The 113,783-nt window shown below is 61.6% G+C and carries 97 protein-coding genes and 21 pseudogenes (2 of these 118 only partly in view); 70 read left to right on the top strand and 48 right to left on the bottom strand.

The annotated features are described in order from the left end of the window. A protein-coding gene (locus LPA45_RS34015) for an FTR1 family protein (RefSeq protein WP_367395279.1) crosses the window boundary here: on the bottom strand, positions 1-309 show its 5' end (the start). Its footprint begins 1,617 nt before the window's first position; the window shows 309 of its 1,926 coding nt (coding positions 1-309); the start codon lies at positions 307-309; the stop codon falls past the left edge of the window. 336 nt (positions 310-645) lie between these two features. Between LPA45_RS34015 and LPA45_RS34010 the strand changes: the two genes are divergently transcribed. The 7 genes and pseudogenes from LPA45_RS34010 (at position 646) to LPA45_RS33980 (ending at position 7,398) form a co-directional block, all read left to right on the top strand. Beyond that, complete coding sequence (locus LPA45_RS34010) at positions 646-1,245, top strand: phosphatase PAP2 family protein (protein ID WP_367395278.1); 600 nt, start codon at positions 646-648, stop codon at positions 1,243-1,245. A gap of 11 nt (positions 1,246-1,256) precedes the next feature. Beyond that, the gene (locus tag LPA45_RS34005; RefSeq protein WP_367395277.1) at positions 1,257-1,865 is read left to right on the top strand and encodes a DUF5666 domain-containing protein; all 609 of its coding nucleotides are present in this window, start codon (positions 1,257-1,259) and stop codon (positions 1,863-1,865) included. 515 nt (positions 1,866-2,380) lie between these two features. Continuing rightward, a pseudogene (locus LPA45_RS34000) lies at positions 2,381-3,576 on the top strand (FAD-dependent oxidoreductase). Positions 3,577-3,648: 72 nt separating this feature from the next. Next, a complete protein-coding gene (locus LPA45_RS33995) occupies positions 3,649-4,137 on the top strand; it encodes a protein-disulfide reductase DsbD N-terminal domain-containing protein (RefSeq protein WP_367395276.1) in 489 nt (162 codons plus the stop codon). Between the two features lie 533 nt (positions 4,138-4,670). Beyond that, positions 4,671-5,249, top strand: coding sequence for a TlpA family protein disulfide reductase (locus LPA45_RS33990; RefSeq protein WP_367395275.1), 579 nt, complete (start codon positions 4,671-4,673; stop codon positions 5,247-5,249). 8 nt (positions 5,250-5,257) lie between these two features. Next, a pseudogene (ccsB, locus tag LPA45_RS33985) lies at positions 5,258-6,590 on the top strand (c-type cytochrome biogenesis protein CcsB). Between the two features lie 73 nt (positions 6,591-6,663). Continuing rightward, a complete protein-coding gene (locus LPA45_RS33980) occupies positions 6,664-7,398 on the top strand; it encodes a cytochrome c biogenesis CcdA family protein (RefSeq protein ID WP_367395274.1) in 735 nt (244 codons plus the stop codon). A 74-nt stretch (positions 7,399-7,472) separates the two neighbouring features. Here LPA45_RS33980 and LPA45_RS33975 read toward each other — a convergent pair whose 3' ends face one another. From LPA45_RS33975 to LPA45_RS33950, 6 genes are all read right to left on the bottom strand, one after another. Continuing rightward, complete coding sequence (locus LPA45_RS33975; protein WP_367395273.1) at positions 7,473-8,054, bottom strand: MAPEG family protein; 582 nt, start codon at positions 8,052-8,054, stop codon at positions 7,473-7,475. A gap of 539 nt (positions 8,055-8,593) precedes the next feature. Further along, positions 8,594-9,052 (bottom strand): Cd(II)/Pb(II)-responsive transcriptional regulator, encoded by a 459-nt coding sequence (gene cadR / locus LPA45_RS33970; RefSeq protein ID WP_116323756.1) that lies wholly within the window; start codon positions 9,050-9,052, stop codon positions 8,594-8,596. Then, positions 9,049-9,843, bottom strand: coding sequence for an AraC family transcriptional regulator (locus tag LPA45_RS33965; protein WP_367395272.1), 795 nt, complete (start codon positions 9,841-9,843; stop codon positions 9,049-9,051). The genes cadR and LPA45_RS33965 overlap by 4 nt, the downstream gene beginning before the upstream one ends. Before the next feature lie 25 nt (positions 9,844-9,868). Continuing rightward, positions 9,869-10,363, bottom strand: a complete 495-nt coding sequence (lspA, locus tag LPA45_RS33960) for a signal peptidase II (RefSeq protein ID WP_367395271.1) — start codon at positions 10,361-10,363, stop codon at positions 9,869-9,871. Further along, positions 10,353-13,379 (bottom strand): heavy metal translocating P-type ATPase, encoded by a 3,027-nt coding sequence (locus LPA45_RS33955; RefSeq protein ID WP_367395270.1) that lies wholly within the window; start codon positions 13,377-13,379, stop codon positions 10,353-10,355. The genes lspA and LPA45_RS33955 overlap by 11 nt, the downstream gene beginning before the upstream one ends. A gap of 88 nt (positions 13,380-13,467) precedes the next feature. Further along, positions 13,468-14,100, bottom strand: a complete 633-nt coding sequence (locus LPA45_RS33950; RefSeq protein WP_367395269.1) for a cation transporter — start codon at positions 14,098-14,100, stop codon at positions 13,468-13,470. A gap of 162 nt (positions 14,101-14,262) precedes the next feature. Here LPA45_RS33950 and LPA45_RS33945 point away from each other — a divergent pair, with 162 nt between their 5' ends. Next, positions 14,263-15,159, top strand: a complete 897-nt coding sequence (locus LPA45_RS33945; protein WP_367395268.1) for a sterol desaturase family protein — start codon at positions 14,263-14,265, stop codon at positions 15,157-15,159. Positions 15,160-15,268: 109 nt separating this feature from the next. On the opposite strand, the gene merR (LPA45_RS33940) is transcribed toward LPA45_RS33945, so the two are convergent. Then, a complete protein-coding gene (gene merR, locus LPA45_RS33940) occupies positions 15,269-15,694 on the bottom strand; it encodes an Hg(II)-responsive transcriptional regulator (protein ID WP_367395267.1) in 426 nt (141 codons plus the stop codon). A 71-nt stretch (positions 15,695-15,765) separates the two neighbouring features. Here merR (LPA45_RS33940) and merT (LPA45_RS33935) point away from each other — a divergent pair. The 4 genes and pseudogenes from merT (LPA45_RS33935) to merA (LPA45_RS33920) all read left to right on the top strand — a co-directional run. Then, positions 15,766-16,056: pseudogene (gene merT, locus LPA45_RS33935) on the top strand (mercuric ion transporter MerT); the annotation flags it as partial. Then, positions 16,045-16,218: a cation transporter gene (locus LPA45_RS33930; protein WP_367395355.1), complete on the top strand. Its 174-nt coding sequence runs from the start codon at positions 16,045-16,047 to the stop codon at positions 16,216-16,218. The pseudogene merT (LPA45_RS33935) and the gene LPA45_RS33930, both read left to right, overlap by 12 nt. 25 nt (positions 16,219-16,243) lie before the next feature. Continuing rightward, positions 16,244-16,663, top strand: coding sequence for an organomercurial transporter MerC (gene merC / locus LPA45_RS33925; RefSeq protein WP_367395266.1), 420 nt, complete (start codon positions 16,244-16,246; stop codon positions 16,661-16,663). A gap of 40 nt (positions 16,664-16,703) precedes the next feature. Next, a complete protein-coding gene (gene merA, locus LPA45_RS33920) occupies positions 16,704-18,380 on the top strand; it encodes a mercury(II) reductase (RefSeq protein ID WP_367395265.1) in 1,677 nt (558 codons plus the stop codon). Between the two features lie 648 nt (positions 18,381-19,028). On the opposite strand, the gene LPA45_RS33915 is transcribed toward merA (LPA45_RS33920), so the two are convergent. The 7 genes from LPA45_RS33915 to LPA45_RS33885 form a co-directional block, all read right to left on the bottom strand. Then, a complete protein-coding gene (locus LPA45_RS33915; RefSeq protein WP_367395264.1) occupies positions 19,029-19,367 on the bottom strand; it encodes a copper-binding protein in 339 nt (112 codons plus the stop codon). Next, positions 19,364-22,534, bottom strand: coding sequence for an efflux RND transporter permease subunit (locus LPA45_RS33910; RefSeq protein WP_367395263.1), 3,171 nt, complete (start codon positions 22,532-22,534; stop codon positions 19,364-19,366). The genes LPA45_RS33915 and LPA45_RS33910 overlap by 4 nt, the downstream gene beginning before the upstream one ends. Beyond that, on the bottom strand, positions 22,531-24,099 hold the full coding sequence (locus LPA45_RS33905) for an efflux RND transporter periplasmic adaptor subunit (RefSeq protein WP_367395262.1): 1,569 nt from the start codon (positions 24,097-24,099) through the stop codon (positions 22,531-22,533). The genes LPA45_RS33910 and LPA45_RS33905 overlap by 4 nt, the downstream gene beginning before the upstream one ends. Beyond that, complete coding sequence (locus LPA45_RS33900; protein ID WP_367395261.1) at positions 24,096-25,403, bottom strand: TolC family protein; 1,308 nt, start codon at positions 25,401-25,403, stop codon at positions 24,096-24,098. Before LPA45_RS33900 ends, LPA45_RS33905 begins: the two co-directional genes overlap by 4 nt. A 72-nt stretch (positions 25,404-25,475) precedes the next feature. Then, positions 25,476-25,874 (bottom strand): copper resistance protein, encoded by a 399-nt coding sequence (locus tag LPA45_RS33895; protein WP_367395260.1) that lies wholly within the window; start codon positions 25,872-25,874, stop codon positions 25,476-25,478. Positions 25,875-26,025: 151 nt separating this feature from the next. Next, positions 26,026-26,226 (bottom strand): hypothetical protein, encoded by a 201-nt coding sequence (locus LPA45_RS33890; RefSeq protein WP_367395259.1) that lies wholly within the window; start codon positions 26,224-26,226, stop codon positions 26,026-26,028. A 607-nt stretch (positions 26,227-26,833) separates the two neighbouring features. Continuing rightward, positions 26,834-27,049, bottom strand: coding sequence for a hypothetical protein (locus LPA45_RS33885; protein WP_367395258.1), 216 nt, complete (start codon positions 27,047-27,049; stop codon positions 26,834-26,836). 781 nt (positions 27,050-27,830) lie between these two features. Here LPA45_RS33885 and LPA45_RS33880 point away from each other — a divergent pair. After that, positions 27,831-28,133, top strand: a complete 303-nt coding sequence (locus LPA45_RS33880) for a hypothetical protein (RefSeq protein ID WP_367395257.1) — start codon at positions 27,831-27,833, stop codon at positions 28,131-28,133. Positions 28,134-28,478: 345 nt separating this feature from the next. On the opposite strand, the gene LPA45_RS33875 is transcribed toward LPA45_RS33880, so the two are convergent. Beyond that, a complete protein-coding gene (locus LPA45_RS33875; RefSeq protein WP_367395256.1) occupies positions 28,479-28,679 on the bottom strand; it encodes a hypothetical protein in 201 nt (66 codons plus the stop codon). Between the two features lie 452 nt (positions 28,680-29,131). On the opposite strand from LPA45_RS33875, the gene LPA45_RS33870 reads away from it, so the two are divergent. The 4 genes from LPA45_RS33870 (at position 29,132) to LPA45_RS33855 (ending at position 31,124) form a co-directional block, all read left to right on the top strand. Next, positions 29,132-29,467, top strand: coding sequence for a hypothetical protein (locus LPA45_RS33870; protein WP_367395255.1), 336 nt, complete (start codon positions 29,132-29,134; stop codon positions 29,465-29,467). Next, positions 29,415-29,900 (top strand): methyltransferase domain-containing protein, encoded by a 486-nt coding sequence (locus tag LPA45_RS33865; protein ID WP_367395254.1) that lies wholly within the window; start codon positions 29,415-29,417, stop codon positions 29,898-29,900. Before LPA45_RS33870 ends, LPA45_RS33865 begins: the two co-directional genes overlap by 53 nt. A 370-nt stretch (positions 29,901-30,270) precedes the next feature. Next, positions 30,271-30,759, top strand: a complete 489-nt coding sequence (locus LPA45_RS33860; RefSeq protein WP_367395253.1) for a CzcE family metal-binding protein — start codon at positions 30,271-30,273, stop codon at positions 30,757-30,759. A gap of 128 nt (positions 30,760-30,887) precedes the next feature. Further along, complete coding sequence (locus LPA45_RS33855; protein ID WP_367395252.1) at positions 30,888-31,124, top strand: hypothetical protein; 237 nt, start codon at positions 30,888-30,890, stop codon at positions 31,122-31,124. Positions 31,125-31,379: 255 nt separating this feature from the next. On the opposite strand, the gene LPA45_RS33850 is transcribed toward LPA45_RS33855, so the two are convergent. Further along, positions 31,380-32,645 (bottom strand): type II restriction endonuclease, encoded by a 1,266-nt coding sequence (locus tag LPA45_RS33850; RefSeq protein WP_367395251.1) that lies wholly within the window; start codon positions 32,643-32,645, stop codon positions 31,380-31,382. A gap of 176 nt (positions 32,646-32,821) precedes the next feature. Between LPA45_RS33850 and LPA45_RS33845 the strand changes: the two genes are divergently transcribed. The 5 genes from LPA45_RS33845 (at position 32,822) to LPA45_RS33825 (ending at position 37,216) form a co-directional block, all read left to right on the top strand. Then, a complete protein-coding gene (locus LPA45_RS33845) occupies positions 32,822-33,082 on the top strand; it encodes a DUF2933 domain-containing protein (protein ID WP_376790702.1) in 261 nt (86 codons plus the stop codon). A 14-nt stretch (positions 33,083-33,096) separates the two neighbouring features. Then, positions 33,097-35,511: a heavy metal translocating P-type ATPase gene (locus LPA45_RS33840; protein ID WP_367395250.1), complete on the top strand. Its 2,415-nt coding sequence runs from the start codon at positions 33,097-33,099 to the stop codon at positions 35,509-35,511. A gap of 70 nt (positions 35,512-35,581) precedes the next feature. Further along, positions 35,582-35,998 (top strand): DUF411 domain-containing protein, encoded by a 417-nt coding sequence (locus tag LPA45_RS33835; protein ID WP_367395249.1) that lies wholly within the window; start codon positions 35,582-35,584, stop codon positions 35,996-35,998. Positions 35,999-36,028: 30 nt separating this feature from the next. After that, positions 36,029-36,556: a cytochrome c gene (locus LPA45_RS33830; protein ID WP_367395248.1), complete on the top strand. Its 528-nt coding sequence runs from the start codon at positions 36,029-36,031 to the stop codon at positions 36,554-36,556. 462 nt (positions 36,557-37,018) lie between these two features. Beyond that, positions 37,019-37,216: a hypothetical protein gene (locus LPA45_RS33825; protein ID WP_367395247.1), complete on the top strand. Its 198-nt coding sequence runs from the start codon at positions 37,019-37,021 to the stop codon at positions 37,214-37,216. Positions 37,217-37,452: 236 nt separating this feature from the next. Here LPA45_RS33825 and LPA45_RS33820 read toward each other — a convergent pair whose 3' ends face one another. The 6 genes from LPA45_RS33820 to LPA45_RS33795 form a co-directional block, all read right to left on the bottom strand. Next, positions 37,453-37,803, bottom strand: a complete 351-nt coding sequence (locus LPA45_RS33820) for a CzcE family metal-binding protein (RefSeq protein WP_367395246.1) — start codon at positions 37,801-37,803, stop codon at positions 37,453-37,455. 608 nt (positions 37,804-38,411) lie between these two features. After that, positions 38,412-38,888 carry a plastocyanin/azurin family copper-binding protein gene (locus tag LPA45_RS33815; protein WP_367395245.1) on the bottom strand — a complete coding sequence of 159 codons (477 nt, stop codon included), beginning with the start codon at positions 38,886-38,888 and terminating at the stop codon, positions 38,412-38,414. 72 nt (positions 38,889-38,960) lie between these two features. Next, positions 38,961-39,878, bottom strand: a complete 918-nt coding sequence (gene copD, locus LPA45_RS33810) for a copper homeostasis membrane protein CopD (protein WP_367395244.1) — start codon at positions 39,876-39,878, stop codon at positions 38,961-38,963. A 7-nt stretch (positions 39,879-39,885) separates the two neighbouring features. Continuing rightward, positions 39,886-40,272 (bottom strand): copper homeostasis periplasmic binding protein CopC, encoded by a 387-nt coding sequence (gene copC / locus LPA45_RS33805; RefSeq protein WP_367395243.1) that lies wholly within the window; start codon positions 40,270-40,272, stop codon positions 39,886-39,888. 38 nt (positions 40,273-40,310) lie between these two features. Next, positions 40,311-41,240: a copper resistance protein B gene (locus tag LPA45_RS33800; protein ID WP_376790701.1), complete on the bottom strand. Its 930-nt coding sequence runs from the start codon at positions 41,238-41,240 to the stop codon at positions 40,311-40,313. Positions 41,241-41,455: 215 nt separating this feature from the next. Beyond that, positions 41,456-43,348 (bottom strand): copper resistance system multicopper oxidase, encoded by a 1,893-nt coding sequence (locus tag LPA45_RS33795; RefSeq protein ID WP_367395241.1) that lies wholly within the window; start codon positions 43,346-43,348, stop codon positions 41,456-41,458. Between the two features lie 202 nt (positions 43,349-43,550). On the opposite strand from LPA45_RS33795, the gene LPA45_RS33790 reads away from it, so the two are divergent. After that, positions 43,551-44,237: a heavy metal response regulator transcription factor gene (locus LPA45_RS33790; protein ID WP_367395240.1), complete on the top strand. Its 687-nt coding sequence runs from the start codon at positions 43,551-43,553 to the stop codon at positions 44,235-44,237. After that, on the top strand, positions 44,234-45,628 hold the full coding sequence (locus LPA45_RS33785) for a heavy metal sensor histidine kinase (RefSeq protein ID WP_367395239.1): 1,395 nt from the start codon (positions 44,234-44,236) through the stop codon (positions 45,626-45,628). Before LPA45_RS33790 ends, LPA45_RS33785 begins: the two co-directional genes overlap by 4 nt. A gap of 128 nt (positions 45,629-45,756) precedes the next feature. Here the strand turns inward: LPA45_RS33785 and LPA45_RS33780 are convergent, their stop codons facing one another. From LPA45_RS33780 to LPA45_RS33765, 4 genes are all read right to left on the bottom strand, one after another. After that, positions 45,757-46,815, bottom strand: coding sequence for a porin (locus LPA45_RS33780; RefSeq protein WP_376790700.1), 1,059 nt, complete (start codon positions 46,813-46,815; stop codon positions 45,757-45,759). Positions 46,816-47,180: 365 nt separating this feature from the next. Next, positions 47,181-47,525: a CzcE family metal-binding protein gene (locus tag LPA45_RS33775; protein WP_367395237.1), complete on the bottom strand. Its 345-nt coding sequence runs from the start codon at positions 47,523-47,525 to the stop codon at positions 47,181-47,183. Positions 47,526-47,648: 123 nt separating this feature from the next. Beyond that, positions 47,649-47,993, bottom strand: a complete 345-nt coding sequence (locus LPA45_RS33770; protein WP_367395236.1) for a CzcE family metal-binding protein — start codon at positions 47,991-47,993, stop codon at positions 47,649-47,651. A 47-nt stretch (positions 47,994-48,040) separates the two neighbouring features. Continuing rightward, positions 48,041-48,451, bottom strand: coding sequence for a CzcE family metal-binding protein (locus tag LPA45_RS33765; RefSeq protein ID WP_367395235.1), 411 nt, complete (start codon positions 48,449-48,451; stop codon positions 48,041-48,043). A gap of 100 nt (positions 48,452-48,551) precedes the next feature. Between LPA45_RS33765 and LPA45_RS33760 the strand changes: the two genes are divergently transcribed. Both LPA45_RS33760 and LPA45_RS33755 read left to right on the top strand, forming a co-directional pair. Further along, on the top strand, positions 48,552-49,571 hold the full coding sequence (locus LPA45_RS33760) for an IS30 family transposase (protein WP_367395234.1): 1,020 nt from the start codon (positions 48,552-48,554) through the stop codon (positions 49,569-49,571). Between the two features lie 444 nt (positions 49,572-50,015). Continuing rightward, positions 50,016-50,282: a hypothetical protein gene (locus LPA45_RS33755; RefSeq protein ID WP_367395233.1), complete on the top strand. Its 267-nt coding sequence runs from the start codon at positions 50,016-50,018 to the stop codon at positions 50,280-50,282. A gap of 295 nt (positions 50,283-50,577) precedes the next feature. Here LPA45_RS33755 and LPA45_RS33750 read toward each other — a convergent pair. From LPA45_RS33750 to LPA45_RS33735, 4 genes and pseudogenes are all read right to left on the bottom strand, one after another. Beyond that, positions 50,578-50,763, bottom strand: a pseudogene (locus LPA45_RS33750) (integrase); the annotation flags it as partial. A 225-nt stretch (positions 50,764-50,988) separates the two neighbouring features. Further along, positions 50,989-51,318: a CzcE family metal-binding protein gene (locus tag LPA45_RS33745; RefSeq protein WP_367395353.1), complete on the bottom strand. Its 330-nt coding sequence runs from the start codon at positions 51,316-51,318 to the stop codon at positions 50,989-50,991. Positions 51,319-52,485: 1,167 nt separating this feature from the next. After that, positions 52,486-52,770 carry a periplasmic Cu(I)/Cu(II)-binding protein CopK gene (gene copK / locus LPA45_RS33740; protein WP_367395232.1) on the bottom strand — a complete coding sequence of 95 codons (285 nt, stop codon included), beginning with the start codon at positions 52,768-52,770 and terminating at the stop codon, positions 52,486-52,488. Positions 52,771-53,491: 721 nt separating this feature from the next. Then, positions 53,492-54,181 (bottom strand): annotated as a pseudogene (locus tag LPA45_RS33735) (DDE-type integrase/transposase/recombinase); the annotation flags it as partial. Here LPA45_RS33735 and LPA45_RS34320 point away from each other — a divergent pair. Further along, positions 54,180-54,427 (top strand): annotated as a pseudogene (locus LPA45_RS34320) (efflux RND transporter permease subunit); the annotation flags it as partial. The pseudogenes LPA45_RS33735 and LPA45_RS34320 sit on opposite strands and share 2 nt — an antisense overlap. A gap of 252 nt (positions 54,428-54,679) precedes the next feature. Beyond that, complete coding sequence (locus tag LPA45_RS33730) at positions 54,680-54,985, top strand: hypothetical protein (protein ID WP_367395231.1); 306 nt, start codon at positions 54,680-54,682, stop codon at positions 54,983-54,985. A gap of 205 nt (positions 54,986-55,190) precedes the next feature. Here LPA45_RS33730 and LPA45_RS33725 read toward each other — a convergent pair whose 3' ends face one another. Both LPA45_RS33725 and LPA45_RS34315 read right to left on the bottom strand, forming a co-directional pair. Continuing rightward, on the bottom strand, positions 55,191-56,474 hold the full coding sequence (locus LPA45_RS33725; protein ID WP_367395230.1) for an outer membrane beta-barrel protein: 1,284 nt from the start codon (positions 56,472-56,474) through the stop codon (positions 55,191-55,193). A gap of 149 nt (positions 56,475-56,623) precedes the next feature. Then, positions 56,624-57,279 (bottom strand): annotated as a pseudogene (locus tag LPA45_RS34315) (copper resistance protein B). Between the two features lie 159 nt (positions 57,280-57,438). Between LPA45_RS34315 and LPA45_RS33715 the strand changes: the two are divergent. Continuing rightward, positions 57,439-58,458: an IS110 family transposase gene (locus tag LPA45_RS33715; protein ID WP_367395183.1), complete on the top strand. Its 1,020-nt coding sequence runs from the start codon at positions 57,439-57,441 to the stop codon at positions 58,456-58,458. 321 nt (positions 58,459-58,779) lie between these two features. On the opposite strand, the gene LPA45_RS33710 is transcribed toward LPA45_RS33715, so the two are convergent. Further along, a complete protein-coding gene (locus LPA45_RS33710; protein WP_367395229.1) occupies positions 58,780-60,654 on the bottom strand; it encodes a copper resistance system multicopper oxidase in 1,875 nt (624 codons plus the stop codon). A 159-nt stretch (positions 60,655-60,813) separates the two neighbouring features. On the opposite strand from LPA45_RS33710, the gene LPA45_RS33705 reads away from it, so the two are divergent. The 3 genes from LPA45_RS33705 to LPA45_RS33695 are packed head-to-tail and all read left to right on the top strand — an operon-like array spanning position 60,814 to position 62,890. After that, complete coding sequence (locus LPA45_RS33705) at positions 60,814-61,278, top strand: response regulator (protein ID WP_367395228.1); 465 nt, start codon at positions 60,814-60,816, stop codon at positions 61,276-61,278. A 53-nt stretch (positions 61,279-61,331) separates the two neighbouring features. Next, the gene (locus LPA45_RS33700; protein ID WP_367395227.1) at positions 61,332-61,511 is read left to right on the top strand and encodes a winged helix-turn-helix domain-containing protein; all 180 of its coding nucleotides are present in this window, start codon (positions 61,332-61,334) and stop codon (positions 61,509-61,511) included. Beyond that, on the top strand, positions 61,508-62,890 hold the full coding sequence (locus LPA45_RS33695; protein WP_367395226.1) for a heavy metal sensor histidine kinase: 1,383 nt from the start codon (positions 61,508-61,510) through the stop codon (positions 62,888-62,890). Before LPA45_RS33700 ends, LPA45_RS33695 begins: the two co-directional genes overlap by 4 nt. A gap of 249 nt (positions 62,891-63,139) precedes the next feature. Here LPA45_RS33695 and phaP read toward each other — a convergent pair whose 3' ends face one another. Further along, on the bottom strand, positions 63,140-63,706 hold the full coding sequence (phaP, locus tag LPA45_RS33690) for a TIGR01841 family phasin (protein ID WP_367395225.1): 567 nt from the start codon (positions 63,704-63,706) through the stop codon (positions 63,140-63,142). Between the two features lie 217 nt (positions 63,707-63,923). After that, positions 63,924-64,121, bottom strand: a complete 198-nt coding sequence (locus LPA45_RS33685) for a hypothetical protein (protein WP_367395224.1) — start codon at positions 64,119-64,121, stop codon at positions 63,924-63,926. A gap of 424 nt (positions 64,122-64,545) precedes the next feature. Here LPA45_RS33685 and LPA45_RS33680 point away from each other — a divergent pair. Beyond that, positions 64,546-64,736, top strand: a pseudogene (locus LPA45_RS33680) (cold-shock protein). Positions 64,737-65,060: 324 nt separating this feature from the next. Here the strand turns inward: LPA45_RS33680 and cadA are convergent. Then, positions 65,061-66,831: pseudogene (cadA, locus tag LPA45_RS33675) on the bottom strand (cadmium family heavy metal-translocating P-type ATPase); the annotation flags it as partial. A 1,088-nt stretch (positions 66,832-67,919) separates the two neighbouring features. Here cadA and LPA45_RS34310 point away from each other — a divergent pair. Next, positions 67,920-68,012: pseudogene (locus LPA45_RS34310) on the top strand (cold-shock protein); the annotation flags it as partial. A 270-nt stretch (positions 68,013-68,282) separates the two neighbouring features. Here the strand turns inward: LPA45_RS34310 and LPA45_RS33670 are convergent. Both LPA45_RS33670 and LPA45_RS33665 read right to left on the bottom strand, forming a co-directional pair. After that, positions 68,283-69,776, bottom strand: coding sequence for a transposase (locus LPA45_RS33670; protein ID WP_376790717.1), 1,494 nt, complete (start codon positions 69,774-69,776; stop codon positions 68,283-68,285). Between the two features lie 139 nt (positions 69,777-69,915). Continuing rightward, positions 69,916-70,095 (bottom strand): hypothetical protein, encoded by a 180-nt coding sequence (locus LPA45_RS33665; RefSeq protein WP_367395222.1) that lies wholly within the window; start codon positions 70,093-70,095, stop codon positions 69,916-69,918. Between the two features lie 284 nt (positions 70,096-70,379). Between LPA45_RS33665 and LPA45_RS34305 the strand changes: the two are divergent. The 4 genes and pseudogenes from LPA45_RS34305 to LPA45_RS33645 all read left to right on the top strand — a co-directional run. Beyond that, positions 70,380-70,640, top strand: a pseudogene (locus tag LPA45_RS34305) (DUF4158 domain-containing protein); the annotation flags it as partial. 355 nt (positions 70,641-70,995) lie between these two features. Continuing rightward, positions 70,996-71,373: a transposase gene (locus LPA45_RS33655; RefSeq protein WP_367395220.1), complete on the top strand. Its 378-nt coding sequence runs from the start codon at positions 70,996-70,998 to the stop codon at positions 71,371-71,373. Beyond that, positions 71,370-71,705: an IS66 family insertion sequence element accessory protein TnpB gene (gene tnpB / locus LPA45_RS33650; RefSeq protein ID WP_039014923.1), complete on the top strand. Its 336-nt coding sequence runs from the start codon at positions 71,370-71,372 to the stop codon at positions 71,703-71,705. Before LPA45_RS33655 ends, tnpB (LPA45_RS33650) begins: the two co-directional genes overlap by 4 nt. Positions 71,706-71,787: 82 nt before the next feature. Continuing rightward, positions 71,788-73,344, top strand: a complete 1,557-nt coding sequence (locus LPA45_RS33645; protein ID WP_367395219.1) for an IS66 family transposase — start codon at positions 71,788-71,790, stop codon at positions 73,342-73,344. A gap of 968 nt (positions 73,345-74,312) precedes the next feature. Here the strand turns inward: LPA45_RS33645 and petA are convergent. Both petA and LPA45_RS33635 read right to left on the bottom strand, forming a co-directional pair. Continuing rightward, entirely contained in the window at positions 74,313-74,918 is a 606-nt protein-coding gene (petA, locus tag LPA45_RS33640; protein WP_367395218.1) for a ubiquinol-cytochrome c reductase iron-sulfur subunit, read from the bottom strand. 170 nt (positions 74,919-75,088) lie between these two features. After that, a pseudogene (locus LPA45_RS33635) lies at positions 75,089-75,394 on the bottom strand (HAD-IC family P-type ATPase); the annotation flags it as partial. Between the two features lie 70 nt (positions 75,395-75,464). On the opposite strand from LPA45_RS33635, the gene LPA45_RS33630 reads away from it, so the two are divergent. From LPA45_RS33630 to LPA45_RS33620, 3 genes and pseudogenes are all read left to right on the top strand, one after another. Further along, positions 75,465-75,782 carry a transposase gene (locus LPA45_RS33630; RefSeq protein ID WP_367395217.1) on the top strand — a complete coding sequence of 106 codons (318 nt, stop codon included), beginning with the start codon at positions 75,465-75,467 and terminating at the stop codon, positions 75,780-75,782. Positions 75,783-75,847: 65 nt separating this feature from the next. Beyond that, positions 75,848-76,018 (top strand): annotated as a pseudogene (tnpB, locus tag LPA45_RS34300) (IS66 family insertion sequence element accessory protein TnpB); the annotation flags it as partial. A gap of 907 nt (positions 76,019-76,925) precedes the next feature. Continuing rightward, on the top strand, positions 76,926-77,831 hold the full coding sequence (locus LPA45_RS33620) for a metallophosphoesterase (protein ID WP_367395216.1): 906 nt from the start codon (positions 76,926-76,928) through the stop codon (positions 77,829-77,831). Positions 77,832-78,202: 371 nt separating this feature from the next. Here the strand turns inward: LPA45_RS33620 and LPA45_RS33615 are convergent. Beyond that, positions 78,203-79,000, bottom strand: a pseudogene (locus tag LPA45_RS33615) (IS5 family transposase). Positions 79,001-79,086: 86 nt separating this feature from the next. Here LPA45_RS33615 and LPA45_RS33610 point away from each other — a divergent pair. After that, positions 79,087-79,962 (top strand): annotated as a pseudogene (locus tag LPA45_RS33610) (IS66 family transposase); the annotation flags it as partial. A gap of 36 nt (positions 79,963-79,998) precedes the next feature. Here LPA45_RS33610 and LPA45_RS33605 read toward each other — a convergent pair. Then, a pseudogene (locus tag LPA45_RS33605) lies at positions 79,999-81,354 on the bottom strand (IS66 family transposase); the annotation flags it as partial. A gap of 148 nt (positions 81,355-81,502) precedes the next feature. After that, positions 81,503-81,850 (bottom strand): IS66 family insertion sequence element accessory protein TnpB, encoded by a 348-nt coding sequence (tnpB, locus tag LPA45_RS33600; RefSeq protein ID WP_367395215.1) that lies wholly within the window; start codon positions 81,848-81,850, stop codon positions 81,503-81,505. 20 nt (positions 81,851-81,870) lie between these two features. Between tnpB (LPA45_RS33600) and LPA45_RS33595 the strand changes: the two genes are divergently transcribed. Further along, complete coding sequence (locus LPA45_RS33595; protein WP_367395214.1) at positions 81,871-82,266, top strand: transposase; 396 nt, start codon at positions 81,871-81,873, stop codon at positions 82,264-82,266. A gap of 352 nt (positions 82,267-82,618) precedes the next feature. Here LPA45_RS33595 and LPA45_RS33590 read toward each other — a convergent pair whose 3' ends face one another. Next, complete coding sequence (locus tag LPA45_RS33590) at positions 82,619-83,653, bottom strand: IS110 family transposase (protein WP_367395213.1); 1,035 nt, start codon at positions 83,651-83,653, stop codon at positions 82,619-82,621. 89 nt (positions 83,654-83,742) lie between these two features. Here LPA45_RS33590 and LPA45_RS33585 point away from each other — a divergent pair. Continuing rightward, positions 83,743-84,380 (top strand): annotated as a pseudogene (locus LPA45_RS33585) (Tn3 family transposase); the annotation flags it as partial. Next, a complete protein-coding gene (tnpC, locus tag LPA45_RS33580; protein WP_367395212.1) occupies positions 84,373-84,717 on the top strand; it encodes a Tn3 family transposase post-transcriptional regulator TnpC in 345 nt (114 codons plus the stop codon). The pseudogene LPA45_RS33585 and the gene tnpC, both read left to right, overlap by 8 nt. Positions 84,718-84,820: 103 nt before the next feature. Here tnpC and merR (LPA45_RS33575) read toward each other — a convergent pair. Then, positions 84,821-85,245 (bottom strand): annotated as a pseudogene (gene merR, locus LPA45_RS33575) (Hg(II)-responsive transcriptional regulator). Positions 85,246-85,573: 328 nt separating this feature from the next. Between merR (LPA45_RS33575) and LPA45_RS33570 the strand changes: the two are divergent. The 17 genes and pseudogenes from LPA45_RS33570 to LPA45_RS33495 all read left to right on the top strand — a co-directional run. Next, positions 85,574-85,860, top strand: a pseudogene (locus tag LPA45_RS33570) (efflux RND transporter permease subunit); the annotation flags it as partial. Further along, positions 85,857-86,234 carry a hypothetical protein gene (locus tag LPA45_RS33565; RefSeq protein ID WP_367395211.1) on the top strand — a complete coding sequence of 126 codons (378 nt, stop codon included), beginning with the start codon at positions 85,857-85,859 and terminating at the stop codon, positions 86,232-86,234. The pseudogene LPA45_RS33570 and the gene LPA45_RS33565, both read left to right, overlap by 4 nt. 359 nt (positions 86,235-86,593) lie before the next feature. Continuing rightward, the gene (locus LPA45_RS33560) at positions 86,594-87,136 is read left to right on the top strand and encodes a hypothetical protein (RefSeq protein ID WP_367395210.1); all 543 of its coding nucleotides are present in this window, start codon (positions 86,594-86,596) and stop codon (positions 87,134-87,136) included. A gap of 710 nt (positions 87,137-87,846) precedes the next feature. After that, the gene (gene czcI, locus LPA45_RS33555) at positions 87,847-88,194 is read left to right on the top strand and encodes a cation efflux protein, CzcI family (protein WP_367395209.1); all 348 of its coding nucleotides are present in this window, start codon (positions 87,847-87,849) and stop codon (positions 88,192-88,194) included. A 71-nt stretch (positions 88,195-88,265) separates the two neighbouring features. Next, positions 88,266-89,522: a TolC family protein gene (locus tag LPA45_RS33550; protein ID WP_367395208.1), complete on the top strand. Its 1,257-nt coding sequence runs from the start codon at positions 88,266-88,268 to the stop codon at positions 89,520-89,522. Between the two features lie 17 nt (positions 89,523-89,539). Next, a complete protein-coding gene (locus tag LPA45_RS33545; protein WP_367395207.1) occupies positions 89,540-91,117 on the top strand; it encodes an efflux RND transporter periplasmic adaptor subunit in 1,578 nt (525 codons plus the stop codon). 14 nt (positions 91,118-91,131) lie between these two features. Then, positions 91,132-94,302 (top strand): efflux RND transporter permease subunit, encoded by a 3,171-nt coding sequence (locus LPA45_RS33540; RefSeq protein ID WP_367395206.1) that lies wholly within the window; start codon positions 91,132-91,134, stop codon positions 94,300-94,302. A gap of 57 nt (positions 94,303-94,359) precedes the next feature. Next, positions 94,360-95,343 (top strand): cation diffusion facilitator family transporter, encoded by a 984-nt coding sequence (locus LPA45_RS33535; RefSeq protein ID WP_367395205.1) that lies wholly within the window; start codon positions 94,360-94,362, stop codon positions 95,341-95,343. Further along, on the top strand, positions 95,340-96,017 hold the full coding sequence (locus LPA45_RS33530; RefSeq protein ID WP_367395204.1) for a heavy metal response regulator transcription factor: 678 nt from the start codon (positions 95,340-95,342) through the stop codon (positions 96,015-96,017). Before LPA45_RS33535 ends, LPA45_RS33530 begins: the two co-directional genes overlap by 4 nt. Before the next feature lie 2 nt (positions 96,018-96,019). Further along, the gene (locus LPA45_RS33525) at positions 96,020-97,381 is read left to right on the top strand and encodes a heavy metal sensor histidine kinase (RefSeq protein ID WP_367395203.1); all 1,362 of its coding nucleotides are present in this window, start codon (positions 96,020-96,022) and stop codon (positions 97,379-97,381) included. Positions 97,382-97,699: 318 nt separating this feature from the next. Further along, the gene (locus LPA45_RS33520) at positions 97,700-98,932 is read left to right on the top strand and encodes a TolC family protein (RefSeq protein ID WP_367395202.1); all 1,233 of its coding nucleotides are present in this window, start codon (positions 97,700-97,702) and stop codon (positions 98,930-98,932) included. A 59-nt stretch (positions 98,933-98,991) separates the two neighbouring features. Then, positions 98,992-100,215: an efflux RND transporter periplasmic adaptor subunit gene (locus LPA45_RS33515; RefSeq protein WP_367395201.1), complete on the top strand. Its 1,224-nt coding sequence runs from the start codon at positions 98,992-98,994 to the stop codon at positions 100,213-100,215. A gap of 9 nt (positions 100,216-100,224) precedes the next feature. After that, the gene (locus tag LPA45_RS33510; RefSeq protein ID WP_367395200.1) at positions 100,225-103,317 is read left to right on the top strand and encodes an efflux RND transporter permease subunit; all 3,093 of its coding nucleotides are present in this window, start codon (positions 100,225-100,227) and stop codon (positions 103,315-103,317) included. A gap of 46 nt (positions 103,318-103,363) precedes the next feature. Further along, on the top strand, positions 103,364-103,705 hold the full coding sequence (locus LPA45_RS33505; RefSeq protein WP_367395199.1) for a P-II family nitrogen regulator: 342 nt from the start codon (positions 103,364-103,366) through the stop codon (positions 103,703-103,705). Positions 103,706-104,528: 823 nt separating this feature from the next. Continuing rightward, the gene (locus tag LPA45_RS34295) at positions 104,529-104,717 is read left to right on the top strand and encodes a CzcE family metal-binding protein (protein ID WP_376790699.1); all 189 of its coding nucleotides are present in this window, start codon (positions 104,529-104,531) and stop codon (positions 104,715-104,717) included. Then, positions 104,669-104,812 (top strand): annotated as a pseudogene (locus LPA45_RS33500) (ATP-binding protein); the annotation flags it as partial. The gene LPA45_RS34295 and the pseudogene LPA45_RS33500, both read left to right, overlap by 49 nt. Positions 104,813-104,911: 99 nt before the next feature. After that, positions 104,912-105,958, top strand: coding sequence for a bifunctional UDP-4-keto-pentose/UDP-xylose synthase (locus tag LPA45_RS33495; protein WP_367395197.1), 1,047 nt, complete (start codon positions 104,912-104,914; stop codon positions 105,956-105,958). Between the two features lie 309 nt (positions 105,959-106,267). On the opposite strand, the pseudogene LPA45_RS33490 reads toward LPA45_RS33495, so the two are convergent. Continuing rightward, positions 106,268-106,832, bottom strand: a pseudogene (locus tag LPA45_RS33490) (DDE-type integrase/transposase/recombinase); the annotation flags it as partial. 27 nt (positions 106,833-106,859) lie between these two features. On the opposite strand from LPA45_RS33490, the gene LPA45_RS33485 reads away from it, so the two are divergent. From LPA45_RS33485 to LPA45_RS33470, 4 genes are all read left to right on the top strand, one after another. Then, positions 106,860-108,422, top strand: coding sequence for a Tn3 family transposase (locus LPA45_RS33485; RefSeq protein WP_367395196.1), 1,563 nt, complete (start codon positions 106,860-106,862; stop codon positions 108,420-108,422). Continuing rightward, positions 108,362-109,363 carry a Tn3 family transposase gene (locus LPA45_RS33480; protein WP_367395195.1) on the top strand — a complete coding sequence of 334 codons (1,002 nt, stop codon included), beginning with the start codon at positions 108,362-108,364 and terminating at the stop codon, positions 109,361-109,363. The genes LPA45_RS33485 and LPA45_RS33480 overlap by 61 nt, the downstream gene beginning before the upstream one ends. Before the next feature lie 174 nt (positions 109,364-109,537). Next, entirely contained in the window at positions 109,538-109,951 is a 414-nt protein-coding gene (locus tag LPA45_RS33475; protein ID WP_367395194.1) for a CzcE family metal-binding protein, read from the top strand. Between the two features lie 84 nt (positions 109,952-110,035). Further along, positions 110,036-110,395 carry a hypothetical protein gene (locus LPA45_RS33470; RefSeq protein WP_367395193.1) on the top strand — a complete coding sequence of 120 codons (360 nt, stop codon included), beginning with the start codon at positions 110,036-110,038 and terminating at the stop codon, positions 110,393-110,395. Between the two features lie 134 nt (positions 110,396-110,529). On the opposite strand, the gene merR (LPA45_RS33465) is transcribed toward LPA45_RS33470, so the two are convergent. Beyond that, positions 110,530-110,961 (bottom strand): Hg(II)-responsive transcriptional regulator, encoded by a 432-nt coding sequence (gene merR, locus LPA45_RS33465; RefSeq protein ID WP_367395192.1) that lies wholly within the window; start codon positions 110,959-110,961, stop codon positions 110,530-110,532. 71 nt (positions 110,962-111,032) lie between these two features. Here merR (LPA45_RS33465) and merT (LPA45_RS33460) point away from each other — a divergent pair, with 71 nt between their 5' ends. The 4 genes in view from merT (LPA45_RS33460) to merA (LPA45_RS33445) are tightly spaced (at most 40 nt apart) and all read left to right on the top strand, a layout consistent with a single transcriptional unit that may run on beyond the window. Further along, entirely contained in the window at positions 111,033-111,383 is a 351-nt protein-coding gene (gene merT, locus LPA45_RS33460) for a mercuric ion transporter MerT (protein ID WP_367395191.1), read from the top strand. 13 nt (positions 111,384-111,396) lie between these two features. Beyond that, on the top strand, positions 111,397-111,669 hold the full coding sequence (merP, locus tag LPA45_RS33455; protein WP_367395190.1) for a mercury resistance system periplasmic binding protein MerP: 273 nt from the start codon (positions 111,397-111,399) through the stop codon (positions 111,667-111,669). A 28-nt stretch (positions 111,670-111,697) separates the two neighbouring features. Beyond that, entirely contained in the window at positions 111,698-112,117 is a 420-nt protein-coding gene (gene merC, locus LPA45_RS33450) for an organomercurial transporter MerC (RefSeq protein WP_367395189.1), read from the top strand. Between the two features lie 40 nt (positions 112,118-112,157). Beyond that, a protein-coding gene (gene merA, locus LPA45_RS33445) for a mercury(II) reductase (protein WP_367395188.1) crosses the window boundary here: on the top strand, positions 112,158-113,783 show its 5' portion. Its footprint extends 60 nt past the window's final position; the window shows 1,626 of its 1,686 coding nt (coding positions 1-1,626); it begins with the start codon at positions 112,158-112,160; the stop codon falls past the right edge of the window.

Here is a 113,783-nt window from a genome sequence, read left to right as displayed (position 1 = left end):
CGAGGCCTTCGCTGCAATGGACAACCGCAATGCGCCAGCTTCCTTGCCTAGTTGTTCGGAGGTCGGTCCTGGCGGCAGTTCGCCTAGCTGTCGCTCGATCGTCTGGGCGAACTCTTGCATCTCAACATATTCAGCCTCGTTGGTGACGCGGTTATCTTTGACTGAACCGCCATAGTCAACGGCAAGGTAGTCCAACAATTGCCAGACTTGCTTGGCTTTGTCTTGTGTTGTTAAGGGCTCAGCGCTCAACGTCGAAACGGAAAGCACCCAGGAGATTAGAACGAGGGAGAAGATGCGCAGGGCTTGCATGAGGAACACGCCGGGCAGGCGGCAATTTTGCGGGCAAATGCGAATGATTGTAATTCATATCGTTTGCGCGATGGGCCCGTCTTTCGCGAAGGGCGCAGTGCGGAATCGCGCTTGACTCTATAGCCGCTAGAGGCTGTTAACTAGTAGCGTTAATCAATACTGGTGACCTGCCTTGAGTAAGTTCAACACAAACCGATGGGGCTTTCCGGCAACTTGCTCGTGTGGGCTTGCGCTGAGCGCAGTTGTGCGCACGATGCGAGGGATGCAATCGCATACACAGCATAGCCCAAGCCCTCTCCGGATGGTGGCATCCAAGGGACAGTGGGTGCTGATTCGATGAGTTGGACGCCTGTTCTCTACGACTGGGGCGGCTGGAATCGAGAGCTCTTCCTACTGGTCAATGAAGGCACGCCGGCAATGCTCTTGCCTCTGGCCAAGCTGTTTAGCTACGTGCTGGGCAACTATTGGACCGCGCCTGCGGTCATGGCTGGCTTTTGGGTCTGGTCAAGAACAACCGCGGAGGTAGACCGATCAGTAGCGCTCCGCGCTCAGTTGGCTCGATTCGTAGCCGCATTCGGGATTGCGTTTGCTGTAGTTGGACTATCAAAGTTGCTATTCGATTTTCCGCGGCCGGCTGCCGTGTTCGGCCACCTGTGGCATTCAATCGGTCCGATCGAAGCGCACTACAGTCTGCCGAGTGGACATTCCACGTACGCCGCTCTGGTTGCTGGTGCGTTATGGCCGATGGTCCGCGCGCGCTGGCGGCTGGCTCTAATTGCCTATGTGGCGCTGGTCGGCTGGTCGCGTTTGGCCGCAGGCATGCACTTCCCGGCGGACGTCTTGGTGGCCTGGATGATAGCGCTCGGCAGCTTGGCTGTTTCGAGCCGGTTATTGCAGGGCCTGCTTAACGTACCGAGGATCGTCGCGTCGGAGTAACAGGGTAACAGGTGAGGAGTGCAACCATTCCATGGTGTCTGCAACAACGTCGCTCCGTACGCGATTCGCTGTTTGCGTGGTGTGCCGGGGGGGTTGCGACGGGCTATTTTGGGCTTCCCAACGGGCTGTTTGGCCTCGGCGCACCGCTCGATATTGGCGTAAGGGTCGCCTTCGCGCTCAAGGCGGATCTCAATCTCCCAGTTTTCCTGTGGCTGGCACGCTGCGTGCGAGCAGTAAGCAAGGGACGGTTCATGTCACCAGACGACTCATCAAGGTGTGCCGGATTGGTGGTGACAATGCAAGCAATCGAGTTACATGAGGAGGTCGCAATGAAACAAAATGCACGATCAACGATGCGGACCCTGTTTTTTGCTGTGAGTGCGCTGGTGAGTTCGGTGGCGCTGGCGCATTCCGATGACGTTGAGGGTGTCGTCGACAGGATCGATAACAAGGCGAGGAGCTTCGTCATCAAGGGTCAGACAATTTATGTCGACGCCGATACGAAGTACGACGATGGACTGACCCGCTTTGAGGACATCAAAATCGGAGACCGACTTGAGGTCGACGTTCATGAGAAGAATGGTCGTAAAGTCGCGCATGAGATCGACAGGGAGGACTAATTGACTAACGTCGACCCGCAGCCTGAGATGGGCGGGGTGAGCACTGAGAAGCTGTGCCGTCAGGATGACAGCTCGCATCGCGCCACCGCGGGGGCAGCGTCTTCGCCAGCGCAGCCTCCGTGGCGGTGCCAACGCGTTCAGGTCGGAAAGGGCGGCGCGCACGTGCGGTTCGTTTGTCGCATGTGCCAGTGCTCCAAGCCAGCTACTATGAGCCCCTAGAAGCGGCGCTCGAGGCCCGGAATAAGTGCTCTTGGTCGACGTGGAGCGGACGTTTGGCTCCAACGCCGATTGCTTGGCTGCATTTGCCGGGAGGCTGGGCATTTATCCGACCGTAGAAACCTCCTTGCCTGGTCGCCGTGCTCCTGGTGTCTGTCGCCGGCTTCAGCGTCAACGCCCGGGAGGCCCGCCGACTTTCGCCTGCGTGAGCACCAAGGTGCTGACCGCGGAGTTGCTTGACACTGCACCCGCTACAGGGTCCAAAATGCGAAGGCAGTACGGACTCTCAACGCGGAACCATGGAACAACAAGCGTTCGATGTGGTAGTCGTCGGTGGCGGCTCAGGGGGCTACCAGGCTGCCCTGCGCGGCGCACAACTTGGAATGAAAGTGGCTTACGTCGAGGAGCGGCCAAGGCTCGGCGGCACGTGCCGCAACGTCGGCTGCATTCCCTCTAAGGCCTTGCTGGAATCCAGCGAGCGTTATGCCGCTGCCCAGCACCAGTTCGGCGAGCACGGCATCCTGTTCAAGGAACTGAGTGTCGACCTGCGTCGGCTGCTGGGGCACAAGGAATCTGTCGTCGATGATTTGGGCAAGGGAATTGACTACCTCTTCAAGAAGAACGGCGTGACGCGCCTGGTCTGTCGAGGCCGGCTGATCGATCCCCAAACGGTCGAGGTGGCGCTCAGCGGGAGGGCCGAGGTCCGCCGGGTGCAGGGCCGCTGCATCGTCATCGCGACAGGGCCGCACAGCGCCTCGTTGCCTGGAATCCAGGTTGACGAGCGGCGGATCATCTCGTCCACGGGAGCGTTGTCGTTCGACCGGGTGCCGGATTACTTGGTCGTGATTGGTGCTGGCTACATCGGCCTGGTGTTGGGTTCCGTCTGGCGGCGGCTCGGCGCGGAAGTGACGGTCGTCGAGTACCTCGACCGCATCACGCCCGACATGGACGGGGAGCTGGCGGCCCAGTTGCACAAGGCCTTTCAGCGCAAAGGCTTCAAATTCCGCCTCGGTCAGAAGGTTCTCGCTGCCCGGCTGGAGCAGGATCATGTCGCCCTCGAAATCGAACCCGCCGCTGACGATCCCCGTGAGGCGTTGACGGCGGATCGCGTCCTGGTCGCAGTTGGGCGGCGGCCCCACACCGAGGGTCTGGGGCTTGATGCACTTGGCGTCAGGGCCGATCCAAATGGTCGGATCCTCGTGGACAAAGGTTTCCGCACGAGCGTCGAGGGCGTCTACGTCATCGGCGGCGCCATGCTGGCGCACAAGGCGTCCGAAGAAGGCATTGCGCTGTTGGAGCAATTGGCCGGGCAACACCGGCACCTGAACTACAACGCCATCCCAGCGGTGATCTACACGTGGCCGGAGGTGGGCTCCGTGGGGCAAACCGAAGAGATGCTGAAGGAGGCGACCACGAGGCGGTGTTGGCGATGGAGTTTCGGGCGTCGGCCGAAGACATCGCCATGGCTTGTCATGCGCATCCCACGCTGCCGTAGGCGCTCAAGGAGGCCGCCCTCGCAGTCGCGGGCCGCGCCCTGCATGTGTGACAACCTGGGAGAGGCCCGAGCATGCTGAAGAATCGAGCGAACGTCTTCCGCCTCGGCGGCGCCGTCGCACTGTGTCTGGCCCTGGTGTCCGTGAATGCCAGCGCCGGCCTTTTGGACAAGGTTCTGGGGCGCTCCGATCCTTCAGAGCCTTTGCCCCCTGAGAAAGCCTTCCAGATCAAGGTCGAGGTGGTCGACGGCAAGACCGTCATCGCTACGCTGACTCCGGCACCCGAGCACTACCTGTACCGCAAGACGGTCCGTTTCGCGGCCAAGAACGCCAAGGGTGCCCGACTGGGGCCCGTCGCATTGCCGCAAGGGACAAAGAAGCAGGATCCTTTCTTCGGCGAGACAGAGGTGTACACACAGCCCGTCCAGGTGACGCTTGCGCTGGAGCGCGCCGCCGGTGTGCCCGCTTCACTTTCGGTAGTCGTGTTCTATCAAGGCTGCAACGGACGGCTGGGGGTGTGTTACCCGCCGACGCAAACGGAGTTTCCGATCCGGCTGCCCTGATTCACCGTAACCGGTTGGCTCGTTGCCTCTGATGAGTTGATGGAGCGTTCGCCGGTCCGTCGACGCCCCGCCGTGCGCAAGCTATTGAGCTTTCCCTAATTCGCGACAGCGCAAAAACAACCACCGTCATTCCCGCGCAGGCGGGAATCCAGCGTCTTTATAGTCACTGGGTTCCCGCCTGCGCGGGAACGACAAGCAAGAAACGTTATCGTGAATTTCGGAAACATCAATAAGCATCGACATGAGAGGGCTGGCAAAGCTGATTGCGGTCAGCCCGCAGACATTTTTTATGCACCCGCCGCTCGATGCTGCCCTGCACGACCGCGCCGGCCCATCCATCGTGATCCGGTGAACACCAGCAAGGTCGAGATTGAGATTCTGCACAGTAATAACAGTCGGCAGGCAGATGGCCTCTTGACACTGCACGCTACGGACTTTGTAATTGGCTCTTTCGTCCGCGCATCAATGTGCGCGGCTTCATCGATCGGTGCGCAGCCGAGGCAGCTGTTGCAGTGGAAGGTCAGGTAAACGAGATGGTCGAGAGAACAAGGCGCCGACTGTGGACCGTTCTCATCGTCCTGGTTGCCGCAGTGGCAGCAGGCTTTTTCCTGCGCCATTTCGAAGGTTTGTCTGGCGCGAGCCAAACAGGCCCCCTCAGGTTCGTCATGCACTCCAAAGCGAAGCAGGCGGCCAGCGTCTCGTTCAATACGGGTGATGGCGCTTCGATGAAGCTAGACGATCTGCGAGGCAAGGTCGTGCTGCTGAACATCTGGGCGACTTGGTGTCCGCCTTGCAGGCAGGAGATGCCATCTCTGGACCGCTTGCAGGCGAAGCTCGGTGGGTCCGACTTCGAGGTGGTGGCGTTGTCCATCGACAAGGACGCAAAGGGACTTGCCGAGGTGAAGTCCTTCTATTCGCAGGTCGGCATCCGCCATCTGCGCATCTTCCAGGACCCGACCGGCACCGCCGGGTTCACCCTCGGGACGGTCGGCGTGCCGACGACCTTGTTGATCGATCGACAGGGACGTGAACTGGGGCGCCTGACGGGCACGGCAGAGTGGGACAGCCAGGAGGCGCTGGACTTTGTCCGCAGCACAATAGCCGCAGAATAAGGAAAGCCATGAACACCACGACGATCTCCATTGGGCGCAAGGGCTACTTCGCCGAACGGTCAGCGCTCGACTGGGCCGCCGCAGGCGGGATACTGCTGGCGACGCTCTTTGCATTCGCCATACTTCGACGCCATGGATGTCTACGAAAAGGGCATCCTGATCACGCTCACCCCAGCGGCGATTGCGCTCGTCTGGTTCTGGCGTCCGCTGCGCGCGCTGGCGGCCGGCGTCACGCTGGCCAGTATCTGCGCCATCTGGCTCTACAGCGGCGCGACGGATGACTTTGGAGCCGACCTGGCCCGCGGCGAACAGGTGTTCCTGCTTCGGTACTTCTTGTCCAGTCAGAGCGCGATCCTTTGGATGGCGGTGTTAGTGATGATGAGCACCTTGTTCTACTGGATCGGATTTTTCACCTCCAAGCAGGCCGAGAACGGGGCCTTGAAGATCGGCTCGGGGCTTGCCTGGGCCTCGGTGTTCATGGCGCTGGTCGGTACCATGGTCCGCTGGTACGAGAGCCATCAGATCGGCGCGGACATCGGCCACATCCCGGTGAGCAACCTTTACGAGGTTTTTGTCCTGTTTTGCTGGCTGACCACCACGTTCTATCTCTACTACGAAGAGCGGTACAAGACCCGCATGCTGGGCGGCTTCTCGATGTTGATCGTCAGTGCCGCCGTGGGATTTCTGCTGTGGTTCACCATCGCCCGCCAGGCGCACGAGATCCAGCCGCCGGTACCCGCCTTGCAAAGTTGGTGGATGAAGATCCACGTGCCGGCGAACTTCGTCGGCTACGGCACGTTCGCGCTCGCGGCCATGGTGGCGTTCGCCTACCTCGTCAAGCAGCAGGCCGAGGAGACGCGCTGGTACAAGGTCCTGCCCTTGTGGCTGATGGGTGCCGTGCTTTGCCTGGAGCCCCTGGTCTTCCGAAGGACCGCCGTCAGCAGCTATTGGGGCCTGTATTTCGGCGTTGGCGCGCTGCTGGCCGGGGCCATCATTGCCGCCAGGCGCATGGTGGCGCAGCGTTTGCCATCTTTCGAGGTGTTGGATGACTTGATGTACAAGGCCATAGCGGTCGGCTTTGCCTTCTTCACGATTGCTACCATCCTCGGTGCGTTTTGGGCTGCAGAAGCCTGGGGCGGCTACTGGAGCTGGGACCCCAAGGAAACCTGGGCGCTGATCGTGTGGCTGAACTACGCAGCCTGGCTGCACATGCGTCTCGTGAAGGGCCTGGCCGGTGGCATGGCTGCATGGTGGGCCTTGGTCGGATTGGCGGTCACATCGTTCGCGTTCCTCGGCGTCAACATGTTCCTCTCGGGGCTGCACTCCTATGGCGAGCTGTGAAGTCCCCGGTGCCAGAATGGGCTTGCGCTCCACAAGTACGCGGGTCGCATAGACGTTTCGCTTCCTCCTCATCGTGTTCGATACCAACAGTTTGAGCATCGCCTCGGCCTTCGCGGCGGGGATGGCATCTTTCCTGTCGCCGTGCGTGCTGCCGCTGGTGCCCGGCTACGTCTCCTACATCGCGGGGCAGTCGCTGCCTGGGGCAGATGCGCCTAGGCCCGGGTCAGCAGCCAACCTCGGCCTTGCATTGTTGTTCGTCGCGGGCTTCTCATGCGTCTTCGTCGCTCTGGGCACAGCCGCTTCGTTGGCCGGACAGGTGCTGCTGCAGTACCGGCAGCAGGCCACCGCAGCGGGTGGTGCGCTGGTCGCTTTCTTCGGCCTGTTCATGCTTGGTTTTGGAAGCCAGCTCGGCTGGCTGCAACGCGACCTCCGCTTTCACCTCCAGCTACCGGGTGGGAGGCCGATCGCCGCCTTCCTGCTGGGGCTCGCGTTCGGCTTCGGTTGGACACCGTGCATCGGACCGGTCCTCGGTGCCATTCTCACCGTGGCGGCGGTGTCGGAGCGGGTTGCCGGCCCGGGGCTGCTCGCGGTGTACTCGGCTGGGCTGGGCGTGCCGTTCCTGCTTGCGGCCGTCTTCACCGGCAAGCTGTTGCAGCGGCAAGCCATCTTGCGCCGTATCAGCCGTCCCTTGCACCTGGTGGCCGGCGGCGTGATGGTCGCGATGGGCGTGGCGATGGTGACCGGCCACTTGGCAGATTTCTCGTTTTGGCTTCTGCGCGCCTTTCCTCGCCTGGGCCAAGTGGGGTGAGAAGGAGGGGGCGACGGCGCGCTCAGCATTGCAAACTGACTCGACGTGCGCATGGCTCCGAGATGAGTCGCCGCTCAACCCAAGATGTTGAGAACCACCAGACCGATCGCCCACACAAATCCCGCAGCTGTTGGGATCGCCGTCGTGGCCATGCCAAAGCTGCGTGCCCCGGCACCCTTGGGATAGCCCCTCAGGAAGGCCATCCGGCCTACGCCGAACAGCGCCACAGCTGCCGGAATGGAGAACAGCGCCGGGCCACCCAGCAACGACGCAAGTGCCATATGGACCCCCACCGCCATGACCGCTTGCTCCAAGGTGTTCTGCAGGAACGCGACTTTGATCGCGATGCGGCGACTGGGAGGAGAGAAGGCGGAGCCGCGGTTGTCCGCCGCCGAGTGGAATCGGCCGGACGACACCATCCTTGCAGCGATGACCAACCAGATGAGCACGAACACGTCGGCCTGCAAAGCGAAGGCGATGCGTTCTGCCAATGACTCGGGAGGCGCAAAGAAGCGAGGCAGGAGGTAGCAGGCACCGGCGATGACTCCGCCGCACAGTCCGGCGGCCATCGCGGCATTCCTTAGGATTCGACGCTGCTCGTCGGCCAAGTCAATGCCAGCGCCATCGGCCGGCGAGGCTGCGTCTTTCTCCGACATATGACAACCTCTCTTTGTTGCGGTTCTTTCCTGTGTTGGCGTCCCTAGAATTCCCATTGCCCATGGACCCGATTCGAGCAAGCCTTGCAGCGAGTTGGCCCCGGCGGTGCCAGCACACGGGTCCAGGGTCTGCCGACAAGGTCACCGCTCGTCGAGGCGCGGTTCCAACCGCTGCAGCACCTGGAGATGTTGAAGCTGAGGGTGCGTGCACACGAATTCCTGTTTCACAGCCAGTTCGTCGCCAACATGGCGAACCAGGCTTCCGACGCACTGCAGCAGTTGTTCCGCCAACAGTCCTGACCACCACCCGGCCGCTCACGCCCGCGTCACGCCGGCGATCACGCCCGCGATCACGAACCGGGAGCGCGGGGACTTTTGGATGGTAATAACAGCTCTCATTTTGGCGGGGCGTTAAGAAAATGATGACCTTTTCCACGCGTACCTGCTACCCTCTGATTTCATGTTTGGCCCTAACGAAGCGATGCCGGTGGGCCAGTGATATCAGCTCGCTTCGAGCTGAGAATATTCTATGACTGGGCTCAACTGGCGAGCCCAGGCATCCCATGGTCACCGGTCTCGTCAACCTTCAAATGCGGTGCCTTGTGGGCGGTTTTCGCGAGGCCTTCAAGAATGCCACAGTCCCTTGCCTCGCGAGAGTGGCCGCATTGGCCGCGCAATTGCTTCAGGTCACGTTCCAATGCCCTCAGCTCTTGAACCCGGTGTTCCACGTGTGCGATGTGACCATCCAGCAGGACGTTGACTTCGCCGCAGTCCTCGTGTGGCGCATCCTTGAAGCGAAGCAGTACCCGAATCTCATTCAAGGTCATGTCCAGCGAGCGGCAATGCCGGACAAATGCCAGGCGTTCCACATGCTCGGAAGCATAGATTCGGAAATTCCCGGAGGAGCGGGCAGGTGCCGGCAACAAGCCCTCCTGTTCGTAGAAACGGATGGTCTCCACAGTCGTGCCGGCGGCGTGAGCGAGTTGGCCGATTTTCATGATATTCCCTCTTGCAAGCTTTGTATCTGACGCCTTCCATGCAGGATGGTGTCGACAAATTCAAGCCCATGCAGTGTGAGTGGTGGTTTGGACTGTGACGTACAAACAATCCGAGCGCCGCGCAGGGCCGCTGGCCGAACTCCGAATGTGGACACGAAGGTGCGCGTCAGATGCGCACTGTCGGCAAAGCCGGCGAGATGAGCAGCCTCGGTGAGCGTGCAACCATCGGAGAGGGTGCGCACCGCACGCTGCAGGCGCAACCAACGCACATACGCGCGGAACGACAGTCCGCTCGCCTCCGCGAACCAATGCATGAAGCGGGAGGACGACAGGCCTACGGCGTCGGCGGCATGTGCGACGTGTACGGGTCCCTCCAACGCCGATTCCAGCCATTGGAGGATCGATGCCCACCGTGTGGCTTCCGTGGCAGGGTGTGAGACGTTCGCTGCTTCTGGCGGCATCGCGCCTCGCAGCCAGCGGTCCAGCTCATCTTCCAGCATATCTACCTGCATGGCGATCGGGGCCATTGCGGCTGCGGGCCCACGGCCAGAAGGGGAAACGCTGTGCATAGTCGGGTCGAGAAACACCATGCGAACCGCTTCGGCCGCTACGATACGATGTTGAACCCCGGCGGGAAGAAAATGCCCTCGCGCCTTCAATACGCCCCAGACCCCTTCGAGACACAACAGCCCCTGCCTGCTCCATGCCAACTGAGCTGCCTGATGTCGGTGCAGTCGACCGTCCTCTATCGATCCGACGTAGATTGCCCAGCCGCGGCCGATGGTCAGCATCGGGTGTGTGTCGGATGCTTCGTGTTCATCCGCGGGCTGGGCCTGCCTGCTTTCTGCCGAAGAACTCATGGAACACCATCAAGGCAGCACCCAGGGTGATGCCGATATCAGCCACATTGAAGGCCGGCCAATGGTATGAACCCCAATGAAGATCGATCCAGTCGACCACCGCTCCGCGGGCTACTCGGTCGATCATATTGGCCAACGCGCCGCCCAGGATCAGTCCATAACTGATCCGCTCGGTATGGGAGGTAGCAGCACGCCGAATCATGTAAATAAGGAACGCCGAGGCCGCCAGGGCGATTCCAATGAAGAAGAGCCGTTGCCATCCTGCCGCGCCATGCAGAAAACTGAAGGCGGCACCCCGGTTCAGCACATGCACGACGTTGAGGACGGGCAGCCAATCGAGGCTTGCGCCGTACTCGACCCAGGCCACGATGGCAACTTTCGTCGCGATGTCCATCGCCACGATAAGGGCCGCCAATATGAAACCCAGGCCAATGCTGCGATTAGCCCGCATGGTGGTCACCGTCAGCGGAAGAGGTGGTGCCCAGCAAGCGCAGCCCGTTGAACACCACGGCCAGGCTTGCGCCCATGTCCGCAAGAATCGCGAGCCACAGGCTGGCATGGCCGGTGAAGGCCAGCACCATGAATACCGCCTTGGTGCCTATAGCGAAGGCGATGTTGGCCTTCAGCACGCCGCCCACCCGGCGCGACAGCTTGATGAACTCAGGCAGCTTGCGCAGGTCGTCCTGCATCAGCGCCACGTCGGCGGTCTCGATCGCGGTGTCGGTGCCAGCAGCGCCCATCGCAAATCCGATGTTCGATTTGGCCAGCGCGGGCGCATCGTTGACGCCGTCCCCGACCATGCCTACCGGCGCCTTCGCGCCAAGTTCTGCGATCGCTGCCAACTTGTCGTGCGGCAGCAGGTCGCCGCGCGCGTCGGTGATGCCCACCTGGGCGGCCACCGCTTCCGCAGTCTTGCGGTTGTCGCCGGTAAGCATCACTGCTTCTACGCCCAACTGCTTGAGCGCCGCTACCGCACGCTTGCTGCTGTCGCGGACCGTGTCGGCAACTGCAAGGACACCCAGTGCCTGCTTATCGGTGGCAAGCACCACTGCTGTCTTGGCCTGCGCTTCCAGGTTCTCCAGCAGCTTGCGGACCTGCTCGTTGGCCACGCCAAGCTCATTTGCCAGGCGGTGGTTGCCGACGTAGTAGGTCTGGCCGTCGATGTCGCCCTTGACGCCACGGCCAGCCAGAGCTTCGAAGCCCTGTACAGAAGCGTGGGGCTTGTCGCCGTAGGCGTTGACGATAGCCGTGGCCACTGGATGCTCGGACAAGGCGTCCAGGCTGGCGGCAATGCGCAGCACTTCCGCCTCCGAGAGCGCGCCCGTCGGTACCGTATCGGTCAGCGCCGGGCGGCCGTGCGTAATGGTGCCAGTCTTGTCCAGTGCCACCGCGCGCAGCAGACGCCCTTGTTCCAGGTACAGGCCACCCTTGACGAGGATGCCTCGCCGCGCGGCCGCAGCCAGGCCGCTGACGACCGTCACCGGTGTCGAGATCACCAGGGCGCAGGGACAAGCAATCACCAGCATCACCAGCGCCTTGTAGACCCATTCGAACCAAGGCGCCCCAAAGAACAGCGGCGGGATCACGGCAATGGCGATCGCCAGGGCAAAGACAGAGGGGGTATAGACGCTCGCAAAGCGATCGACGAAGCGCTGCGTCGGCGCGCGCTGGCCCTGGGCTTCCTGGACCGAGCGGGCAATACGGTCGAGCGTGGTTTCTCCCTTGCGCGAGTGCACTTCGAACTCCAGTGTGCCGCGCTCATTGATCGTGCCCGCGAACACCGTGTCGCCGGGGTTCTTTTCCACGGGCATGCTTTCGCCGGTAATGGGCGCCTGGTTGATGGCTGATGCGCCCGACACCACGACCCCATCCAAGGCGATACGTTCGCCGGGACGAACACGCACGACGGCACCAAGCGGCACTGTCTCGGCCTTGACCTCTTGCCAGCGACCGTCGTCCTGGCGGACGAGTGCTGTTTCCGGCGCCAGGTCCATCAGCTTGCGAATCGCGTTGCGCGCCCGGTCTAGGCTCAGCGCTTCGATCATCTCCGCAATGGCGAACAGCCAGATCACCACGGCGGCTTCCGGCCACTGGCCGATCAAGGCGGCACCGATAACGGCAATCGTCATCAGCAGGTTCATGTTCAGTGACAGCGTGCGCAGCGCGATCCAGCCCTTCTTCAGGGTCTCGATGCCGCCCAACGCAATGGCCGCCAGCGACGCGCCCACCACCGGCCATGCCGATTCACCCATCCCGGCGAATGTGAGGACTTCCGCGCCGACCGCCAGCACGCCGGCAGCCCCCATGCGCAGCCACTCCGCCTTCGAAATGCCGGTGCCAAAGTCCCTCGTGACAGCGGGGGCGGGCCGACTGTGGTCGCGCAGCACCGGCTGCATGCCAAGTCGCTCAATGGCTGCTGTGATCGGCGCCTCGTCCTTGAGCGAATGGCTGACGGTCAGGGTCCGGCTGATCAGGTTGAACTGCAGGCCGCTGACACCCGGCATGCCTTCCAACGCCTTGCGCAGCAGCGCCTCTTCGGTCGGGCAGTCCATCTTCTCGATCACGTAGGTGGCTTGTCCCTTGGAACTAGCCCCGGCCTCGCGTTCGACCGTGGCATGCATGCCGATCTCGCGCAATGCGCCGAGGACCGGTGCGGGATCGGCCAGACGGTGTTGCACCTCCAGCCGGCGGTTCATCAGGTCAAAGTCGAGGCGTTCTATGCCCTCCACCTTACCCAGGCGCTTGCGAATCAGGGCCTCCTCGGTGGGGCAGTCCATGTTGGTGATCAGGAACTGCGTGGTGTTGCCCCTGGCTGCCGGGACGAACGAGATGGCAGGCGTGCCGCAGGGGCCGCAGCCGGCCTCGGGTATCACTCCGCTGTTCGAGGCCGGAGGATCTGTGTCCTCGCCGAGTCTTGCCTGCATGCCGATCGACTGCAACGCCGCCAGCAGGGCTTCCGCAGAGGACAGGTTGTGGATGACCGACAGCCGGCGTGCGGGCAGGTCGAACTCGAGTGACTGGACGCCGGCCAACGGCTCAAGCCGCGCGCGGATCGCCGCCTCTTCGGAGCGGCAATCCATATTGGAAATGGTGAATACGTCCTTTGACGCAGCGTTCTGGCTGCCGGCGCAGGATCCGGAGCAAGCGGAACCGCAAGTGGCATTGCCCGCCGCTTCGCCTTCTTCATCTAGCGAAGCGTGCATGCCGATCTCATGAAGGGCCTCAAGCAACGGCTCCGGGTTCGGCAGCCCATGCCGGACGGTGAGGCGGCGCTGGGGAAGGTCGAACGAAAGGGACTCGACCGCTGTCAGTTTGGCAAGGCTTGCACGGATGGCCGATTCTTCGCTGCGGCAATCCATGTTGGGAATGCGGAAGACGGTTGTCGTGCCGTCCAGGCGCCCCACCCGCTCCGGGCTTTGAGTTGCTTCTGCAGCACTTTCGGTATGGGCTTGGTCGAGCTTCATCATTCGCCTCTTTCTGTATATGGCGGAATTTCACACCCTGAAGTAGATACAGAGTCAAGGGCCACACGTTGCTTAGCGGTGCGGGGAGTAGTCAAGTTGCCTCCGAGCGGGCCTTTTCCTCAACCTCTGCCGCCTCAGCCAGGATCTCTCGACCTCCGTTAGCGGCGATTGCAGATACCACAAGACCGAGAACCAGGTCCGGAAGGTTGGAGCCCCACCACATCACGAGCGCTCCGGACAACACGATTGCCAGGTTCACAATTGAGTCGTTGTTGGTGAATATGGCGGAAGCCTTGAAGTTGACGTCTTCACCGCGGTGCCGCTTTAGTAAGCGCAAGCAGATGATGTTCATCGCCGCATTGGCCCCCGCCATGACCATCATCGCTGGCCCCAACGGCGCCTCGCCGCCAAAGAACCGACGCAGGACCTCCACGCATAGCATCACGGCCAGGCCAATCAAAAGCCACCCCGAAAGCCGCGCTGCGCGCACCTTGATGGCTGGCGAGCGCCCAACGGCGTACAGGCTGACGCCATACACCAACGCATCGGCAAGGTTGTCGAGGGCCGCGCCAAGCACCGCCGTGGAAGCCGCCCAAAGACCCACGCCCAGACCTGCCAGACATTGGCTGACATTAATCAGTAGTACCAGCCACAGGATCCGGCGGTCGGCCGCCTGACTCGCGTCAAGGTCATGTCGTTCTTCGTTGGCGCAGTGGTCGCTCACTGGAATTCCTTCGTTATTCCGCCTGTTTCACCAGAACTGTCTAAGTGATTTCACACCCTGTACCCGCTATAGAGTCAAGACCTCACACGCATTCAGCAGGTTTGTTCAAGCCCATCGGCCATCGCTTCGGGACACTGGAGGAAATTGAACTCCGGAGTAGCAATGACAGCGCGTTCTGTGGTGCGGTATGGCGCCTATCCGGCCATCATGGCCCTGGTAATCACAGGGGTTTCGGCCACCCCCTCACAGGGCACGCCGCTGGCTTGGCTGGCGTTGTGCGCGGCTGGCGGACTTCTTCTTGTTGCTTGGCTGGAGCGCTTTGTCCCGTTCGATGCACGGTGGCAGAAGCGGGACCTCGACTTTCCGGCGGATGTCGCCCATGCCGTTGTGAATCTGGCCATGATGCATGGCGCTGTGCTGGGCTTCGTGGGGCTGCGGGAATGGACGGGTTGGCCCGGGCTATGGTGGCCTGCAGAATGGCCATACTTGTTGCAGGTATTCCTGGCAGGCGCGCCACTGGACCTGTCACTGTATGCCGTCCATCGGCTCAGCCACCACTACGGCTTCCTGTGGCGGCTGCACAGCATTCATCATTCATCGCGGCGGCTCTACTGGCTAAACGGGGAACGGCGCCACCCGATGCATGCAGCCCTGATGGCTGGTCCGGGCTTACTGGTCCTGGGCATCCTAGGCGCGCCGGCCGATGTAGTGGGGGGCTGGTTCGCGATTCTGGCGATCCATCTGGCATTCCAGCATGCGAACCTGGACTATCGGCTGGGGCCGGTGCGGTATCTGTTAGGCGTTGCAGAACTCCATCGCTGGCACCATCGGGAGCGCTTCGCGGACGCGCAGGTCAATTTCGGGGAGTTCTGGCTGGTATGGGACCACCTCTTCGGCACGTTCTATCAACCGCAGGCGCCACTGGGCCCAATCGGCATCGAAGGCGATCCGGTGCCGCACCGCTACGGCAAGCAACTGGTCTATCCGTTTAAACGACCGGACCCAACACGTCGCCAGGCCAGCGAAGGCTTCTCACCTTGCCGCGATGCTGATGTCTAAAACCGCTCTCGTTCAGGGGAGACCGGCTCGCGAGCCGTCGCATGCCCGCAAGTCGAGCGAGATAGCAGAACAGAAGCCGGAACGAGCCGTGGCAGCGTAGTCGCGTCCGCTACGCCCTTTGGCGCACTTTTCCCGCTTGCAGCGATGCGATCAGCGGGCAGGATACGTTGCCCTGGCGGGCATGGCAGGCGCACACTAGCTGGGACAGCACGGCCTCCATGCGTCTCAGGTCGGCAAGCTTTGCGCGCACGTCGTTGAGCTTGCGCTCGGCCAGGCTACTGGCTTCCGCGCAATGGGTGCCGTCCTCCAGGCGAAGCAGTTCGCCGATTTCTTCCAGACTGAATCCGAGCCGCTGGGCCGATTTCATGAAGCGCACCCGGACCACATCCGTTTCGCCATAGCGACGAATCCCGCCGGCGGGCTTGTCTGGCTCTGGCAGCAGCCCCTTGCGCTGGTAAAACCGGATGGTCTCCACGTTGACATCAGCCGCCTTGGCGAAGGCGCCGATGGTCAGGTTCTCCAATTCGCTCCGCATATCGCTTGACTCCGTACATAAGTACGGAAGTAAGGTTACGCTATCCCTTGCTACCTCGAAAGGACAACCGCATGTCGCAACCGCAAGCCGGGCGCCGTGCGCTCTTCGCCGGTGGGCTCGCCGCCATCCTCGCCTCCACCTGCTGCCTGGGGCCGCTGGTCCTGATCGCGCTTGGTTTCAGCGGGGCCTGGATCGGGAATTTAACGGCGCTGGAGCCATATCGGCCGCTGCTCCTCGGCACCGCAGTGCTGGCGCTGTTCGTCGCCTGGCGGCGGATTGTCCGTCCGCCGCAAGTCTGCAAGCCGGGGGAGGCCTGCGCCATCCCACAGGTACGCGCCACCTACACGCTCATGTTCTGGGTCACGGTCAAGAAAGCGCTCTCCAAGGTCGACGGCGTGAGTAAGACCAGCGTGAGTTTCGAGAAGCGCGAGGCCGTCGTCACCTTCGATGATGCCAAGACCAGCGTGCAGAAACTGACCAAGGCGACCGAGAACGCGGGCTATCTATCCAGCGTCAAGCAGTGAGCCACGGGAGCGAGGGAGCGACGCCATGGAACTGATCATGCGCATGGTCAACAAGGCCGGTGCCCTCGGCAGCGTCGTCTCAGCGATGGGTTGCGCGAGTTGTTTTCCCGCTATCGCCAGCTTGGGCGCGGCCATTGGCCTGGGCTTCCTGAGCCAGTACGAAGGACTGTTCATTCGTATCCTGCTGCCGACGTTCGCTGGCATCGCGCTGCTCGCCAATGCGACTGCTTGGGCCCGCCATCGGCAGTGGCCACGGACCGCGTTCGGCGTGATCGGCCCATTCCTGGTGCTGGCAGCGTTGTATTTGACTTATGGCTGGCGTAGCGAGGCGCTGCTCTATGTCGGCCTGGCCTTCATGCTCGGGGTATCGATCTGGGACTTCGTCTCGCCGGCGAAGCGCTGCGGGACACCGGACGCCTGTGAACTACCGGGCAAGCGCGGCTGACAGCATTGGCCGCCGCCCAAATGAACAAAGGAACTGTGGCATGACCCACTTGAAGATCACTGGAATGACCTGCGACTCATGCGCCGCGCACGTCAAGGATGTCTTGGAGAAGGTGCCGGGCGTGCGGTCGGCGGTTGTTTCCTACGCGGAAGGCATGGCACAAATCGCCATCGAGCCTGGCACGTCGCCCGATGCCCTGACTGCCGCCGTAGCCGGACTCGGCTACCGAGCCATTCTCGCCGAGGCCCCGCCGGCGGAAAATCGCGGCAGCCTGCACCTAGGCTGGCTGGGCGGCGGCGACAAGGGCGGGGACCACGCCAGGGCCCTGCGCATTGCCGTCATTGGCAGCGGCGGCGCCGCGATGGCGGCGGCGCTCAAGGGCGTCGAGCAAGGCGCGCAGGTGACCCTGATCGAGCGCGGCACCATCGGCGGCACTTGCGTCAATGTCGGCTGCGTGCCGTCCAAGATCATGATCCGCGCGGCCCACATCGCTCATCTGCGTCGCGAAAGCCCGTTCGACGGGGGCATCCAGGCCACGCCACCGGCGATTCTGCGCGAGCGCCTGCTCGGCCAGCAGCGGGGGCGTGTCGATGAGCTGCGCCACGCCAAGTATGAGGGCATCCTGGCAGGCACGGCTGCCATCACGGTGCTGCGCGGCGAGGCCCGCTTCCAGAACGGGCACACCCTGAGCGTGCGCGTGGTCGAAGGCGGGGAGCGCGAGGTGGCGTTTGACCGCTGCCTGATCGCCACTGGCGCCAGTCCGGCGGTGCCGCCGATCCCCGGTCTGAAGGACACCCCGTACTGGACCTCGAACGAGGCGCTGGCCAGCGACACCCTGCCGAAGCGGCTGGCCGTGATCGGCTCGTCGGTGGTGGCTGTGGAGTTGGCGCAGGCCTTCGCTCGGCTCGGCAGCCAGGTAACGATCCTGGCGCGCAGCACGCTGTTCTTCCGCGAGGACCCGGCGATCGGTGAGGCCGTCACGGCCGCCTTCCGCGCCGAGGGCATCACAGTGCGGGAACACACGCAGGCCAGCCAGGTGGCCTACGCCGACAGCGAATTCGTGCTCACTACCGGACACGGCGAGATCCGCGCCGACCAGTTGCTGGTCGCCACCGGCCGCGCGCCCAACACGCGTGAGCTGGCACTGGAGGCGGCGGGTGTGAGGGTCACCGCGCAGGGCGCCATCGTCATCGACAATGGCATGCGCACCACGGCGCCGCATATCTACGCCGCCGGCGACTGCACCAACCAGCCGCAGTTCGTCTACGTGGCGGCGTCGGCCGGCACCCGCGCGGCGATCAATATGACCGGAGGCGATGCCGCGCTCGATTTGAGCGCATTGCCGGCGGTAGTGTTCACCGACCCGCAGGTCGCCACCGTGGGCTATAGCGAGGCGGAAGCCCACCACGACGGCATGGAGACCGATAGCCGGCTGCTGACGCTCGACAACGTGCCGCGCGCGCTCGCCAATTTCGACACGCGCGGCTTCATCAAGCTGGTCGCCGAGGCAGGATCGGACCGCTTGATCGGCGTGCAGGCGGTGGCGCCGGAAGCAGGCGAACTGATCCAGACGGCAGCATTGGCGATCCGGGCGCGGATGACCGTGCAGGAGCTGGCAGACCAGTTGTTTCCGTACCTGACAATGGTCGAGGGCCTGAAGCTCGCGGCGCAGACGTTCAGTAAAGACGTGAGCCAGCTATCCTGTTGTGCCGGATGACGAGAAAGGGAAACACTTTGCCGGCATCAGCTAGGCATTATGAGAGACAAAGCGTGAACAAATCGTCAATTTGGAAAGTCATCTTGATTGTGTGCGCTGCCATCGGCGTGCTTGCCATCCTTGGTGTGGTAGGCATGCTTTTGATGCATCAGCGCATGATGGGTGGCCTGAGCTGTTGCTAGCCCGGATGCAAGCAAAGTACCGGCGGCCTGGGCACCGACGTCGCCCGTACCATGATGATTCGATGGAAGCCCCCACCCGTGCGCGCCGTTGCGGCAAGCAGGTAACCCGTGGACGACCCCTTTCCGACCGCTATTTACGCCGTCTCGTCGACCTCCTGGTGCGCTTGCGCGAGACCGTGCCATGCTGGTTGCGGGTTCGCCGGCGAGAGCCGTGCTGTCGTCGCAGATACCAAGCAAACAGTCCGAGCATACCAAGGATGATTGCCAGTGAGCTCAGGACGACGACGAGGACATCGTGGGGCAGATCAAATGGGTTGTGGCGCACGGTCTGATTTCGATTCGGATTTGGCTAGCCAGGATCGTTGCGCAAAGGCGCCAATGCCTACCGGCTTGACGTTGCTAGGCCCTGCCGGCGGGTCAAGGCGCGCACGGCCGTTGGCAGCAAGCCGTACGCGCATGGCGCGGATTATTTGCGCTGCATGTCCACGACCGTCGCCGCGCCATCCACCTTGTCGAAGGTCACCGACACGGCATCGCCTTCCTTGAACTTGCTAAGCGAGGCGCGATCCTTGACCGGAAACGCCATGGTCATGCCTGGCATACCCAAGTTCTCAATCGGGCCGTGCTTGAGCGTAACCTTGCCGGTCTGCGCATCGATTTTTTTGATTTCTGCGGACACCGGCCGAGGCGCTTGTTGTGAGGCAGCGGGTGCCTTCATGTCCATGCCGTCCATCGAATCCGCGGCGAATACAGCCGGTGCGGCAATCATGGCCAGGGCGGCGGCGAGGGTCTTGAGGTGTTTCATTGCGATTCCTCCTGAGGTGTGAGGTTGGGGGAGAGGGAAGTCTGCTTGATCTGACGGCGGCGTAGCAGCAAATACACCGCCGGGACCACAAACATGGACAGCAGCGGCGCCGTCACCATGCCGCCGACCATTGGCGCAGCGATGCGCTGCATCACTTCTGAGCCGGTGCCGTGCGACCACATGATCGGCAGCAGGCCGGCCAGAATCACAGCGACGGTCATCGCCTTTGGGCGCACACGCAGCACGGCGCCTTCCTGGATGGCATCGAGCAGGGCCGCGAGATTGCTTTGCCCATCCTCGAGCCGTGCTTGCCAAGCGTGTTTCAGGTAGAGCAGCATGATGACGCCGAATTCCGCAGCGACCCCGGCGAGTGCGATGAAGCCGACAATCCCCGCCACCGACAGGTTGTACCCCAGCAGATAGAGTAGCCAGAAGCCGCCGATCAAGGCCAGCGGCAGGGTGCCCATGATGAGCAGTGCCTCATCCAGACGGCCGAATACCAGGTAGAGCAAGACGAAGATGATCAGCAGGGTGAAGGGGACCACTACCTTCAGCTTCGCGGTGGCGCGCTCGAGATACTCGAACTGCCCCGACCAACTCAAGGAGTATCCGGCTGGCATCGGGACGGCTTTGGCGACCGCCGCCTGCATGTCCTGCACGGCAGAGCGCAGGTCCCTGCCTCGAATGTCGACGTAGATCCACCCGGAGAGTCGCGCGTTTTCACTGCGCAGCATGGGCGGCCCTTGCACGACCTGGATGCGTGCAACGTCGGCTAGCGTGATCTGCAGCCCCTTGTCGGTCACAATGGGCAGGCTACGCAATTGCTCGATGGAGTCTCGATAGTCGCGCGGATACCGGACATTGATGGGAAAGCGCGCGAGCCCGTCGACCACTTCGCCGACGTTTTCGCCCCCGATGGCCGACGAGACGATCGCCTGAACGTCGTCAATGTTCAGGCCATACCGGCCCGCAGCCGCCCGGTCGATATCGACGTCGATGTACCGGCCGCCAGTGAGCCGTTCGGCCAGCGCGGAGGTGACCCCGGGAACCGACTTGACGGCCTCCTCGATGCGCGTGGCCAGGCGATCGATTTCCTTCAGGTCCGTACCGGCGACCTTGATCCCCACCGGGCTTTTGATGCCGGTGGCGAGCATGTCGATGCGGTTGCGGATCGGTGGCACCCAGATGTTGGACAGCCCTGGCACCCTGACGATCCGATCCAGTTCCTCGACAAGCTTGTCGGTGGTCATGCCGGCACGCCATTGGTCCTTAGGCTTGAACTGGATGGTGGTCTCGAACATCTCGAGCGGCGCCGGATCGGTGGCGGTATCGGCGCGGCCCGCTTTGCCGTACACCGTCGCGACCTCCGGCACGGTCTTGATGAGCCGATCGGTCTGCTGCAGTAGCTGGGAGGCCTTGCCTGCGGAGAGGCCTGGCAACGCCGAGGGCATGTAGAGCAGATCGCCTTCATCCAAGGGCGGCATAAATTCGCCGCCAATGCGCATAATCGGCCACGCGGTGGCGATGAGCAGCACGGCGGCGATCGCCAGGGTGGTCTTCGGATATGCAAGGACCTTACCGAGCAGCGGCTGGTAGCCGCGAATCAGCCAGCGGTTGAGCGGATTGGCCTGCTCCGACGGGATCTTGCCGCGGATCATGTAACCCATCAGCACCGGAACCAAGGTGACGGACAATCCCGCCGCGGCCGCCATGGAATAGGTCTTGGTAAAGGCGAGCGGCGAGAAGAGCCGGCCCTCCTGCGCCTCCAGCGTGAACACGGGAATAAACGACAGCGTGATGATCAACAACGAGAAGAACAGGGCAGGCCCAACCTCGGCGGCAGATTTGCCGATGACGCGCCAGTGTTCATGGGCGCTGAGTTCGCGCTGCGGATTGTCGGCATGCCAGTGCTCGAGATGCTTGTGCGCGTTCTCGATCATGACCACCGCGGCATCGACCATCGCGCCGATGGCGATGGCGATCCCACCCAGCGACATGATGTTGGCATTCACGCCCTGGTATCGCATCACCAGGAAGGCGGCCAGCACGCCCAGCGGCAGCGAGACGATGGCCACCAGCGCCGAGCGTAGGTGAAAGAGAAACACCAGGCAGACCAGCGCCACGACCGCAAATTCCTCGATCAGCTTGGTGGTGAGATTGTCCACCGCCCGCTTGATCAGTGCCGACCGGTCGTACGTCGTAACGATCTCGACGCCCTTGGGCAGGCTCTTCTGTAAGGTGGCGAGCTTGGCCTTGACCGCTTCAATGGTCTCCAGGGCATTCTTGCCCGAGCGCAGCACGATGACGCCGCCGGCCACTTCGCCCTGGCCATTCAGTTCGGCAATGCCACGCCGCATCTCGGGGCCGAGCTGCACGGTGGCAACGTCGCCCAGCCGTACCGGGATGCCAGCGTCGCTCGTCACCAGCGGAATCTGGCGAAAGTCGTCCAGCGTTTTCAGATAACCGGTCGCCCGGACCATGTACTCCGCTTCGCCCAACTCCAGCACCGAGCCGCCGGTTTCCTGGTTGGCGCCCTTGAGCGCTGCCAGCACCTTGGCTTGCGACAAGTTATAGGCGCGCAGCCGATCCGGCATCAGCACGATCTGGTACTGCTTGACCATGCCGCCGAGCGAGGCCACTTCGGCGACGTTAGGCAGGGACTTGAGCTCGAAGCGCAGGAACCAGTCCTGCAGCGCCCGTAGCTGGCTGAGGTCATGCTGGCCGGTCTTATCGACCAAGGCATACTCATAGATCCAGCCGACGCCGGTCGCATCGGGCCCGAGTGCGGGCTTGGCTGCCGCCGGCAGCCGCGACTGCACCTGGTTCAGGTACTCGAGCACGCGTGAGCGCGCCCAGTACAGGTCGGTCCCGTCTTCGAACAGCACATAGACATAGGAGTCACCGAAGAACGAGTAGCCGCGCACGGTCTTGGCGCCGGGCACCGACAGCATGGTTGTGGTGAGCGGATAGGTCACCTGGTTTTCCACGATCTGCGGCGCCTGCCCAGGGAAGGGCGTGCGGATGATCACTTGCACGTCGGACAGGTCTGGCAAGGCGTCGAGCGGCGTACTCTGTACCGCCCAAAGTCCCCACGCGGTCACCATGACGGTGGTGAGAAGCACCAGGAAGCGATTGCGGATGGAGGCGAGGATGAGTCGGGCAATCATGGCTTCGCTCCTGCAACGGCGGCAGCCGTCTCGACCGCGGACAGGGTCGCCACGCCGTCCTTGTCCAGTCGGAAGCGGAACCGGACCTGATCCCCTGGCTTGAATCCCTTGGGCATGCCGGCTGGCGGCGCGCCAAACTCCATCGTCATGGCGCCCCACTGCGCTGACGGAATGGGGCCGTGGGAGATCGTCATGCTCTGCTCGGTGACGGCCTCGATCCGGCCGACGCCTTGATGTTCCGGCCCGGGCGCTGCTGCCGCACCAGGGGCCGACGCGCCGGCTGCCGACGCGGCCGTGGGCGCGGTCATGCGCTGAGCAGTGCCGCGCAGGCTCGCCTCCGAGTCGATCAGGAACTGTCCGGACACGACTACCTTCTGGCCCGCTTTGAGACCCTCAATGACTTCGGTTTGGCCGCCAGCAGCCGCGCCGGTCTTGACCTCCACGGGGCTGAATCCGCCTTGGCCGGATGCCACCATAGCGACCGTGCGCGTGCCAGTACGGATCAGCGCCTCGGTTGGCACGAGCAGGCGATCCGGTCCAGGAGCGGCGTCAAAGCGCACCGAGACAAACATGCCGGGCAAGAGCTGACGGGCCTTGTTCTGCAATTCGATGCGGACCTTGACCGTGCGGGTACCCGCGCTGATATCCGGCAGGATGGCATCGACCTTGCCCGACAGCGTCTCGCCGGGCAAGGCTGCCGCTGTGGCCGACACCGTCAGTCCGGGCCGCAATGGGGCAGCCTGGCTCTCTGGCACCTCGGCGATGACCCATACGGTCGCAAGGCTCGCGATGCGAAAGAGGGTCGTCCCTGGCGAGACCGTCATGCCATCGCGCGCACCGATTTCCGTGACGATGCCGTCCACCGAACTGGTGACCGTCAGCCGCGGCTGCAGTTTGCCGGTGGACTGCACCAGACGGATATGGCTCTCGGTCATGCCAGCCTGACGCATGCGCGCAATGGCGGCGTCGCGCAGCTCGCGCTGTAGGCTGCCTTCCATCCGGCTGACCGCCAGGTATTCTTCCTGCGCGGCGACCCATTCCGGTGCATAGATTTGCGCCAGCGCTTGGCCTTTGCGGACCGGATCAAAGGTGGTCCGGGCGTACGCGTGTTCCACGAATCCGCTGGTGCGGGCCTGCAGCACTTCGATGCCGCGTTCATTGATCGCGACATTGCCCGGCACTTGCAAGGCGGCCTCCAGCCGGCCGGTCTTCACCTCGGCCGTGCGGATGCCAAGGTTCTGTGTCACGCGGCTTTCGATGGTGACGGCCGCGCCGCCGCTGGCTTCTTCATACACCGGCGACAACGGCATGTCCATGTACGGCGACTTGCCCGGCTTGTCAAAGCGCTGCCCTGGCACCATCGGGTCGTGCCAGTAGAGGATGCGCTTGCCAGTTTTCGGGTCAATGTCGCCAGCCTTGAGGGCGGCACCGCTGGTGCCGCTGCCCGAGGGTGCCGGCGCGGGCGACTGCTGGCGCCCTTGCTGTTGACCGAGGTAATAGGCAGCCCCAACGCTTGCCACCACCATCAGGCCTGCCACCGTCCGTGCAATCGTGGTCTTGTTCATGGTTGAGCTCCTTGCAGTGACGTGGGCTGGACTGCGGTGGGTAACGGCATCAGGAAGGTCAGGTCCGCCCACAGTCGGGCGGTGGCAGCCTCAAGCTTCAGGCGCTCAAGCGAAATATTGAGCGCCTTGCGGCTGGCATCGGCCACAGCGGTCAGGGTGCCGGCGCCCGCTCGATAGGCCGTCAGGGCCGCTTCCGTCTGTGCCTTTGCCAGTGGCACGGTGGTGTTCCGATAGCGCTCGAGCCGCGATCGGCTGAGCGCCAGCTCCGCCTGCTTGCCGCGCAACTCCCCGATCAAGCCGCGGCGTACGACTTCGGCTTGCGCGCGCGCGGCGTCGGTTTGCGCAAGTTTTGCGGCGAGCTCCCGATCCTGGCGATGCTTCTGGTCCCAGGGCAGCGGCAGTGAGACATTGACGGAAACCATATTGGAGTAGGCGGGCCCGCGCTGGCTGTACATCAGCTCCACGCTTACGTCCGGGATCTTGTTCTCCCGAGCGACCCGGCTTTCCGCCTCGGCGACGCCAACCTGTGCCTCGGCCGCCGCCACGTCCGGCAGTTGCGCCACGCCGTCGGCGTCCAGGGTGTTGAGCCAGGCCGGCGCCTCGAGACCAGGGCGTTCGGCCAGGGGACGCTCTGCGGCTTCGCCCAACCAGCGGCGCAGCATCGCTCGGGCTGACGCTAGTGCGGCGCGGGCCTCGTCTTCGCGATCTTGCAGTTGTTGGAGCTCCAGTTCGGCGGCCAGGACGTCCGCACGGGAGCCGCGGTTGCCACGATAGGCAGCCTGCGCCGCCTCCACCATCAGCTTGATGGACTGCGCCTGCTCGGTGAGCACGCTGTAAGCACGCTCGGCGTACCAGCGGTCCAGCCAGGCCGTCGCGGCGCCGCGCTGCACCGTCGCGAGCGCCGCCGTACGCTGGGCCTCTGCCGACGAGGCCTCGGCCTCGAAACGCTGAGCGCGGGCCTCGCGCTTGGCCAATCGGGTGAATTCCTGCATCAGGCTGATGGAACGCATCGTCATCGAGTCTGTGCCGATGGAAAACCGGTCAGGGCCATTGGCCGGCACGTTATTGACGCCCACCTTCAGGACCGGGTCTGGTAACTGGCGGCCAGCGACCGCCATCTCGATGGCGGACTGGACCGCTGAGCGCGATGTTTCGGCATCCGTCGAGCGGGAAGACGCGAGCGCCACAGCTTCCTGCACGGAGAGTGCGGCCGCGGGTTGCGCCCATCCGGGATGGGCAGCGGCGAACAGCGTAAGGGCCAACGTCAGCTGGCACCCATACGCAAAGGGAAAACGCAAATGCATAAAGCCTCCGCAAAGGAACGACCACCCTGAAGACCATGGTTCAGGGCACGATAGCAGGCGTTGCTTCGGAGGCTAGGTTCGGAAACAGCAGTGGAGGATGGGGAGGGGGCGAGGGGGCCCACGTGGAACCGCGTCGGCGTAGGCCGCTCGCTGGCTGACGAATACCGGTACCAACGCCGGCTCAACCAGATTGACGAGCACGGGCTGGAACGCAGGAATCTGCGGGCTGGGGTGGTCGGCCGTCTTGGAGCCAAGCTGGCAGTGCTCCAAGCACAAGCCATCATGGGCAGCCGGCGCTTCGGCCTTCTGCGTCATGTCCGGACAGGACTCCGTGATGCCGGCCATGTCCGCCATCCCTTCCATCGAATACCGGCTGCCCGCGCAGGCGTAGGCGGCCGCTGCCAGCTGAACTGTCAGGAATGTACTCAACAGGAAGGCGGCAAGCCAAAGCCGGCGAAAACGGGTACGCACGTGGAAGACTCGGTTTGAGGCGAATGGTAGCAGCGTTTGGGCTCTTCCGGCACATGGTGCGGTTTGCCACAGATCAAATGCAGACGGGGTAGCCCATCCAAGGAGACTCCGGCGAGCCACGCGACCGCAGCGCACCGGAGAGCGAGCTCAGTTACTTGGGTTGACCCATCATTTCGCGACACTTTTGCATCATCGCGGCATGGTCCTCCGTCTGCTGTGACTTCTGTTGTTGCGCCTCAGCCCGTTTGGCGGCACGGGCCTTTTCGATCACATACCAGTCCGGTCCAGCGACGGCCGATAGCGAGAGCGCCAGGGCGACGGCGCCCACAAGAGCGTGAAGCAGGGATTTCATGATATTCCTCGTTCGGTGTAGGCAGTGGCCGCCTAAACCCCAAGAGCGGGCGGCAGGCAACACTGCAAATGGCGGCTAGCTCAGACAGGAGCACGCGTGGCGCGGCGGCGCCAGCTGCGGCAACGCTGTGTGGCGGGATCGCACTACAGGCGGACGCGTTTGGGCGGGCGCTCGAGGCGAGCCGGAACGACGGAGAGATACGCGAATTCCGGATGGGCGACCAAAACGCTGGTCCATGCATCCGTGGCGGACCCGATTGCTAACAGCGTGCCAGCGAAGACCGCACAAGCGGAGGACGTGCAGGGAATACGAGACGGGCCGCTGGCATGCCGCTCGCCGGCACAGCTGGATTGACTGACGCAGTCATGCTGGCTGCCGGTCTCGACACTGGCTTGCGCCCCTTGCACAGGCATATGAGCAGGCATGCTAGCCAGGCCGGCGACACAGCAGCTGTCCAACGGCCCTGCTTGCGCCCGCAGGGGCAAAGCCAGCGCCAGGGTCAGCAGCATGACGACACGCCAAAACTGTTTCATATGCTTACGCATTGGGCGCTCCGAGCCGACGCGCGGTAGCGCCGTCGCGGATCTGTCTTCAGTATAGGTCTTCATCATGTTCGAGCCACCGGCGGTTCCGGCGTCGCCCGGCTCGCAGAACCGGGCGACGCGAACGACAGGTAGACCTCGTCGAGCAAGCGATTGTCCCCGCCGGCCAATCGCTCCAGGGCGGCTAGCAGGTGCTCGGCCACACCGTACTGCTGCTGGTCGCATGCCCGCCGGAATACCGCGAACACGTCATCAAATAGCAATTGCGTCGCAGTGTTCATGGCTTGCCCCGCTTAATGGACTGTGTGGCAATGGGGCGCTGGCGCCGCCATGCCGTCCTCAATTGCACTATGGACCTTCCCATGGGGGTAAGGTCAAGCAGTGCTTTCGCGCGAGGGCGTATGCGGCGACTGAGCCCGAGTTGCGGTACGCAACCCGTTACTGCGGGGGATCGGGCCAGGCGGAGGAATCGAACCAGCGGTGGAGCGCCGCCGTACGCGGTGCTATCGGATTCAAAGCCGTCGATGCATACAGGGCCCGCTTCTGGCGCTGAGGCGTAAAACACAGTCACGCCACGGATCCGAATCTTTTTGATAGCCGAGCTTTTCGCAAGCGGGTCCCTGAATCTGTAGCGATGCCTCCATGTCACGCCCGGCTTGCGCGGTACGTTCGGCGACCGTCGCGCACCCACCCAGCATGATCGTAATCAGCAATAAGGCACGCATGAAATTCTCCTTCGTCACTCATGGCGTCGGGACGCCGTCGCGCTGCACCGGGCGTCTGGCAGCACGACCGGCAAACCAGCGAAGCGGTGCGCCAACGGCGATGTCGTTACCGTGAATTTAGGTTCTCGTTGCGATCGCGCCAAGAATTTCCCTTGCACGGAATTGCGGCACGGCGCCGGCTCTGATTACGCGACCATTACGCGTGGGTAATTCTCGATGGCTTTTGCTTGCCGGGGGGATAGCAGCGTTACAAGCGTTCACATTTGTATGGAAGCACGAACACTCCCTTCCATGCCGAAGTCGTATGCTGCCTTCCTCTACCCGCAAGGAGTTAAACATGAATAAGCTTCCGGTCCTGGTCGGCACCGTCCTACTCATCGGATTCAGTTACGCCAATGCGCAGACGCATGCCTACCCGCATGATGGGCATGGTCGAGGAGGGATCATCCCGCCACGCGCTGCGCATACCGAGGTGCATGCCGTGCCCGCCGTGGCGGTGCACGACTCCCACGCGTCGTATGGCCATGGCGCCGCGGTGCGCGAGCCCCATCGTGAATCGCGCCACGGCATGGATCATGGGCGACGGGAGCATGAGCGGCGCCATCACAACCCATACGCTTACGGTCCGCGCGGTCACTGAGGACGGCGCCAGCCGTTCTCCCGCGGATCGGCGTGCCGAGCCCAATGGGGGCCGGCGCGCGATGGTGCCCAATCAGGCAGCACAGTGCGACCCTTTCATCCGAGGCACTCGGCCGCTGCTGGGATTCCCTCGCATGCCCGCCGGGACGCCGTCGTGCCCTTCGGAAACGGCGGCCCACCATGCCCCGGCTGATCCGCGGCAGAGCCGCCGTGGTACCGGCAGCGATGGGCGCTGCGTCTGTCATGCCACTGTCATTTTGCCGTCAGGTCGCATCTATAAACCGCGCATTCAATCGATGCCTGCTGTCGCCGGATGAGAAGGCTGTTGCGCCACCTATCGCTTTGGTTAGTTGTGCTTGCATTGCCAATCCAGAGCGCTGGCGCGGCGGCAACGCTCTCCTGCGCCGAGCTGCAGCAGGGGCGGGTCGCCGGCGCCGTGCTCGACGCCGCTGAGGAGGCGAGCGCCGACGATACTGACGCACTTTGCGACACCACGTCGCATCACTGCCTGGCCAGCAAGGAACGCGGCAAGGCGCGCGGTTGTCATGCCTGTTCCTCCTGCACGGCGGCTTCGCCGCTAGCCCTCGCTGCCTTTTGGTCGGCACAAGCGTTGCCAACAACCGGCATGCCGCTTACCTCTCCGAGCAGGGCATTTTCCAGCACGACGCCTGAGACGTTGCTGCGCCCGCCTTCCCGGCATCTCTGAGGCCGCCGACGCCGTTCCGTTCGCCGGCCATCTCCACCCACGTTCATAGATGTCGTCCTTCGGTTCCTGACCGGGGGCGAACCCTGCCTGCACTCGCGCGCTCGCGATGGCAAGCGCAGGCAATTATGGTGCAGCGTTCGATTTCGCCCTGCGGTGGCGCTCGCACAATATTGGAGACAGCGATGCGCATCTGTAATCAATGTAAGGCCCCGCTCAAGAGAGACGTGTGGGCCTGCACCGCCTGCGGTTGGCAACCCCGTGTCCACGCGGGCGTGGTCTGCCTGGCGCCAGCCATGATGGTCGACCATGATGGCTTTCACGAACCGCTCTTTGTTGAGTACGCGAGCCTCGAAGCGAAGCACTTCTGGTTTGTCTATCGTCGCAAACTGATCCTGGATGCGCTGCAGCGCTACTTTCCTGACCTGCGGTCATTCATGGATGTCGGGTGCGGGACCGCTGAGAACCTGCGGGCGATCCAGGCGCGCTTTCCGCGTACGCGCCTGGTGGGCGGCGAGGCATCGATGCGCGCACTGATGACGGGGCAGCGCAAATGCAAAGCCCAGTTCTTGCAGATGGATGCTCCGCGCGATTCCCTTCACCGACGCCTTCGACGTCATGGGGGCGTTTGACGTCATCGAACACGTCGAGGACGACGCCCTGGTCTTGGCAGAGATGTACCGTGCGTGCAGGGCAGATGGGGGCATCGTCTTGACGGTGCCACAACATCCCTCGCTGTGGAGTCACATGGACGAAGTGGCCAAGCACAAGCGGCGCTATACGCGCCGGGCTCTGGTCACCAAGGTTGAGTCAGCCGGGTTCGAGATTGTCGACGTCACCTCGTTCATGACGCTGCTGTTGCCTGCCATGGCCATCTCCCGGCTGCGGCAGCGCGCCAAGCCACCTAGCCACGCCATGGATGACGGCTTTCGCATCGGAGCAGCCTTGAACGGCGTACTAGGCGGTGTTTGCACCATTGAGCACAGCCTGATTCGAGCCGGCCTGCGCTTTGCAGCGGGCGGCTCGCTGCTGGTGGTGGCCAGGAAGAAGGGTTGGACATCATGAGGGACGGCAGCCACTCGCTAACCGGTACGTCACGTGAGGACAAGCACGTGCACCGCACCGGCTGCCATCGGCCGTTGAAATAAGTACGTCTGCGGCCGGAAGCCGACGCGGCATTGCGAGGCGTAGTTCCGGTATGCCTTTGCCGAGCGCCGCAACGGCAACGCTTCGCGGCGCGGCGGGCTGGGAATCTCGCGTCTTTGAAGCCCGGTTAGCTCGCCAAGCTGACGTTGGCGTACCCAATTCACGCCAGGCGTGGGACCGCGGCGAGGGACCTTACATGGATGTAATGGCCGGGTAACGTCTCGGTGAGCGGTGGCTACCTACCATGGCAGTTAAGAGGTTCTGCCTCGAAACGTCAATGGAGAGCATCATGAACACCAAGAAGACCGCCTTTACCGCACTGGCGTTGTCGGCCCTTTCCGTGCTGTTGAGTTCGCCAGCGTGGAGCTCGGACCAGACCAGAACCAATGCAGGGGACAACTGGGCGCAGCACGTGCAGCGGCAAGCCGCTGAACAAGCCGGCACGCCTGCGCCGCGCGCAGTTCCCGGCGCGGTTCCCAGCGCGATGGCCGAAGCGGGGGCTGCCACACCGTTGGGGCCGCAGGCGGCGCTCTTCGGTGGCCTGGCGCCGGCGAACACTGCCTCCCGCGCGGTGACGCTCGCCGCCGGCCTGAAGTCTGTCAATGTGGCCTCGGGCGACACAGTCACCTTCCGCAGTGGCGCGCAGGAAGCCACCTGGACATTCGCCGAATTCATTCACGGCACATCCGTGGATCTTGGCGTCCTGTTCCCAGCGCTGCCTAACGCCCAGGGCGTGCGCGTCTATATCGAGCGCAGCAAGCTCTATACCGGCGGCTGAAGATCCCAGACTGTCAGGAGTACCGACATGACAGATTTGTAATTTCGTCGTCAGGCCCTGGTGGGGTACACCGTTCTACACTGGAAGTGCAGGCTCACCGAGCCACTAACGAAGCAAGGAGAAACATCATGCGTACGTTGAAGAAGACTGCCCTTGTGGCACTGACCCTGGCAACCCTTGGCAGCGTCGCGGGCATCGCGCAAGCCGGCGTGAATTCGCCGCGTGATTCCTTTACCGATGGGGCGCATGCGATGGGCACGCGCGATCCGTTCACCGATGGGGCGCACGCGATGGGGACCCGTGATCCGTTCACGGATGGCAGCCACGCCGTAGGCGAGCGGGACACCTTCACCGACGGCGCCTGACGTCGGTACGGCGCCGCCTCACCGGGACGGTGGGTCGCCCGGCTGGCGGGTAGCTTGCCGCGGTGCGGGTATCGGGGATTAGCCCGATACCCTTGGGTGTTCACGCGCATGCCCAGGGTGTGGCTCTGACCAAGCCCAGCGGCTCATAATCGCGCCTCAGGCGCGATTATGTTTGTCCATCGCCGGCCCACACGCCGTTGCCATCTGCAGCGGCTTCGTGTGGCATCTCCCGGCGCTTCCCTCAATGTGCCAACTTCAGAGCTGTCTCGCGATGGCTTCGATCGGCTTCAGTCCGCTGCCAAAGCGCGCAATGCTTTCGCGATGCTCACGCAGGCTGGAGTAGGGGACGTATCGGATATTGAGCGCCGACACGCGGCTGAAGGCCGGCCGGCTTAACTGCGCACGCACATCGCCTTCCCGGTCATCCGGCGCGACCAGAAAGAGGTGCTTGTGGGCGGACTGGTCGGAACCCAGCGCCAGGTCCAGCAAGCGCACGATCCCGGAATAGATCGAGGTGGTATGTTCGACTTCAAAAGCTGCCTCGACCTCAAGTGTCGTGGCGTTCAGCCAGACGGTGTCGATGAGAGGAACGGTATCGCCGCCCGCCACAAGCAGCGCCGGCGGCAAGGTTTCGAGACAACCCTTGCTCAGGGGTTCCCCGTTGTACAAGCGGCTTCTGTCATTCGTGGCAATCCAGACTGCGAAGCCGAGCGACTTGCCGAGATCGCGCAGCCATCCCTGCACCTCGGTATGGGTGGCGTCTTCGGTTTGGCCCAGTTGAATTTGCCTGGCAAGCGCGGCGGCCTGCTCGCGCACCTTGGCCAGTTCCTGCTGCCATGCGGCCACATCGCCTGCCTGCGCCTGCCGCGGGGGCAGCGGATAGCGTTGCATACCGAGGTCAAAGAGCAGGCCCGCGATGGCGCCAAGATCGTTGGACAGCAGGTCCCGATAGCGCTGATTCAGTGCCAGTACCCCTTCGCGCATTGCCAGATAGTGATCCCATTTGCCAAGCTTGACCGACGATCCCGTCAGTGCGTTGTAGCCATTGACAATCGCGGTGTTGAACGGCATCACCAGCGTGGGATGAATGAAATACAGCAGGTTGGCCGCCGCCGGCCCGAGCCCCTTAATGCCGAGGCTGCTGAGTTGGCGGATCGCGTTGAGGACTTCGCGTTCGGTGTCACAGCAGTTACACGTATGGAGCAGTCTGGCAAAGGCACGTTGATTCTCGGCATGCTCATAGATGTCGGGAATGCGCAGTTTCGGCTTCCACAGGAAGGCGTGATCCGCGCCTTTGAAAATTTGCCGTTGCTCAGCGATCGAGGACACCACGGTCTCGAGCGATGAGCCGCGATATGCGTTGCCGAATGTGCCGGCCTGGATCTCGTCGACGACGGCGCCAATGCCGCGCCGGATCGAGCGGAAGTTCTTAAGCCGCTCAGGCCAAAGAAACCAAGTTTGGTAGCAGCCGCTGGGGTCGGACTTCCAGCGCTCGATGAGGATGCGGATGGTATCTGTCATGGTGTGCTTTTTTGCGGTGCAGTGTATCACCCTGGAGCTTTTTGACATGGCGCAATCTTCGCATTGAACAGGCTTGACCTTCCCATGATCGGAAGGTCTATCTTGATGTCATCCAGGCTGAGCGGACAAATCCAATGCCGGTCAGCTTCTCGTCATGATTGCGTAAGGAGTTTGTCATGAAGGAGTGCCAACAACGATCGCCGGCGGCCGGCGCGAACGGGGGTCGATTCTTGCGGTTTCCCGGGTTTCTGCTCTGGATGGCCGTCGCCATTGCCGCTATTGCGCTCGCCATGCGCTATTGGAGCGTGGTTGCTTCCTGGTTGCCGCTTGCGCTAGTGTTGTTGTGCCCGTTGATGCATCTATTCCATGGCGGCCACGGGCGTAGCGCGGCGGCGGATAAGGCCAACGACGCTGTGGATGGACAGCGCAACGACTAACCGGGAGTCATTCCATGAATGAAACCAGCAGCCAACGCCACCCACAAGAGGGCCGCCAAGACGAGGAAGAGAGCCACACCCATGCTGCGCACGCTGGCCACCACCGCCATCATGGCCAAGTGACACCGCACGACGGCCTGGTTGCGGACGCCGGCGCAAGGAAGGATCCCGTCTGCGGAATGGCGGTGACGGCCGACTCGGCATTCCAGACCGAACACGCTGGCATCTCATATTATTTTTGCAGCGCATCGTGTCAGCGGAAGTTCGAGGCGGACCCGGCAAGGTACACCACGCCTGCAGCAGCCCCGGCGGCTGAATCGGTGCGGCCAAGCACGATCTATACCTGTCCGATGCACCCTGAGATCCGGCAGGATCATCCCGGCAACTGTCCGAAGTGCGGGATGGCGCTGGAGCCGCTGCTGCCGGAGCTCGATGAGACCGAGCATCCGGAGCTGATGGATTTTCGGCGTCGCTTTTGGTGGACGTTGCCGTTGACGGTGGTGACGGTGGTGCTTGCCATGTTCGGGCATCGATTCGGTTGGATGCAGGCGTCGACCCAAAGCTGGGTCGAGCTGGTTTTGTCGACGCCGGTGGTGCTGTGGGCGGGTTGGCCCTTCTTTCAGCGCTGTTTCCAGTCGTTTCTGCATCGCAGCCCCAACATGTGGACGCTGATCGGCCTGGGGACGGGTGCGGCCTATGTCTATAGTGTGGCCGCGACCGTGGCGCCAGGCGCCTTTCCCCAGGCCTTTGCCGCCCACGGCCGCATCGGTGTGTACTTTGAGGCCGCGGCCGTCATCATCTCGCTGACCCTGCTCGGCCAAGTGCTCGAACTCAAGGCGCGGTCACAAACTTCCGCGGCCATCAAATCGTTGCTCGGGCTTGCACCCAAGACGGCGCGCCGCATCGGGCCAGATGGGGCCGAGGAGGATGTGCCGCTTACCCATGTGCATGTTGGCGATCTGTTGCGGGTCCGGCCCGGAGAGAAGGTGCCGGTGGATGGCATCGTGACCGAAGGCAGTAGTTCGGTGGACGAAGCGATGATCACTGGCGAACCGATGCCGGTCACCAAGCGCGCGGGCGACCATGTCATTGGCGCCACGATGAATACCTCGGGCAGTCTGATCATTCGCTCGGAGAAGGTTGGCGCGCAAACGGTGCTGTCGCAGATCGTGCAGATGGTGGCACAGGCGCAGCGTTCGAAGGCCCCGATGCAGCGCATGGCCGACAAGGTCGCCGGGGTGTTCGTGCTCGGTGTCATCGGCATTGCCGTGGTGACGTTCTTTGCCTGGGGACTGTTCGGTCCGCAGCCAAGCTGGGTCTTCGGCCTGGTCAATGCCGTAGCGGTATTGATCATCGCCTGCCCCTGTGCCTTGGGGTTGGCCACGCCGATGTCGATCATGGTTGCCAGCGGCAAGGGCGCCACCAACGGGGTACTGTTTCGCGACGCCGCGGCCATCGAGAACCTGCGCAAGGTGGACACGCTGATCGTCGACAAAACCGGTACGCTGACCGAGGGGCGGCCGGCCTTCGAGCGTGCGATCGGCGCCAACGGCTATGCCGGCGAGGAGGTCCTGCGGCTGGCGGCGAGCCTGGACCAGGGCAGCGAACACCCCTTGGCGGCGGCGCTGGTGGAGGCGGCCCGCGCCCGTGGCCTGGCGCTGGAGGAGCCACATGACTTTGAATCGAGCACCGGTATCGGCGTGCGGGGTACCGTAGCTGGGAAGACACTCGCCATCGGCAATACGGCCCTCATGGAGGCCGACGGCGTCGACACCGAGGCGCTGCGCGCCCAAGCCGATACGCTGCGCGCGCAAGGCGCGAGCGTCATGTATCTTGGCGTCGATGGCCGTCTGGCTGGCCTGCTCGCGGTGTCGGATCCCGTCAAAGGATCCACGCCGGAAGCGCTGGCGAGCCTGAAGGCGGAAGGCATCCGCGTGGTCATGGCCACCGGCGACGGGGTGGCCACGGCAAAGGCGGTCGCCGCAAGGCTGGACATTGCGGAGTTCCACGGCGAAGTGAAGCCCGCGGACAAGCTCCACCTGGTTAGCCAGCTGCAGCAAGGCGGTGCGGTGGTCGCCATGGCCGGTGACGGCATCAATGATGCCCCGGCGCTCGCCAAGTCGGATGTGGGCATTGCCATGGGCACTGGCACCGATGTGGCGATGAACAGTGCCCAGGTGACGCTGGTCAAAGGCGACCTGCGAGGCATTGCGCGCGCTCGCGTCTTGTCTGAGGCGACTATCCGCAATATGAAACAGAACCTTGGCTTCGCGTTTATCTATAACGCTCTGGGGGTACCGTTGGCCGCAGGCGTGCTGTACCCGTTCACCGGCTTGCTGCTGTCGCCTATGATAGCCGCGCTGGCGATGAGTCTGAGCTCGGCGTCGGTGATCTCGAATGCGCTGCGCCTGCGCCAGACGGAGGTATGAGCAAGCGATGAGGCCGACCTCGATACCGGACTCACTCGTCAATCGACATATTTGATTTTTAGGAGGCTTAATGAAACATCTCTTGACCACTGTCGCGTTCCTCACAGCCGCCGCCGGCGCGCATGCAGCCTCGCCGACGCTAACGGTGTACAAGGACCCCAACTGTGGCTGCTGTGAAGAATGGGTCAAACACGTCAACCAGGCCGGCATTCGTACCAAGGTGATCAATTCGTCCGACGTTACGGCAATGAAGACCAAGCTCGGGGTACCGGCCCAGTTCGGCTCCTGCCATACCGCGGTGATCGATGGCAGCGGTCAGGTCGTGGAGGGGCATGTGCCCGCAGCAGCAATCCGCAAGCTCGCTGCCAAGCCGACCTTGAAAGGTGTCGCAGTGCCCGGCATGCCGGCGAATTCGCCTGGCATGGGGCAGATGGACGGCAACCTGGTGACCGTGGATTTCAGTGGCAAGCCGTTTTCGAAAGACTAGTGCCGCGCTGGGTGCTGCCCTACAAGAGATATGGAAAAGTCGAACAAGTCGCACTGGATGGTGGCGTGCCTATTGGTGGGGGGCGCAGCCGCTGCCACGGCGATTGCGCTGAAGACCAAACGTTATCTGGAGGCGCCGGTTACCCAGGAGAGTCCTGCTGAGGCGCGCCAGCTGCGCATCGATGCGACGGACCCCGCACGCCTTGTCCGAGGCAAGCAACTGTACGCCCAGGCCTGTGCGTCATGCCATGGTGCCAAGCTGGAGGGCCAGCCCAACTGGCGGGAACGGCTGGCAAACGGCCGTATGCCAGCGCCACCGCACGATGCGTCGGGCCATACCTGGCACCATGCCGACGCGATGCTGTTTGCTATCACGAAGAACGGACTCGTTGCGGGCGTGACCGCGCCCAAAGGCTATGTGAGCGACATGCCAGCATTTAGCCGGTCGATGTCCGATGACGACATCCTCGCGGTGCTCGCCTACATCAAGAGCACCTGGCCGGAGAAAATGGCGGCAGCGCAGCGCGAAGCGACTGATCAGTATGCGAGCCCCAAGTAGGCGACGGCACCGCCGGTCGCTGCTGGGCCGAGCATGGACCGCTGCGGCTAAACCAAGAGGCAGCCGTGCTCAAGCGTTTGCTGACGTACCACGCAGCGACCGCGCGCCACCACTGCTCGCGCCTGCGCACCGTCAGCGCTACCGCCATGGGGCTCGAGACTCTGCGCTGGAGCAAGCGCTTATGGAGCCCAGAAGAGATACAGAGCGCCCAGCAAGACGAGCGCCACCCCGATAATCAGGTAATAGCGAACGCCGTGTAGTGGCCGGTCCGGGCGGCCTGGCTGGTGGAAGGGAAGTCTCATGGCCGGTGAGGAAAGTAGGACATTGCCCTATGGTAGATCGACGGCTCTTGATTTACCTTGAAGACTCTGCGCTCTGGTCATTGAATGAATGACGAAGCGCAGAGCACACGAGAGCGGAAGGATCCGCCCATCCAGTTCGTAGGGGTCTCCGGAGACAACGATGCTGACACCACATGAAGTGGCCACACTCATGCTGATCGAAGACGCAGCGCCGAATCTCGCCGACCTCGATCGCGCGGCTATCGAGGCACTGGTCGAGCGGCAACTGGTGCATCTGGAAAATTTGGGTGGCGGACATCGCCCCAGCATCACGACGCGAGGCAGCGACATCTTGCATGCCCTGGCTAAATCTCATTGAACCATTCTTTTGGGCTTGCAATTGAGCATGCGGGGCCAGGGCCTCAAGAGCCAAGCGTTGCGCTCCACCCGTAGCGAAACGGGTGGGACGTCCTGCATCCGATAAAGCCGACTGCAAGCTCCCGTGGAGCGCGCCACAGCTAGGGGCCTCGACGGCTACATTGGACTGATCGCGACTTCGGGAATGGCCGCCAAGTCGCCGTGTGGCCAAGCCCCTTCAGTGACACCCGCCCACCATCAACTGGCCCCCTTATAGAGGGGATTTGGTGCGATGATGGCCGTGATGCCTTTCGCTTCCGGCAGGTCCGGGAGAAGGACGCTTAGCTCAACTGACGATCGTCCAGCGCTTGTCCCCATAAAGGCCCAACCAACTGTTTTGCTACCGCCGCGGAAGGCAACGGTTTCCCCGGACGTTACGTTGACGTACCGCATCCCTGGCCGCAGCGTGATCGACCGAGTCGCCGTCTCGACGGCGGCGACATTGCCGAAGAAAGCAGCAGCCTTCTCAGGTGGCAAAGGCGCACATGCCGAGGCAATGCCCAAGGCCAAGAGCGCAAGCGCGATCGGAAAAGCTTGCTTGGTAGTCATGATTGGACACCCTTCGATTCGCGGCAAGGCCGGGCCGACATCGGTACGGCTGCCAATCTCGGCTATCGTCTTAGCAGCGAATAACAGTGTTCCGAGGCCGGTCTTGCTGCGTACATGCGCAAGCCACTATGCCCCACCTTCACCGAACCTCTTGTCTAGTAGCCATGATTGGCGTACTGAATCCAGTCTAATCAGCCCATCCCAACGATATCGTTACCCAAAAATTACATTCTGGTCATGAGCAACCTGGCCCGCGCCAAGCAGCACTGCTTGCCGGCAAGAGATAAAGCTGCCCGTCCGCTTTGATTGCAGTTTGACCAGTTTGACCTCAGCGAATGGTGAGCCATCGCCGCCATTACTGAGTGAGTGCAAAGGGGCATGGCCGAAGCATTTCTACCTCGGTCCAGCGCTTACGCTGCGGTTAGACGCGTGATGGCTTTGTTGCTCAGGCCGGGATCCGGCTGTCGCTCCACGGGGCCCGGCCTAGGGCCACGAAGGAGGCGCACCTCGCAGCCGTCGACACGCGCTTTTCCCACGTGAAATCGGCTTCTTCCCGCTGGCCCGACCGGCGCTAGAGTGCTGGTAGCGACCAAGGCTGCCGTTACGCCTTACTTGACAACAACCTTGCCGACCATGCCGGCTTCGAAATGGCCTGGTACCAGGCAAACGAAGTCCACGGCCCCGGGGCCATCGAACTGCCAGACGAGCGTGCCTCGCTTGCCGGGAGCCAGCGAAATCTGATTCGGCCCGGCGTGCTTGGCGGCGGGCATGCTGCCCATCATCTGTGCGTGCTCCTTCAGCTCGCTGGCAGTACCGATGACCATTTCATGCTCGACCTTGCCGACGTTACGCACGACAAAGCGCACCGTTTCGCCCGGCTTGACGCGGATCGCATCGGGGGTGAACCGCATCGTGTCGCTCATGGTCACGTTAATCGTGCGCGAGACCTTGGCCGGCTTGCCAGGCTGACCGGCAGCGGACTTGGTGGCGGTGTCATGGCTCGCATGGCTATCCATGCTGCCTGCTGCCCATGCCAGCATCGGCGATATGCTCAGAACCAGCAGCAGTGACTTGATGGTCTTCATAACGTCTCCTTGGCGGTTGCTGTAAGAAGGGCGGAGCGCAGCCCTGCAGCTGCGCGGCTCGTGAAACAGTCGCTACATGCCCGCAGGGGACAGGATGCCGAGCGAGGCGACAATAGCCAGGATGAGCGTCGCCGCACTGGTCTCGAACATCAGGCTGCGGCGCAAAGTACGAACGGCGATGGCATGATCGCCCGTCCGTACGGCATGCTCCAGGCGTGGGCTAAGATAAAAGCGGTTGGCTGCGGCGAGGGCGAGCATGGTGCCGAATAGCGCCAGCTTGAAAGCCAACAGCCCACCGTATGAGCTCAGCGACAGCTTCGGCAAGACCGGACCGACAATCAACAAATAGTTCACGACGCCCGTAATGACCAAGGTTCCGACGAAGATCGTGCCCACCTGAGCGAAGCCGTTGGAGGTGCGGTTCAGTAAGGCAACCTTACCAGGCGTGGCAGACGGCTGGGCCAACAGAACGAACGCGAGTAGTGCCCCCACCCAGGCACCGGCGGCCATCAGATGGGCGATATCCGAGGTCAGGTGAATGTAGCGTCGAACGCCATCATCCATGGCGCCATGGCCGCCCCAAGCGAGCGTCGACAACGCGACGCCGCCCGCTACAGCCAGGACACCGAATTGAAGTCCCGGCCGCCGGCGAACAAACAGGGCGACCGCGACGCAGAGGAGCAGGGCAACCAGCCGCACGACCCAGGCCGCGCCAAACGCGGTGCCTGTCACAATCATTTCGAAGACGTGACCTTGCAGTTCCGCATACGACGATGCCCCAGTCATACCCTTTGCCATGACGGCAATATTGGCCAGCGACAGGACGACGCCCAAGGCGGCGACGGCCATGCTAATCGTCACAAAGCGCGCACCAGTCCGCGACGCCATTTCGTCGCGGCGTAGTGCGTACAGGCCGAACAGCGGTAGTCCGAACAGCGCGGTCAGGTCGAAATAGAGTGCGAAACGCACTGCAACAGTTGCCCAGTCCATCTCCGGATCACTTGACGGTGAACGCGAGATTGCCGTTAATCGGATGCGTGTCGGACGACACGGCACGCCAATCCACGCGGTAGCTGCCCGGCGTCAGCGCCTGGGCCGGGGTGATGACCATCGTCTTGGGATCGTCGCTGCCGGAGACCTTGGCGGCAACCTTCATCGGCGCGTGGTTGGCCATCCCGGGCATGCCGGTCATCACGAGGCTGGCCCCAGAGAATTGGGTCGCCAGGTTTTCTGAAAACTTCAGCTCGATCTTCTGCGGCGCCGAGACTTCGGCCTTGTCGGCGGGCGTGGACGAAACCAGCTTCGGATGGGCGAAGGCTGCGGTACTAACCAGCACGGCAGCGACAGCCAGGGTGGCACGAATGGTGAAGCCGGGCGCTTGCATGGCGAACTCCAAATATAAACGTGGGTTGAAATAGGTGGTCAGAACCACATGCGAACACCCGCCACGAAGCGAGTTTCGCCACTACGGCCGCCTGAGGCGCGAACCATGTCGGCGGTATTGCCAAAGGTTTGGAACCGTTCGATGCCGATGTACGGGGCGAACTGGCGGCTGAACTCGTAACGCAGACGCAGTCCCACAGCGCCGTTGGAAAGCCCGCTACCCACACCAATCTCCGGATCGTTCTTGCCATACAGATTGGCCTCGACTCTTGGCTGCAGAATCAGGCGTTGGGTAATCAGCAGCTCGTACTCGGCGGACAGACGCAGTGCAGTGCGGCCTTCCGTGCCGATATAGCCGGTGGCGTCAACCTCGAACCAGTACGGCGCCAGACCCTGGACGCCGAAGGCCAGCCAGTTGCGTGTCGGCCGGTCATAGCCGGCATCGTTGCGGATACCCAACTGCGTGTCCCAATATGTGGCGATCGCATGGCCCCACAGCAGCTCGGTGCGGGCCTCCGGGATCCTGCGCTTCTCGGATTCCCCCTCGGCCTTGATCACGAGCTTGTTAAAGCTGCTGCCGATCCAGGCTTGCGCCTCGTAGGCGACGGCATTGCTTTCGTTGCCTTTGACCCATTCCAGCCGGTCAACCAGCACCGAGGCGAACAGGTGCTCGTCGGCCATGTGCAGCGACCGGGCCGTTCCGACGGCGTACTGGCCGACACCGAGTTGAAAGCCGCCCGAGTAGCCGTGCGGATCGCGCGCATCGGCGGGGGCGCTGCCGCCTTGCATCTGCATGTCGCCATGGTCCATCCCCTGCATCTTGCTGTGGTCCATGCCTTGCATCGAGTCCTTGCCCTGCATCTGGCTATGGTCCATGCCCTGCATCGACTCCATGCCTTGCATTTGGCTATGGTCCATGCCTTGCATCGACTCCATGCCTTGCATCTGGCTGTGGTCCATGCCTTGCATTTGGCTATGGTCCATAGCTTGCGTGCCGCCGGGCTTATCCGGCGCCTTTGCTTTTGGCGTAGGTTTCGCCTTTTCAACAGCCGTGGACGAGGATTCTGCCTGACTATCGGGTGTGTGGGCGTGTTGCGCCCAAGCGGCGCTCATGCCCGCGGACGCAAGCAACGCAGCCAGTACTGTTCTTGTTGGTTTATGCATGTGCGTATTCAATTAAGAGGTCAGGCCACCACCACTTCGCGGAACATCCCCGCATCCATGTGCAACATCAGGTGGCAGTGCCACGCCCACCGACCCAATGCGTCGGCAGTGACCAGGAAGCTGATGCGCTGCGCCGGCTGTACGGCAATGGTATGCCGACGCGCCTGGAACGAGCCGTCCGGCGCCTCGAGTTCGCTCCACATGCCGTGCATGTGCATCGGGTGCGTCATCATCGTATCGTTGTGCAGAATGACGCGCAGTCGCTCGCCGTACTTGAAGTGGACCGGGGTCGATTTCCCGAACTCCACCCCATCAATGGACCAGGAGTACCGCTCCATGTTTCCGGTCAAGTGCAGCTCCACTTCGCGCCCCGGTCCGCGCTTGTCCAAGGGACCGCCAATGGTGTGCTGGTCGGCCAGCGTGAGCACGCGGCGCCCCGTGTTGCGCAAACCGATGCCGGGGTCATCCAGGTTAGTGCGCGCCATGTCCACACGCATATCCGTGGTGGCGCCATACTCGGTCTTCGCGTGGCGCGCCTTGGTACTGGGGACCTTCAGCGAAGCGGCAGCGCCCATGCTATCCATGCCCCCCATGGCGTGCTGGCCATGATCCATGGTCATTGCCACATGACTCATGCCGCCCATGGAGCCATGATCCATGCCTTGCATGCCGGCGTGGCTCATGCCCTGCATGGCCATGCCACCGTGATCCATCCCGCCCATGCCACCGTGATCCATCCCGCCCATGCTGCCCATCATGTCTGCCATCGTGAGCCACTGCGGCTTGTCGACCGCCGGCACCGGCGCGGTTAGTCCTTCGCGCGTCGCCAGGGTGCCGCGGGCATAGCCAGTGCGGTCCATCGACTGCGAAAAGATCGTATAGGCGTCGTCGCGAGGCTCGACCACCACGTCACAGGTCTCGCCCGGGCCGAAGCGGAACTCGTCCACCGTCACCGGATCGATGTTCTGCCCGTCGAGCTGGGTGACCTTGAGCTTGAGGCCGGGAATGCGCACATCGTAGAACGTGTTGCCCGCGCCGTTAATGAACCGCAGACGGACCTTCTCGCCGGGCTTGAACAAGCCAGTCCAGTTGCCAGCCGGCGTGACGCCGTTGGTGAGGTAGGTCAGCGTGGCACCCGAGAGATCCGCCAGATCGGTCGGGTTCATACGCATCTCGTTCCACATTTTGCGCTTGGCGAGCGCACTCTTCATCCCCTCGTTCGAGACGTCGCGGAAGAAATCGATAACCGTCGGCTGGTTGTAGTTGTAGTAGTCGCCCTGGATCTTCAGTTTCGACAGCACGCGCATCGGATCTTCGTCGGTCCAGTCCGAGAGCAGCACCGTGTAATCGCGATCGGCCCGCACGCCATCCACGCCGGTGGCGGGATCGATGACAATGCCGCCATACACGCCGGTCATCTCCTGGAAGCCCGAGTGCGAGTGATACCAATAGCTGCCGATCTGGTCGATCTTGAAGCGGTAGGTGAAGGTTTCGCCCGGCGCGATGCCGGCAAAGCTGATGCCCGGCACGCCGTCCATCTCGAACGGCAGGATGATCCCGTGCCAATGAATCGACGTGTGTTCGCGCAACCGGTTCGTAACCCGAATCGTCACCGTCTCGCCTTGCCGCCAGCGCAGCGTGGGCCCCGGCAACATGCCGTTGATGGTGGTCGCCACCCGCGGGGTGCCGGTGAAGTTGACCACCGACTCGCCAATCACGAGGTCGAATTCGGTCCCGCGCAGCACTGGTGCTGTGCCGTATGAGGCATTTGTCGGCCGCTCTGACGCCTGCGCCCAGGCGCTAGCGCCAAGACCAGACAGTCCCGCCATCACGCCGCCGGCGGCCAGACCCTGTACAAAACGGCGGCGCGGCAGGTTAGGCAGCACAAGGCCAGACGGTCGATCACGTCGCATGAAATAGTCCTTTTTTGCTCGAATGGCCGCGTTCGAAGGCGGCAGCAAGAGAGTAACGAGAGCGAGGCTACCGTCAACTTACCCAAACATTACATTCACGTAAGGTCGAGGTTACTCGCAGAGCGTCTGGGTAGACTACCCCGTATAGAGCTGGCCCAACGGGCTGGCACACAATCCGAAAGAACAGGGGGAGGGCTCGAAGATGAAGCTGCTGGTGGTGGAAGATGAATCCAAGACCGGCGAGTACCTGCGCCAGGGGCTGACCGAGGCCGGGTTCGTGGTCGACTTGGTTGCCAACGGGCTTGACGGACAGCACCTGGCGCTCAACGAGTCGTACGACCTGATTATCCTCGACGTCATGCTACCGGATCTCGATGGCTGGCGCATTCTGCAGGCCATTCGTGCCGCGGACAACCCGGTCCCGGTCTTGTTCCTGACCGCCCGCGACAGCGTGGCCGACCGGGTCAGGGGGTTGGAGCTGGGCGCTGACGACTACCTGGTGAAGCCCTTCGCTTTCTCGGAATTGCTGGCCCGGGTCCGCACGCTATTGCGTCGCGGTACCGTACAGCTGGCGATGGACCGCATTCAGGTGGGCGACCTGGTGCTGGATCTGAGCAGGCGTCGGGCGTCTCGTGCCGGTCGCCGCATTGCGCTGACCAGCAAGGAGTTTGCACTGCTCGAGCTACTCGCCCGCAGGCGAGGTGAGGTCCTGCCACGCTCATTGATTGCCTCCCAAGTCTGGGACATGAACTTTGACAGCGACAGTAATGTGATTGATGTGGCCATTCGCCGCTTGCGAGCCAAAATCGATGACGATTTCGAGACCAAGCTGATTCAGACCGTTCGCGGGATGGGCTACGTCCTCGAAGTGCCGGAGGAGCAGGAATGAAGCATCGCCTGTCGTTGACGATGCGCCTGACCATTTTGTTTTCGCTCTCGTCTGCGGTGGTGTTGCTTGGGCTGGGCGTGTTCATCTGGCTGGCGATGGACCGCCACTTCGCCACCGAGGACTATGTGGTGCTCGGTGACAATATCCGCCTGATTCAAAAGATTGCTCGGGAAACGCCGGCCGAGCGATTGCCCGAGCGGCTTAAGGAAATGGCCGATCACCATCCTGGCTTTGTCGCGCAGGTGCAGACTGCCCAGGGGCGCAGTCTGTATGCCACCCAAGGTTTCGATTTCGGGGTCGCCTTCGAGGCGATCCCCAGCCAATCAGCGCGTGACAATACCTTCATCTGGCAGCAAGGCGAGCAGGAGTATCGCGGCATGCGCGCGCGGGTGAACGCGGCCGACCCGCGGATTGGGCCATTGACCGTCGTCGTCGGCATGGACACGGAAATCCATGCGCATTTCATGCATGCATTCCGCCAATCGCTGGCGTTTTATATGACCCTGGCGGTCGTGGCCAGCGGCCTCTTTGGCTGGTGGGCCGCGCGACGCGGGCTGGCACCGTTGCGCATGATGGCGTCGCGTGCCAAGGGCGTCACCGCAAACAAGCTGGACGCGCGCATGCCGGTGGAAGCCGTGCCGGTCGAGATGGCGGATCTGGCCGCAACGTTGAACGCGATGCTGGAACGGTTGCAGGATGACTTTCGACGATTGTCGGAATTCTCTTCCGACCTGGCCCACGAACTGCGCACGCCGATTACCAACCTGATGACCCAGACCCATGTCGTGCTGGCACAGCCCCGTGACGCAGCCAAATACCGCGAGGTCCTGGCCTCCAATGCGGAGGAGTTGCAACGGCTTGGGCGGATGGTCTCCGACATGCTGTACCTGGCAAAGATGGAGCACGGCATCATGCTGCCCAACGAGGAAGCGATCAACGTGGCCGAAGAAGTGCAGGCGCTGTTCGACTTCTATGACGCACTGGCGGAGGACAAGGGCGTAAACCTGCGACTGCAGGGGCAGGCAAAAATTGCTGGCGACCGCCTGATGCTGCGTCGCGCGCTCAGCAACCTGCTGTCCAACGCGCTGCGCTATACGCCCCCGGGCAAGCAGATTGTCGTGGCGGCGCGCGAGCAGGCGGGCCACACCACCATCGTGGTGGAGAACGAAGGCGAGGAGATCAGCGCCGAGTTGCTGCCCTCGCTCTTCGATCGCTTCTTCCGCGCGGACAAGTCACGGACCCGGGCGGACTCCGATAGCGTGGGCTTGGGCCTGTCCATCACGCAAGCCATCATGGTCGCGCACGGCGGCCAGATCTCGGCCGAATCGTCCGGCGGTAAGACGCGTTTCGTCTTGACGTTTCCGCGCCAGCGCAGCGAGGCTCGCAGCTAGCCGCCTTTTGCCCCGGCGGCGCCAGCATCGGGTGAGGCCAAATGTAAAAATAGCCACGGCGCAACGCCGTGGCTACTGGTCCTTCGGTAAAAGGACCTTTCAACCGGTTGGCCATCGATGGCTTGCGCTCAGAACTTATGCCGCACGCCCAGCACCACGCCGGTCTGATTGTCTCCCGGCGCCACATTGACGGGCGCGCCACTGCTGGCGTTGAAGCCGTTCAGCCCGAGCTGCGAGCCCCCCTTGTTGCGCACGTAGCCGACGTTGAAGTACACGTCGGTGCGCTTGGAGAAGGCGTAATCGGTGGATGCCACAAACATCAGCGGATCCGCCCCGGAGCCACGCACATCCGTATAGTACGCCACGCCAGTAAGGGACAAGGCCGAGGTCAGCTGATAGCGTAGGCCTGCCCAATACAGGTTGGAGCGAGTGTCGGTGGCGGAGGCCGAGATATTGCCGTTGAGCCAGCGGTAGCCGGCGTACAGCTTCGCGGGACCGATCCCATAACTCACGCCCACGAGCGCACGCCGGTCCTTCAGCCCTTGCGAGGCCACCGTTGGGCCCCGGTATTCGTCGTAAAGGGCACCCACTGAAAACGGCCCGAACGCATACACCAGGCCCGCGCTCATCTCCCTGTCCACCTTTGGCTCGCCGGGGACTTCGCCGCCATTGGTGCGCCCGAAGCTGTAGAGCGCCATGGCGGTCAGACCGCCAAAAGTCCCCTTGTACTTGATGGAATTGTCCGCGCGGCCGGCAATGGTGTCATCGCTCTTGTAGAGCGAGTATCGCGGCGCGAATCCCATTGGATCAAACTGGATGGCCGTATCGTAGAGCACCGTTGTCTGACGCCCCAAGGTCAGCTGACCGTACGGGCTGGACAGACCCACCTGGGCGCCGCGGTCAAACAAGCGGCCGGCGTTGCTCAACTGGGCGGTATCGAGCGAGAAGCCGCTCTCGAGCTCGAACACGGCCTTCAGGCCGCCACCCAGATCCTCGGTTCCCCGCAGGCCCCAGCGCGAGGTCGACAGGTTGCCGGCGGACATGCGCACCAGCTTGCTACCGCCGCTTGATGACGGCGCGTTCGACAAGTATTCGATCCCGGCATCGGCCACGCCATACAGCGTGACACTTGACTGAGCATAAGTGCCAAGCGACAGCGATCCCAGCAGCATGCCTGCGGCGGTCATTCCTGTTCTTCTCATGGCGTCTCCAATTCGACACGTTTTTGGAATTCAACAGGAGTCTAGAGAGACGAAGATTACCGCGACATTGCGGGAAAGTTACATTGAGCCTGCCCGCGAAACTTGAGCGCCGCCGCCATGTCTCATTCCCCCTTTGTGGGATGCCGGTGTCGTCGCAGAGCTCGATAGCGCCTCACTCGCTCGCGCTGCCACAGGATGTACTACTCTAGGTGGCGCAAAGGCGGCTTGTATGCGGATTCCTAACGCCCCATCTAAAAGAAAAAGAAAACCCCCGCCAACCTAGGAGTTTTTTGCGGGAGTGAGAAACGCTCGCTCCATCGGGAGATGGACGCGAGCCATTGCTTGCTCGACTAGCCACCCGTAAGGAACTTGCTCCGTTCAATGTGGACCTGGATTCCACGAGCTTCAGGTACATCTGGGAAGATTACACTCATCTGCACTGAGGTGCCATGGATTGCTTCTAGGAATGTCCAGGCCACCGTCTGACTGCCTGTCTTGAATGCGACGGTTTCACCTGAGTCCACTTTGACATATTTCATGCCTGGGGTCAGTGTAATTGACCGGCTCGCGGTCGGGACGGGCGCAGGGCTTCCGAAGAGAGCGGCTGTTTGCGTCGGCGTCATCGACGTACATGCTGAGGCGAGGCCGACCAATGAAAGCGTTAGCACGTTGAGGAGAGCTTGGTTGGTATTCATGATTAGCTCCATCAAGGGATTCGCAAATGCGCCTCCTATAAAAAGTCTAGGAGACAAAGATAACGATATTCTTACGGGAGGATTACTTTTTCACGTCGTCCCCTTGCCTTCAGCGCAGGCAGATCAGCTGCCCCTATAGAGCGGGCTCGGCGCGATGATGACCCTGATGCCCTTCGCTTCCGGGAGGTCCGGGAAGATGACGCTCAGCTCAACCGATGACCTTCCCCCAATTGCCTCCATGAAGGTCCAGCCGACCGTCTTGCTACCGGCGCGGAAAGCAATGGTCTCACCTGAGTCGACTCTCAGATGCTTCATGCCGGGCGTCAGCGAAATGGTTCGGGATGCCGCGTCGACGGGAGCGGCGCTGCCGAAGAGTGCGGCACTCGCCGGTGGCAAAGGCGCACATGCCGAGGCAATGCCGAGGACCGAGACCGCGAACGCAATGAGGAAAGCTTGCTTGGTCTTCATGATTGTTCCCCTTATACCCCTCTGTGTACTGCCAGAGAAAATTGAAGTTAGCCCCCTCGATACAGTGTGCTCGGCTCAACGATGACGAGGATGCCCTTCGCTTCCGGCAGGTCCGGGAAGATGAAGCTCATATCGACCGTCTTACCGCCGATTGCCTCCAAGAACGTCCCCCCTACCGTCTTGTTACCAGCGCGGAAGGCAACAGTCTCGCCTGATTCGACTCTCGCATACTTCATCCCAGGCGTCAGCGTAATGGTTCGGGTCGCCGTGCCGATAGGAGCTGGGCTGCCAAACAGCGCGGGCGTCTGGTTCACCGGCGTCATCGAGGCTGATTTTTGCTCACGCACATGCTCGAGCCAGTTATCGCCTCCGTCACCTCGCCACTTATCGGCACTCCACGCCGAGGAAACCCCAAGGAATAAGAGTGCAAGTGTAGTGATTACCTTCTTGGTATTCAAGATATGGCTCCATTCAAGACTTGAGAATTTCTTTATCTAAATATAGTTGGCGGCCTCAAATCTGAAGTGCAACACCTTGCCATTCGGTAAGGTGTGGTGAATGACAAGAACGAAGTACCAACAACTACAACCCGAAGAACGCATGCGCATCGAGATTTGGAAGGCAGAAGATGTCAGCCTGCGAGCTATGGCTCGCAGGCTTGGCCGCGCGCCTTCGACACTGGTGCGTGAGCTTCGCCGCAATACCACCGCCCGTGGCGGCTATGGCGCAATGAGCGCGCAAGCCTGCCGTACGCAACGCCTCAAGGCCAGCCGTCCAGCCGCTAAGCTTGCTCCTGATAGCGTATTGTGGGGCGTGGTGCGCCACTTCCTTGACCAGAAGTGGTCGCCCCAGGAAATCTCCGCTACGCTCAAGCGCGCCTTTCCTGACGAGCCCGACCGCAACGTGTCCCACGAGACCATCTACAACGCCATCTACGCCTATCCGCGAGGTGAACTGCGCCGCCAGCTTATCGCCTGCCTGCGCCAAGGCCGCGCCAAGCGCCTGCCGCGCTCACGTGGCACTGACCGGCGCGGCCAGATTCCCGACATGGTCAGCATCCATGTGCGCCCGCCCGAGGTCAACGACCGGCTGATGCCAGGGCACTGGGAGGGTGACCTCATCAAGGGCGCGGGCAACCAATCTGCCGTGGGCGTGCTGGTAGAGCGCATGAGCCGCGCCGTACTGCTGGTCAAGATGCCCGACGCTACTGCTGCTTCGGCCTTGGCGGGCTTCACCGCCAAGCTGCAATCCCTGGTCGCGCCGCTGCGCCAGACGCTGACCTACGACCAGGGCCGTGAGATGGCTCGGCACGCCGAACTCAGCGCTGCCACCGGCGTGCGCGTGTACTTCTGCGACCCGCACAGCCCCTGGCAGCGCGGCTCCTGCGAGAACACCAACGGTCTGCTGCGCCAGTACTTGCCCAAGGGCACCGACCTGTCCGTCCACTCTCAGGAGGAGCTTGATGCCATCGCTGACAGTCTCAACACCCGGCCTCGCAAAACCCTTAACTGGCACAACCCATTGCAAGTCCTCGCTCAGGTTCTGGGTAATCCCTCAGACCAGCTTCCTGTTCAATAACCTGCAGGGTGTTGCACTTCGCACTTGAAACCGCCGTTTAATGAACCCCCACGACCACGATATCGTTACCCGGGCATTACATTCATGACACGAAGCGAGTTTGCCCACATGGCTAGGTGTGCTTCGTGTGCTCGAAACATAGGCTGTCGCTGCAGCGCGCGCAGGTGTTGCTCGGAATTGGGGGGCCAGATCGTAGCCGCAGTCTCGCAATCAGACGGTGACCTGGACATTCCTGGATGGCGGCGTGCAGCGGGAAGACCGATTGGAATTGTGCTCAGTGCGGTGCGCTTCAGCGTCTCGTGCACGCCTCGCGGGAAAGACTGGCACGAGACACCTTCCATGACGGATTCGTAATGCGAGCATCATGCTTGTGTGGGTCCCGACTTGCTAGAGTTGTTTACGAGGCTGGATAGAGGCCGAGTGGAGAACTGAAGGAGAAATATCATGACAATCCAACGTTTCGCTCTGATTGCCGCCACTGTCACCCTTACAGGTGCCCTCTCCGCCGCCCCCGCGTTTGCAAAGGCCGGCAAGTTCGACCCGTACACCGATGGCGCAAAGGCCGGCAAGTTCGACCCGTACACCGATGGCGCGAAGGCCGGCAAGTTCGACCCATACACCGATGGCGCGAAGGTCGGCAAGTTCGACCCGTACACCGATGGCGCGAAGGCCGGAAGGTATGTGTCTTCTTCCGATGGCGCCCCGCTGTAACTAGGATGTTCGGGGCGCCCACCTCCAGGCGGACCCACCTAATTTCGACTGGCTCGACAGTGTGATCGTAAGTGTCCGACGCCGACCGTGTAGACGCGATCACAGCTGGAGTTGACCGGCCATTCGCGCAATGGGCGCGTGGCTGGATCGAGTTGTACACACACTGGCGGATACGCGTGACCCCCCTGCGGGCGCTCGTCGCGAATCCAGCCTTCTGCGACTGACTCAGGGGTGCGCCTGAGACCTGCATTCCCAGCGCTCTTTACACTGTCACCTCTGCCAAGGCCGGCGCAGATCAGTACGAGACCTTGAACGTCGGTGAGTCCTCGGCCCGGCTGTGCCGGCGGTCGTAGAGCCGGGTGGTGGCGATGTTGGCATGGTCCAGCCAAGCCTACACCCGGGCGATGTCGGCGGCGTGCTCGAGCGCATTAGTGTCGGCGGTGGCGCGCAGGCCGTGTACGCCGAGTCCCGGCGCGTCGATCCTGGCCAGCGCCGCACAGGCCTGCAGGCACTTTTAGATGCGCTCGGGCAGCATCGGCGGCCACTCGCGAAGTCGTACCGTTAATCCGCACGAAGTTTGTCGTGCCAGTATCGTGGTCGGTCGTCTAGACCAGAGACGGCTGGAATTGCGTCGACAACGGCCGCGAACGCGATTAAGTCATTCACGCAACCCCAGGCGTGGACTGCAAATTGAATGACGCGACCATTACCGATTTGTCATGGAAAATCCTCCCGCCGCTAGCCGTGTGCGGAACTCTCGGGAGCGGGAGGAGGTGTTCACTACCGGAAAATGGCCATACCTGATGCTGACTCGACTAACTGCCGGTAAGGAACTTGCTCCGGTTAACGCCGACGTTCCTCCGATAGCCTCCAGGAACGTCCAGCCGACAGTCCGATTGCCGGCGCGGAAGGCAACGGTTTCCCCAGACGCGACTCGCAAAGTTCTTATCCCTGGTGTCAGCGTCACGCGCCGAGAGGCTGACTCAACGGGCGCTGGACTCCCGAAAAGTGTGGGCGTCTGGTTTACGGGCGTCATGGCGGCTGGTTCCTGCTCGCGTATATGCTCGAGCCAGTTATCGCCTCCATCACCTAGCCACTTGTCGGCCCCCGCGCCGAGGAGGCGCCAAGGAATGAGAGTACGAGTGCGGTAAGTATTGTTTTCTTCATGCTCATGATTGGCCCCGTTCAAGACAATCGAGATGTCTTTGCCTAAATTGGCCGATGCCAACGATATGATGACCAGGACATTACTTTTTCGCCCCGCACAATTGTCGCCGAAGATATTCCCTTTGCCACCTGAGCCAGCATATCTTTAAAGCCTGCGTGAACTACCGAGGGCGGCATGCTGTGACGCAATCCTCTTCCGCTTCCACGGAGGATCAGCGCGTCAGGCGCTAAATGGGCTTCACCAAGGTATGGCGTCAAGAGCGAGCTTTGGGTGGTCCACGCATGGTACGAAAGATTCCTGAGTTATACCGATGAGGTGCCGGAGGCAAGAAGGCTTGTAATCTTTTGGTAATGGGACGGTCAGGCTCAGAGTCTTAAATTCCCTGCTTTGTCGCAGGAAACCATGGACGCCGTCGCGAACTCTGCTAGGCGATTTCGTCTGGTATCGGCATAGTCGGAAAACGTCTCCATATGTCTAGCACACCGTCGCTCGCATCGCCCCAACTGGGGCGACCGAAATTTAACCTCATCCGAGCAGGTTTCGCGGCATTGCTTGCCGTCGCCAGCGCTTCAGTGTCGGCACACGTGCCAATCGTCGATCTCGATCGCTGGCCTTCCGCCTTCTTGCCCAATCCCATGCTAGGGGTGGAGTCGCGTCCGGCACAGTGGGTCATCGATGCTACGGGTCAGGCCAGTTCGACGTGGAGACGACAGCTTGTCACGGGGGAAGGCTGTGTGCTGGTCTTGCAGAATGCCGGCGAAGAACCGGCCGTCGTTACCATTGTGATTTCCCAGGATGACGCAGGTCAGCCGATGCCCGGCACCCGACCTGTTTCGTTTCGGATTGCCGGACATGGTCGCCATGCCTTGATGCTGCAGGCAGCCAAGCCGTTGAGCGTGTCCGTGTACGCGAGGGCAATAAGGCAATGAGGGGCGTCATATCGACGGTGTCACGAACCGCCAGCCGAGGAGCGGAACCGGTCGGCGCCCGCTCACGACCGCTTCCGCTGTGGCCATTCGGGCCGGCGTCTACCTCCTAGCCGCCTTCGCGATGCCCCTTGATCAGTGCATCGTCAAGGCGGAACACCTCGTTTCCCTTCATGAGGATCTTGCTGCCGTCCTTGGTTTCCATGACCTTGCCTTCGCGCATGTTCACGGCCTTGCCGAACTTGTTCTCCATGCCCATCTTCCCATCTTTGAAGACATGGACCTTTGAGCCGTCCTTGAGCTCATAGGTTTTGACGACGTTACTCTGGTCCACCGCGGCAGCGGTAAACGATAGCGCGCCAATCAGTGTGGCAACGGCAAGTTTGCTTTTCATCTTAAGGCCTCCTTGGTTCCATAACACAACGTACAACTGATCGCCCCCGGACTGGCAAGGTGCGAGATCACAGAGACGGAGAAATGTCAGCGCTGGGGCGGTGAAGCAGGGCGGGCCTGCCCGCAGTCACGTTTCGAGCGCTGCTGATCTCGTGATGATTGGGTTGGCTGCGAGTTTCCTGAAGCGCTGCCGCGATGCTTGAACAGCCGGCGTCTCGGGTTCACGGCAAGCGCATACTGGAGTTTCTCCCTGTTCGCCTGCTCGGCATGAGGCGGCGTGCAAACTATGAGGCCCTGGATACCGCACGAGTGCGCCTCGATCGGAGCAGAGCCTGGCACCTTCTGGCACCGTAGGCGCAAGTCATTCCCGATAGCGCTCATGGGCGCCAAGGCAAGACGGATGGCCAGGCTTGGACCCGGCATCATCCCCAACACCGCGCCGCTAAGCAGGACGAGGAACCTCCCCACAGTCATGCTTCGTTCCTGGACGAGTTGACCGGCCTGTGCGTCATGCTGTCGAAGAATGGCGTGTGGATAGCGGCGGCGCGACGTCCCAGTCCGCTACATGCAGCATAAGCGATATTGGAAGGCTTGCCGCCGCGCTCGAAGGCATGATACGAAATGTAATCCCCCGGAAAGGTTACTGTTATCCACGCGCAGCGTTGGCGCAATGTGAGCGGCCAACGACCCCGTTCTTGACGGAGATGATCGCAGCGGCGCTGTCAACTTAGCGTGAGCGGATGCAATAGGAACCTGAAGCGCTGTAGGAAGCGATGGACCGAATCTTGGGCGAGCTCGGTGAGGCGATGCCAAGCGGCAAAGCGCGCGGGGAGTTGCTTCCGATTACGCGAGGCGGCATCATAAGATGCCGCTTGAGCGCGAAATGCTGGCGGATCGGGCCAAAGCTCGACAGGACTGCGTGCGTTCGGGTGCCCGGAATCCGCACATTGCGGCGCTCTCGCTCGCGTGTCAGCTGGTGGCTGGCGTTGTTCACGCGCGCACTGGTCTTCACGAAAAAGGTGCTTGACCTGCTTGAACTCGGGATCTCCGCCTTTGGCGGCGGGGTAGCTACGCTACTGGTTCGTGACGATCCTGCTCGGCGCTTCGGTACAGGCGGCCAGCACGCGCTTGAAGAACCGTTCCGCTGCTGCCTTATCGCACTGTTTCTGCAGCAGGATGTCGAGTTCGGCGCCGTGCTGATCGACCGTTCGCCACAGCTACGGCTCGCCGCGTAGCGTGACGAACATTCGTCCAGATGCCAGGTGGAACCGGGCTTGAAGTGCGCGGCTTTGGCGCAGCGGGCGAAAGTTGCCCCAAACTTGTCGCTCCAGTGGAGGTCTCTAACCGACGACCACGCCGCGCTCAATCGGCAACTCCTCAATGTCGCCAAGGCTAAGAGCAAACCGGAAGTACGATTATATGGAGCGCTCCAAGGCGCGGCTCGCGATCGTAGTAGCTCCCACGAGCCTGATTGTGTTCACGCTCCTATACTTGAATTCCAGGCAGCCCACAGAAACCTTGATCGTCATGCTTTCCGTCCGGTTCTCACTTGTTTGCGGCATCTGGCCGAGATATCTCTTCGGATACACAGGAGCGTGGCTGCGGCTGTAGGTTTCATCGCCTTGGTGGGCGTGGTGGCGGAAACCGGTGTCGTGATGTCGCTCTCTCGAGCAGGCGCTTGAAGGGCGATGGCGAGCGCGCGGCAGCGGGAGATACTCCCTGTGGAAGACCTCTCTGAGGCGATAAATGCAGGGCGCCGTGTATCGCATGATGACGGTTTTGGCCAAGGCACGCTCAGGATCAGGGTAAGTGGAGGGGCAGTGTTGAATTCCGCGTGTTGCCAAGCTTTGCTGGCCACAAAGGCTTGGAAGCATGGTGCCGTTGCCCAAAGTAGGATCATGGGGACGATCATGTCCAGGACCGTCAAGGCGATGGCGACGCTTATGCTCGTCACGGTTTCGTTTTCCGCTGCTGCCAGCCAAGACTTCAACGCTCTTGAGCTTTCCCCCGGGAATGCCCAAGAGCCGCGATCTCAGCCGCAACCAACGACGATGGCCTTACCGACGCAACCCAGGGAGGTAAAGACGGACGCCAAGGTTTGCGCAGTCAAGAAGCCGATACTGCCGCTGGACCATGGACCACGCGCCCAGACCACGCCCTACGAAAACAAGGTGCGCATGCGCAAGTATCAAGAGGCAGTCGCTAAGAACTGCTGAGGGGGTGAAGACGGCCCGGCCAAGAGTTCAGCACGCATGATCGACCTGGAGACACCTGCCGAAAGGGGCAAGCCGCTCCCTAAAAGCGTCTCCTGCTGGTGGTAGCGCTTGCGGTGACGAGCGACGCGTTCGGAGTCGCGGCGGTCAGCGTGACACGTCCTTTGGGGCCGCGAAGTGGGTGAGGCGCACCCGCCGGCCGCTGAGCCTAAAAGATAAATGTGACCCCAACGCCGTATGTAAGTTGCGACGTCCGGCTACGGAAACTGCCCCCTTTCGTGTAAAAGTTTTCGCTGGACCGGTCATAACGAATCTCAGGCCGAACCATCATGATGTTGGAACGGGGCAGGGTAAGTTTCGTGTTCCACGTCAGCGTATAACCTCGCAGCTTCTGCGAGACGCCTGTCGTGAACCCGTCTGGATCTCGGTACTCTTCGATGCGAAGCGCTGGCTCAAACATGTCATTGATCTTGTACCTGGCGTAGAGCGTCATCCCCTGCCAGCGTGCGTCCGAAATGTTTGCAGGCGGCACCCGCTGTTCCGTACCGCGGTCGTAGTTCAGCATGAACGTCAACCGGTCAAAGAGCGGGCCGATGATGACCTGCGCATCGAACAGCCTTCGCTTGTTCGAGTTGTTGTTGTTCTGCTCGGGGCCTTCCAGGTAATTGGCAACGACTGATAGCCATGGTAGCGGCGTCCAGCCCACGCTCGGGCCCCAGGTCTTACCGGAGTTGTTGTCTCGCACCACATTCCAGCCTTGCAGAACATAGAGTTCCGTGTACAAGGTGTCGCTCCAGGCATAGTTGAAACGCGCGCCGGTGTCCTGGAATGGAATACCGTACGTATAGAAGAAGGTATGCGAATAGTTCCAATTCTTGGCAGTCTCGATGGTTTCGGCGCCGATATGGGTGACCAGCTTGCCGACGTCGATGCGCAGGCCCTTCCCGACCGGCACTATGTAGCTTAACGAGGCATGCTGGATGTTCCGGCTTGGGCCGTTGATCACGCTTTGCGAGGCATCCGGCCCAATTGCCCCGCGAATGGTGTCGTTGATGATGTTCTGGGATTCGCCGACCGCAAGATCAAGCTTGAATCCGAAGCCGCCGAACTCGGGGATTTTTTCGATCTCGATTTCCGCCAGAGATAACTTGGCACGGGAACGCTGAACGTCGAAGGTACGGCCTTCGATGCTCACGTTCTGTCCTTTTACAACCGAGGCGCTCTGGTTTGCATTGACCGTGGCACGATCGGGACGATTGTGGTTTGCTACGTAGTAGCCATCGATCCATCCCCGGAACTTCACACCGGAGAGCCAGCTTTGTCCAGTGATGGCGCCCAAGTCTTTCGCGTCGCTTGGCATCCAGATGCTCGCGACTGGCCAGGATGGCGTTGTCGGCGCGGAGGGCTTTTCCGCGGTCTCAGGGCTCTGAGCATAGGCCGGCGCCATATTGACAAGCGTCGGCAGCAGGAGTAAAGCGCTCAGCGTTTTCATGGCGGTCGATCCTCATGCGCGTAGCGTGTCGGCATGGGCAGCCGACTGGGGGCGTGCAACCGATTCTTGCTGCGCCAAAAGAGCCACCACCGCCAATGTTTAGAACAATAGACCATTAAGGGACTGCTCCGGGCGTTTGCCCGGCAAGCTCAGAACCAGATTCGCACGCCGGCGACGATTTGCTTGTCGGTGGTCCGCTCACCGGCAGTTCGCGCCAGGTCTGCGGTATTGCCCAACTTCTTGCCCTAAACCACGCCGATGTAGAGGGCGAACTGCCGTCGGATTTCATAGCGCAGGCGCAACCCGATCTTCAGGTCCGACAGGCCGCTACCGATGCCGCGCGCCTCGTCAGTCTTGCTGTAGGCATTCGCCTCGAAGTCCGGCGTCAGAAGCAGGCGTTGCGTGAAACGGATGTCGTAGGTCGCGCGCAACCGGGCCGCAGCGCGTCCGGAGGCGCCCACGTAAGCCGTGGCTTCTTTGTCGAACCAGTATGGTGCGAGGCTTTGTACGCCAAAGGCCCCTCACGTCCGCGCCGGGCCATTGCCAAGGATGTGACGCAGCTGTCCTGCTGCGCGGGTTGAGCGCCGGGTGGGTCGCGGGCATCTGGCGGGGCGCTTCCGCCTTGCATGTTCATGTCGCCGTGGTCCATGCCCTGCATCGAGCCGTGATCCATGCCTTCCATACCGCCCGCTTTGCCCGTGGATTTCGGTTGCGAGGTGGCCTTGGCTTCTTCCGTTGCACCAGACGACGTGGACTCGGCCTGGCGGTCTGTCGTGTGGGAGTGCTGCGCCCATGCGACGCTCATGCCTGCGGAAGCGAGCACGGCGGCGACAAATGGAATGAACGCCCCCACCTACCAGATGTGGGACTCTGAAAAGAGAGGATCCTCACATTCCGACGAACATCAAAGTGCCAAAATGAGGAAGATCATTGAGTTCTTCACTGGCTAACCGGAGGGTTCGAAATGAAGTGTACGACGGTCGGGGTGGACATCGCCAAGAATGTCTTCCAGCTTCACTGGGTGGATACTGACACAGGTGAAATCGTAAACAAGCAACTGAAGCGCGCCGTGTTCCTCGAGCATTTTGCGAATCGCGAACCCTGTCTGATTGGTATGGAGGCCTGTGGCGGTGCCCAGCACTGGGCACGGCGATTGATCGAGATGGGCCATCAGGTCAAGCTGATGCCGGCGAAGTTCGTCAAGGCTTTCGTGATCGGCAACAAGAATGACCCGGCCGATGCGCGTGCGATCTGGATGGCCACACAGATGCCCAGCAAGGCCGTCGCAGTGAAGACCGAAGCGCAGCAGGCCGTACTAGCGCTGCATCGGTTGCGGCAACAGAAGATCAAGTTCCGAACGATGCAGATGAACAGTCTGCGGGGGTTACTAACCGAATACGGCGAGGTGATGGCCAAGAGCCGCGCCGCGCTGGACAAGGCGATCCCCGGGGTGCTGGCAAGGCTCGCGGAGCGTCTGCCAGCGATGCTGATCGAATCGTTACGCGAGCTATGGAATGACCTTGAGCGGCTCGACAAGCAAATTGCCGAGATTGAACGGCGTTTGCTAACGTGGATGAAAGAAGACAAGGCGTGCAAGGCAATTGCCGCGATCCCGGGCGTTGGCTTGCTGACAGCGACGGCCACTGTCGCGAGCATGGGTGACGCGAAGGCGTTCAAGTCCGGGCGCGAGTTTGCCGCCTGGCTCGGTCTCGTACCCAAGCAGATCGGCACCGGCGGGAAAATCCAGCTACTGGGAATTAGCCGGCGCGGCGACACGTATGTGCGCACGCTCCTGATCCACGGCGCGCGCAGCGTGCTCTTTCACGCGAAGCATGCCGGAACGTGGGCCGAGCAAATACAGAAACGACGACCGTCGAACGTGGTCACCGTAGCACTTGCTAACAAGATGGCTCGAACCATCTGGGCAGTCCTCGCGCATGACAGGCCATACAAGCAGGATCACGTGAGCACACGACCGGCTTGACTCGAAAATAGTGCTGAGGAGATCCGCGAAGATTACAGGATGACGTCGAAAGGTTGCGTTGGCAATCGAGTGTGATGACAAGACAGGTCGGACCGGGATTCGCTAAACCTGAAGAATAGTTAGAGCGTTCAGCTCGCGCGACAAATTAGGAGCGAATCAGCGGATTTCATCGGGGCCCGCAGCATATGCTGCAGAAAGGCCGCATATAAAGCTGCAACCTATCCTGTCGAATCAAAACACAAGAAAACCTAGCGCATCGGGGGCGTTCATATAAACTGTTCTTGTGTGCTTGTACATGGCGTATGCGTATTCAGTTAGATGTCAGGCCACCACCACTTCGCGGAACATCCCCGCATCCATGTGCAGCAGCAGGTGGCAATGCCATGCCCAGCGGCCCAGGGCATCCGCCGTGACCAGGAAACTGATGCGCTGTGCGGGCTGTACCGTAATCGTGTGCCGCCGCGCCTGGAACGTGCCGTCCGGAGCCTCCAGCTCGCTCCACATCCCGTGCATATGCATGGGGTGTGTCATCATCGTGTCGTTGTGCAGGATGACGCGCAACCGTTCGCCATGCTTGAAATGGACTGGCGTCGATTTCCCGAACTCCACGCCATCGAAAGACCAGGTATAGCGCTCCATATTGCCGGTCAGGTGCAGCTCCACCTCACGTCCGGGGCCGCGTGCATCCAGCGGCCCGCCGATGGTGTGCTGGTCGGCCAGCGTAAGTACCTTGCGGGCGTTGTTGCGCAGGCCGATGCCGGGGTCGTCCAGGTTGGTCCGGGCCATGTCCACGCGCATATCCGTGCTGGCGCCGTACTCGGTCTTCGCATGTCGAGCCTTGGTGCTTGGAACCTTGAACGAATCGCCCGCGCCCATGCCGGCCATGGTGTGCTGGCTGTGGTCCATCGGCATCGCACCATGGTTCATGCCAGACATAGCCATGCCGCCGTGGCTCATCGTGCCGCGGTCCATGCCTTGCATGGCCATCCCTCCATGGTTCATACCTTGCATGTTCATGCCGCCATGGTCTATGCCGCCCATCATGTCCGCCATGGTCAGCCACTCGGGCTTGTCGACCGCCGGCACCGGTGCGCTCAGGCCCTCGCGGACGGCCAGCGTGCCGCGGGCGTAGCCCGTCCTGTCCATGGCCTGGGAGAAGATGGTGTAGGCGTCGTCGTGAGGCTCCACCACCACGTCGCAGGTTTCGCCAGGGCCGAAACGGAACTCGTCTACTGTGGTTGGCTCGAGATCCTGTCCGTCGACTTGCACCACCTTGAGCTTCAGACCGGGAATGCGCACGTCATAGAACGTGTTCCCGGCCCCGTTGATAAAACGCATTCGGACCTTCTCACCGGGCTTGAACAGGCCAGTCCAGTTGCCGGCCGGCGTGACGCCGTTGGTGAGATTGGTCAGCGTTGCGCCCGAGAGGTCCGCGAGGTCCGTCGGATTCATGCGCATCTCGTTCCACATCCTGCGCTTGGCGAGTGCGCTCTTCATCCCCTCGTTGGAAACGTCGCGGAAGAAGTCGATGACCGTCGGCTGGTTGTAGTTGTAGTAATCGCTCTGGACTTTCAGCTTTGACAGGACCCGCATGGGATCCTCATCGGTCCAGTCGGAGAGCAATACCGTGTAGTCCCGGTCGGCCTGGATCGCATCCCTGCCCGAGGCTGGATCGATGGTGATGCCGCCGTACACGCCCGTCATCGCCTGGAAGCCGGAGTGCGAGTGGTACCAATAGCTGCCGGTCTGGGTGACCTCGAAGCGATAGGTGAAGGTCTCGCCGGGGGCGATGCCAGAAAAGCTAATGCCCGGCACGCCATCCATCTGGAATGGCAGGATGATTCCGTGCCAATGGATCGAAGTGGGCTCGCGCAGGCGGTTCGTCACCCGAATGGTGACAGTGTCGCCTTCGCGCCAGCGCAGCGTGGGGCCGGGCAGCATGCCGTTGATGGTGGTTGCAACGCCCGGCTTGCCGGTGAAATTGACGGCCGATTCGGCGATCACCAGGTCAAACTCGGTACCGCGCAGGACAGGGGCGGTGCCGTATCCGGCACGTCGAGGTGCATCTGACTGCGCCCACGCGCTGCCTCCCAGTCCGGCCAATCCCGCCATTACGCCGCCTGCCGCCAGGCCTTGCACGAAACGGCGGCGTGGAAGGTTGGGCAGACCAATGCCAGACGGTCGATCGCGTCGCATGAAATTAGTCCTTGTTTTGCTGGAGTGGCCGCGTCGAAGAGCGGCATGCATAGAGTAACGAGGAGCAGGCTACCGCTCACTTACCCCAACATTACATTCTGGCAAGGTGCAGGTCACTTACGCAGCGTCTGGTTAGACTACCCCCAGGAAGAGCATAGCTTGTACACCTTGCTCGCAGCGCAAATATCGGGGAAGCTGCTGATGGTAGAGGACGAATCGAAGACAAGCGAGTACCTTCGCCAGGGGTTGACCGAGGCGAGCTTCGTCGTCGATCTGGCCGCCAATGGGCTCGACGGCCAGCACCTGGCAATGAATGAGTCCTACGAACTCATCATTCTCGACGTGATGCTACCGGGATGTCGATGGCTGGCGCATTCTACAGACCATCCGGGCCGCCCGGTCTTGTTCCTGACGGCCCGCGACAGTGTTGCCGACCGGGTCAAGGGCCTTGAACTTGGCGCCGACGACTACCTGGTCAAGCCGTTTGCATTTTCAGAGTTGCTGGCCCGGGTGCGAACATTGTTGCGTCGGGGTACCGTGCAACTCGCAATCGACCGCATCCAGGTGGGTGACTTGGTTCTGGACCTGGCACGGCGCCGGGCTTCGCGCGCTGGCCGCCCCTGACCGGCAAGGAATTCGCGTTACTGGAACTGCTGGCGCGCCGCCGTGGCGAGGTCTTGCCCCGGTCCTTGATTGCCTCCCAGGTCTGGGACATGAATTTCGACAGCGACAGCAATGTCATTGACGTCGCCATTCGCCGCCTGCGGGCGAGGATCGATGACGATTTCGAGCCGAAGCTCATCCAGACCGTCCGCGGCATGGGTTACGTACTGGAAACACCGGAGGGCCAGGAATGAGGCAGCGTCTGTCGCTGACGATGCGGTTGACGATTCTGTTCTCGCTGTCATCCGCGGTGGTGTTGCTGGGTCTCGGTGTATTGATCTGGCTCGCGATGGACCGCCATTTTGCCAATGAGGACTATGTGGTCTTGGGTGACAACGTTCGCCTGATACAGAAGATTGCCGGGGAACAACCTGTCGAAGGCCTTCCGGCCCGTTTAAGGGAAATGGGGGAGCACCATCCGGGATTCGTGGCGTATATCCAGACCGCTGAGGGTCACGCCGTGTATGCGACCGGTGGCTTTGATTTCGGTACGGCGTTCAAGGCGCTCGCCCGGCTCCGGCCAGACGAGAACACATTTTTCTGGGAGCAGAACGGCCAGGAGTACCGGGGGATGCGCGCACTGGCCAGCATTGCCGATGAGAAAGGGGGACCCTTGACCCTTGTGGTCGGCATGGACACGGAGATTCATGCCCATTTCATGCACGCCTTCCGCCAGTCCCTGGCGTTCTATATCGCTCTGGCCGCAGTCGCGAGCGGCCTGTTCGGGTGGTGGGCCGCACGGCGCGGCCTCGCGCCGTTGCGGATGATGGCCTCACGCGCGAGGGACGTCAATGCACACAGGCTGGATGCGCGCATGCCCGTGGAGTCCGTGCCGGTGGAAATGGCGGATCTCGCGGTAACTCTGAATGCCATGCTCGAGCGCCTGCAGGACGATTTTCGACGGCTCTCGGAGTTTTCGTCCGATCTCGCGCATGAGCTGCGCACGCCGATCACGAACCTGATGACCCAGACGCATGTCGTCCTGTCCCAGCCACGCGACGCAGCAAAATATCGTGACGTGCTTGCCTCCAATGCCGAGGAGCTACAGCGCCTTGGCCGCATGGTCTCCGACATGCTTTATCTCGCAAAAGTGGAGCACGGCATCACGCTGCCCAGCCAGGAAACCATTAATGTCACTGACGAGGTGCGAGCGCTGTTCGAATTCTATGACGCCCTTGCCGAAGACAAAGGTGTACATCTGCAACTTCATGGCCAGGCAAGGATTGTGGGCGACCGCTTGATGTTGCGCAGGGCACTTAGCAACCTGCTTTCGAACGCGCTGCGGTACACCCCCAAAGGCAAGGGGATTCTGGTCGAGGCCCGGGAGCAGCCCGGCATTGCAACCATCGTCGTGGAAAACGAGGGCGTGGAGATCAGCCCGGAACTGTTGCCGTCCATTTTTGACCGGTTTTTCCGCGCGGACAAGTCCAGGACCCGTGCAGAGTCCGACAGCGTGGGCCTGGGCCTGTCTATTACGCAGGCGATCATGGCCGCGCACGGCGGAAAGATTTCCGCCGAGTCGTCAGCAGGCAAGACCCGCTTCATTCTGACATTTCCGCGGCTGGCCAGGTGACCGGGGTTTTGCCGCAGGTTTCGCAAGCGCTGCGGTCGCTGGCGCCGCACATGCCTCCCGTGACAACTGCAATCTGCTTGGTCATGATTATCTCGCCTCCTCAGGATTTCCCATGGTCGCTCCTTCTCGATGACACCACGCCCACCACTTGCGCCAAGCGCAGTCGACTGGGGCCGGGGCGAGCGGTCCGAAAGACAAGGTACTCATTCAACAGCATCGCCCTGGCGACGCTGCAGCTGACATCGCACACTATCGCTTGGCGGCACGCGAAGCCTGGGCAGTTGCTTGCTGCGCCGCGTTCGATGCCGCGTTGGCGGCTATGTTCAGATTGCTCTCGGCGACCTCAACCGCGCGCGTGGCAGTTTGCTGCATCGTTTCGAACAGGCCGGTGGTGGCGGCCAGCGCCGATTTCCAGGCGGCCGTGGCGGCCTCCGAACCAGCGGGTGCGCTCTTCGTGGCGCCGTCGATGAACTCCTGCATCATGCGCTTGTTCTCTGCGTACTGGGCTTCGGCAACCTTCGCAAAGTCGGCCCGTGTCGCCTCGGCGATATCGAACAATTGACGTCCGTACGCCTGCGCTTTCTCGGCCATCGGCGGCAGCAGGCTGGCCTGCAGCTCCAACAACTCCCCTGGATCCTTGGCGGCGAATGTTTTTCGCGCATTGTCCTGGGCTTCCGCCAGCGTCGATTTCATCGTCTGCAAGTTCAGTTCCGCGACCTTCTGGAGACCGTCGAGGGTTTTGCTGGTGAGCCCGGCCAGGATGTCGAGGCCGGCGGCCTGCACCGCCGCAAACTGTTCGGGGGATGACATAGGCATGATGAAGCTCCTGAAAATGGACCCCTGGCGTCGTCGCGGCAGCGCTGCCGATGGGACGACAAGGTCGTTGGGACTCGATCAAAGTGGGCCGGCTACGGGCGAGACGAACTCATCCGGGATGCGCGTGCAACTGCTGCGCATACCTGGCGAGCCGACGCGTGCAGCCGACGGAACTACCAAAAGCAGGGAGGCGGTACGATGCGGGCGGGGCAGTGCCTTAGTGGCGCAGCCCGACAGCTTTCAGAATGGCGTGCCCAAGCTGTGTGAGGCGGGGGCATGCCTGGCCGGAAGGACGTTCTTCTAGCGCCACGAACTCGTGCTCCAGCAGCGTGTCGAGATCCGCGGGGTCCAACTCCAGCGGATCCTGAGTACCCTTGACCAGGATGAGCGTGGCGATTTCGTGATGACTCAGCATGGGTGTCTCCTCCGTTTTTTTATATGTTTGCTGGGTATGTGGAACGACAACCGCTGCGCCGGCGTCGTAGCCCACGCGGCGGCTACTGCGACCTCGGGGGCAAGGTCTCAGTACCGAGGTCACAGCATAGAGCGATTGCCCATACCATGCCTTGGAAAGGCCCATCGTACGGGCGCCGCATCGGCATTCTCAATATATGCCATGTAACAATTTGTGTAATGACTTTCTCAACGCACCTCGCTGCCAAGCATGCCCCTCTCGCGAGAAAACGCCGAGCGGGGATTCGCCAGGCGTTGTTTATATTTCTGCTTGAACATTTGGGGGAGCCCGTCGCCGCCATGCGGCCCGGCGCTGCGTCACGTCGCAAGCCAAGGTCATGGAAGCACAGGACATGGCGGGCCCTTCTTTCTTGAGGATTCGTGCAATGCCGACGGGGACTGTCAAGTGGTTCAACAAGGAAAAGGGCCTTGGCTTCATCCGGCCGGATGATGGCGGCGGGGATTTGTTCGCTCACTTCTCGCAGATTCGTGCAGAGGGCGTGAATTCGCTGCAGGAGCACCAGAAGGTGAGCTTCGCCCCAAGGGCAAGCAGGCCGCCAACATCCGGCTAATGTAACGCGCTTGAAGCCCCGCCGCGCGACGTTGCCGGCTTTCCGCGCTGGCTGTCGTGACAATCAGGCAGGTGCAGATCACAGCGATTGTTTCACTTCTGAAACCTGGAGCGCGCCAGCCGTAGAGAGGCACGCTCCCATCCTATCGGTCCGCAGTGAGGGGCAGGGCGGCAGGCGCGGCTACGGCAGCAGATCAAAGCGTCGCGCTGGCGAAGGCGGCCCAAGCCAACTCAGCGCCCCTAATCCACAGCACGTACAGCAAGCCCAGCACAAGCAGGCACGCGCCGAGCAACAGGTAGTAGCGTACGCTATGGAGCGGTTGCTCGGCGTTAGTGGGGTAGTGGAAGAAAACTCACCAATAGCGTCGAGCCCTCGTGCATCGCTACTGCGGGTCCAATGCCCAGGCCAAGGATCGTCGCAGGCACGAGGAAGGCAACGACGCCAGACTAATAAATACATTCTGGAGAATAATCGCGCGGGTGTGCCGGCTCAGCGCGAGCGCGAAGGGCAGATGCCGCAGGTCGTCAGCCATGAGTGCAACATCCGCCGTTTCCAGTGCCACGTCGGATCCGGCCGCCCCCATTATGCCAACCGTGGCGTTTGCCATGGCTGGAGCGTCCTTCACGCCGTCGCCTACCATGGCCACCGCCTCGCGACGAAGCTTCTTGATCGCCTCAACCTTGTCCTCAGGCATCAGGTCGCCCCAGGCTTCGTCGAGCCCAACGTCCTTGGCAATGGCGTCAGCAACCTTCTGGTTGTCGCTTGATCATACGCGTGACGCCAAGGGCATGCGGCCGTTTGAGCGCGCCGCGCGCGGCTGCGCGTGGTGTATCCATGAGGCCGATGGCCCCGAGATCCTTTTGGCCGCGCCGGACGAGCAGCCGTGCGGTGACGCCGCGTCCCGTCAGGCACCGGAGATCGACAGCCTCGGGAAGGCTGCCCTCACCCAGCCGCTCGCGCCCGTCGCGCGCAATCGCCGCGGCAAGCGGATGATCGCTTAGCGATTTCTACGGCAACCGCTACCCTGAGCAGTTCGTCCTCGGTGCACCTTCAGCCGGCACTATGTCGGTGATGTGCGGACGGCCCTCCGTCAGCGCTCCTGTCTTGTCAAACGCGATCGCATTCAGTGAGCCCAGATTTCCAGCGGTGCCCCACCTTTGACCAGCACAGCGCCGCGCGCCGCGCGCTACGCCCGAAAGCACGGTGCTCGGAGTGGCGATGGCCAAGGCGCAGGGGCTGGCTGCGACCTGCCATGGCTCGGTAGAAACTTTCACTGAATGGCTCGTCAATCACCAGCCCGGCGAACAGCAGCAGTACGGCAAGGCTCAGCACCATCGGCACGAATTTGCGCTCAAACCTCTCGGTGAAGCGCTGCGTAGGTGATTGCTGAGTCTGTGCCTCGCTGACCATTTGACAACCTTCGCTAGCGCGGTCTCGCCGGACAGGCGTGTCACCTCTACCTCGAGGGCGCCGGCGCCGTTGATAGTTCCGGCGAAGACGCGTGATTCGGTGCCGACCGCACCAGGCTTGGCCCGCGCGGCCGCCACGTCCGAAACGGGACGCTTGTCGACCGGGATGCCTTCTCGGTGACTGGGGGCTGGTTGATTGCCGAAGTGCCCATCACGAGGAATCCGTCGGCCGGCGTTCGTTGGGACGGACATTGACCACATCGCCGTTCCCGCTGGCCACCATGATCGACATTGGGGTGGCAAGCCCCAGCGCGCAGGGACAGGCAATGATCAGCACCGCCACCATATTGACCAAGCCAAAGACCCAGCCCAGGCGAAGAGGTGAGCAAGGCGATGGCCGCGACCACCACCACGAACACGCCGGCCACCCGGTCTGCCATTCGCGGCGCCTTGGAGAACGCTGCGCCTGGACCACCATCTGCACGATCTGCGACAGCACCGTCTGGGCGCCAACCCTTTCCGAGCGCATCACCACGCTGACCGAGGTGTTGATGGTGGCGCCGATCATATGATCGCCGACGCGCTTGGAAACGGGCAAAGGCTCACCGGTGATCTTCGATTCATCGTTGGCGCTTGCTCCTTCGGTCAGGACGCCATCGGTGGGTACTTTCTCGCCCGGGCGAATCCGCAGCAGATACTGATGGGCGCAGAGGTGGGCGAAGTGGGACGATCTCCCTCGGCCTCCTGACCCAGTGGAATCAACGGCATTCATCAGCGCCACTCATTACAAAGATGTAATGTTTACGCAATAGCGTAGCAAGAGCTCGGACGGCATGCTAGCTGCATATGCTTTAGTCTTCAAGAGGTGGCGCCGATTCACGGGGACCGAAATGAAATTGGTCTGGGTAGTCGCGTTGGCGGCGTTGGGGTCTGTTGCGTGCGTGCCATTTGTGCAGCCGCAGGAGGGCCCGCGTGCGCGGGTTCGAATATCCGCTGAAGGGTTGGCGTCCGATGCAACGTATGCCGGTGTCGATATCGGTTATGAGCCCAGTTGTAGAACGCTATCACGCTTCCAGCTGGTTCCCGTTTCTGAGGGGGCTTCGGCCAACGTCGATCGGCTTGCCGGATCTTCTGCATCAGCTTCTGCGTTCGCACTTGGCATCGACGGCTCGACAAGCATGGTGCCGAAGGCCTTTGCTAGGGAGGTGTGGGTTGAAGCGGGACGGAAAGTAAGAATCAGCGTCTACGCATCCCATCTGCCATGGCAACTCTACCGTACCGTCGTTTTCGTTCCATCCGACGGTGAGGACTACGAGCTCCGCTTGACCAGACGCACGCTAAAACTCACCCGCCACAACCACGAGGACGTCAGCGCGGCGACCACACCTATCCCAACAGCGCGTTCACGTTGCCAGCCCACAATGGCTGAGACGCCCCAACCTCGAGCCCGACCCTTTCCGAAGAACTGATCGTTTAGCCGAGCCCCACTCGTGCCATATGCCGGCTGAGGTTAGGAAGGGCTTCGACATAGCCCTAAGTTGTTTTATCTTCTTTGGGCCGCGCTTATGCGTTTTCACCCGCTGGGGATCGACGCGCCGGCCCAGCCGCGCGGCTCGGGCTCAACTTGGCCCACGTGATCAGTGGAGCCGGCAGCGCGATCAGCATTCCTTCATAGTTGCTGCGAGTGTTTTGCGCCAAGGTCGAAACATCAAATGCCGCCGGCCCGGAGGCTGCGAATCTCGCTGTGCAGGACGGACGCCAGCCGCTGGAACGAGACCAACAATGCCAGACGGCGGCGAGAACTTGTTCGTGCATTTCTCGGAAGTTCGTGCGGATGGCTTCAAGAGGGTCGGCCGCTATTCGCGAATATCTGAAGCTTCAGATATAGCAGAGGGTTTTTTGATTAGCGGTCGCGGCCGCAGGCGTGTGAGCAGGACCCGGCGAGGTCAGCCCGCGACCGGTCATCAAAAAACCCTCTGCTTTATGCTCTGCAGAGCATAAGACTGTATAGCGGTCACCCCTCTATCTGGGGTCTCTTTGATTTTGGTCGGGGCGATGGTCGGAAAATATTCCCACAAATCAACACCTTACTGTCTACCCTTGTAACTTCTCAATAATGCGGGGCAAACGGCGTCACGCCGCTCAGGTGGAGAGAGCGATACGCTGTTCGAGGAGGTGGGGAAGGAGGGGAATGTAATTGGTGTGTGAGATGCGGTCGGCCAGGTAGTCCCAGAATGAGATTCCCAGCTTTCGACAGGTCTTCTTCAAGCTCGAGAAGGTGTCACGGCATTGACGACCGAGTTCGCTGCGCGTGCCGCCACTGATCTTCTGCTTTTTCACGTGGTCGCGAATGTCCCGTTCACTGCCGTTGGTATGCAGTGGGACCTCGGGGCGTTCGAGCACCAGGAGCAGTTCGGACTTGTTTTTGTGAAGGCGTCTGAGCAAACGGTCCAGCGTCGCGTAACGGGTCTTCTGGATGAAGACTGCGTCAAAGCGCTGTTGCAGTTCGGCTTTGCGCTGGATCGTCGGATTCTGCTTGTATTCCTTCAGATCCGCATAGAGCGACCAGATGTCGCTGCGCACCCGGGCAATATCCTCTCGATGTAGGCCATTGAGCGGCAGCAGCTTGTGGACGAGACGCTCGGCGTGGACCCAGCATAAGCCGTGAATCAACACATTGAACTGTCCCGCATCATCGCTGATGATGGCCAGATCCTGCGCTACGCCACGTCGCCTCAGGCTGCCCAGTAACGCCCCTTCGGTGGCGATGTTCCGGTGGCGGGTAACGTCCATGCCCAGGCTGTCCAGGTGAGACAGCCACGCACTCTGGTTGGCAAAGCTCGCGCACTCATGCTGACGCATCCCTTCCACGAACGCCTGTGGAAGCTCATGCTTTTTCATGTAGGAGAGGGCCTCGTCGTTGACCTGGTAGCCATGTCCCGCTGCGAGCAGTTCGAGGAAATTGATGCGGCTCTTCGTGCTTGTGCTTTTGAACCAGGCGAAGTGCTCGTTACCGATGTGGGTGACGTAGCCGTTGCGGCCCTGATGCCGCGTGCCGGTGTCGTCGACCGTCACATACGCCGAGAGCGCCAGCCCCGTCGACAGCAGACCGTCCTTTTCCTCGTGGAATCGCTCCTTGCCCTCCTGAAGCAGCGCATTCATCTGCCCGGACGAGATCTCGATACCCCATTCCCGCAACTGCTCGCACAGCAGCGGCTGCGTCACGTGGCAGTGGTGATATTGGTACAGCACGTAACTGACCAGTGTCGCGCCAAAGTGGCTGCCGGCAACGGCTTTGGGCAGTTGCCCGGTCAGCGTGTGACCGTCCGGAGTCTGCCAGCGTGCGAGCCGGTAGCGCGTATTGTGGGTCCCGATCACGAGGTCTTGCACCACGAAATCCCGGTAGCCCTTGAACCGCGAGCCAGATGGGATCGACTCGGCCGGCTGCATGACTTGCTCGCAATCGATCTTCAGCTGCCCCGTCTTGCTCCTGGCGGGCGAACCGCGTCGTCCGGCTGGTTTGCCCTGCTGCTGCCGATTGGACTCGCTGGTTTTGCCGGCCTCCTCATGCATGCGGCTTGGCTTGAACGTCGGGCGCTTCTTCTCTCCCTTGAGCACCGCGACCTCGTCTTTCATGTGCCCCGCGTTCTCCACCAGACGATGGATGAGCGCCACTAGATCTTCACCCCAGGCCAGCACCTTCAGCACCGCCGGCGTGCGTTCGGCCTCGGCAATGTACGGCGCAACAAGCTTCTTCTTCACGGCCGCAGTCAGGCTACGCGCGCTTTGCAGCTCTTCTCAGCTCGGCGAGTTCCTGTTCCAGTTGCTCCTTCTCCTGCTGCAAGCCATTGGCCATGTCGACCAATCCCTCAACCCATGCCAACACCTCAAGTTCTTTTGGCGTCAATCCGTCTCGCGCGATGTCCGGCAGCGTGAATTTTTGACAAGTGGTCATGACCGGGCAGCGTGGATGGCGACGGCGAAAGTTAACATCTCCACCCAGCGTTTACAAGTGGAACTCGTTGCGGCTTACGGCAAGGTCGCGCCGATATTTCCACCCCGACATTCCAGTCACCGGCCACGCCTCACCACCTGGCCTTGCCCCGGCTTATTGAGAAGTTACCTACCCTTTTCCTGCCGCGGCGATTTACTTTTAGCGCACTTTCTTGATACGTGCGTTGCGTCCTCGTCGCATTGCCGCTAGTCTTGGCGGCCGTCTCAAGCTTGGGAGTAAGCGCGATGGATCATTGGCAACTGGCGTATCTCGGCGTGCGGCAGATTCCGCGCGAACTCAGCGAGTTCGAGCTTGCCACGTTCTTCACCTTCTCCGCCAAGGAGCGGGCCCTGATCGATGCGCGGCGTAGCCACCTGTACCGCCTTGCCTGCGCCGTTCATATCGGCTTTGTCCGCATGACGGGCCGCACGCTCGATGCCTACAAGCAGGTGCCCAAATTTCTCTGGGCCTTTGTCGGCGCGCAACTTGGCATCACCCCGCCGGATAGAGCGGGTAAGAGAGCAGCGTCACCGCTGCTCCCTCCCCAAAGAACCGCACGAGCGACTTTCACCGCATACGGCTCAGGCACGGCCAAAGTATCACTGTCGATACCGGTCTTGCCGGACTGCGCAAGCCCTTCGCAAACGTCATATCGTTGATTCATCCCATTGCTGAGACGAGGGCGCTGAGCTGCAACAAGGCAGCCGAACCTCAAATACTGGCCTGCGACAGCCACACCTCGCGGAAGTCTGCGCCCTTTCGGGCCAGGGCAAAGTTTGAACGTAAGCGCCCGGTGAACCCATCTTGAAGGGAGGCAAGCGAGCAAGGAGCATCGTGTCCATCTAAATTCTTGGTGGACACGTGAACACTATCGAAGAGAGCGCACCGGCGCGACGCCGACGTCGGCACAGCGCCGAGTTCAAGGCCAAAGCCGTCCAGGACTGCATGCATCGGGGTGTTTCGATTGCGGCAGTAGCGCTACACCATCGCGTGAATGCGAATCTGCTTCGGCGCTGGGTCGCTGAACACCAAGCGTTGGTTAGCGCGGGCGAAGCCCGCGCATTGATGACCGTACCCCAAACCGAGTTCATCCCGCTGCAGATCGGCGATCCCACGCCGACGCCGGCGATACCGGATATACAGATCGAAGTGCGACGCGGAGCAGCGACGATCAACATTCGTTGGCCGGGATCGGCCGCAGCGGAGTGTGGCGAATGGCTTCAGGGGTGGTTGCGTTGATCCGCGTCGAGGCAATCTGGCTAGCCACCGAGCCGCTGGACATGCGAGCGGGAACAGATACGGTCTTGGCTCGGGTGGTGAAGGCATTTGGAGCCGCCCGGCCGCATCATGCTTATCTCTTCACGAACAAGCGTGCCACGCGTATCAAGGTGCTGGTGTACGACGGCATTGGCATCTGGTTGGCGGCGCGGCGGCTCAATAAGGGTCGCTTCGTCTGGACCGACGGTATGACAGCTATCGCGACGCCGCTGTGTCGAGAGCAACTGGATGCGCTGGTGCTGGGCCTGCCTTGGCAACGCTTGGGCCGCGATGAGGCGATCACCGTGCTTTAGTCGTGGCTTGGCACAGGGGCCGAGCGTCCATTGGGGGCTGTGCCAATGGTTGGAGTGACCGGGAACTGGCAAGATTCGGAACATGAATCCCGCCGAGAACCTGGACGACCTGAGCCCACAGCAACTGCGCGAGTTGGCTGCGACGCTGCGGGCGCAGATCCAGGAGCAGGACGCCGTCATTGCGCGGCACGCGCAAGAGCTGCGCTACCGGCAAACCAAGATCGATCAGCTCACTCACGAGCTAGCCATCCACAAGCGTTGGAAGTTCGGCAAACGCAGCGAGCAACTGACATCGGCCCAGGCAAGCTTGCTGGAGGAAGCCCTCGATGCAGACCTTGAGGCAATCGAAGCCGAGTTGGAAGCGCTGATGCCGCCGTCCAAGTCGGAGCCCAGGGACAAGCCGAAACGCCAGGCGCTTCCTCCCCAATTGCCTCGCACCGAGATCCATCACGAGCCAGAGTCCGAGACCTGCACGTGCGGCTGCGCGCTCAAGCGCATTGGCGAAGACGTCAGTGAGAAGCTGGACTACACCCCTGGCGTATTCACGGTCGAACGTCATATCCGGGGCAAGTGGGTATGCGGTCAATGTGAGACTCTCACTCAGGCACCGGTTCCTCCCCACGTCATCGACAAGGGCATCCCCACCGCCGGGCTGCTGGCGCATACGCTGGTGTCCAAGTTCGGCGACCATCTTCCTCTGTATCGGCAAGAACGCATCTACGCGCGGGCCGGCCTGGCGATCCCGCAATCGACGCTGGGTGCGTGGGTCGGTATCTGCGGTGTGCGACTGCAACCGCTGGTGGATGCCCTGCAGGCGGAGGTATTGACCCAGAGCGTACTGCACGCCGACGAGACACCAGTGCAGATGCTCTCGCCAGGCGACGGCAAGACGCATCGCGCCTACCTGTGGGCCTACGCACCGAGCCAGCTCTCATCGTTGCGTGCAGTGATCTATCAGTTTCCCCCTAGCCGCAGCGGCGAACATGCCCGCGCATTCTTGCAGGACTGGCAGGGCAAGCTGGTATGCGACGACTTCTCTGGCTACAAGGCCAGCTTCGGCGGCGGCATCGTCGAGATTGGGTGCATGGCCCACGCGCGTCGTAAGTACTTTGAGCTGCACGACAAGCACAAGAGCGAGTTGGCTGGCCAGGCGCTACGCTTCATTGCCGGGCTCTACGAGATCGAGCGAGAAGTGCGGGACGCAGAGCCAGCACTACGCCTGGAAGCGCGACAGCAGCGGGCCAGACCAATCCTGGATGCGCTGCATCTCTGGCTTGATGAACAAAGGCGGCGGGTGCCGGACGGATCGGCCATCGCGCGAGCTATCGACTACAGCCTCAAACGCTGGGCGGCACTCGTGCGCTACGTTGAGGATCCAGCCGTGCCCATCGATAACAACCATATCGAAGGGCAAATACGGCCTATCGCTCTTGGAAGATCGAACTGGCTGTTCGCGGGTTCGCTGCGCGCTGGCCAGCGCGCGGCCGCAGTCATGAGTCTGATCCAGTCGGCGAAGCTCAATGGGCATGATCCCTACGCCTACCTGAAAGACGTGCTCACACGACTGCCGACCCAGAAGACCGCCGACATCGCGGAGCTCCTGCCACATCGCTGGACCGCTTCCGTTCTCTCTGCATAACTCTGTCAAGACGGGTTCGCCGGGCGCTTACGTTTGAACCCCTATGCACGCCATTACAGCATGCCATTCGCTTTCTCCGCGTTCTCTTACCCGCTTCCCCAAAAGCTTCCCTCGCGGGTCGCCTGCCGCCGACTCGACACGCTGAATCAGTGGCGAGGAATCGGGCTTACCACGTTCCCGTTCCTGCCGACCCGATGTTTTGGGCCTGTCCGGTTAGCGCCTGTCTCTCCCCCGGTAGCGCCGATGACGACGTGTCCATTTGACCCAGATGAACAACCGGCTACATACCTTTTGGTCTGGGCCTAGCAGCCGCTTTGGCCCATTCTTGGTTACGGGGTTTATCAACAGTTCACATCTGTTGCGCATGCGGAACTTGCCTGGCACCCACACCGCCTTGCGGCTAGCAGTGTCGACCATCCCATCACCGGAATGATCCGTCGGTCGATAGGCACGTTGTCTCCAGAGCTTCATACCCTCCCGTTACCAGGAACGCATGTCCAGATAGGCAACTGCTGGTCGTACAGCAGGTCACGACACCGCACAGGCAACTCCAGGGCGGCGCGTGACAAGGCAGAAACGAACTTTACCGCCCACTACATACCGCTTAACGCGCGGTTGACGGCGACACGTGTCGCACGGGTCATGCCAAGATACGGACTTGCGCTGCAGCGCATGATCACGAATAGCGGCCAACCCTCTGTTCGCGCTCCTGACAGTCTGGGATTTATTAACGTGGTGCGCGACTATGCGCTGCGCGGCCTGCTGCACCCGCGTGCCGCACCGAGGGCGGCTACTGGCTCTGCTTGACATCCTGGGAAAAGGTCTGCGCAGCGAGCTTCAGCCACTCGAACATCGTCAGGCATGGGAACAGCGGCGCCCGGATCGCCAGCGCCGCGGTCTGGATCAGTTCGCCCGCTGGTGCTCATGGAAGTCTCCTTGACAACTCCGATAAGCCGATTGGCGGGCTCTTAGGCGGACCCACTGCGATCCTGACCGACCACCAGTCGTGTTTCGCCCTGGTATTCATACGGCGGAATCTCCAGGTTGAGCGGCGCGGGCACGGCGCGGAACACGCGTCCGGCCAGATCGAACTTGGAACCATGGCAGGGGCAAAAAAAGCCCCCAGGCCAGTCATCGCCCAAATCCGCCGCGCCAGCGTCCGGGCGATAGGTCGGGACGCAGCCCAGATGGGTACAGAGGCCGATCGCCACAAAGAAGTCCGGGCGCAGCGAGCGAGTCGCATTGCGCGCGTAGGCGGGCTGCTGCGCCTCCTTGGACAACGGATCGGCCAACAGGCGATCGTGCCTGCCCAGGCGATCCAACATGTCGCTGGTCCGGTGCAAGATCCAAACTGGCTTGCCACGCCAGGCAATGGTGACCAGGGACCCTAGTGTCGCCGTGTCGAGGTTCACCTCGACGGGTGCGCCCCGCGATCGCGCGGCCTCGCTTGGCGCCATGCTCGCCACGAAGGGCACCATGGTGCCTACCAGTCCGACTCCACCCAGGGTGCCGGTGGCCTGCAGCAGTAGCCTGCGCTGGCGTGCGTTCTGTGAAACCGCCATTGGATTGTTCATCGCAATTCACTCCAATCAAGGTTTCATGTGGCCAGCAACGTGACTGGCTGCCAACGGCTCAGTCGCCGCCTATGCCGAGTAGCTGGGCTCATTGGCCGGGCCCGGCAGGAACATGGGCACCTTTGCTCGATACGCCTCGTAGGCCGCCCCGAAGCGGTGTGCCATGTCTCTCCTTGGCGGCAAGCCGCGTCGGCTTTCGCCGACGCCGTGGCGTCGTTGATGCCGTCGCCGGCCATCGCGACCACGCGGCCTTCCCCTTGCAGTTGCTCGACGAGCGCCAGCTTGTCGGCCGGCTTGACCTCGCCGTGGAACTCGTCGATGCCGAGGCCGCTGGCCACCGCCCTGGCCGTGACAACGCAATCACCCGTCGCCATCACCACGCGCCCTCCGGTCTGCTTGAGCGTCGCCAGCGCTTCGGGCGTACTGGCCTTGACGGGGTCGGAAACGGCAAGCACCCCGGCCCCACCGCCAGATACGTAACCGTCCGCTGATGGCCGTGTAGACGCGTACGGCGAATGTATCCAGAGTAGTCCCCATCAGAATTTGGTGGGGACTACTTTGGAGAGGCGAAATCACCCGATTGAACTCAAACGTAGGCTGGCAGAAGCTGCATACGTGCCAGGCGTCTCCGTTTCGAAGCTAGCGCTGGAACACGGTCTGAACGTGAATATGGTCTTCCGCTGGCGTCGCATGTATCGAGCGGGCCATTTCGGTGCCCCTGAGGTTGCGAACGACCCGTTGCTGTTGCCCGTCGTGGTTGAGGCACCGGCAGTCGAAGAATCGGTCGCGGTGCCTCTCAAAGGGAACCCGTGCGATCAGCCGGAAGTATCGCCCGCAGGGGTCATACGGTTGCAAAGTGGCTAAGGGACAGGTGAGCATTGCCGGGTCGATGCGGAAGTCCTGCATACGGCGGTGCAGTGCCTGAGCCAATGATGGGGCCGCCGGCGAACACCCGCATCTGGGTTGCCGCTAAATTTACGGATAAGCGCTGTGGCTTCGATGGCCTGGCGGCCAAGGTGCAGACGGTACTTCAGAAGGACCCCTTCTCAGGCCATGTGTTCATCTTCAGAGGCAAACGTGGTGATCTCCTCACTGCGCTTGCATCGAAGATAACATCCCCAACCGTGCTTATTGCTGCCTCTAGGCGAGATGCACTCGAAATACGAACAGAAGAACTTGCCGTCGCCGTCTGCGCACGCCTGTCGGTTGGGGAGGTCAGGATTGCTGATAGCGGACTTCGTCACTTTGTTCAAGTAAGCACACTAGGAGTCGCTCGCACTTGGGAAAGTCACCGCCGGCGTTCAAGCTAATATGGATCTCCGCGCAACGCGAATCGCGGCAAACACCTTGACACCTGCCTTCCTTCCGCGTCGTCCAGATTGTGCAACGGTAGCGTTACCTCCGGCCTCACCTCATTCGAGAAGACTTCGCCGGGGGCTTACCATTTTTTCAGGCGGCTACGATAAGACGCTTACCGTCAAACCAGCGTAACGCTTAATTCTATGGCATCGGGATGAGCAGAAATTTTGGCGAGCGTGTCGTTCTAGGATTGGCCCTTCTGTCTGCTGCAGCGGCGGCCCTGCCGATTGTTCTCTATGTTGCACAGCGCGCAAGTGGCGTATTGCCATCGCAGAACGAATGGTTCGCACAGGGAGGAAACCACGGGCCCTGGCGGTCAACCGCAGAGGCCTGACCATCATTTGCCCCCAGATGTTGCTCGCCGCACTCAGCGTAGTTGTGGCAACAGTTCAGGCCGTGTGGTGCCACTCGTCACGGGCATGATATTGGTTTTGGCGCAGGCGATGGCCGTATTCACCCAGCTATTTTTTATGTGGACAGGAGACTAGGGGTTGTTTGAAGGAGTTCAACTGGCGCGATCGCTGCCTCTGGCGCCGTCACGTTCAAGCTAGTTTCACCGGGGGCTTACCCATATCGTTGGGTTCCCGTCGGCACAGCCATGTAACTTCGTCGAGACGGGTTCCCGTACTTATGATTAATGAGGCAGTCATGAAACGCGCAAGCTACGGCCGTGGCCGCGGATTTACCGCGTGGCGGGGGATTCTTGAATCAGCACTAGCTCATGCATACGTTGGCGACTGGCCTGCTCGCCTCTGGGGATTCTTACCCAGCGAGCGTGAGGTCACGACTACGCGCCTCACTCTCACCCTTCCTCCCGGAGATGGAAGGGCGTGCCGCATTGCCTTCATCTCGGATCTTCATATAGGTCCGACCACGCCTATACCCTTGTTGGAGCGGACATTTGACATCATCCGGCACGAGCGACCCGATGTGCTCTTGCTGGGCGGGGATTACGTCTTTCTGGAGGCGTACCCGCATCGCCTCGCGACGCTGAGCCGTCTCGTGGGGTCGATACCGTGCGATGCCAAGCTGGCCGTGCTGGGCAACCACGATTTATGGACATGGGATCATGCGATAACGGCTGCGCTATCGAAGGCTGGAGCGACGGTACTGGTGAATGACGTCGTAGAGCTTCCGCCCCCTTGGTCAGACGTGGTTGTTCTTGGCCTGGACGACCCATGGACAGGCAATTGCGATCCTTGCGCCGCGGCGGCGAAAATTGGCAAAGAGGCTTTTCGACTCGTGCTTTGCCACAGCCCAGACGGATTGAGCAGCTTAACGGGAATCCACTTTGACCTGTTTCTCGCTGGCCACACCCATGGGGGGCAGATAGCAATGCCTTCTGGCCCGATTGTCTTACCCAACGGCCCGATGTGCAGGCTGTACCCGAGCGGTCTGAGTCGTTTCGAATCCCGTCTGGTTTATACCTCGCGTGGTATTGGTACCGTCGACCTCCCGCTACGTACCTTTGCTCCACCCGACCTGCTGATGCTCGAGCTCGAGCGGCCGTCAGCACAGCCGATGGCCGTCGCGAAAATCTCAAGCGTCGAATAGCCTGAGTGCCTGATCTCGACCGAAATCAGTTGTGATCGCCTTATACCGGTCAAGAGGGGTTCGCCGTATGCTTACCTCGATTCCAGCCGTCCCAGTCGTAGAGAACAAGCGTCCAATTCATCGAATCAGCACCCTCGCGTACCACCATCCGGCGAGAGCTCGCAATATGCGTGCGTTGGGTTCCTTTGGCCGCGACCGCGCCGACGCTGGACTGCCGCGGGGGAGGGTTGCGGGTATCTTGGCGGCCGCCCGCCGAGACTGATGCTGTGTAAGCGATTGACCTCTCCCGCCCCGTGCACACAACTGCACTTAGCTCCCCAAACGAGCGATCGGCCAGAAAGCCCCATCGGTCTGTGTTGCACTTAGAGGGCCTAACAAAATGACCTCCTGAGGTGACGCCAGCAGATGATGCAACAGGCGATTTTCAGGAAGGCTTCATGGATGGTGGCGAGGCGCTCGAAGCGCACGCGCAATCTCTTGAAGTTGTGCAGCCAAGCAATTGTTCGTTCTACAACCCAACGGGTTTTGCCAAGACTACTGCCATGCGGTTCACCGCGACGGGAGATCTCGGTGGCGAAGCGGCTTGCGATATTTGTCGTGATCGTACCCGCGATCACCCTGGACGATGCAGGGCTTGGACAATGGACGGCCGCGTTTGCCGCGGATAGGCGGAATCGCCTCGACCAGCGGCAGCAGTTGGGTGACGTCGTTGCGATTGGCGCCGGTCAGTATCAGCGCCAGCGGTATGCCTTGGGCCTCCGTCAGGAGGTGATGCTTTGAACCGGGTCGCGCGCGATCGGTGGGGTTGGGTCCTGTTTTTGACCCGACCCCACAGCACGAATGGAAGAGGAATCGACGATGACACGTGACCAATCGATGCGGTCGGCCGCACGCAGCTTGGCCAACAGCACCTCGTGCAGGCGATCCCAAACACCGGCCTTCTGCCAGGCGTGCAGTCGTCGCCAGCAACTCATCCCGGAGCCGCAGCCCATTTCCTTGGGCAGCATCTCCCAAGGAATGCCGGACTGCAGGACGAAAAGAATGCCGGTGAGCACGGCCCGATCGTCCAGCGGCTTGCGCCCGGGATAGCGGGCGCGCCGAGCTTTCGGTGGCGGCAGTAGTGGCTGGATGAGTGCCCACAGTTCGTCGTCGAGTATTAGTTTGGCCATGTCCTTTGCGCTGACGAAACAACGCAAAGGTTAACAAAGATCACTTGAAGTTAACAGCCCTGTAGATTCATTTTGTTTGGGCTTCTAAGTGGGTATGCGGGCAATGCGAGACCCTCACGCAGGCACCGGTTCCTCCTCACGTCATCGACAAGGGCATCCCCACCGCCGGCCTGCTGGCGCATACGCTGGTGTCCAAGTTCGGTGACCATCTTCCTCTCTATCGGCAAGAACGTATCTACGCGCGCGCTGGCTTGGCGATCCCGCAATCGACGCTGGGCGCCTGGGTCGGCATCTGCGGTGTGCACTTGCAACCGCTGGTGGACGCGCTGCAGCAGGAGGTACTGACCCAGAGCGTGCTGCACGCCGACGAGACACCGGTGCAGATGCTCTCGCCAGGCAATGGCAAGACGCATCGTGCCTATCTGTGGGCCTACGCGCCGAGCCAGTTCTCGTCGTTGCGTGCAGTGGTCTATCAGTTTGCTCCGAGCCGCAGCGGGGAACATGCCCGGGCGTTCCTGCAGGACTGGAAAGGCAAGCTGGTGTGCGATGACTTCTCGGGCTACAAGGCCAGCTTCGGCAGCGGCATCATCGAGATCGGATGCATGGCACACGCACGTCGCAAGTACTTTGAGCTGCACGACAAGCACAAGAGCGAGTTGGCTGGCCAGGCGCTGCGCTTCATTGCCGGGCTATACGAGATCGAGCGAGAGGTGCGGAATGCAGAGCCAGCACTGCGCCTGGAAATGTGGCAGCACCGGGCCGGGCCAATCCTGGACGCACTGCATCTCTGGCTTGATGAGCAAAGACGGCGAGTGCCCGACGGTTCGGCCATCGCGCGTGCCATCGACTACAGCCTCAAACGCTGGGCCGCACTTGTGCGCTACGTCGACGATCCGGCGGTGCCCATCGATAACAACCACATCGAAGGGCAAATCCGTCCTGTCGCTCTCGGGAGATCGCACCAGGCTCATCACGACCGCGGCGCGCTGACCGGCTAGTTCGCTGCCTGCGAACAACCACGAGCGCCTTCCCAGGGCCCAGGGTCGGATCAGGTTCTCCAGACTGTTGTTGTCCACGCTTATCTCCCCATCGAGGAGGTGGCGCGTCAGCGTCGGCCAGTTCTTTAGACTGTAGTCGAGTGCCTTGGCTGTGATGCCGCCATCGGGCACGCGTGACCGCTCCAGTTGCAGCCAGGCATGGAGTTGTTCCCACAGAGGCTTGGCGTCGCTGTGCCTTCTGGCCAGACGTTGCTCGCTGCTCAGGGTGGTGAGCTCCCGCTCAAGACGGTAGATCTGCGCAATGCGACGCAGTGCCTCTGGCGCGACCGTGCTGCCGCCCTGGTTTCGTAGCAGTTCGTCGTACCGACGCCGGGCATGAGCCAGACATCCCGCGGCTATGCGACCGGGGTAGGCTTGCAACACGCTGTCATAGGCAGCGTACTCATCCCGCACCAAGGTACCTTGCCAACATCGCTCGTTGCCGTCTTCGCTGGTACCTCCCAGGAAGGCAATCGGATACTGCGCGCCTCGACCAATACAGAAGTCGTAGATCACGCCCTGTTGTGGGTCGAACGTGCCGCGCGAATAGGCCCAGACGTAGGCTCGCTTGGTCTTGCCGGCTCCCAGGTCGAGCATCGCCACCGGCGTCTCGTCGGCGTGCAGAACCCTTGCTGCAAGTACGAAGCGCTTGTGCGCTTCATAGAGCGGCTCCAGTGCCGCACCAGCACGCCCGGACCAGGCAGCCAGTGTGGAGCGCGGCGTGTGTACGCCCGAGCGGGCATTGATCGTCTCCTGCCGGTAGTACGGCAGGTGGTCGACGAAGCGGCTGATCAGCGTGTGCGCGACCAAGCCGGCTGCTGGGAGACCACCGTCGATGATTTGGGGTTCAACAGGCTCTTGCACCAGGCGTTGGCAGCATCGACAGGCCCACTTGCCATAGATGTGGCGGTGCACGAAGAACTCCGCCGGCACGATATCCAGCTTCTCGCTGACGTCCTCACCCACGCGTACCATGGTCCGTCCACAGCCCGGTGTTGGGCAGTGGGTGTCCTCGGGTTCGTGGTGATGCTCGACTCGGCGCAGATGGGCCGGCAGTGGCTGACGACGGGGCTTGCGCTTGGACTCGGTGTTGTCTTTAACAGAGGGCTCGCCCTTGGCCTGCTGCAACTGCGCTTGCAGACTGGCCTCATCCTCGGTCAGAGTCTCCTCGAACAGGCGGCGCTGCTCGGCGCTCATAGCCTCGGTCTTGGCCTCGAACTTCCAAGCCTTGAGTCGCGCCAGCTCGAAGGTGATCTTCTCGATCTTGACGTCCTTGAGCTTGATCTCGCATTCCTGCTGCTGGATGTGTGCGAGCATCTGCTGCGCCAGTGCCAGGACGTCCTCGGGCGCGAGGTCCTGAATGCCTTGGTCTTGTAGTTGGCGCAGGTTCAGCATGGAACCATCGTGACAGCCACCGGGCATTACCACCATCCGGATTTATGCTGTCAACCCGCCGTGATCATCGTCATATCCGCATAATGGCGCGGAGGTCCTCGAGGCGCTGCCAAGGCAGGCCGAGTACCAGGGCGTCGAACTGCGCCTGCGTCAGTTGTGCGCCGATGGCGCCGACCTGTACGGCAGGCCAGACGAAGCGTCCTTGGTTGAGGCGGCGCGCTGCGCACCATACACCAAAGCCGTCATGTACCAATAGCTTGATGCGGGTGTCCGTCTTGACAGGGCTATGCAGTGATGGCGGAAGCGGCCCAGCGATGGGGCAGGAGTTCCGCGATGTCGGCGGTCTTCTTGGTTGGCAGTCGCGTGAGCAGTAAGCGACCAGTTCTTCCATCTTGAATCGATTGAAGCGATGAAGCATCGTCCCCACGAAGGAGGATCGTGGATAAAGTGTCGACAGTTGAGCGGGCGCGCCGGCGGGAGTACAGCGCCGAATTCAAGGCGATGGTCCTGGAGCAGGTTCGCCAGGCAGGAGCTTCGGTGGCGGGGGTTGCGCTCAGCCACGGGCTGAACCCGAACATGGTGCACCGATGGATGCGCGAGGAACGGCAGAGGCAGATGCTGGCTGCGCTGAGCGAGGGCCATGCGTTTGTTCCGCTGCAGGTGGAGGCCTTGCCCGCAGTCACAGGTGAGATGCTACCGTGTAACACGCCGGCGGCGGCAACGCCCGAGATCATCCGCATGGAGATCCAGCGCCCAGGCGGCACGCTGGTTGTGCATTGGCCTCTGTCAGCGGCACAGCAATGTGCCCAACTGCTTCGGGACTGGCTGCGATGATCCGCATTGACGCGCTGTGGTTGGCCGTCGAGCCCATCGACATGCGTGCTGGAAGCGAGCGGCTGCTGGCGCGCGTGGTGCAGGTCTTCGGCGCAGCCCAGTCTCATCACGCCTACCTGTTTGCGAACGCCCCCCGTACATCCGGACTCTTGATGCGAGCATGGGCATGCTCGCTGTCCCTGATGGGATTTGCTGGTCGGCGCCTCGATCGCTTACACGCACTCTTAGTGCCTCGCCCGGCGCGGGCTGTGCCGACCACGGTCTTACCTGTCTTGCCATCACTTCGTGATTGCCTGAGCAACCTGCGGTGTGATCCTCTCTCAATGAAGTTTGCTTGGACTGGCCGACTTGACTACGCGGCTGCGACGGCAGGCGTGTAGTCGGGTCGGAACTGGCGGTCGTGGACAAGCAAAGCCCAGACGATTCTGGCCGTCTTGTTGGCCAATGCGACTGCCGCGATCTTTGCGTTTCGACGCGTGGTCAGTTTGACCAGCCAACTGTCAGGGTCGTTCCTCTGCGTCGCTCGGTAGATTACCGACCGCGCCCCGTGAATGAGCAACGTTCGAAGGTACGCATCGCCTCTCTTACTCATGCCAAGCAACTTTGCCTTGCCGCCGCTGGAATGCTGTCGTGGCACAAGCCCCAACCACGCCGCAAGCTGCCTCCCGTTGTCGAAGTTCTTTGCATCGCCGACCGAAGCAGCCAGCGCGCTCGCTGTGATCGGACCGATCCCCGGCACCTGTTCGAGTCGGCGGCTGATTTCGTCGTCACGATGCCAGGCTTTGATCTGGGCCTCGATCTCGTCGACCTGTCTGTCTAGCAACTTGAGGTGCTCGAGCAGTCGGTCGATAAGCTGCCGGAATGCGCCAGGCAAATCGTTAGTCGCGTCTTCGATCAAATCCGGCACCCGGAGGGCGATGTAGGCAATGCCTTGTGGCACAACAAGACCATACTCAGCCAGTAGGCCACGGATCTGGTTGGCCTGAGCGGTGCGAGCCTTTATGAAGCCCTGGCGCACGCGGTGCAGTGAGAGCACTGTCTGCTGTTCGACGTTCTTTATCGGCACAAACCGCATCGTTGGCCGCGTCACAGCCTCGCAAATGGCTTGCGCATCGGCCGCGTCATTCTTGTTGCTTTTCACATAAGGCTTCACGAACTGCGGCGCCATTAGACGCACCGTATGCCCGAGCGCCTGCAGCTTGCGCGCCCAGTGGTGTGCGCTGCCGCAGGCCTCCATCCCGATCAGGCAGCTCGGGAGGTTGGCGAAGAACGCTGCGACTTGGTCACGCCGCAATTGCTTGCGCAGCACCGTCTTGCCTCGCTCGTTCGCCCCGTGGACCTGAAACACGTTCTTGGCCAGGTCGATCCCAATTGTCGTAATCTGCATGGTGGACGCCCCTTCCGGTTTGAGTGGTTGATGACACTTCCACTCTGGCACATTGATGCCGTAGTCGGGTGGGGGCGTCCATCCCATTGCTTACGCTTTACCGTGCCGATGTCGACACCAAATACAAGCACATCGACCGGCTGTTCTCGGACACCGTGGACTGGGACCTGATCGCCTTCCACTGGCAGGACCTGATGCAGGTAGCGCTATCGATCCAGGCCGGAACTATCTCCTCGCCGCTCCTGCTGCGCCGGTTCGGATCGGAAAGCCGCCGCAATCGCCTGTTTCTGGCTGCGCAGGAACTCGGCAAGGTCGTGCGCACGGCGTTCCTGCTCGAATGGATTGGCAGCCGCGAACTACGCCAAGAGATCACCGCCACCACCAACAAGATCGAGTCCTACAATGGCTTTGGTTCTCATTCGGCGGTGACGTGCTGGCTGAAATCGATCCCGACGAACAGCAGAAGCGCCTACGCTACAACGACCTGATCGCCTCGGCCGTGATTCTGCAGTACACGGCGGACATGATGCAGGCCCTGCGCGCGATGGCGAAGGAAGGGATCAAGGTCGACGTGGCCGACATTGGCTTCCTGAGTCCCTATCTCACCAGCAACATCAAGCGCTTCGGCGACTATAAACTCAACCTGGAGCGGGTGCCCGAAGCCTGGATTCGCGACAGCCTCTTCGCCGCTCCCGCCCATTCCGTCCGCAAGCCTCGCCATGCCTGACACCGATACCCCTTACGGCAGGGTCGACGCCGAGGCGTTGCAAGCGCTTCGGGACACGTTCGACACAACCACCATCCTGCGCGTGGTGGACCACCTCGATGCGATCCGCGCGCGTTGCTGTGAGCCAGCCGGGCTGCGCGACGATCTGCTGCGCTTGCACGGCATGGCACATACTCTGATCAACGGCGCCGCGTTGTCGTATCCAACCACTGGCCCGACCCTCGTGGACCAGGCCGAGGCCATCATAGAGGAGTTGGACGACTGGATCTTGCTCCTCAAGCGCGCCGTGCAAGCGCTGCGCCCGCTGGAGCCGCTTCGCCCCCGCGACGAAGTCTGAATCGGCCAAGTCGATTGCCCGTCGAGACGGCGCATGTGAGGCCGGCTGCGACGAAGCCGCAGAACAGAAGCCGGAAGGAGCTGGGGCAGCGTAGCCGCGTCCACTACGCCCTTTGGCATACTTTTCCCGCTTGCAGCGATGCGATCAGCGGGCAGGATACGTTGCCCTGTCGGGCATGGCAGGCGCACACCAGCTCGGACAGCACGGCCTCCATGCGTCTCAGGTCGGCAAGCTTTGCGCGCACGTCGTTGAGCTTATGCTCGGCCAGGCTACCGGCCTCCTCGCAATGGGTGCCATCCTCCAGCCGGAGCAGTTCGGCGATCTCGTCCAGGGTAAAGCCTAGCCGTTGGGTCGCTTTCACGAACCGCACGGCGTCACATCCGCTTCGCCATAGCGGCGGATGCTGCCGTAAGGCTTGCCCGGCTCCGGCAGCAGCCCCTTGCGCTGGTAGAACCGAATGGTTTCCACATTGACCTCGGCGGCCTTGGCGAAGGCGCCGATCGTCAAACTCTCCAAATTGCGATCCATCCCGCTTGACTCCGTACAAAAGTACGGAAGTAAGCTTACGTTATCCCTTTCCGATTCGAAAGGTCAAGCGCATGTCGAAACCGCAACACGGGCGCAGTGCATCAATGAGGCGACAGCCATTAGCGGGCGCCGGCTTGCGGTGGCATAGCAGCGTTACAAGGGTTCACATTTGTATAGAAGCACGAACACACGCTTCAATGCCGAAGTCGTATGCTGCCTTCCTCAACCGACCCGCAAGGAGATAAACATGAAAAATCTTGCGGTCCTGGTTGGTATTATCCTACTTATCGCATTCAGCTACGCCAATGCGCAGACGCACACTTACGAGCGCGGGTCGCTGGAGCGGCTGACGCCGGTCTTGATGACCGCGCTGGTTGCTACGTTCGCGCTGGCTAATATCGGCCGAAGCGCTCGGCAAGGAAATCCTGCATACGGTGGCGCTGGGGATTTTGGGGGCTGGTCAGTTCAACCATCCTGGATTCCGTGCTGACGCCACTCGCGTTCTGGCTGTTCGGACGCCGCCCGCTGGAGCGGATCCCCAGCAGGGCGACGTGTAAGTTCATGGGCTTTGGCAGCGACGCCCCCAAGTCGCTGCATCAATGGAGTATTCGATGAAAAAGCAGATTTCAGCTATGTTGATTGCCGCAAGCCTTGGCCTGTCCAGCGTGGCGATTGCCCATGGCGCCAAGCCGGCGCAGTATGGCGGCATCGTGCAGACCGCCAGCGACCTGCAATTCGAGTTGGTCAACAAGGACGGTAACGTCACGATTTACGTTGATGACCATGACAAGAAGCGGCCAGCGGCCGGTGCCAGCGGCAAGCTGATGGTACTGACCGGCGCCGAGAAGACGGAATCGGCGTTGGTCCCGGGGGCTGAAAACGCGCTCGTAGCGGCCGACAAGCTGCAGATCAAGGCCGGCTCCAAGCTGGTCGCGACGATCAAATTTGCCGACGGCAAGACCGTGACGGCACGTTTTGTAGCGAAGTAAAGCCGATTGCGCCGGGCCCGTAAGTCGTGTCGCGGGTCGGGCGCCCATCCTCGAATAAAAGGCCCCATTTGGCTAGGGAACAACCACGCTTGGGGTGACCGACAGAATGACGCAGGATTTCCATCAGGCGCTGGGACAGCGACGTAGCGGTTCACGCCCCTCCTGGCTCGACTCATTTTTTCCCGTTGGCCGTCGGCCTACCGCATACGCCGTCATATCAGCAGGGAGATCTCTCCTGCGCTGCCCAGTCGCCTTACAGCGATGTCATGCCATTGCAATCGGGCGGCAATGAACGAAAAATATAGTAACTGGACGCGTTTGGTATCGATCCGAGAATCTTCAATGACGCGGAGCCGCAAATGAGCCATGTCGGGGTAGTGGTATTGTCTGCGTTGAGCACTGCGGCCTGCGTACCTTTCGTGCAGCCTGCTGATAGCCCGCGTGCCCGCGCGCGCATAGCGGTAGAAGGCTTGGCACCCGACGCGAGGTTCGCGGGCGTCGATATCGGTCGTGAGCCCAGCTGTAGAACGCTATCACGTTTCAAACTGATTCCCGTTGCCCTCGGCGCTTCAGCAACACCGGGCCCGACTACCGAATCCGCCAAGCCTGCTGCATTCGCGCTTGACATGGATGGCCAGAGAACGATGGAGCCAAAATCCTTTGCCCGGGAAGTCTGGATTGAAGCAGGATACAACGTTCGCATCAGCGTCTATGCCTCCCATCTTCCGAGGAGCCTCTACCGTACCGTCGTTTTTTTGCCAGTCAATGGTGAGGACTACGAAATCCGAATGACAAAGCGCGCGCTGGAGGTCGCCCGTCATGACCACCAATGCGCCGGTTGTGCGACAGTGCCGGTCCCGACCTCGCGTTCCCGTTGCCAGCCGGCACAATCGGCGGCATAGCGTCCTTCCTTAATCCCCGCGATGGAAATCCGCTGAGGGGGGCCGTCCTCCAACCGGGGCAGCTCACACTGCACCCGCCGAACTGGCCAGTCAGCAGCTCGCGGGTATGAGGCAAATGTCCTGCATCGGAATCAATGCTGGGATCGTAGGGCCTTTGAAAAACGCTGCTGCGGCAGTCAGCGCGTCGAGGAGCCGAAGTGTTGATCTGAAAACTTGACACATGCTCCCTCGACCCACCCGGCACCATGCTTTTTGGCATGCCAGACTTTGAGAAGCCGGAGGAACCGGTGTATAAAAAACATTTCTTTCCCGCTCCGCCTTCCCTTGCTTCGATCCCCACCCTATGGACCATAACCACGTTTCATCGGATGTCGCCTCAACAATTGCTGTAATGACCATAGGCCTGATCTTGCTGTATGGGGGATTTGCAGCCTTTCTCCGGTGGCGGCACGGTAAGGCGAAAGCGAAGAAAAAGTCACCAAAGAGCATGCAGCGCCCGAAGCGGCGAAATTGAGCTCATTTGTGCCTCATCCGCTATGTGTAGGCTTGTGATGACAGCATTGTAATGGCAGCGACACTTTCCTGTCTGGACGCTCGGGTACACTTGCGCCTGTCGATCACGCGTTTCGTGTGGCGTCACGCTGAGCAAACTGGATGACCTGGTTTTAATCCTTCGAGGCCGCTAGAGACAGGTACGCTATACTTCGCCGATGCGACGGGTTTTTCTCATTCTTCTTGCGCTTGTCTTGCCTTTCCAGCTTGCCTGGGCAGGCGCGGCCACATATTGCCAGCATGAAGAACCGGCGCCGGCCAGTTGGCACTTTGGTCACCATGAGCATCACCATAAGGCTGAGCCGAAGGCTGACAAGGAAAAGCTGAGCCTTGTCGATTCCGATTGCGGCATTTGTCTTCTTGCATCTGCGCCGTTAGCGAAGGCGGATGCACCGCGCATGCAAACCGTCCAGCGAGTCGAGCTGGTAGCGGCCCCGTCCGCACCGGATTTCGACTCCCTTTGCGCCAGGGCGCCTGATCGCCCTCAATGGCACCGTCTCGCATAGCCGGCGAGACGACGCTTAACAACCTGCAATCGTCTCGCCGAATTCTCCTGGTTCTCCCTTGGTGCAATTCGATGCGAAGACTTTTTCTGCCGCTCGGGCTGGCGGCCGTTTTTCTCAGCCCATTTTCCGTTGCCGCACAATCCCAGCCAGCGGCTTTCACGTCGGCCTATGCTTCGCGTGAAACCGCTGGTCCGTTGACCTTGGACGCGGCACTGTCTCTCGCGGCCGCTAGCAACTTCACTCTGTCCGCCGCGGCCAAGGAGGTGGATGCGAATGAGGGGGCCATCATGCAGGCCCGAACGATCCCCAACCCACAAATCGCTGCAACTGTCGAGGACACGCGGAAGGCCACCCGCAATACGACCGGCCAGATCAATATTCCGGTCGAGCTCGGTGGCAAGCGGTCCGCGCGGATCACGGCGGCGGAGCGTGGGAGGGATGTCGCCCAGGCAGAGTTGAGCAGCGTTCGGGCGGACCTTCGGGCTACGGTTATTGCATCCTTCTTTGGGGTTTTGGTGGCTCAAGAAAGGGTCCAGCTGGCAAGCGGCTCCGTGGATATCGCAGCTAAGGGAGCCCAAGCGGCAGCCCGGCGTGTTGCCGCTGGCAAGATTTCGCCAGTAGAGGAAACAAAGGCGCGGGTCGAACAAGCGAATGCCGAGCTGGAGCTTGCAGAGGCCACTTCGGAGTTGCAATCAGCACGCCAGGCGCTTACGGCCTTATGGGGCAACGCCGCGCCGCAGTTTTCGGAGGCGCAGGGGGACTTCGACACATTGCCCGCCCGGCCGGCACCAGATGTGCTGCGTGCGGAACTTGAAAACTCTCCCCTCATATTGGCGAGCCGCCTTGCGCTTGATCGTCGCCATGCGCAAGTTGGCGTTGAGCGCAGCCGCCAGTATCCGGACATCACAGTCAGCGTCGGGGCCAAGCGCGACAACGAAGCCGGTCGCAACATGGCGGTGCTGGGCGTTGCAATCCCGCTGCCGCTGTTCGATCGGAACCAGGGCAATCTTTATGAGGCCATTCGCCGCGCCGACAAGGCGCAAGATGAATACCTGGCAACCCAGGTTCGGCTCACGAACGAGGTGCAACTGGCTTCGAACCAGCTCTCGGTCTCCCGCGCATCAGCCCAGACGCTGAAGAACACCGTCTTGCCGGCGGCCGAGCAGGCATACGACGCCGCAACGAAAGGTTTTGAAGCTGGCAAGTTCAATTTCCTGGATGTGCTCGACGCCCAGCGTACGTTGTTCCAGGCGCGCATCCGGTATCTGGGTGTCCTGGCGAGAACCTATCAGTCGGCGACCACTATTGACCGCATCCTTGGACGCTAACTACGGATTACTGAACAATGGCTATCACGAAGAAGCAGCGGGCCGCCATCGCGGCGATCGTTATCGCAGGGATCCTGGGGACCGGGACGGTGCTGCTCACAGGCAGGACATCGGGAAACGAAGAAGGCGAACACGGCCACGCCGAGCACGCCGAGGCGAAGGGGCATGACGACGGGGAGCACCATGGCCACGCGGCGATGGAAGGACATGCCGACGACAAGGGCCATGCCGATGAGGAGCACCACGAGGCGGCAAAGAAGGGTCCGCACGGGGGCAACCTGTTTGTCCACGACAAGGATGCGGTCGAACTGGCAATGGCCGAAGAGGGCGGCGAAGCACGCCTCAGGCTATGGATTACGACGGACGGCAAGCCTGTCGCCACTGGTGCATCAGTTGTCGGCGAGATTAAGCGTGCAACCGGTGAAATTCAGCCGTTGAAGTTTAAACAGGTGGGCGATTACCTGCAGAGCGAAGCCAGCATCGCTGAACCACATGTTTTCGATGCCACGGTGCGAGTCACAGTCCCCGCGGGAAAAACGCCGATCATTGCTACGCTCGCCAAGGAAGAAGGCAAGCTCGAGCTGAGCGCGGAGCAACTCAAGCAGGCTTCGATTGGCATTCAGGTCGCTGGCCCAGCCAAGGTACAGACTGGGCTGCAGTTTCCCGGCGAAATCCGCTTCAATGAAGACCGCACCGCGCACGTCGTGCCACGTCTGTCTGGGGTCGTCGAAAGCGTCCAAGCGAACATTGGTCAGCAAGTCAAAAGAGGCCAGTTGCTTGCCATCATTGCGAGCACCAGCTTGTCCGAGCAGCGCAGTGAGCTTCTCGCCGCACAGAAGCGGCTGGATCTCGCGCGAACCACGTTTGAGCGGGAGAAGAAGCTCTGGGAAGAGAAGATTTCCGCGGAACAGGACTATCTGCAGGCACGCACCGCTCTGCAGGAAGCGCAGATAGCCGTGCAAAACGCCCAGCAGAAGCTGACAGCCATTGGAGCGAGTGCCGCCGCGAAGGGATTGAACCAGTTCGAGCTTCGGGCCCCGTTCGACGGCATCATTGTTGAGAAACACCTGACATTGGGCGAGGCAGTCAAGGAAGACGCCAGCATTTTCACCATCTCGGACTTGTCTTCCGTGTGGGCCGAGTTTGTGGTTTCCGCTAAAGACCTAGGTAACGTGCGAGTGGGGGAGAGGGTTGCCATCAGTTCGACTTCCTTTGAGGGCAAGGCGGAAGGCACGGTGTCCTATGTCGGATCGCTGTTGGGCGAGCAGACGCGCACGGCCAAGGCGCGGGTGACGCTGGTGAACCCGAATATGGCCTGGCGCCCGGGTCTCTTTGTGACGGTGAATGTGCTTGGTGCCGAGGTCGAGGTGCCGGTCACGGTTGCGTCCGAGGCTGTGCAGGAAGTCAACGGCCAGAGTGTTGTCTTCCTCGCCGTACCGGGCGGCTTCGTTATCCAGCCTGTGAAGACGGGCCGAACCAATGGCAAGGTCGTTGAAGTACGGGAAGGCCTGAAAGCAGGTGCCCGCTACGCTGCGTCCAACAGTTTCGTGCTGAAAGCGGAACTCGGCAAGGCCAGCGCCCAGCATACCCACTGATACGGGAGACAAGCATGTTCGAACGTATCATCCGCTTTGCCATCGAGCAGCGCTGGGTGGTCTTGCTCGCGGTACTCGGGATCGCGGCATTGGGCGCCTACAACTATACGCGGCTGCCTATCGATGCTGTGCCGGACATCACCAACGTCCAGGTTCAGATCAATACTACGGCGCCTGGCTATTCACCCCTTGAGACAGAGCAGCGCATTACCTATCCGATCGAGACGGTAATGGCGGGGCTGCCTGGCCTCGAACAGACACGATCGTTGTCCAGGTATGGCCTGTCGCAGGTGACGGTCATCTTCAAGGATGGCACCGATATCTACTTTGCCCGCCAGCTTGTCAACCAGCGCATCCAGGAGGCAAGAGAAAGGCTTCCAGAGGGCATTACGCCGACGATGGGGCCGATATCGACGGGCCTGGGAGAAATCTATCTCTGGACGGTAGAAACAGAGCCTGGCGCCAGGAAGCCCGATGGTGCGTTGTATACGCCGACCGACCTCCGCGAGATTCAGGACTGGGTAGTCAAGCCGCAATTGCGGACCGTCCCCGGCGTGACCGAGATCAATTCGATTGGTGGTTTTGCCAAGGAATACCTTGTTGCTCCTAGCCTGGAGCGATTGGCGTCATATGGCCTTACCCTGACCGACGTAGTCTCCGCGTTGGACAAGAACAACGATAACGTGGGGGCAGGCTACATCGAACGACGCGGCGAACAATACCTCGTTCGGGCTCCCGGGCAAGTCAAGTCTGTCGACGATATCCGGGATGTCATTGTCGGCACTGCACAGGGCCAGCCGATTCGCGTGCGCGACATCGCCGACGTTGAGATTGGCCGGGAGCTTCGCACCGGCGCAGCCACGGAGAATGGCAAGGAGGTCGTGCTGGGCACGGTCTTTATGCTGATCGGAGAGAACAGCCGCGCCGTCTCGCAGGCCGTCGACAAGAAGATGGAGGAGGTGAACCGGACGTTGCCCGAAGGCGTCAAGGTCGTGACGGTGTACGACCGAACCGTGCTGGTGGACAAGGCTATTGCCACGGTAAAGAAGAACCTCCTGGAAGGCGCCATTCTCGTCATCGCGATCCTGTTCCTGTTCCTGGGCAATATCCGCGCGGCGATTATTACCGCGCTGGTGATTCCGCTGTCCATGTTATTCACCTTCACCGGAATGGTGAACTACAAGATCAGCGCGAACCTGATGAGCCTGGGCGCGCTTGACTTCGGCATCATCATCGATGGTGCCGTCGTGATCGTTGAAAACTGCGTGCGTCGGCTTGCTCAGGCGCAGGCACACCACGGGCGCCCGCTCACGCGTACCGAGAAGTTTCATGAGGTGTTTGCCGCCGCCCGCGAGGCGCGCAGGCCACTGCTGTTTGGCCAGCTCATCATCATGATTGTCTATCTACCCATCTTTGCGCTGACCGGCGTGGAAGGGAAGATGTTCCATCCGATGGCTTTCACTGTGGTGCTTGCCTTGCTGGGTGCCATGGTGCTGTCGGTAACGTTCGTCCCGGCGGCGGTGGCGCTCTTTATCGGTAACAAGGTTGCCGAGAAAGAGAATCGCTTGATGGAATGGGCCAGGCATCGCTATGAACCTCTGCTGGACAAATCGCTGGCTAACACACCAGTGGTCCTGACCTTTGCCTGCGTTGCGATTGTTGTTTGTCTTGCCCTGGCATCGCGGCTTGGCAGCGAGTTTGTTCCGAATCTCAATGAAGGCGATCTCGCTATCCAGGCCCTTCGGATTCCTGGGACCAGCCTTTCGCAGTCCGTTGAGATGCAACAACAGCTCGAATCGCGGCTGAAGGCGAAGTTTCCAGAGATCGAGCGCATCTTCGCGCGCACCGGGACGGCGGAGATCGCCTCCGACCCGATGCCACCGAACATCTCAGATGGGTACATCATGCTGAAGCCACAGGCAGAATGGCCTAAGCCGACCAAGTCGCGAGACGAACTGCGGGCGGCAATCCAGGCCGAGGCGGCCAAAGTCCCGGGTAGTAACTATGACTTCTCGCAGCCGATCCAGCTTCGCTTTAACGAGTTGATTTCAGGGGTTCGATCGGATGTCGCTGTCAAGATCTTCGGTGACGACAACACGGTATTGAATGAGACGGCAAATAAGGTTGCGGCTGTTCTTCAGGGTCTGCAAGGTGCCACCGAGGTGAAGGTGGAGCAAACGACCGGACTACCCATGCTGACCGTGAGCATTGATCGGCAAAAGGCGGCGCGCTATGGCCTCAATATGAGCGATGTCCAGGATGCCGTTGCCATTGCCATCGGGGGAAAGGCGTCCGGCACCTTTTTCCAAGGCGACCGGCGCTTTGACATTCTGGTCCGGCTTCCAGACGCGGTTCGGGGGGATCTTGAGACTATGCGTCGGCTACCGGTTCCATTGGCAAAGAATGGTGGCGGAGACGCACGAACCACCTATATCCCGCTGAGCGAAGTGGCCACGCTGGAGCTGGCGCCCGGGCCCAACCAGGTGTCGCGTGAAAATGGCAAGCGCCGGATCGTGGTAAGCGCCAACGTTCGCGGGCGGGATATCGGTTCATTTGTCCCCGAGGCGGAGGCCGCCATACAAAGGCAGGTGAAGATACCGACAGGGTATTGGATTACGTGGGGAGGAACATTCGAACAGTTGCAGTCCGCTACGGCACGTCTGCAGATTGTGGTGCCTGTCGCGCTGCTGATGGTGTTTGTACTGCTATTTGCGATGTTCAATAACGTAAAGGATGGGCTGATCGTTTTCACCGGCATCCCGTTTGCCCTGACCGGCGGGATTCTGGCGCTCTGGCTGCGTGGCATTCCTCTCTCGATCTCGGCGGCCGTGGGGTTCATCGCGTTGTCTGGCGTCGCTGTCCTGAACGGTTTAGTGATGTTGTCGTTTATCCGTACGCTCCGTGAGGAGGGCCGGTCTCTAGACGACGCCATCCGCTTGGGCGCGTTGACGCGGCTCAGGCCGGTCCTCATGACAGCGCTCGTCGCGTCATTGGGCTTCGTTCCGATGGCGATCGCCACCGGCACCGGCGCAGAGGTGCAGAGACCGCTCGCGACGGTGGTCATCGGCGGCATTCTATCCTCGACCGCTCTGACTCTCCTGGTCCTGCCGGTGCTGTACAGGCTCGCACATCGACGGGACGAAGAGGAGGAGGAGGTTGAGGTGCCGGTGATTCAACCCGCTTGAACTGCGGCAAGGCGGATGCCAGCCGATGCTGGCATCCGCCCCCACAAGGAGACGGCAATGGGCACAGGACACGATCACAGCCATGCAACCGGAAATGAGCGCGCATTGAAGTTTGCGCTTGCGTTGACTTCGACGTTTCTTCTTGTGGAGTTGGTCGGTGGCATTCTGACCAAGAGCCTGGCGCTCATTTCCGACGCAGCGCACATGTTCACCGACACGGCGGCGCTCGCAATCGCGCTTGCAGCCATCCAGATAGCGAAGCGCCCCGCAGATAAGGCTCGCACGTTTGGCTACTACCGCTTCGAGATTCTTGCGGCTGCCTTCAATGCGTTACTGTTATTCGCGGTGGCGCTATATATCCTGTACGAGGCGTACCTGCGACTGAAGTCACCGCCCGAGATAGAGTCTACAGGGATGCTGGTGATCGCCACCGTCGGCCTGGTGGTGAATCTCATTAGCATGCGAATTCTTTCTGGAGGGAAAGACCAAAGCTTGAATGTCAAGGGCGCCTATCTGGAGGTTTGGAGCGACCTTCTGGGCTCGTTCGGAGTCATTGTCGGCGCCATTGTTATCCGCCTGACCGGCTGGTCGTGGGTCGACTCCGCGGTGGCAGTGCTGATTGGACTATGGGTCCTGCCCAGAACCTGGGTTTTGATGAAATCCAGCCTCAATATTCTGCTGGAAGGCGTTCCTGAAGACATAAAAATTGACATCGTGGAAGCTGCATTGCGCGCCGTCGATGGCGTAACGAGCATTCACGATCTGCATGTTTGGGCGCTCACCAGTGGAAAGATCAGTCTGACGGTACACATCGTCAACGACGCGCGAGTGGACCCCGAGGGCGAGATACTGCCTCGCATTCGCGAGCTGCTGGCGAAACAGTTTGGTATTACGCATATCACCGTACAAGCAGAACTGACGCCTTGTTGGCAGGCGGATCCGGCTGCGCACTTTGCGTCGGCCGAGCAATACGCTAGTCAGTTTAGCCTTGCGGGAGAGCGAAAACAGGCGAGGCACGACCATGAGGAAGGTGAGCAGTGAAGGTTCTGGTCATTGAGGACGAGGCGCGAACCGCCGAGTACCTGCAGAAGGGGTTGACTGAGTCGGGCTTCGTCGTGGACGTGGCAAAGACAGGCACCGATGGCTTGCATTTTGCCGAAGAGATGCAATACGACGTGATCCTGTTGGATGTGATGCTGCCCGGCACTGACGGCTGGAGCGTACTCAAATCCATTCGGAAGCGGGGCAATACACCGGTGCTGTTCTTGACGGCCAGGGATGAAGTCTCTGACCGGGTGAAGGGATTCGATCTGGGGGCCGATGATTATTTGGTCAAGCCATTCGCATTCGCTGAACTACTGGCCAGGATCCGGCGTTGTCTGCGCCAAAGCATAGGGCGGGATGCTGAACATCTGGCGATAGCCGACCTGGATATTGATGTGCTGGGCCGACGTGTATTCCGTGGCGGTGTGAGGGTGGAACTGACCGCGCAGGAATTTGCCTTGCTCCATTTGCTTGCAAGACGTTGCGGTGAAGTATTGTCGCGCCCGTCGATCGCTTCTCATGTATGGGATGTGAACTTTGATACGGATACCAACGTAGTCGATGTCGCGATTCGCCGCTTGCGAGCCAAGATCGATGATCCGTTCGAAACCAAGCTGATTTACACGGTGCGTGGCATGGGATATGTGCTCGACCCGCAGCGAGGGCAATAGCCATGCCACGGTCCCTCCCTGGCAGGCTGGCGCTGCTCTTTGCCATTTTGGTAACGGTGGCGTTGACTAGCGTGGGAGCCTATTCCTATTACTCCCTCCAGGCCCAGCTTGAGTCGCGCGACGAGGAGATCATTCGTGGCAAGTTGGCACAAGTCGATCACCTCATGCGCGAAGTAGACGTGGCCAATGGCATCCCGGATTCGACACATCGCTTGGATGATCTGGTCCGCGGATATGATGGTCTGGCAATACGTATCCGAACTGGGACCGGGCAACTGTTGTACCGAACCAGCGATGCCTTCCCGCAGAACTTCGACCTAGACGCCAGCCGCGTTGCGTTAGGCATTGATACACCGCTTCTGACAGGCCGTCGGACCACGGTGCTGGGTAGCCATGGCACCGGTGCGATTGTGACGATAGCTCAAAGTGGAACCGAGCGGGCGCAAGTCATCAGGAGTTTCAAGTACCGTCTCCTGATAGGTACGACCGTGTCGGTCATCCTGACAGCAATGCTTGGCGCGATCATTACCCGCAGGGAACTGCTTCCGGCGCAGCAGTTGGTGCAGCAAGTCCATCGTATCAACGTGGAGCAGCTCAGCTACCGAGTTGACGCGCCAACGCGGCCGGCTGAGGTCAGACAAATTGCGAACGCGTTCAATGAGATGCTGCAGCGTCTGGAGTCCGGCTACGAACGGCTCTATCGGTTCTCTGCCGATCTTGCCCACGATATGCGCACGCCGATGAATAACCTGATCGGCCATGCGGAGGTAGTGCTGTCGAAAGAGCGTAACGCCGCCGAGTATGCTGCAGTACTAGAGGAGAGCTTGCTTGAGTACCAGCGACTGTCGCGCATGATCGATTCCATGTTGTTCCTGGCTCGTGCTGAAGGGGCCAATGTCCGACTTGAAATGACCGTCATCGATCTGGAAGAGGTGCTGTCTAAGGTCGCGGACTATTTCTCTATCCTTGCCGAGGAGCGGGGCATCACGATCTCCGTGACCGCGAAGGGGCATGTGCTGGCCGATCCCATGCTGTTTCGCCGTGCCGTCAATAACGTGCTGGACAACGCCATCCGACACGCCGACGCCGGATCAACGGTTGCGATACGAAGTGCGACGGTTGGAGCAGAAGTCATTGTCCAGGTCTCGAATCGCGGAGAGCCAATCCCGGAAGAGGACCTCGAACATATCTTTGAGCGATTCTATCGAGGTGACCGCGCGCGCTCGAATGGCTATCGATCGACTGGGCTGGGGCTGGCTATTGTGCGCTCCATTGTGGAGTTACACGGCGGTGCGGTACAAGCTGTGAACATTGAGGGCCGTGTCACTCGCTTCGAACTGCGATTCCGTGGCGCCGGTCTGTGATAACGACCCGACAGCACAGAGGGCATTATCGGTGGAACTTTTGTGCTGGCCGCAACAATGTGTTCTTCTTCCCATCGGAAGTTGCCTCCCTTCCTTTTGCGGACTAATGTTCACTGCATGCGGTAAGGATGGCGGATGCATCCGCGGTTGATCTGTATAGGACAAGGGAGCTAAAGCGGCCGGGCACTCGTGGGGTTCTCAGGCGGCGCAAGCTGGCGGTGCCTGCGGTTTTTTCGGATTAACAGGCGACTTCGACGGAACATGGCATCGAACCCTCGTTGGTTGCGCGCGTGCCCGAGCCGCCTGGCTGGGGCGCTAATGCTATTGGCGTTCGTTGGTGACATCTATGCCGCCGAATCTCTTTTGACCCTGGACCAGGCCTGGCAGATCGCCGAAGAGGCCAATCCGGCGCTTAACGCTGCGCAAGCAAACCTTGCTGCGGCCGAGGGGCAACTGACCGACACCCGCAGCCTTCTGTGGAACAACCCTCACGTGAACGCCGAAGGGTTGCGGCGCATGGTGCCCCAGCCGGGCGCCAGCGATGGTGTGCAGCGCGAATGGCGGGCACAGATCAGTCAGACACTTGAGGTCGCTGGCCAGCAAGGGTACCGCCGGACAGCGGCGGAGCAGGAACTGGCGGCGCTCCAGGAGAGCCTAGAAGAAACCCGCCGGCAAGTTCGGGCCGACGTCGAGCGAGGATTTGTCCGGGTGCTAAGTCTCCAGGCCCGCGCCGCCATGGAGGCGGAGGTCGTCGCCTTGATTCGCGACAATGTCAGCGTTGCGAGAAAGCGCTTCGAGGCGGGCGAGGATACGAAGCTTGACAACAACCTTGCTGAAGTCGAACTAGGGCGCGCGGACAACCAGCTCGAGGCGGTGCGTGAACAACTACTCGGGGCCCGCGCTGACCTCGCTGCGACGCTCCAATTGCCAGCGAAGGCGCTGCCGGAAGTCCAGGGAAACCTCGTTTCCGAGGCGCCAGATCTTCCCTATAGCCTCGAGCAGCTATTGTCGACGGCTTCCACGCGGCCCCGGCTGCGTGCCCTCGACCATCGGGAGCAAGCTGCCCGCAGCCGTCTTGGCCTGGAGCGCGCCGCCGTCTATCCGGATGTCACCGTGGGACTCTTCGCTGGCCGGGAAGGGCCGGTACAGGGGCGGGAGCGAATCATGGGGCTCAGCGTCTCGCTGCCGCTACCGCTATTTCGCCGCAATGCAGCAGGTATCGGTAGAGCGGGCACTGAGCTTACCCAGGTCCAGCTTGAGCGGCAGGCCGCCATCCGCGATACCAGCGCGAGCGTGATCGTCCTCTGGCAAAAACTGGAAAGCGTGCGCCAGCGGGTCAACAAATTGGAGCAGTTTGTCCTGCGCCGCCTGCGGGAAAACCAGCGCCTCTCTGCGACCGCCTACCGGACTGGGGAGATCAGTCTCACACAGTTATTGCTTGCGACGAGGCAAGTCCTGGATACTCGACGAGAGGTGCTGGATGCATTAACCGAACTGGCCCTGACGCGCGTCGAGCTAGAACAAGCGGCAGGTTGGGCGAGGATGAAATGAGATCCGTCGTTCGGCTGTTGATTGGACGCCATTGAGGAGTGCACCTCTAAGGTTCACGCATGAAAAACGTTTGCCTATTTCAGCGATGCCGCGTTCTGGCGGCGGGGTTGTCGGTACTGGTCCTGGCCGGATGCGGCCGCAGCGAACCACCGACGCCGCAAGCATCTGCGACCCAGCAAGGTGCCACGGAAACGCAGAAAGTTGGCCCCTCACCAGCCACCGAGAAGGCGGTGGAGCCGCTGCTCAAGCTCAGTGCTGAAGAAATTCGTGCAGCCGGTATCAAGGTGGCAGGATTGCGCGAAGAGGAGGTCGCCGAGCAACTGACCGTGACCGCCACCATCCGTCCAAATCAGGATCGAATCGTCCACGTGGCGCCGCGGGTGGCCGGGCGCATCGTCAAGGTCCAGGCAAATCTTGGCGATGCGGTGCTGACAGGCCAGACGCTCGCGGTACTCGATAGCCTGGAAGTCGGCGAAGCCCACTCGGCCTATTTGCAGGCCAGGACTGCCCAGGCGGTGGCTAAAGCCGACTTTGAGCGCGCGGAAAAGCTCCACGGCGAGCAGATCATCGCCCAGAAGGATCACCTTCGCGCGCATGCCGAGTACGAAAAATCGAAGGCGGCATTCGCCGCTGCAGCGGACCGGCTGCGCATGCTCGGGGTAAGCCAGGTTCCTGCAATCAATGGAAAGGCGGTTTCGACATTTCCACTGATATCCCCGTTCACCGGCACGGTTATTGAGAAGCACGCCATCTTGGGTGAGCTGGCGCAGCCGGACAAGCAGCTTTTTGTCGTTGCCGATCTGTCACGCCTGTGGATCGAGGCGAACCTGTTCGAAAAGGATCTCAGCAAGATCCAGGTTGGGGCGCCGGCCGTCATCACTGTTGCCGCCTACCCGGACGAAGCCTTTCAGGGCCAGCTTACCTACATCGCGGCGGTCGTCGACAAGGAGACACGGACCGTGCAGGCTAGGGTGGAAGTGAGCAACCTCGATGGACGTCTCAAGCCGGAGATGTTCGCTACAGCCGCCATACACACACGCAGCGGCTCCAACCGCAAAGCGATCTTACTACCGGAAGAGGGCGTGATCCTAATGCAGGGCCAACCCACGGTCTTTGTTGAGGCCGGTGGTGGCTTTGAGCCGCGCCCAGTGGAGCTAGGCGTAAGACTGCGCGACCGCGTCGAAGTCACGAAAGGGCTTGCGGTGGGCGAGAGGGTGGTGACAGCGGGAAGCTACGCGCTCAAGGCACGCCTGCTGAAGGCACAACTGGGCGAGAGCCATTAGGATGCTGCCATGTTGAACTACATCGTTGACCTGTCGCTACGCTACAAGGTGCTGGTGATGGTGGGATTCGCTGTGGTTGTTTTCCTGGGGGTACGCGCCTGGCTTACAGTGCCTGTGGATGCCTTTCCCGATGTGACGCCGAACCAGGTGAACGTTTATACGGAGTCGCCAGGACTGGCCGCAGAGGATGTGGAGAAGCTCCTCACCGCGCCCATTGAGACGACCATGGCGGGCCTACCAGGCGTTGAGCAGATCCGCTCAGTGTCTCTCTTCGGCTTGTCCTATGTCGGCGTCTATTTCAGGGATGACCTGGACATCTATTTTGCCCGCCGCCTCGTTGGCGAAAAGCTGCAGGAGGCGCGAGAGCGCATCCCGGCAGGCTACGGGGAACCGACCCTGGGTCCGAACAGTTCGGGGCTTGGCCAGGTGTTCTGGTATACGGTTGAGTCGGCCGACGACAAGCTGTCGGCCATGGATCTTCGTACGTTGCATGACTGGAGCGTACGCCTTATGTTGCGAACCGCCCCAGGCGTGGATGACATAACCACATGGGGCGGGCAGGAAAAGCAGTTCCAGGTCCTGATCAATCCACTGAAGCTCATTAAGTACAGCCTGAGTTACAAGGCGGTAATGGAGGCACTGGCAGCGAACAACAGGCAAGTCGGTGGTCAGTATGTGAATCTCGGACGAGAACAGTACTTAGTGCGCGGATTGGGATTGGTCTCGAATACCGAGGACATCGGCAATATTGTTGTCGCCGAGCGAGAAGGAATTCCAATTCACTTACACGAAGTGGCCGAGGTGAAGGAAGGTCCCGCCGTCCGCTTTGGTGCAGTTACTCGCGACGGTCGTGAAGTCACGCTCGGAATTGCCCTGGCTCGCATTCACGAAAATGCCAAGCAGGTCGTAGATGGCGTCAAGCAGAAATTAAAACTCGCACAGCAGGCGCTGCCAGCCGGCGTAACGCTCAACCCGGTCTACGATCGTACGGACATTGTAAAAAGGGCCATGACGACCGCTGAGCGTGCTTTGATTGAGGGGTCGCTTCTCGTCGCCATCGTGCTCGTCTTGTTTCTCGGTGAATTGCGATCGGCATTGGTGGTGATTCTCGCGCTTCCACTCGCCATGCTGATCGCGTTTCTGTTGATGCAGCAGTTTGGCCTTTCTGCCAACCTGATGTCGCTGGCGGGTCTGGCAATCGGCATCGGCATGATGGTGGATGGTGCCGTGGTGATGGTGGAGAACGGTTTCCGGCTGCTTTCTCACCACACGGGACCTACCGTGAATCGCACCCATGTCATCCTGGAAGCGGCGCGTGAAGTGATCAATCCAATCGCCTTTGCCATCCTCATCATTATCGTCGTATTCCTGCCCCTGTTTTCCCTCACCGGGCTGGAAGGCAAGCTCTTCAAACCGATGGCGCTTACTATCACCTTTGCCATGGCGGGATCGCTGCTGCTTACGCTGACCCTAATCCCTGTTTTATCGGCCCTGATCCTGAAACCCAAGGTGGAGAAGGACACTTTCCTGGTCCAATGGGTCAAGGCCGCTTATCTACCGCTTCTTGACCGGGCGCTGGAGAAAAAGAAGTTGGTATTTGGTTCGGCCCTGGCGTTGCTGGCTGCGGCCTTGGCGGTGTTCCCCTTCCTCGGGAAGGAGTTCATGCCCACATTGCAGGAGGGCGCCATCATGTTCCGCGTAACCGGTATTCCCTCCACGTCGCTGGAGGAATCAATACGGATCTCTCGCACAATGGACGCCGTCCTCAAGCAGCGGTTCCCTCAGACCAAATCGGTGCTTGCCACCATCGGGCGGGCGGAAAAAGGGGAGACCAACGACGCCAATTACATGGAGGTACTGGTAGATGTAAAACCACGCGAACAGTGGCCCGAGCAGATCACCCTGCCGGAGCTTTCCGACCGAATGAAAGAAGCGTTGGAACACGCGATGCCGACGGTCGTACTGTCGAATACCCAGCCGATCCAGATGCGGGTCGAAGAACTGATCTCCGGCGTTCGCGCCACGCTTGCTCTCAAACTCTACGGTCCTGATCTCACCACGCTCGATCGGCTGGCCAGCCAGCTCAAGCCGGTGCTGGGCTCAGTGTCCGGCGTCGCCGATCTATCCTTAGAGGCTAACAAGGGCAAACCACAACTCGTGATAAAGGTCAACCGCGAAGCGGCCGCGCGCTTTGGCATCAATGCGGATGAGATTCTTGAAGTCGTTCAGGCCGGGATAGGCGGGAAGGCCGTCAGCACCCTGATCGACGGTGTTCGCCGCTTTGACATTCAGGTTCGGCTCGACAGTGCCTATCGGGACAGCCGGCAAGCAATCAGCGACATTCCTCTGCGCACCCAGACTGGGGCCCTGGTGCCGCTGTCACGTGTAGCCACGGTGGCAATGGATGAGGGCTATACCTTCGTGCGCCGCGAGCAACTTCAGCGCTATGCCGTGTTGCAGATGGACGTAAAAGGCCGCGACGTGGACGGCTTCGTGCAAGAGGCCGACGCGAAAATCCGCCGTCAGGTCAAGCTGCCGGAAGGCTATTGGATCGAATGGGGCGGCGCTTTCGAGAATCAGCAGCGCGCAATGGCGCGGCTTACCCTGATCGTGCCGCTCACCATTGGCCTCATCTTCCTGCTGCTGTACACAGCATTCAACTCGCTCACCCACGCGACTCTCATTATTGCTAACGTGCCGTTCGCTGTGATCGGCGGCGTCTTTGGGTTGGCGCTGACCGGGCAGTATGTCTCAGTGCCATCCGCCATCGGCTTTATCGCAGTTTTCGGCGTTGCCATGCTGAACGGCATTGTGTTGGTATCTTTTCTCAACGATCAGCGCCGCCAGGGCTTGTCGATCCGCGAAGCGGTGCGCCAGGGCGCCACGCTGCGCCTGCGCCCGGTGTTGATGACGGCCTCGGTGGCAATTCTCGGTCTACTGCCAATGCTGCTATCGCAAGGGGTGGGAGCGGAAGTACAGCGACCATTGGCGACCGTCGTTGTCGGAGGACTCGTCACATCAACGGCGCTGACGCTTTTGCTGTTGCCGCTCATGTATGAGTGGCTGGCAAGTCGCGCGGAACGCAGGCGTGGTTCAACCTGACGATTAGTTGCGCTGCCTCGCCCGCATCGCTGCCCGGAGACCACCAATGAAAGAGATCAAGGCATTCGTTCGACAACACCGCATCGCCAACGTCTTGGCGGCACTGAGAGACACGGGGCATTGCGACATGAGTAACTCCGGTAACGGTTGTCACAACATCACGATATCTAAAGTGCAACGGCCGCTCGCGAGTGGAGATCCCACGCAGCAGCACTATTCGATGGAGCTTGCTGAAGCCGTCGTCGCAGAATATAAGCTCGAACTTGTATGCGCCGACGACGTGGTCGACGTTCTTGCGGACGCCATTGCCATGGCGGCAGCCACAGGGCAAGCCGAAGCCGGCTGGATATTCATGAGCGAAGTTCAGCGCGCAGTGAGGATCGCGTGATGCATTAACGATAAGGGCGGCAGGGCATCGAGGGTGTCGAGCCGAGCCGGATTGGCTCTGCGCATAGATTCCCCCAAGCAGCGTCTTCGGGCGCGAGCGGTGACATTCAACCGTGGGAGCCAACGGATATGCGCTTGCCTTTCTCATGTCTGGTGGGCCGTTTTGTAAGGCCTCGCACAATGCAGCAGTCTTTTGCCTCTCGCGATCGGCCACATTGACTGCGCAATTGTTTCGAGTCGCGTTCTGATGCTATCAAATGGAACTCAGGGATAGGCAGACTGGGATGGGAACGGACGACTTGGAGCAAAGCTCGCAGTGCTCAAGGCACTAATCTCGTGGGTAGCCGAAGCCTTCCACCTTTTGTGTCATGTCCGGACAGGATTCAGTCATGCTTGCCATGTCCGCCATCCTCCCAGCAACGGCGCAGTCCTCGTGATGGAAGCAGGCCTCCCTGTGCCTGATTGGGAACCATCGCGCGCCGACCACTGGCTCGACACGCCGGTCCGGGGGGAGCGGTTGGCGCCGTCCTCAGTTACCGCGCGGACTGTAAGCGTATGCGTCGTGATGGCGCCGCTCATGCTCTCGTCGCCCATGATTTATGCCATGGCGGGATTCACGATGGGGCTCGCGCAGCGCGGCACCATGGCCATACGATGCGTGCGAGTTGTGCTCCAGTTCCACGGCGGGCACGGCACGCGCCTCGGTATGCGCTGAGCGTGGCGGGACGACCCCCTCTGCGGCCATGCCCGTCATGCGGGTAGGCATTCCCCTGCGCATTGGCGTAACTGAATCTGATAAGTATGATGGTGCCGACTAGGACCGAATGCTTTTTTGTCTCCCTTGGGGTAGCCCCTCCCCAGTAAGCCGCCACGCTGCCCTGTGCGGTTCACCCGCGCAGCAATCATACGCGACGCGCACAGTTGCTGTGGTGCCAGGCATGCGGTACGTAAATGTGGACTCTGGCGATACCTCGGCGACAACACCATGGCCACGACCATCCTGGACCGCCTGATGCATCGATCCAAACTCCTCGAGCTCGAGGGCAAGAGCCATCGCCTCAAGGAAGCCGCCACCAGGCTTGCCGTTTCTGAGAAAGCCGATTCATAATCTGCCCGTCCTGCCTGGGGGAATTTAGCCGACCAACAGTGGGGGAGTTTGCAGTGACCATCCGGGCTCTACCGAATTTCTAGGAAGCATTAGAACAATATGAAGAAGATCTTAATTCTTGGCGTCAACGGTTTCATCGGCCATCACCTGACGCGCCGTATCCTTGAAACCACGGCCTGGGAGGTCTACGGCATGGACATGTCCACGGACCGACTGGGCGACCTCGTCGACCATCCGCGCATGCACTTCTTCGAAGGTGACATCACCATCAACAAGGAGTGGATCGAGTACAACATCCGCAAGTGCGATGTGGTGCTGCCGCTGGTCGCCATCGCCACGCCGGCCACCTACGTGCGCCAGCCGCTGCGCGTGTTCGAGCTGGATTTCGAGGCCAACCTGCCGATCGTGCGCGCCGCGGTCAAGTACGGCAAGCACCTGGTGTTCCCGTCGACCTCGGAGGTCTACGGCATGTGCAGCGACGAGGAATTCGATCCGGAAGCCTCGCCGCTGGTCTACGGTCCGATCAACAAGCCGCGCTGGATCTATGCCTGCTCCAAGCAGCTGATGGACCGCGTGATCCACGCCTATGGCATGGAGCAAGGGCTGAACTACACGCTGTTCCGACCCTTCAACTGGATCGGCGCGGGCCTGGACTCGATCTTCGAGTCGAAGGAAGGCTCGTCGCGCGTGGTGACGCAGTTCCTCGGCCATATCGTGCGCGGCGAGCCGATCAAGCTGGTCGACGGCGGCGCGCAGAAGCGTGCGTTTGCCGATATCTCGGATGGCATCAGCGCGCTGATGCGCATCATCGAGAATCCCGGTGGCATCGCCAGCGGCAAGATCTTCAATATCGGCAATCCGGCCAATATCCATTCGGTGCGCGAACTGGCCGAGATGATGCTGAAGATGGCGGGAGACTATCCCGAATACGCCGACGAGGCGCGCAAGACGCAGATCGTCGAGACCTCGTCGGGCGACTTCTACGGCAAGGGCTACCAGGACGTCCAGCACCGTGTGCCGAAGATCGACAACACCATCGAAGAGCTGGGCTGGAAGCCAGAGGTCAGCATGCAGCAGGCGCTGCGCCGGATTTTCGAGGCGTATCGTGGACATGTAACCGACGCGCGCACGCTGGTAGGGCAATAAGAGGCCCGCCCCTTCACCCAGGGTCGAGCGTCTCGGAATTTGGCATTACACAAAAAGAGACCTGCCTTTAGGGCAGGTCTCGAAGCCTTCGCTACATAGCGGCGAAAGGGCACCATGAGGTGGCGAGTCAACCAAGTCTGTCGCGTCCAAACGTGGCGCTACGGCGCGGCACAGGAACTCCACACTTACAGATAGTTGGTGTCCGGCATCAGCATCCGCGCACCGTCCGTAAAGGTATCACGCGGCCCGATGCGTGCGCCATCGCTGAATACGTCGCACTTGTCAATGCGAGCCCCGCCTGCATACACGCACCGTAGTGGCCGTGAGCGTGGCGCCGTTGTCACCATGCAGCACCGGCTTGGCCGCCATGGCGTGAATACCCTCGGCCAGCGCCGTGCGTTTGACCAGATGCGCCGCGTGGTCGGCGTCGTCGCGATCGTGGACCTCGAAGCCCACGATCTTGCGGCTGTAGACGTCCAAGCGGGTACTACAGATAAAACCAGCGCCCGGCAACCTCGGCCGGCAGGTAGTTCATGTCCCAGCACCACAGTTGGCGCGGCCCCGTGGCCATGTGCGTGGTGGGTGGGCGGCTTTGGCGCGGTGCCTTGGCGCGTCCTCGATGCCGGGTCTGCCCATGGGCGCGCAGCACCCGACCAAAGCTCGATTCGCTGGCCAGGTAGACACCCTCATCGGCCAGCATGGGCACGATGCGCGCCGGCGGCATGTCGGCGAAGCGCGGCTCGTTGGCAACGGTCAGAATGCGTTCGCGCTCCTCGATGCTCAGCGCATGCGCAGGCGTGGGCCGCTCGGCCCCGGGGCGGCGGTCGACGACCACCAAGCCATCGTGGGCCTTCCAGCGTTGCAGCGTGCGCAACCGAGCCGCAGTGACCTGCTGCATGAATTGAAACGCTGGCTGTACGAGCATCGCATTCTGATCCCGCATGACCGGGCGCTGAAGCGGCTGATCAGTCAGGCTGTGGAGGCCTGTGAGGCGGCGCTGACTGAAGCCCTGGTGCACGCCTATGGTGAGGCCTCTCTGGACGCGTGGGGGACGTTGCTCCCGCGGCCGGAAGGCGACCGCGCGAGCCTCCAGCAATGGCTGTGGGCGGTTCCGCTGCGCAATTCCACGCATCAGATGGGCGAGCTGTTTGACAAGATCGACCGGCTGTACCAGTTGGGCGTCCGCCAAGGCTGGCCGGCGGTCTGCATTGAGGCAGTGGTTCGCCACTACGCGCGGCGTTGTGCGAATCGCCCGGCGTCAGTCAGCAAGCGGATCGCGCAACAATCCCGCCGCCTGGAAGCCGCATGCTTCTTGCGCTATGCCTTGTGTTCGGCCACGGATCAGCTGTCGTCCATGCTGCGGCACTGGATTCGCAAGTCCGTCAACGATGCGGGACGCCTGATCGACGCCGGGCGGCCGGACCCTGGCGTCAAGCTGCGGGAATTCGCTGCTGCGGTCAAGGCCCTGGTTGCCGACGAGACGCTGACACGAGAAGCCCTTTGCCAACAATTGGGCGCGCTGGCCGACGCGGCGACCTGCCAGAATCTGCCAAGCCGAGCCAGCCTCATCCGCGCACAACTCCTGTCCCGATACCGGCAAGCCAGGGCCATGCTGGGCAGGCTGGTTCGCCTGCCATTCGCCGCCCAGTCGGCCCACCCGGTGATTGAGGCCATGGAGGTGCTTCGCAAGCTCTATGCGCGCAGGGCCGGCTGGCTCCCGGATCGGGTGACGGCTCGATTGGGACGCGCCTGGCAGCCAGCATTAGAGGGCCAGGATCGCCAGCGGGCGCTGGCCGCCTTCGAATGGGGGACGCTGTTTGCCCTACGGGTGGCGCTGCGTAATGGCTCGGTTTTCCTGGACCACAGCTTCGCCTACTGTAGCCAGGCGGCATTACTGATTTCCAACGAGACTTGGCAAGCCCGACGTAATCACTTCTACGGCCACCTCAAGCTGCCGCAGGACGCCAAGACATTCCTCGAGCCCGTGGTCGCACATTTGGATGCGGGGCTCGCCAGGCTGCGCGACGCTGTCCAGCGTGGCGAACTGAAAATCGATTGCGCGATCCATATCGATCCGCTCACGGCAATGAAACCGGAAGCCTCCGTGGAGGCGCTGCGACGCGCGCTGTTCGAGCGGCACCCCGGTGGGCAATTGCCGGAAATCCTGCTGGAGATTGACAGCAGCACGCACTTCAGCTGGCTCCTGCTGGGCCGGGAACCGCATTCGCGCAGCGAGCTGTTGATGGTCTACGCCGCGGTGCTGGCGCACGGCACGTCGATGTCGGCGGCAGACCTCGCGCGCATGGTGCCGGAGTTGTCGCCCAGCGCGATCCGGCAGATGATGCATCGCATCGCAGACGAGCGCAAACTGCGTTCCAGGCCGCCGATGCTGTCCTGGTCTTCATGCACCAGCACCCCATCGCTCAGCACTGGGGACGCGCCGATCTGGCGTCGTCGGACATGATGTCGCTGGAGACCACCCGCACAGTCTGGCGGGCACGGGCCGATCCGCGCCGACGCACGGCATCGATCGGCATGTACACGCATGTCCGCGACCGCTGGGGCATCTTCTATGACCAGCCGATACTGCTCAACGAGCGGCAGGCCGGCGCTGCTATCGAGGGCGTCATCCGCCAGAGTGGATCGGAAGACGTGGCGCAGCTGGCGGTCGATACCCATGGCTTTACCGACTTCGCCATGAGCCTGTCCCGGCTGCTAGGCTTTGATCTTTGTCCACGGCTTGCGCATCTGCGCGACCGCCGTCTCCATGTGCCCAGGGACCACGATGTACAAGCGGAATTGGCTGCGGTGACGGACTCGGATGTCCGGCTGGATCTGATCGAACGCGCCTGGGACGAACTGGTCCGCATTGCGGCATCGGTGCAGAGCGGGCAATGCACCGCCGTCCAGGCGCTCACGCGCTTTGGCGCGGCGGCGAAGGGCCAGCCCGTTTATGAGGCGGGCGTTCATCTCGGGCGACTGTTTCGCACGATCTTCCTGATCGATTACTTCACCAATCGCGCCTTCCGCCATGAGATGCAGCATGCCTTGAACCGTGGCGAGGCGGTCCACACGGTGCAGCGGGCCATCCACTACGGCAAAATTCCGCTCGAACTGACCCGGCATGATGCGTCGCTGGCTGCGGTGTCGTCGGCGCTGACCTTGCTGTCCAATGCTGTAATGGCCTGGAACACGCTGAATATGCAGCGCGCGCTCGATGCAGTCGAGGCGATCGGCGGTGAGGCCATGCGAGCCGAAGATCTGCGCCAGATTGCCCCGACTCATCTGGAAGGCATCAATTTGCGCGGCACCTTCGAGTTTCCGATCGCGCGCTACGCCCATCGCCTGCTGCCCAGTACCGCGACCTTACTGGATCGGCCGCCCTTGCGCCAGCAGGCCGGCTAGCGCTGATCCCGCGTGAGGTGTCAGGTGGGAGGTCATCGCCGCATCCATGCTCGGGCCTTGCTGTCGGCAGATTCTGCTTGACTCCGTATTTAAGTACGGAAGTATCTTGTAATTGTAGAGATGCGAAAAGCAGACGCACCGCCCGATATCAGGCGGTGCGCCGTGGAGTGAATCATGAAGGCCACGCCAACCATTCTCACTGCGCTCACGATCTCATTGTTCGGTGTCGTCCCGGCATGGGGTGCCGACAAATTCCTGGGCGATGGCGGCGACAACGGACGCGAGCATCTGCTGGCGCAGATGCCTGTGGCCATGATGCCCGTGAACAGGACCGCCGCGCTCTTCGGCAGCCCGGCGCCTGACGCGCTGGCGAGCCGAGCCATTGTCCTGACGCCGGGGATGAAATCCGTGACCGTGGCTTCCGGCGAAACCGTCGCCTTCAAGGCGGGGAACAGGACGGTGGGCTGGACGTTCCTGGAAGCGATTGGCGGACGGTCCATCGAGATGAACGTCATCTTCCCGGACCTACCGGAGGCAAAGGGCGTATGGATTCACATTGAGCGGAGCAAGCTTTTTACCGGCGGCTGAAATTCCAAGCGGTGGCTGACTGACATGACAACGCCGCATCTGGCCGATCCAACAAGACGATGATTTCAGTTGAAGGAGCCTAACATGTACGCCAAACGTATTCTCGGCAGCATGATCGCCATTGTGATCGTCGCCGCATCGGCCGCGGCGGTCGCGGCCCCGGCCAGCAGCAAGGTCGGCAAATTCGAGGTGTACGCCGATGCGCTGCGTGTCGGCAAGCCAGATCCGTTCACCGACGGTGGCAAGGCTGGGAAGTTCGACCCCTACGCCGACGGCGCGAGAATCACCGACCCGCGCGATCCGTTCACCGACGGTAGCAGGACCGGCAAATTTGACCCCTACACGGACCGGACGGCACACGGGGCCCCTGACCGTGATCTCGCCGCCAGTTCGCTCGACAATGCGCGTTCGGGCGACGGCACGCTGTACGGCTACCGGGTCTAACTCCCCGTTCCCGGAGTCGCGGGCGGCACACTCCGGAGTGTGCCCCCTTTTTTCTCCTGCACGCCGGCAAGGCTAGCGTGGGGCGCGCCGCACGAAACGGCGACATCGCAAGCGAAGGGAGCGTCGGAGCGCGACTATGCCGCGCAGGCACCGCGAGTCGCTTTCCTCCCCTGCAGCGAAGCAATGAGCGGACAGGACACGTTGCCCTTACGCGCGTGGCAGAAGCGGACAAGCTCGGACAGCGCGGCCTCCATGCGCCTCAAGTCCGCCAGTTTCTCGCGCACGTCCTTGAGCTTGTGCTCGGCCAGGCTACCGGCCTCCTCGCAATGGGTGCCATCCTCCAGCCGTAGCAGTTCGGCGATCTCGTCCAGGCTGAAACCCAGCCGCTGGGCCGCTTTCACGAACCGCACACGCGTCACATCCGCTTCGCCATAGCGGCGGATGCTGCCATAAGGCTTGTCCGGCTCCGGCAGCAACCCCTTGCGCTGGTAGAACCGGATAGTTTCCACATTGACCCCGGCCGCCTTGGCGAAGGCGCCAATGGTCAAACTTTCTAAATGCTCCATCCTGCTTGACTCCGTACAACGGTACGGAAGTAAGCTTAGATTAATCATTCCTGATTCGAAAGGACAAGCGCATGTCGGAACCGCAACATGGGCGCCACGCCCTCTTTGCCGGCGGGCTGGCCGCCATCCTCGCCTCCACCTGCTGCCTGGGGCCGCTGGTGCTGGTGGCGCTCGGTTTCAGCGGGGCCTGGATCGGTAACCTGACCGCACTGGAGCCATATCGGCCCCTGTTTATCGGCACGGCGCTGGTGGCGCTGTTCTTTGGCTGGCGGCGCATTTTCCGCCCGGCGCAGATCTGCAAGCCGGGCGAGGCCTGCGCCGTCCCGCAGGTACGCGCCACCTACAAGCTCATTTTCTGGGTCGTCGCCCTGCTGGTTCTGGTTGCGCTTGGATTTCCCTACGTGATGCCATTTTTCTACTGATCAGGAGGTCGCCATGAAGAAGCTGTTTGCCGCCCTCGCTCTCGCCGCCGTTGCCCCCGCGTGGGCCGCTATGCAAACCGTCACGCTGTCCGTGCCGGGCATGACCTGCGAGAGCTGCCCGATCACGGTCAAGAAAGCGCTTTCCAAGGTCGACGGCGTGAGCAAGACCGATGTGAGCTTCGAAAAGCTCCAGGCCGTCGTCACCTTCGATGATGCCAAGACCAGTGTGCCGAAACTGATCAAGGCGACCGAGAACGCGGGCTATCCGTCCAGCGTCAAGCGCTAAGCCCGGGGGCGAACACGGGAGTGAGGCCATGGGACGGATCACGCGCGTGACCAACAAGGCAGGGGCGCTCGGCAGCATTGTCGCCGCGATGGGTTGCGCGAGCTGCTTTCCCGCCATCGCCGGCCTGGGCGCGGCCATCGGCCTGGGCTTCCTGAGCCAGTACGAGGGGCTGTTCATCAGCGTCCTGCTGCCGGCGTTCGCCGGCATCGCGTTGCTCGCCAATGGGATCGGATGGTTAAACCATCGGCAGTGGCAGCGGACCGCGCTCGGCGTGATCGGCCCGCTCCTGGTGCTGGCCGCAGTGTATTTGACGGTTGGCCGGCGCAGCGAGGCGCTGCTCTATGTCGGCCTGGCCTTCATGGTCGGGGTATCGATCTGGGACTTTGTCTCGCCGGCGAAACGCTGCGGCGCACCGGACGCCTGTGAACTCCCGGCCAAACGCGGCTGACGGCGTTGGCCGCTGCTGAAACGAATAAAGGAATTGTGGCATGACCCACTTGAAGATCACTGGAATGACCTGCGACGCGTGCGCCGTCCACGTCAAGGATGCCCTGGAGAAGGTACCGGGCGTGCGGTCGGCGCTCGTGTCCTACGCGAGGGGCACGGCGCAGATCGCTGCCGAGCCCGGCACCTTGCCGGATGCGCTGACTGCTGCCGTGGCCGGACTCGGCTACCGGGCCATGCTCGCCGACGCCCCGCCGGCGGAAAAACGGGGCAGCCTGCTCGACAAGGCGCTGGGCTGGCTGGGCGGCGCTGAGGAGTCCGGAGGCGAAGCCAGCGCGCCGCGCATCGCCGTCATCGGCAGCGGCGGCGCCGCGATGGCGGCGGCGCTCAAGGCCGTCGAGCAAGGCGCGCAGGTGACGCTGATCGAGCGCGGCACCATCGGTGGCACCTGCGTCAACGTCGGCTGCGTGCCGTCCAAGATCATGATCCGCGCGGCCCACGTGGCCCACCTGCGCCGCGAAAGCCCGTTCGACGACGGCATCCAGGCCACGCCGCCGGTGATCGTGCGCGAGCGCCTGCTGGCCCAGCAGCAGGCGCGCGTCGAGGAACTGCGCCACGCCAAGTACGAGGGCATCCTGGCCAGCACCCCGGCCATCACGGTGCTGCGCGGCGAGGCCCACTTCCAGAACGGGCATACCCTGAGCGTGCGCCTGGCCGCGGGCGGCGAGCGCGAGGTGGCATTTGACCGCTGCCTGATCGCCACTGGCGCCAGTCCGGCGGTGCCGCCGATCCCCGGTCTGCGGGACACCCCCTACTGGACCTCGAATGAGGCGCTGGCCAGCGACACCCTGCCGAAGCGGCTGGCCGTGATCGGCTCGTCGGTGGTGGCCTTGGAACTGGCGCAGGCCTTCGCCCGACTCGGCAGCCAGGTCACGATCCTGGCGCGCAGCACGCTGTTCTTCCGCGAGGACCCGGCCATCGGCGAGGCCGTCACGGCCGCCTTCCGCGCCGAGGACATCACGGTACTGGAACACACGCAGGCCAGCCAGGTGGCCTACGCGGACGGCGAATTCGTGCTCACCACCGGGCACGGCGAAATCCGCGCCGACCAACTGCTGGTCGCCACGGGCCGCAGGCCCAACACGCGTGAGCTGGCGCTGGAGAAGGCGGGCGTGACGGTCAACGCCCAGGGCGCTATCGTCATCGACCAGGGCATGCGCACCACCGCGCCGCATATCTATGCCGCCGGCGACTGCACCGACCAGCCGCAATTCGTCTATGTGGCGGCGGCGGCCGGCACCCGCGCGGCGATCAACATGACCGGAGGCGAGGCCGCGCTCGATTTGAGCGCCGTGCCGGCGGTGGTGTTCACCGACCCGCAGGTCGCCACCGTCGGCTACAGCGAGGCGGAAGCGCACCACGACGGCATCGAGACCGATAGCCGGTTGTTGACGCTGGATAACGTGCCGCGCGCGCTGGCCAACTTCGACACGCGCGGCTTCATCAAGCTGGTGATGGAAGAAGGCAGCGGGCGGCTGATCGGCGTGCAGGCGGTGGCGCCGGAAGCGGGCGAACTGATCCAGACGGCGGCGCTGGCGATCCGTGCGGGAATGACGGTGCAGGAACTGGCCGACCAGTTGTTCCCGTACCTGACGATGGTGGAAGGCCTG

The organism is Cupriavidus sp. Agwp_2 (assembly GCF_040784895.1).
In the GTDB taxonomy this organism is placed as follows: Bacteria; Pseudomonadota; Gammaproteobacteria; order Burkholderiales; family Burkholderiaceae; genus Cupriavidus.
Note: the sequence above shows the minus strand (reverse complement) of the source record. Positions and strands in the feature narration are given on the sequence as shown.

Excerpts from the sequence above, each read along its gene's own strand:
- LPA45_RS34010 (WP_367395278.1), top strand. The coding sequence starts at position 646 with ATGAGTTGGACGCCTGTTCTCTACGACTGGGGCGGCTGGAATCGAGAG.
- LPA45_RS33995 (WP_367395276.1), top strand. The coding sequence starts at position 3,649 with ATGCTGAAGAATCGAGCGAACGTCTTCCGCCTCGGCGGCGCCGTCGCA.
- LPA45_RS33990 (WP_367395275.1), top strand. The coding sequence starts at position 4,671 with ATGGTCGAGAGAACAAGGCGCCGACTGTGGACCGTTCTCATCGTCCTG.
- LPA45_RS33975 (WP_367395273.1), bottom strand. The coding sequence starts at position 8,054 with ATGTCGGAGAAAGACGCAGCCTCGCCGGCCGATGGCGCTGGCATTGAC.
- cadR (WP_116323756.1), bottom strand. The coding sequence starts at position 9,052 with ATGAAAATCGGCCAACTCGCTCACGCCGCCGGCACGACTGTGGAGACC.
- LPA45_RS33965 (WP_367395272.1), bottom strand. The coding sequence starts at position 9,843 with ATGCTGACCATCGGCCGCGGCTGGGCAATCTACGTCGGATCGATAGAG.
- lspA (WP_367395271.1), bottom strand. The coding sequence starts at position 10,363 with ATGCGGGCTAATCGCAGCATTGGCCTGGGTTTCATATTGGCGGCCCTT.
- LPA45_RS33955 (WP_367395270.1), bottom strand. The coding sequence starts at position 13,379 with ATGATGAAGCTCGACCAAGCCCATACCGAAAGTGCTGCAGAAGCAACT.
- LPA45_RS33945 (WP_367395268.1), top strand. The coding sequence starts at position 14,263 with ATGACAGCGCGTTCTGTGGTGCGGTATGGCGCCTATCCGGCCATCATG.
- merR (WP_367395267.1), bottom strand. The coding sequence starts at position 15,694 with ATGCGGAGCGAATTGGAGAACCTGACCATCGGCGCCTTCGCCAAGGCG.
- LPA45_RS33930 (WP_367395355.1), top strand. The coding sequence starts at position 16,045 with ATGTTCTGGGTCACGGTCAAGAAAGCGCTCTCCAAGGTCGACGGCGTG.
- merC (WP_367395266.1), top strand. The coding sequence starts at position 16,244 with ATGGAACTGATCATGCGCATGGTCAACAAGGCCGGTGCCCTCGGCAGC.
- merA (WP_367395265.1), top strand. The coding sequence starts at position 16,704 with ATGACCCACTTGAAGATCACTGGAATGACCTGCGACTCATGCGCCGCG.
- LPA45_RS33915 (WP_367395264.1), bottom strand. The coding sequence starts at position 19,367 with ATGAAACACCTCAAGACCCTCGCCGCCGCCCTGGCCATGATTGCCGCA.
- LPA45_RS33910 (WP_367395263.1), bottom strand. The coding sequence starts at position 22,534 with ATGATTGCCCGACTCATCCTCGCCTCCATCCGCAATCGCTTCCTGGTG.
- LPA45_RS33905 (WP_367395262.1), bottom strand. The coding sequence starts at position 24,099 with ATGAACAAGACCACGATTGCACGGACGGTGGCAGGCCTGATGGTGGTG.
- LPA45_RS33900 (WP_367395261.1), bottom strand. The coding sequence starts at position 25,403 with ATGCATTTGCGTTTTCCCTTTGCGTATGGGTGCCAGCTGACGTTGGCC.
- LPA45_RS33890 (WP_367395259.1), bottom strand. The coding sequence starts at position 26,226 with ATGAAATCCCTGCTTCACGCTCTTGTGGGCGCCGTCGCCCTGGCGCTC.
- LPA45_RS33885 (WP_367395258.1), bottom strand. The coding sequence starts at position 27,049 with ATGAACACTGCGACGCAATTGCTATTTGATGACGTGTTCGCGGTATTC.
- LPA45_RS33880 (WP_367395257.1), top strand. The coding sequence starts at position 27,831 with ATGAATAAGCTTCCGGTCCTGGTCGGCACCGTCCTACTCATCGGATTC.
- LPA45_RS33875 (WP_367395256.1), bottom strand. The coding sequence starts at position 28,679 with ATGACAACCGCGCGCCTTGCCGCGTTCCTTGCTGGCCAGGCAGTGATG.
- LPA45_RS33870 (WP_367395255.1), top strand. The coding sequence starts at position 29,132 with ATGATGGTCGACCATGATGGCTTTCACGAACCGCTCTTTGTTGAGTAC.
- LPA45_RS33865 (WP_367395254.1), top strand. The coding sequence starts at position 29,415 with ATGCTCCGCGCGATTCCCTTCACCGACGCCTTCGACGTCATGGGGGCG.
- LPA45_RS33860 (WP_367395253.1), top strand. The coding sequence starts at position 30,271 with ATGAACACCAAGAAGACCGCCTTTACCGCACTGGCGTTGTCGGCCCTT.
- LPA45_RS33855 (WP_367395252.1), top strand. The coding sequence starts at position 30,888 with ATGCGTACGTTGAAGAAGACTGCCCTTGTGGCACTGACCCTGGCAACC.
- LPA45_RS33850 (WP_367395251.1), bottom strand. The coding sequence starts at position 32,645 with ATGACAGATACCATCCGCATCCTCATCGAGCGCTGGAAGTCCGACCCC.
- LPA45_RS33845 (WP_376790702.1), top strand. The coding sequence starts at position 32,822 with ATGAAGGAGTGCCAACAACGATCGCCGGCGGCCGGCGCGAACGGGGGT.
- LPA45_RS33840 (WP_367395250.1), top strand. The coding sequence starts at position 33,097 with ATGAATGAAACCAGCAGCCAACGCCACCCACAAGAGGGCCGCCAAGAC.
- LPA45_RS33835 (WP_367395249.1), top strand. The coding sequence starts at position 35,582 with ATGAAACATCTCTTGACCACTGTCGCGTTCCTCACAGCCGCCGCCGGC.
- LPA45_RS33830 (WP_367395248.1), top strand. The coding sequence starts at position 36,029 with ATGGAAAAGTCGAACAAGTCGCACTGGATGGTGGCGTGCCTATTGGTG.
- LPA45_RS33825 (WP_367395247.1), top strand. The coding sequence starts at position 37,019 with ATGCTGACACCACATGAAGTGGCCACACTCATGCTGATCGAAGACGCA.
- LPA45_RS33820 (WP_367395246.1), bottom strand. The coding sequence starts at position 37,803 with ATGACTACCAAGCAAGCTTTTCCGATCGCGCTTGCGCTCTTGGCCTTG.
- LPA45_RS33815 (WP_367395245.1), bottom strand. The coding sequence starts at position 38,888 with ATGAAGACCATCAAGTCACTGCTGCTGGTTCTGAGCATATCGCCGATG.
- copD (WP_367395244.1), bottom strand. The coding sequence starts at position 39,878 with ATGGACTGGGCAACTGTTGCAGTGCGTTTCGCACTCTATTTCGACCTG.
- copC (WP_367395243.1), bottom strand. The coding sequence starts at position 40,272 with ATGCAAGCGCCCGGCTTCACCATTCGTGCCACCCTGGCTGTCGCTGCC.
- LPA45_RS33800 (WP_376790701.1), bottom strand. The coding sequence starts at position 41,240 with ATGCAAGGCATGGACCACAGCCAGATGCAAGGCATGGAGTCGATGCAA.
- LPA45_RS33795 (WP_367395241.1), bottom strand. The coding sequence starts at position 43,348 with ATGCGACGTGATCGACCGTCTGGCCTTGTGCTGCCTAACCTGCCGCGC.
- LPA45_RS33790 (WP_367395240.1), top strand. The coding sequence starts at position 43,551 with ATGAAGCTGCTGGTGGTGGAAGATGAATCCAAGACCGGCGAGTACCTG.
- LPA45_RS33785 (WP_367395239.1), top strand. The coding sequence starts at position 44,234 with ATGAAGCATCGCCTGTCGTTGACGATGCGCCTGACCATTTTGTTTTCG.
- LPA45_RS33780 (WP_376790700.1), bottom strand. The coding sequence starts at position 46,815 with ATGACCGCCGCAGGCATGCTGCTGGGATCGCTGTCGCTTGGCACTTAT.
- LPA45_RS33775 (WP_367395237.1), bottom strand. The coding sequence starts at position 47,525 with ATGAATACCAACCAAGCTCTCCTCAACGTGCTAACGCTTTCATTGGTC.
- LPA45_RS33770 (WP_367395236.1), bottom strand. The coding sequence starts at position 47,993 with ATGAAGACCAAGCAAGCTTTCCTCATTGCGTTCGCGGTCTCGGTCCTC.
- LPA45_RS33760 (WP_367395234.1), top strand. The coding sequence starts at position 48,552 with ATGACAAGAACGAAGTACCAACAACTACAACCCGAAGAACGCATGCGC.
- LPA45_RS33755 (WP_367395233.1), top strand. The coding sequence starts at position 50,016 with ATGACAATCCAACGTTTCGCTCTGATTGCCGCCACTGTCACCCTTACA.
- LPA45_RS33745 (WP_367395353.1), bottom strand. The coding sequence starts at position 51,318 with ATGACGCCCGTAAACCAGACGCCCACACTTTTCGGGAGTCCAGCGCCC.
- copK (WP_367395232.1), bottom strand. The coding sequence starts at position 52,770 with ATGAAAAGCAAACTTGCCGTTGCCACACTGATTGGCGCGCTATCGTTT.
- LPA45_RS33730 (WP_367395231.1), top strand. The coding sequence starts at position 54,680 with ATGTCCAGGACCGTCAAGGCGATGGCGACGCTTATGCTCGTCACGGTT.
- LPA45_RS33725 (WP_367395230.1), bottom strand. The coding sequence starts at position 56,474 with ATGAAAACGCTGAGCGCTTTACTCCTGCTGCCGACGCTTGTCAATATG.
- LPA45_RS33715 (WP_367395183.1), top strand. The coding sequence starts at position 57,439 with ATGAAGTGTACGACGGTCGGGGTGGACATCGCCAAGAATGTCTTCCAG.
- LPA45_RS33710 (WP_367395229.1), bottom strand. The coding sequence starts at position 60,654 with ATGCGACGCGATCGACCGTCTGGCATTGGTCTGCCCAACCTTCCACGC.
- LPA45_RS33695 (WP_367395226.1), top strand. The coding sequence starts at position 61,508 with ATGAGGCAGCGTCTGTCGCTGACGATGCGGTTGACGATTCTGTTCTCG.
- phaP (WP_367395225.1), bottom strand. The coding sequence starts at position 63,706 with ATGCCTATGTCATCCCCCGAACAGTTTGCGGCGGTGCAGGCCGCCGGC.
- LPA45_RS33685 (WP_367395224.1), bottom strand. The coding sequence starts at position 64,121 with ATGCTGAGTCATCACGAAATCGCCACGCTCATCCTGGTCAAGGGTACT.
- LPA45_RS33670 (WP_376790717.1), bottom strand. The coding sequence starts at position 69,776 with ATGAAAGACGAGGTCGCGGTGCTCAAGGGAGAGAAGAAGCGCCCGACG.
- LPA45_RS33665 (WP_367395222.1), bottom strand. The coding sequence starts at position 70,095 with ATGACCACTTGTCAAAAATTCACGCTGCCGGACATCGCGCGAGACGGA.
- LPA45_RS33645 (WP_367395219.1), top strand. The coding sequence starts at position 71,788 with ATGAATCCCGCCGAGAACCTGGACGACCTGAGCCCACAGCAACTGCGC.
- petA (WP_367395218.1), bottom strand. The coding sequence starts at position 74,918 with ATGAACAATCCAATGGCGGTTTCACAGAACGCACGCCAGCGCAGGCTA.
- LPA45_RS33620 (WP_367395216.1), top strand. The coding sequence starts at position 76,926 with ATGAAACGCGCAAGCTACGGCCGTGGCCGCGGATTTACCGCGTGGCGG.
- tnpB (WP_367395215.1), bottom strand. The coding sequence starts at position 81,850 with ATGCTTCATCGCTTCAATCGATTCAAGATGGAAGAACTGGTCGCTTAC.
- LPA45_RS33590 (WP_367395213.1), bottom strand. The coding sequence starts at position 83,653 with ATGCAGATTACGACAATTGGGATCGACCTGGCCAAGAACGTGTTTCAG.
- tnpC (WP_367395212.1), top strand. The coding sequence starts at position 84,373 with ATGCCTGACACCGATACCCCTTACGGCAGGGTCGACGCCGAGGCGTTG.
- LPA45_RS33565 (WP_367395211.1), top strand. The coding sequence starts at position 85,857 with ATGAAAAAGCAGATTTCAGCTATGTTGATTGCCGCAAGCCTTGGCCTG.
- LPA45_RS33560 (WP_367395210.1), top strand. The coding sequence starts at position 86,594 with ATGAGCCATGTCGGGGTAGTGGTATTGTCTGCGTTGAGCACTGCGGCC.
- czcI (WP_367395209.1), top strand. The coding sequence starts at position 87,847 with ATGCGACGGGTTTTTCTCATTCTTCTTGCGCTTGTCTTGCCTTTCCAG.
- LPA45_RS33550 (WP_367395208.1), top strand. The coding sequence starts at position 88,266 with ATGCGAAGACTTTTTCTGCCGCTCGGGCTGGCGGCCGTTTTTCTCAGC.
- LPA45_RS33545 (WP_367395207.1), top strand. The coding sequence starts at position 89,540 with ATGGCTATCACGAAGAAGCAGCGGGCCGCCATCGCGGCGATCGTTATC.
- LPA45_RS33540 (WP_367395206.1), top strand. The coding sequence starts at position 91,132 with ATGTTCGAACGTATCATCCGCTTTGCCATCGAGCAGCGCTGGGTGGTC.
- LPA45_RS33535 (WP_367395205.1), top strand. The coding sequence starts at position 94,360 with ATGGGCACAGGACACGATCACAGCCATGCAACCGGAAATGAGCGCGCA.
- LPA45_RS33525 (WP_367395203.1), top strand. The coding sequence starts at position 96,020 with ATGCCACGGTCCCTCCCTGGCAGGCTGGCGCTGCTCTTTGCCATTTTG.
- LPA45_RS33520 (WP_367395202.1), top strand. The coding sequence starts at position 97,700 with ATGCTATTGGCGTTCGTTGGTGACATCTATGCCGCCGAATCTCTTTTG.
- LPA45_RS33515 (WP_367395201.1), top strand. The coding sequence starts at position 98,992 with ATGAAAAACGTTTGCCTATTTCAGCGATGCCGCGTTCTGGCGGCGGGG.
- LPA45_RS33510 (WP_367395200.1), top strand. The coding sequence starts at position 100,225 with ATGTTGAACTACATCGTTGACCTGTCGCTACGCTACAAGGTGCTGGTG.
- LPA45_RS33505 (WP_367395199.1), top strand. The coding sequence starts at position 103,364 with ATGAAAGAGATCAAGGCATTCGTTCGACAACACCGCATCGCCAACGTC.
- LPA45_RS34295 (WP_376790699.1), top strand. The coding sequence starts at position 104,529 with ATGCTTTTTTGTCTCCCTTGGGGTAGCCCCTCCCCAGTAAGCCGCCAC.
- LPA45_RS33495 (WP_367395197.1), top strand. The coding sequence starts at position 104,912 with ATGAAGAAGATCTTAATTCTTGGCGTCAACGGTTTCATCGGCCATCAC.
- LPA45_RS33480 (WP_367395195.1), top strand. The coding sequence starts at position 108,362 with ATGCACCAGCACCCCATCGCTCAGCACTGGGGACGCGCCGATCTGGCG.
- LPA45_RS33475 (WP_367395194.1), top strand. The coding sequence starts at position 109,538 with ATGAAGGCCACGCCAACCATTCTCACTGCGCTCACGATCTCATTGTTC.
- LPA45_RS33470 (WP_367395193.1), top strand. The coding sequence starts at position 110,036 with ATGTACGCCAAACGTATTCTCGGCAGCATGATCGCCATTGTGATCGTC.
- merR (WP_367395192.1), bottom strand. The coding sequence starts at position 110,961 with ATGGAGCATTTAGAAAGTTTGACCATTGGCGCCTTCGCCAAGGCGGCC.
- merT (WP_367395191.1), top strand. The coding sequence starts at position 111,033 with ATGTCGGAACCGCAACATGGGCGCCACGCCCTCTTTGCCGGCGGGCTG.
- merP (WP_367395190.1), top strand. The coding sequence starts at position 111,397 with ATGAAGAAGCTGTTTGCCGCCCTCGCTCTCGCCGCCGTTGCCCCCGCG.
- merC (WP_367395189.1), top strand. The coding sequence starts at position 111,698 with ATGGGACGGATCACGCGCGTGACCAACAAGGCAGGGGCGCTCGGCAGC.